Raw genomic sequence first — 115,080 nt, 5'->3', positions numbered from 1 at the left:
TGTTTAGGAAATTATGTGATTATTTCAATATTGTTGCATCATTGATTGTAAAAATAAAAACTACCTGCCATTATTACAGAGAAAGGAAAATTTGTAATCAAAAATCATTCATGATAGGAGAATTAGAATGACTAATAACTTATTTGTAAACGAGACAAGAGAACAACTGATCTGGATGAATCGTCCCGAAACCTGGAAATTCACAGATTTAGATGAACTGACATTAATAGCACCTCCCAAATCAGACTTTTTCCAAGACCCGGCAGGTAAACATTTCGCAAGCTCAGCGCCATTTTTATCTACCCCTGTGGGTACTTCCTTTGAAATGACGACCAGAATTAGTGTCAATATGCGGCATAAATATGATTCAGGATGCCTCATGTTTATGATGGACCATTATAACTGGGCCAAGATTTGCTTTGAGTTTGACGGACAGTATCCCATAATCGTGTCTGTGGTAACCAGAGAAGGAATGTCAGATGATTGTAACTCCGTACAAGTTGGTGTAGATAATCCATATTTGCGTATCACCAAGCAAAATCATTGTGTTACTTTCTCCTATTCAGAGGACGGAGCGAACTGGTCACTGATCCGATATTTTGGAATGAATGAAGGTGCTGAATGCGTAGCTGGTGTTGTCGCACAATCTCCCCAAGGTGAAGGCTGTTCAGTGAAATTCGACTATTTGAGTTTGTCGGAATCGAAGGCTGAAAGCCGCTTCTAAATGATTTTGGCAATTTTCGTCGAAGGATGAGTTGCTCGATTTGCGATAGTACAGTGAACATATTTGTATGTGGCCGCGTAATCGCGGCTTTTTGCATGATAAAAACCATGATTGAATAAATAAGGAGACAGCTATCCGTATTAATTAAAGTACAGAGTCAATTTAATAAAACAAATCGAGAAGCCGATAAATAATAGGATGCTTTCAATAAAAAACAGGGAGAATTATTATAAGATGTTAAAAGAGAGAAAAAAAGGTTATTTCGTATTTGGTCTTCTGATTACGGCATTTATTATGGTTTATGGAAGCTTTGCTCCACAAGTAGCGGTAGCTCAGACAAGCATTCCAACTACAGCAGCAAGTTATGATGTTGTTGTCATTGGCAGTGAGATTCAAGGTGTTTTATTGGCCAGAGAGGCCAAGAACTTGGGCTTAAAAGTGATGATCTTAGATCCTCGAAGTAAGCCAGGCGGTGAATTGATTCAAGGGCAGATGTTTTTCCTGGATGATGTGAACGACAATAAGAAGCGGAGTCTCGTGCAAGGGGAAATGAAAGATCTGTTCACAGCTTATAAGGCTGGATCTATACGTAAAAAGGAAGAGTTCGAGAAGTATTTCAACAAAGTAATTAAAGGGATTCCTTTAAAAAGTGGAATTGTCATTGATGCCGTTGCTACTGTTCCATCAAATAAAGATAAGGCACTAAAGACTCTTACATATCATACTAAGGATGGCACTCAAACTACTATACAGTCTAAATACTGGGTTGAAAATACAGATTTTAATGCGCTAAGCAGTCACTTGCAGGTTAAACGAATTCCAGGTATGGAAAGTATTTATAAGGGGAAACAAGCGGATTATATGGCGGCCACTTATATGTTGAATTTCAAAAATGTAGACTGGAACCGACTGCATCAAGCCATTCTGGAAGATTATCCATTAACGAATGTTCGTAACAAATATGGCCCTAACACCTACGTCGATTGGAATTTCGCCACAGGGTTCAGCAATATTACCAATAAGTTCAAAGCGGATAACAGTGATCTTAAGCTTCGTGGACTGAATGCAACGAACCAGAAGAATGGACAGGTTATTATAAACGGCCTTCTTATTTATAACGTGAATCCTGCTGATCCGAAGTCTGTTCAATCTGCGATTACAAAGGCTAGAGCCGCAGCCCCTAGTATATTAGCTTTTTTACGCAGTAATATACCTGGATTCTCCAAAGCAGAGCTTAATGGATTTCCTGAGTATCTTTATATTAGGGATTACAACCGTCATGAGACTAATTATGTGCTTGAGTATTCTGATCTAATGAATGGGACGATGTTCTGGGATAATGTCAGCATTGGCGGTTATTCCATCGATCTTCAAGGAACTAAAACGATTCCTACCGGAATTGGCTTTGGTAAACCGGACCGTTATGGTTTACCTTTACGCTCTTTTGAATTGAAATCTTATGACAATGTGCTAGTAGTGGGGAAAAATGTAGGAGCTAATATTAAGGCTTACGGCAGCGCCCGCATCATGCCAACGACCGCTCTGGCGGCACAGACCATCGGGATTATCCTTGGCAAGGAGAGTAAGCGTTTAGCGGATCTAACTCCTGCTGATTTTGAGCGAATTCATAAATATTTGGAAAAGGATTATAAGATTACACTGAAGAAATAGAACTGTAGATTAGAGATTGAAAGTTAATACGGTTTATACAAAAACAAGCCGGAGCGAATGCACGCTCCGGCTTGTTCCTATGGTTGTTAAAGTTTATTTTGTGGTTACTGGCGCGGATACAGACTTGAACCATTCGTTAACTTCTTTGGTGATTTGGTCACCGCCATTGGATTTCCAATTGGCAACGAATTGGTCAAAGGAGTCTACTGGCAGTTTGCCATAAATAATTTTGTTGAAAGTTTCCATTTCAGACTGACGAAGCAGGTTCCATTTGGAAACCATCGTTGGTGTAGCAGCACCAGTAAAGTAGTTTTGTTTACGAACGTCTAGTTGTGACATAACCACTTTTCCTGCCGCCCAGTTTTCTGGTTTACGGAACTCTGCCATTTGTTTCTCATAAGGTGTTACAGGTGTCTCGCCGTCAGCAAGTTTAACCAAAGTCTTCATAAACAGATCAGGAATACGGGCCGGACCTGTTAAGAATGGGAACTCATTGGAGAAGTCTTTAATCTTGTCTTTATCACTTGTTGGTTGTCCATCAATCATATCCCAGTCATAACCTTTAGCAAAGCCATATTCATATTGACTGCCTGCAGCAGGGTTAGCTAAATTATCAAGCAAGTAGTTATAGTACAAGAAAATTGCTTCTGGATGCTTAGCATCTTTGTTAATCATGATACTAGCATTTACACCGGAATTCTGCCATTTGGTTCCAATCAAACCATCGGGTCCTGCTGGAACCGGATAACCTTTAATCTTCGCTCCAGGTACATTCTTCATAAGATCGGGAGCAGGCCAGTCTGGAACCCAGTTGGCGCCTGGCAGAATACCAGCTGCACCTTTCGTGAAGCTCTCAGCGGATTTACCTTCATCCCAAAGGGCGGAGTCCGTGTGAATATATCCTTTATCCATCCATTCGCTAAGCTTTGCGAGTGCTTGCTTAGCACCTGGGTTAATGGAACCATATTCAAGATTGCCATCTTTATCTTTGTTCCATTGTTCCTCAATTGTACCGTATGCCCCGAATAACCAGTCTAGTTGGCCCATCCAGGTATTTGTGTTGTTTTTCAAAGAAATTGCAAGCGGGTACACATCTTTAGGCGCTAAGCCATCAGGGTTTTCGTTCTTAAATTTGTCCATGATGTTCTCAAGATCGGCGATGGTCTTAGGCGCTTCCAGCTTCAGCTTTTCCATCCAATCTTCACGTAACCACAAGAGCGTATCATCATTGTCGGTATATTCAAGGATCGGCAGATTATATTTCTTACCGTCTTTAGTGAATGGGTACCAAAGTTCTGGATGTGCTGCAACGTGATCTTTCAGAATTTTGTTTGCATACTTATCAAACAACTCATCGATAGCGATGAACTGACCGGAATCAATAAGCTGATTGGTCAATACTGCGTTAGTTGGTGCAAAAACGAAATCAGGAAGCTTTTCGCCGGAAGCAATGGCAAGTTGAAGCTTTTGTCTGTATTGATCGTCATTTGCAGGATACCAAGTATCTTTATGCTTCATACCCAATGTTTCAAGCATCCAGCGATCGTGAACGTTGTTTTCTTTGGTATCACCTTGAACATACTTCTTAGGCATCAATACGGCACTGAACTCGATCGGTGGATCGTATTTGCCTTTTGCGAAAGCAGCATCTGCTTCGGATTGGGTATTATTGGTAGCGTTACCATTTTTGGCGTTCTCATTAGATGTGCCGCTACTGCCACATGCTGTGAGAGTGATAAGTGCTGTGACCGTGAGAAGCGACCACATTTTCTTGAACTTGATCATTCTTCAATTCCCCCTACTGTGTATGATCTTTACAAGTGTAACTTTAACAACTTGTCGGGGATGTCATCTATATGAGATTTTTAGTTTCGATAGGACTCTATCATGTTATTTGTTAGTATCTCTATATTCCTGCGGCGTTACCCCAAACTGCCGTTTGAATACTTTGATAAAATAAGCAGGGTCCATATATCCAATCTCCATGCTGATTTCATAGACTTTTTTATTGGTGGTCTTCAGTTTATGACAGGCACGATCCATCCGCAAGCGCGAGATATAATCGCTAATGCCTTCACCTGTTTCGATCTTATAAATTTTTGATAAATGGGTCGGATGGAGATTTACATGGTCAGCCAGAACACGTAATGATACATCATCATGCAAGTTCTTATCCGTATAATCTTGAATTTTCTTCACATACTCGGAACGGATATCTTTGATTTCGTTGGATGTGCCTTCTTTTAGATTAGCTAGAATACTTAGCGACCATTTTCTCAGTTTACTAATACTGGTAAAAGCATCCCCGCTCTGCAACGCTTCTATGTCGGTCCCCATTAAGTTTGCCAGTGTATGACCATTGCGATGTGCAAGATTCGTGAAAGAAGCTGTAATTAAAAAACCAGCCTCCATGCAATGCTCCCAGGATTCAGACCATTTCTCATCCAGCTCGGCACAGACGGCAAGTAATTTCTCTTCGGCCGCATCCCAATGTCCACTCTCCAAAAGATGAATCAAAGAGGGAGGGGTATAAAGAGCGTCTAAAGGCCCGTGTGCTGAGGGAAGCTCTAAGTCACTGACCCGCATAATGAATTCTCGCTCATCTCCGACAATTTGGCGGAAAGAAGAGGAGGCCTGATGGAATCGATTCGATAGCTGCTCAGGAAACTTGAACCACTCCGTGATTACAATGGATAGTGAGCCTTTCAGAAATTGCTTAACCTTATATTGAAGTTGTAGAGAAAGCTTCTCTAATATGGATTCTTTTCCAAGGTCAGTTCCTTGTTCTTTAAGCTGGAGCAGAAACACGAGATATCCATGTTCCTCTTTAACGCCCCAGACTTCCATAAATTCTCCCATAATCTCTTCAGCCATATTAATAATCGCATATTCAATTAAGGTTTGATCGGTATTATCAAATTCTCTGAATTCTTCTTCCATTCGTACCAGCATCAATGCGGATTCTCCGGATTGGAAGGGCAGATCGTAACTCACGAGCTTCCGTTCCCATTCACCGGCTTGAAAACGATGACCTTGTAAGGCATCCAGTAGCAATCGCCCCCGTAAAACAGGAAGGTTCTCCCGGAGGGTAAACTGGGTTCGTTTAAGAGAACTTATAAGCTCCCATTCAGCATTCAATTGATTGATCGCATTTTTGACGGCTCCGAGCAATTCATCATCAGTGGGCGGTTTAAGCAAGTAATCCACGGTCTTGTTCTGAAGTGCTTTTTTGGCATAATCGAATTCTGAATGGCCGGATAATATAATACATTTAATTTTTTTGTTATGTTTTCTTATCCGCTCTATCAATTCAATTCCCGTCATTTCTGGCATTTGAATATCTGAGATTACTATATCAATGGGATGCGTATCGATAATTTGTAGCGCCTCACGTGCGGAATAAGCTTTATGCACATGTTCAATTCCCAGCGTATGCCAGGGTTTAGTCATGGAAAGATTATCTACCCAGTGTGCTTCGTCGTCTACTATGATCATCTGCATGTTGTTAGTCTCCTTGATGTTCCTTTAATTTATAACTATCATCCTCAGTTGGGATTTCCCAGATAATTTCTGTTCGGAATCCACCGAGAGGGGATGGCTTGAAGGTAAGACTTGAATGATTGCCGAACAGGTGAATGATCCGCTGATTTGTATTCCAAAGACCACAACCCATTTCCTCCTGCAAAGGCTCCTGCATTTTACGGTTTAATGCTTCTAGCTGATCCGGATTCAAGCCGGGACCATCGTCATCGATATAAATTCTACAGAAGCCGTTGGACTTCTCACCACTAATCTTAATTTCGCCTGAGGAATAGGACTTCGCTACGCCATGAATCACAGAATTCTCCACCATAGGTTGAAGCATTAGGCGAGGTACAGATTGGCTAAGCATATCCTCAGGAATATCAATATGATAATCAATTCTGCCATTACGCAGTTTCTGTATATCTAAATAGTTGACTAAGAGCTTGATTTCTTCCTCCAAAGAAGCTGTCTCCCGTTCCATCCGGGTGGTATAACGATAGTATGCACTTAGATTATAAGCCATGGAGACGACAGCGTCCTCATCTTTCATCTGGGCCATATTGATAATATAACCAAGACAGTTATAGAGAAAATGTGGATTAATTTGCGCTTGAAGCTGCTTCAGGGTAGCTTCTCGAGCACGGATCTTTTCATTAAATACATTTTCTATCAGGTCTTGAATTTGATGGGACATATCGTTAAAACGACGGAACAGAAACGAAAACTCATTTTGCTCATTGCTATGAAGCCGTACGGAGTAATCTCCTTGTTGTACGCGTTGTAAACCACTGACTAGTTTTTTAATCGGATATTGAACGTTTCTATATAGCAGAATGGAGGAGGATACTCCCACAACAAACAGCAGGATCATTGTGATATAGAATAAATCCCGACTAAGAGAAATTGGTTTGAGAATTTGATAAAGGGGGACAACATCTACTAAATGCCAATCCAAAGAGGCTGATTTCACAGAACTGACCAAATAGTTCTTCCCATTTAGCTTCACTACATCCTGAGTTGTATTCTCCGGAGAGTGATTATCCAGGTAATTAACTAGTTCGTCGGATAGCTGCTTGTCCGCGCTGCGGTTGAGGATCGGTTTTTCCCCTTTGTGATAAAAGAACGGATCGCCCTGCCCACCTGCTTTGTACGAATCAAGCATGTTCTGAATGTTCGTATAACTGAAGCTGGCTTCAATCACTAGGCTACTTCCTGTTAACGTCCCCGGTTGTGCTAAAGAATCCGTTAAGAACCAGTAAAAGGATTTTAGATCGCCTTGAGATTCCACACCATGATCACCATACGTCCATCTTCCGCTCATATTTGCTTTTAAATAATCCTCATCATACCCGATGGTTCTGTCGTAATTGGCGATGACATCTTTATTCTGCTGTGAATGAACGGCGTATCTGGTCGGCCAAATATCTGTAACCCCAGCTTGAAGCACCATCTTTTCCTGAAGAATATATCTGGTCTGCATCTGATCATATCGATCTTCCCATACATTTAGTCCATTGAATGCCCTGACGTTGGGATCTCTTGAAAGAATAAGGGTGAAGTCCATCATCTGATTAATTCGCGAATCGATCTGATTGGATAAAAAAGTGAGTTGTTTCGTATTGGACGTCTGCAATTCTTTGCCTACTACCTCGAAGGTGACATTATTTGAAAAGGTATACATGATAATGATGGGAATGAAAAGAAGTATGATCAAGCTGTTTATTTTGGCAAACAGACTAAATCGAGATTGTAAGTTTCCTCTAAGTATTGTAAAGCGCTTCCATAAATTCATAAATGCCCCTCCAGATGTTGTCCTAATAAAACCCTATCAAGCCTAACAATGTTATATAGTCAAACCTGAGAAACGCCTGATACTATTTATAGCAGAGATCCCCATCACACACAAAATATTTTTTTTGGGAACAGGAGAGAGCTATGGAGGCTAATATGGAGGTTAACTCGATACCACAGGCGAGCCTAGAAAGTCAGCCGAGTAAAAAAAGAAAAAAACGCTTTAATCAACCATGGATTCTCCATTTTATGGTGTTGCCAGCGGCAATCATGGTTTTTATTTTTTCTTATATTCCGATGTCCGGAATTCTTATGGCATTTCAAGACTATAAACCTGCACTAGGTTTTTTTGATTCCGAGTGGGTCGGACTTAAGCATTTCAGGTACATGTGGGAGAATGATTATTTCCTGTCCATTACGTGGAATACGTTATTTTTTGCTTGCTCCAAAATTGTTTTGAACTTGATTATTCCGTTTATCTTCGCCTTATTGCTTAATGAGGTAAGAAGAATGGGCCTTAAAAGAACGATTCAAACACTCGTTTATCTTCCGCACTTTCTGTCTTGGGTTACACTTTCAGGGATTCTTATTGATATCCTTGCTCAGACAGGTATTGTCAATCAATTCCTCACATCTGTATTCGGCATCAAGCCGATTTTCTTCCTAGGAGACGGCAACTGGTTCAGGTTCACTATCATTGCTAGTGATGTTTGGAAAGAGTTTGGTTTCAATACGATTATCTTTTTAGCGGCACTTTCGGGTATCAATCCATCACTTTATGAAGCTGCTGAAGTGGATGGGGCGGGGCGTTGGAAACAAACGATGTATATCACAATTCCTGCGTTAATCCCAATCGCTATCGTAATCGCCACCTTGGCACTGGGTAATGTGCTCAACGCAAACTTTGACCAGATATTTAACTTGTACAGTCCATTGATCTATCAGCAGGGAGATATCATTGATACTTTCGTGTATAGAGAAGGTCTGCTAAGCGGACAGTTCAGTTTCGCAACCGCAGTTAATCTATTCAAATCGTTAATTAGCTTAGTCTTAATCGTAGTCTCTTACCGACTTGCTTATAGATTTGCAGGGTACAGAATTTTCTAGAAAGGATGACAACTGATGTACCATAAAACAATTCCATATCGAATATTCAGTATTATCAATAATGTATGCTTGACTATCCTTTCCGTGCTCTGCCTGCTACCTTTGTACCACTTACTCATGGTATCTCTTAGTGCATCCGCACCTGCTAATGCTGGATTAGTCACATTCTGGCCGATTGGCTTTACCTTTGAAGCCTATGCAAAGACGTTTAATAATGTCAATTTCCTTAACTCCTTGTGGGTGTCTGTGGAACGGACAGTACTCGGAACAGGACTTGCGCTGGTGGTAAATACGGTTGCAGCTTATGCGCTGTCTAAGGAAACAAGAGTCTTTCGGGCAAGAAACGTTTATCTTTGGTATTTTGTTGTCACCATGCTGTTCAGCGGTGGTCTGATACCGGGTTACATTCTAATTCTGAAGCTTGGTCTTATGAATTCATTGATGGCACTTATTCTTCCTGGATTAGTTGCTGTATTTAACATCATTTTGCTTCTGAATTTCTTCCGTACCGTACCTAAAGATCTTGAGGAAGCAGCTTTTATTGATGGGGCAGGACACTTTCAGACCTTTGTAAAAATATATTTACCGGTCTCCTTACCTGTTATTGCAACCGTCTCTCTATTCCTTATGGTAGGACACTGGAACGCATACTTTGACGGTATTATTTATATCAGAGATGCAGACAAGCTTCCGTTAGCAACGTTTATGCAGACGATTATCGTTCAGGCAGATATGTCTAAGCTTGATCCGGCAGCCGTTGCTAATTTATCACAACGAACCATCCGGGCCTCGCAGATTTTCATAAGTGCTTTGCCAATTCTATTGGTTTATCCTTTCCTGCAACGTTTCTTTGTAACTGGGATTGTGGTTGGTGCTGTAAAAGAATAATCGCTTTGTAGAAAAAGAATTTGAAGAAGGAGCTACATGTTCTAGTCCATGACTAGAACATGTAGCTCTTTTTTTATTGCGATGAATTTCATGACTGAATTGGATAATTATTGAAAATACTAAAAACATTCAGAAAATTTTCATATGACGATCATGCTAACATAGGCTATAATGAGGTCTAAAAAAGAAAAAAAAGAAAACGGGGCATAAGAATGAATCAATTTAAAGGTGAAAAAAATCTTCTCTCAGAGAAGAAGGAGCGTTTCTCTTCCGCCGGCTTTATTTTCGCAGCCATCGGGAGCTCAGTAGGACTGGGGAACATGTGGAAATTTCCGTATATTACTGGTGAAAATGGGGGAGCGGCTTTCTTCCTACTCTTCATTGTATGTTTGGTGTTGATCGGTTTACCCGTATTGCTGGCAGAGTTGGCCATCGGTCGTAGCGGACGTGGAAGCGCGGCTACTGCATTTGTACGAGCCGGAGGCGGGAAGAACTGGATGGCAGTCGGCTTTCTGCAAGTCCTTGCACCATTTTTAATTCTTTCCTTTTATATCATTGTTGCAGGATGGACGTTGAACTACGCAATGATTGCCTTCAATGGACAATTGTTCAGTTCCAGTAATTATGCAGGTGAATTCAACTCCTTTATATCTGGACCTATGCCAATGGTTTGGCAGGGGATAGCAATCCTTATAACGGCGGGTGTTGTTATTCTTGGAGTATCAGGCGGGATTGAGAAATTTAATAAGGTATTGATTCCTGGTCTGGTCGTTCTCTTAATTGTATTAATGATTCGCGCAGTAACCTTACCAGGTGCAAACGAAGGAGTAGCCTTTTTCTTAAAACCAGACTTTTCGGTACTGAATGCAGAATCTGCGCTAGTCGCATTGGGACATGCCTTCTTTTCACTTTCGCTTGGGATGGGGATTCTCTTGACTTACGGCTCTTATGTGGATAAAAAACAGTCGCTAGGAACTGCTGCACTCGCAGTCGGAGCGGGAGATTTGTTATATGCGTTTATCGCAGGGTTAATTATTTTTCCGACGACATTCTCATTCGGCATTGCTCCTGATCAAGGTCCTTCGCTAATTTTCATTGCTTTGCCAGCAGCTTTCTCAGCAATGCCTTTTGGTGCATTCTTTGGTGGTTTGTTCTTTATCTTGCTGGCGATTGCCGCTTTAACATCTGCCGTATCTCTGCTTGAGGTGCCTGTATCTTTCGCGATGGAGCGCTGGAATTGGAGCCGGAAACGTTCAGTTTGGATTTTGTCATTAGTATGTTTCCTCCTCAGTATTCCTTCGGCGATGTCACTGGGAATGGTTCCTGAGTTATCGTTTGGCGGCAAAGCTTTGTTTGATTGGGTGGATTTTGTCACTTCTAACATTATGTTGCCACTAGGCGGTCTGCTTGTTACCATCTTTGCCGGTTATTTCTGGAAAGGGGCAGCAGAAGCGGCTGGACTTAAAGCAGGTTGGTTCCGCGTTTGGTTGTTTATGCTCCGGTATGTTGCGCCGATTCTGGTGTTCTTGGTGTTGCTTCATACTTCGGGGATTCTTTCTTTCTAAATTAACACTGTCAGTCTAGCTAGTGAACGGTAAAAAAGCTCTACGGTCCTTTCGGTCGTAGGGCTTTTTTTGATTCTCGGTAATGATCGTAATAAGTCTTGGCATTTGAAAAATGCAATGATTGCGATAGAGGTAAATAAGGTATCGGTAGAGCCTATGATGTTACTTGCGGGTTTAGATCGTCGGGAGGGTAGCGACGGGGTGATAAATACCGATGCGCTTAAGCTTGCCAGCTTCAAATCTGCTAACCTGTTCAACCAGTCTTTTATCTCTGCCCCGGGATTTTTGGTTAAAGCTAAATCATTGCTTTCCCGCAAAGCCAATTATTATTATGTTTATCACTACATAAAGAACAAGTCAGAGGTGCTTTCCAAGGCGCTTCTCAATGGGGAACTGCCAGCAGTTTTTTTGAATTGACAATTCCTAAATGTCGTAATAACTATCCGCTATGCTTACTTTGATAACTCTACAAAACCTTCTCCAAACACATCTCTAACATCATGAATGGTGAGGAAGGCGTCCTTATCCGCATTTTCAACGATTTTCTTAAGGGTGGACACTTCCTGTTTGCTAATGACAATGTAGAGCACTTCTTTGGGCTTTTGGCTGTAGTAACCTTTTCCTTGCAGAACGGTCACACCTCTGTCCATGATCAAGTTGACCTGTTCGGCGATTTTGTCCTGCTGCATGGAGATAATAGTGACTGCTTTTTTAGGGTTCAGTCCTTCAATAATAAAGTCCATCACTTTAGTACCGACATAGAGCATAATGATGGTTAACATAAGCTTCTCAGTCCCGATAATGAAGAACGAAGAGAATACAACAATCAAATCAAAAAATAGGAGCGCGTAGCTGATATTCCAATGGAGATATTTATTGGCTATCTTGGCGAGAATGGTTGTACCTGCGGTACTGCCGCCAACCCGGATGATCAGCCCAATGCCTGTTCCGACAAGTATGCCTCCGAATATCGCATTTACAATCATTTCATCAGATTGAATATTCCAATTGTGGGTAAGGTGTAAAAATACGGAATTAAGCAATACGGCAATAATTGTATAAATAATCATCTTCTTATCCAGGAATCGATATCCAAAAATCAGCAATAAAGCATTCACTATTAAGTTGACTAGACTGGGAGACCATTGAAATAAATAATAAAAAATAATGGAAACCCCTGTAACTCCACCCTCACCAAGTTCATTAGGAATTACAAATACGTTGACTGCTAAGGCAAACAGGAATGCTCCAAGCACTAAGTAAAATAAATCATGAGTTAGTTTCTTTACCATCGTTACCATCCTTACATTATGCAATAATCAAAACACTATATCTCATATGGGTGAGCTTAGGCAATCTCTTTTTTTCGAAGACTATGAACGCATAGAAGTTTAAAGAACTCTGGTAGATTATGAATATGCAAGATTTTGTATAATGGATAAGCCGCTTATGTTTGACAATGATAATCATTATCTATTAAAATTTTCACTATACTATAATGCTTTTTCATATAGAAGCCAAAAGCCAGGGAGATGCAAAATGGACCAATTTTCAGACAACATTGGCAGGCTGGAAGAAGATAATCCGCTAGGACGTGTATGGTTCCGTATCCGGGACTGCTTCCGGGATACAGAAGGCAGCAGCTACAATCGTCTGTTGTATACGACGGCTCCTGCCCATGCGCTCATTGCCACTGCCGGTCCGTCAGGTCATATTGTCATTGACGGCCATCTGTATCCATTTGATTCTCAGACGGTCTATTTCATTCTTCCCGGTCAGCGTGTTGAGGTGTCGTTCGATTCGTTTGGCGACCGGCTGTTATACAATATTCAATTTGACCTCATCGGCACTGATGCAGATTGTACGCTGACCGAGCGATGGATAGCCAATCGAAGAAGCTTGAAAGCTGTAGCTGACACTGTTGTGGAGACGCTGTGTGAGAAGATTGTTATTCACTGGAATACAGGTGATCCAGCAGATCGGTTAGCCAGCCAGTCTGGTTTCCAAGAGCTTTTGCACCTACTGCTTAAAAGGCGCAGTTCTAATGAAGGCGCACTAGAGAGAACAAGATTACATATGGATCAACATTACCGCGATACAGTTACTATCGAAAGCTTGGCCGAGATGGTCGGGATGAGCCGATACTATTTTATGAGGATGTTTAAGGAAAGGTTTGGTCAAAGCGCGATAGACTACTTGACAGAGCTTCGTACAAACGAGGCTAAAAGATTGCTGGAAGCGGGTTGCCCGTTAGCCACTGTGGCTGAGGCGGTCGGCTATAAGGACCCGATGTATTTCAGCAGCCAGTTCAAGAAACAGGTCGGCATTCCTCCGCGAATCTATATTAAGAACCGCAAAACTAAGATCGCTGCTTACAGTTGGCCCAATATTGGGCATTTACTAACGCTGCGGATGATACCATACGCCGCTCCAATAGATCAGAATTGGACAGATGATTACAGGCGGAAATACCGCTACGATATAAAAGTACCACTGAGCCATGACTACGACTTCAATCGGCTGGCGCTTCAGCAGGCTCGCCCGGATAAGATTATCGCGTTGGATGAAATGATTCCGGAAGAAGAGAAGGAGAGGTTGCGGAAGATTGCCCCTTCGTTGTTCTTAGGGTGGCACCGAGAAGATTGGCGAAGTCATTTGCAAAGCGTTGCTGGTTTCCTTGACCGGGAGAAGGAGGGGGAAAGCTGGCTTTCCCGTTATGATGAGCAGGTGGAAGCCGTTCGCAGAAATGTCTCCGGCTGTTTCCGGAAAGGCAAGATGTTAATCTTCAATATTTCGCACCGCGGAATTCAGCTCTGGGGGAGACGAGCCGGTACGGTGCTGTATGATGATCTGCAATTTCAATACGCGCAAGGCGTTGAGCATATTGAATTCACAGAATATGTGGAGGCTGAGCGTCTGATGACATTTGATGCAGATATCATCTTGATTAGCGTTACGAAAGACCACCAGTCCCAAACAGAATGGGAGCGGCTGCAACGAACGGAGCCGTGGATTAAACTGAAGGCTGTTCAGAACGGTAATGTGTATCTTACCTCTGGGCACAAATGGCTTCAAGAGCCGATTTTGGAATACACAGCCAATCGACATGAACAATTACTTCAGGAATTAAATTTGTTATTTCGTGTCCTCTAAGGCACAAAAGATGGCATCATCTCCTATTCTCTAATTGAGGGATTATTATTATAATAATCTATGATAATGATTCTCAATATCGGTAACTCAAGGAGGAAGTCATGTTTCAACTACAAAAAGCCGAATTTATTGGCTGGAATTTAAAAAGGGGTTCAAGAAGCTTTAAAAAAATTACAGGGGGAATGGCCCTGCTGCTGCTTTTGCTGATCGTTAGTGCTTGTGGAAATAGCAACGGTTCAAATGGAGGGGCGAATGCAGCACCAACTGCTGCGCCTTCGACTAGTCCAGGATCTGCAGTTAATTCGTCGGCGGCTGTGCCAGCAGAAGAAAACGAGACGCAAACGGTCATAGATGCCTATGGGGAGACAAAGGTACCCTTGCATCCGAAGCGCATTGTTGTAATCGGGCTGGAAGATGTTCTGCTGTCGCTTGAAGCACCACTTGTTTACGCTTATGGATTCGATGGATATTACCTCGAAGACCAATTAAAAAAGAAGAACATTATGTTATCCGGCAGTGCGGATACCAATCCAAATCTGGAAGCAATTCTAGCAGCTCAGCCGGATTTGATTATACTCCAAAAATACTTCACGGATGAGAACGGATATGCGGAGTTGAATAAAATCGCTCCGACGATTGCTTATACCCCAGATAATTGGGTCTCGACGATCACCGAGCTGGGTAAAGTATTGGGCCTACAGGATAAAGCGCAAAAGGTTGTTGATGATTACAACGGCAAACTGAAAACAACCAAGGAAGCGATTGTCTCAGCGGTAGGTCCCGATAAAACGGTTGTATTTATGCGTCCGTCTGAAAAGGATTTACAGGTGTTTTTCCCAAGCTTTGCACCATTGATTTACGATAAGCTGGGCTTGAAACCGGATGACAGCATTGCTGAATTCCAGAAGGAATCGCCGGACGATTGGGGCATAAATACCTCACTGGAGAAATTACCATCGATCAAAGCGGATTACGTCTTTGCCATCTATGGAGGGTCAATCGATACGGAGAAAGCTTTATCCAAAGAAAAAGAAGCATCCACAGGTCTGGAGAACCTTCAGGTATGGCAATCGATGCCGGCGGCTAAGTACAATCAGGTGTTTAATGTATCGGCCAGAACGTGGATGTCTTCTGGACCGATTGCTGAGGGAGAAGTCATGGACGAAGTGTTAGCTTCAATTACTGGGAAGCGGTAAGATTGAAAAAGCGTTTTTTTAGATCAGGGCGCTTGTCATGCGGCCTGATTTTTTTGAGCTTGTAGTGTTAATTTAATAGTATAATAAAGCGACAATAGCTAGGAACAGATTAGACTAAGGAGCAGAAACATGAAATGTCCTCACTGCAACAACGAATTGAATGAACTCCCACTATGTTATGGAATTGAAGCACCACAATATTTTTACACGGTGCCAGAAGAGAAAAGAACAGAACTAACAGATGATTTTTGTGTCATTGATGAACAACATTTCTTTATTAGAGGACATATCGAAATACCGATCATTGATAGTCGTGAGAAGTTTATTTGGAGTGTTTGGGCATCCCTGAGCGCAGAGAACTTCTTGAAATCTAATGAATTATTACTTGTTGAAGGAAGAGAAGAGGAAGAGCCTTATTTTGGTTGGTTATCGACCGAGCTTTCAATATATCCATTAACAACCTTGTCTTTAAAGACAAGGGTACATACACAGGAAGTTGGTGCTGTTCCATTAATCGAATTAGAACAAACGGATCATCCACTTGCAGTTGAACAACGAGAAGGAATTTCTATTGAGAGAGTGAAGGAAATTGCCCATCTAATCAATCATGGTTAATTTTAGTGGGAAATGGCATTGGGAAAAGTAAAATTGAAGCAAAGAAGGCGAATTCTCATTCATTGTTGAATGGAAATTCGCCTTTTCCTCAGCAGCCTCCCCACAGTAATTGTGGGATTTTTTGTGTTGGAAAAAAGAAGTAATGCTGATTTTAATTCCTACTTGACTAGGTGGAATAATTGGAATATAGTATAAAAAAGCTTGAATCTTATGGAAGAGATTGTATTTATGAACTAGGTCAAAACTAATAATTGTATACAATTATACAAATATATTGTTGAGGTTTTTGCCCGACAGATTATCGATGAGGAGCTACATAGATATGGCGATACGATCACGGAGGTTGTCAAAGGATAATACCTATGATGCATTAAAGCAAAAAATTATTGATAGTGAATTAGAGCCGAATCAACCTGTGCATGAAGAAAATTTGGCGGCGTTGCTAGGCGTTAGTCGTACTCCACTAAGAGAGGCCATACAGAGATTGGAGAACGAGGATTTTCTCATTCGACAGCCAAATGGAAGACTGCGGGTAGCTTCTGTAACACTCAAAGAGGTTGAAGAAATATTCCAAATTCGCAGCATGCTTGAAGGCTATATCGCAAGAAATGCAGCTAAGCATGCAACAGAGAAGGATATTGTTAATTTAACGACGATGATTACAAAAATGAAGCACTCCTTCCAACTTGGCGACAATCAGAATTTTGTAACCTATGGATTTGAGTTCCATGATTATTTATCAGAAATCAGTGAACTAAAAACATTCGAGAAAGTTCTGAATCAATTAAGAGATCATTCCCTTCGCTATTGTCGATTCGTTTCCATGCATGGAGATTGGAATACACAGGCGGATGAAGAACATGATCTTATCTTGCAAATGATCGCTGACCACAATGAAGAAGGCGCTGAAAAAGCAATGCGAGATCATATTTTAAGCAGTCTAGCTACTGCACTTGACCGGATTAAAGGCATTGAAGACAAGCTGGAAGCGTAAAGAAAGGGGAGCACTTTACTGATGAATATACTGAATGAGGTTGACCAAGCCTTAGAGAATCAATTAATTGATGTTCGAAGAAACCTGCATAGAGAGCCTGAATTAGCTTATGAAGAGTTTAAGACCACAGAGAAATTACGAGAATGGCTGACACATGCCAATATTCATATTCTAGACCTCCCTTTACAAACGGGACTTATTGCGGAGATCGGGCAAGGTAACGGACCTGTTGTAGCCATTCGCTGTGATATTGATGCACTTCCGATAGAGGAACAGACTGGATTACCTTTTGCTTCTGAGATTTCTGGAAAAATGCACGCTTGTGGGCACGATTTTCACACGGCTACGATTCTAGGAGCTGCCCTATTGTTAAAGGCACGTGAAAGTGAATTGCCTGGCAAGGTTAGAGTATTGTTCCAACCAGCAGAAGAAACAGGGCATGGGGCAGAGAGCGTCTTAGCATCAGGCGGACTCAAGGGTGTAGACGCTATATTTGGTCTACATAATTCACCAGACCTGCCTACAGGAGCTTTTGGAACAAGAACAGGAGCTTTAACAGCAGGTGTTGATCGGTTTGAAATTACGATAAAAGGTGTCGGTGCTCATGCGGCTACTCCGGAAAAAGGTGTGGATAGCATTGTAACTGCGGCTCAAATCATTACTTCGCTGCAAACTATCGTAAGCCGCCAAAACAGTACCACAGAACCGGTGGTGTTAAGTGTCACCAGAATTAATGGGGGCTTTACATGGAATGTTTTACCAGAAAAAGTGGAATTAGAAGGTACTGTGCGAACTTACAATGAAGAGATTCGTCACCAGATTCCAATCCAAATGAACCGCATCATCGAAGGAATTGCTGCAGCTGCTGGGGCAGAGGCTAAGCTGCATTGGTATCCAGGACCACCAGCAACGATAAATCATGGCGAATGGGCTGACTTTACCAAAGAGGTCGCTTCAGATGCCGGATATATAGTACATGATATCCCTCCGCAAATGGGCGGAGAAGATTTCTCTTTTTATTTACAACAGATCCCGGGTGCTTTTGTAAATATAGGGTCAGGCCCAGCCTATGCTTTGCATCACCCTCGGTTCGATGTGGATGAGGCTGCGATGTTACCCGCTGCGAAGTACTTCGCTTTATTGGCAGAACAAGCGCTGGTGAAGCTACAAGTCAAAGCTTAATTAATCTCCTAGACCTAAATCCTAAAGATGATTGAGAGGAATATATATGATTGAACTAAAGCAGGTTTCCAAAACGTTCACTCGGAAAGGGATCACGATTGATGCTCTTAAAGGGATCGATTTAAAGGTCGATAAAGGCGATATCTTTGGAGTTATCGGCTATAGTGGTGCGGGGAAAAGTACATTAATTCGTTTAGTCAATTATTTGGAAAGACCTACAGAAGGTCAGGTTTTCGTTGCTGGGCGTGATTTAGGAACCTATAACGATAAAGAGTTAAGAGCGGCTAAGAAGAATATCGGCATGATTTTTCAACATTTTAATTTATTAGAATCTAAAAAAGTATTTGATAATGTAGCAATTCCTCTAGTTCTCTTAAAAAAGAATAAGAATGAAATCCGCCAGCGTGTACAAGAGTTGCTAGAGTTTGTTGGATTAAGTGACAAAGCGGGGAGCTATCCTAGTGAATTGTCAGGTGGACAGAAGCAGCGTGTCGGAATTGCCAGAGCGCTTGCCTCGAATCCCTCCATCCTATTATGTGATGAAGCGACTTCTGCCTTAGATCCACAGACAACACATTCTATTTTACAGCTATTAAAAAAAATCAATGCGGAGTACAACATTACAGTGATGATCATTACACATGAAATGTCTGTCATTCAAGAGGTTTGCAACAAAGTGGCGGTTATGGAAGAAGGACGGATTATTGAGCAAGGAAGCGTCCTAGATGTATTCGGTAGTCCCAAGCATATGACGACACAAAATTTTGTGAAGACGGTTATTCAAAATAGCATTACACCAAGCGTGCAAAAATCCATCAAAACAGAGCCTGGAAGTGTAATCTATAAACTGAATTTTGTTGGAGAAAGCGCCTCTGAGCCAATCCTGTTCGAGATGATTCGCTCCTTCGATATGAGGGTCAATATTTTATTTGCGAATACGACGGAGATTCAGGAAACGACATTGGGAACAGTGATTATTCAATGTAATGGAGATCCAGCGGAAATTCACAATGCGTTATCTTTCTTAAAACGTCATGGAGTCGGTGTAGAGGAGGTAGAATCAAATGTTTTCGACCACATTAACAAGTGATCAATTTCTGCAGGCGATTATGGAAACCATTCAGATGGTTGGCGTCTCCTTGTTTGTGGGTTCTTTGATAGGGATACCCTTTGGGATATTGCTTGTAATCACTCGTCCAGGCGGGGTTTTGGAGAACAAAGCGCTGTACGCCATACTGAATCCGATCATCAACATTATACGCTCTCTGCCTTTTATTATTTTACTTGTGGCAATTGTACCCTTCACTCGTTTGATTGTTCATACTTCGATTGGGACAAGCGCAGCGATCGTACCCTTAATTATCTACATCGCACCTTATATCGGACGTTTAGTAGAGAACTCCTTGCTTGAAGTAAACCCGGGAATACTTGAAGCCGCTGAGGCAATGGGAGCTACACCGTTTCAAGTGATATGGTACTTTTTGTTGCCAGAAGCGGTTGGATCATTAATTTTGTCTTTGACCACAGCGACGATCGGGTTGATCGGTGCAACTGCAATGGCTGGAACGGTAGGGGGCGGCGGGGTCGGAGACTTGGCGATTGTATATGGATACCAACGTTTTGATACGGTTGTCGTCGTAGCCACAGTGGTTATTCTCATTATTTTAGTACAAGGCATTCAATCTTTAGGCAACACCCTAGCAAGAAAAATTCGCCGTTATTAGTCATTACATATTCCAGGAGGGAGTTTGGCAGATGAGTGAATGGAGCAAGCAAGAACGATTTAAAGCGATATTATCTGGAGAAAAGGCAGATCGCCCAATTGTAAGTGGTTGGCGGCATTTTATCGACAAAGAACAAATGGCAGATGATTTAGCGCAAACTACGATTTCTTTTACAAAACAATATGATTGGGACTGGGTCAAGATCAATCCTAGAGCAACTTATTTGGCGGAAGCTTGGGGGAATCAATATGATTTCTCGGACTATCAGACTGTATTTCCAAGGCAGCAAACAACAGCAATTCCAACAGCGGCTAATCTATGGGACCTCGAAGTCAAAAAGGCAATTCACACAGCTTCCTTGGTAGAACATTTAGATGCGGTTAGAAAAATACGTTTAGGTTTGCCTGATACCCCACTAATCCAAACGGTATTCTCTCCATTGACAGTATTGCTATTTATTGTTGGCCGTTCTGCTTATGTTACAAAAACAGTGTTTGGCATTGAGCACCCGGTAACTTTGGAATCCTTATTTAAGGAACACCGAGCGGCAGCGCACCATGCATTACATACGATTTCATTAACCTTAGCCGATTATGTACAAGAGCTGCAGCAAGCAGGTTCTGACGGTTTGTTCTACGCTGTGACGGGCACCGCTCACCCAGGATTATTTGATGAAGCCATGTTTGACGAGTTCTCCAGACCTTATGACTCTATTGTCTTAGAAGCTGCAAGCTACGGCAAAAACATTCTTCATACTTGTGGGGCCTATGCCCAGCCAGAGAAATTCAATGATTATCGAATTGATGGGATCAGCTGGGATACTGTAGCCGAGGGGAACCCTGGTTTAGAGGCGAATCTCAAAGCTACTAAAGTAGGTGGCGTCGATCATGGGTTGTTCGCTGTAAACGACATTGCACAAATCAAGCAGCAGGCTAAAGAAGCACTTACATTCATGAAAGACCAGCCATTTATCCTCTCGCCAAATTGCGCCATTCCACTAAATGTGACGGATGAAGCATTAGATCAATTAAAACAATCTGTATTTGAATAGGAGATGAAGTTATGAAAAAGTTAATGTTAGTGTTGATGATCGGGGTTCTAGCGGTGTTGACAGCATGCGGGAATAGTCAATCCGATAATTCAGGTGATAAGAAGAAGCTTGTCATTGGATTTGGTGTAGGAACCTATGAGGAGCAGTTCCGCCAATCGATTCTGCCGATCCTAGAGAAACAAGGCTATAGCGTTGAAATTAAGTCCTTTTCACAAAACATGCAGGTCAATCCTGCCATGAAGGAAGGCTCCATTGACGCAAGTATCTTCCAAAGCACAGCCTATATGGAGGCAATCAACAAAGAAATCAAAGCTGACATGGTAGGAATTTCCTATGCGCCTGGTGCACCACAAGGTCTTTACTCCGTAAATCATACTACACTTGACGATGTTAAAGATGGAACAACCGTAGCTGTTCCGAATGATCCGGTGAACCAAGAGCGTGCACTGCGTATTCTGGAGGAATTGGGTTGGATCAAAATTAAAGACGGCGCGGGTGTAGCTGATTTTAACATCAACAGCATGGAGCCGGACAAATATAATATTGATATTAAAATATTGGACCCTGCTCAAATCTTAGTTTCACTGCAAGATGTGGATTATGGCGTTGTAAACGGCAATTATATTGCTAATTCGGACAGGAAAATTACAGATGCTTTGAAGATCGAGAATACACCTATGGAACACAGAATTATCGTATCCGTTAATAAAAAGGATGAAAATGCGCAGTGGGCCAAGGACTTGAAAGCCGCTTATGAATCTAAAGAGTTTGAAGAATATATTCATGGAATAGAGAAATATAATGGTTTCATTCTGCCTGAAGCATGGGACAACAATTAATTAAGGAAGTGAATGTAAGTGACACAAGAAAAGATTCATTTTATTGGTGGAGGACAGATGGCAGAAGCGATCATTCGCGCATCTATTTCCAACAACACCCTGTCTATAGATCAAATTAGTGTATCTGACATTAACGAAGCCCGTCTTCAGTTTTTGAGTACCAAATACGGAATAGATACGAAGAGCTCACAGGAGCAAGGCCTATCTTCTGCAGATCTGATTGTGGTTGCGGTGCGACCACAAGATGATTTGACTACACTTGGACAAATCGTACAACAATTCGCTTCACCTACCGCAGTCATCGTATCGATTGTGGCAGGTGTGACGAATGTCCAATTAGCGGGTTATTTTGGAGCTGAGCGGTCCATTATCCGTGTCATTCCAAATACTTTGACGGATACAGGATACGGATACAGCGGTGTAGCGTTAAATGCTTACGCTAGCCGTGATCAAGTGGAGCCTTTCTTACTCGGATTTGGTAAGGTACAATATCTGGATGAGGCATTCATGGATATTTTCACTGGATTTGGTGTGGCTGGCCCCAACTATATTTATTTTTTCATTGAATCTTTTGTAGATGCAGGTGTGCTTGCCGGATTGCCGCGTGAGCAAGCCTGGAGTGTTGCACTTGAGAATATGATGGGATCTGTAGCTATGCTGCAGCAGACAGGGCTGCATCCAAGACAGCTGCTTGATATTAATAATTCACCTGGCGGAGTTGGGATGCATGGCTTGTACGAATTAAATAACAGTGATTTCGCAGCAGGTCTGCAAAGAAGTGTTCTGGCAGCTGTGAAGCGCACTACTGAGCTGGGAGTGAAGTAATCATGGCAACGGTGAAATGGGATCATTTGGTACATTACGTCAATGATCTGGCTAAACCGGTTGAAATCTTTGCAGAACATGGTTTGATTGCTTTTAAAGGAGGTTCTCATAAAGATTGGGGAACCTATAACACATTAAGTTATTTCGGGCTAACCTATCTCGAATTTCTAGGCATTGAGAATCTTGAGCTAGCAGAGGCAACTGAACATAATCTAGTGGTGAAAGACGCGGTAAAACTTCTCCCGGAGCATGAGGTCTTAAGCAGAGTAGTCATCCGGACGGATGATATTGAAGAAGTAGCGGCTTCCCTTAAGGCAGCGGGTTTATCACTATCTCCAATTATTGATGGGAAACGTCTGGATAACGAGGGAAGATTAATCGAGTGGCGCATGATGACTATCGGTGGTGACTTTCAAGGACTAGTCTATCCGTTCATCATTCAATGGAGCGGAACAGATGCAGAGAGGTTAGAGAGATTATTTTCGTCTGGAGTCATACAGCCTCATCCTGCTGGACCTGTCGAAATCGTGCGTGCTGTATTCCATGTCTCCGATCCTGCAGCTACCGCTAAACATTGGGGAACGTTGTTCGGACTACCTGTAACAGAGTCAGAGGACGATAGTTTCAGCCTTAAGATTGACGATAAGTCGTTAGCTTTCGTGCAAGGGAATGATAACCAGTTCAAACAGGTGGTTTTTGAGACGGATTCGTTAGTTCTAAAGGGGAAGACGATTCAGATTGGTGCCGGGGAGTATGTTTTTGTTTAAGGGTAATCATAAATACACTTATGATTTCTTGAATAAATCAAAAACCAGATCATTAAGCAATGTACGGAATTGCTTAATGATCTGGTTTTTTTTGCATGAATGGATATAATGACACCTTCTAAGAGCCCTTGACAATTAATGTAAAAGTGGTATGTTGTAAGTAGTAAGTGATAAGTAGTAAGTAGTAAGTAAATCAAAACGCTCACCATACGGAATAAATATCATCCAGTAAATACGAATTTATGGATAGGGGTGGATGGTTATGATGGATTTAAAATTAGCACCAAGTTTTGCATTGCTCGCGCTTAATGGACAGAGAAGTCTTCATATGACTACTGTTAAGAAAGTATCTTTACGCTGCATGGCCGCGGCGGTTGTATTGGAGCTTTACTTAGAGGGATGTTTATCACAATATGAGAACAAGATCACTTTGCCTAAAGCAAAACTTGATCCATCTCATTCAACACTTTATAGAGAAACGGTTCTACAACCCTTACTTCACAATAGCGCTGTTACGGAGGGTGACTTAAATTGGTGGTTAAAAAAGGCTTCGACAAAGTCTAACCATCAGTTAAAAAAATTCGAAACGGCGATTACAGATTATCTTAAGTCAATGAATTTACTTGAAGAAATCCCAAGCCTGTTAGGGAGCGACATGTATTTTGATTCTGCTGAAGTTGAAATTAAAGCATATCGCAGTAAAATGGAGGCGTACACAAGCATTACAGAGAATATACGGGCAGAGATTTTGGAAGAGGGATCAGTAACAGATGAAGTTATTTGTATGCTGTGGCTACTTCGTGAATGTGGATGTATGCATGATTACTTCTCGAAGAACGAACTTGAAAAGGTAAATATCAGATTTCATGATCTATATCAAAGTAACTTATGGGCAAAAACATTATTTCCAATCCAAATTCATCATGGAATTGAGTTAGGGATCAAACGGTTTCTAGAATTGAAGACAAAGTTTGTGAAGACGGATGTCGGTGGTAGTATTAATTTTATTTTCCCAGCCCTTGAGCGATCACAAGCTGTCTTTATAGAAACAGATTCTTGGTTTGATAATTCTAGTCAAAGACTAGACGCAGTGATTACAAGATTAATGTCGTGTGGACATGAAATTAAGGTGATAGAGAGAGGATCAATTGCGACCCTTAAAATTGATAATTTGTTATACGATGCGATCCCGCATTTTGTTATGATGAAAGTGCCAATTCAAGGTGTGCGTCTTGTTCCGAAGCGCCCGCTGTAAAGGAGTTGGTTATCCATGTCTAGACAACGTTCTATGGAGAATATTTTGGCTTCAGAGTATGTCTCTATAGGTGAATTGGTCAAAATCACAAATGCTCGTTATAGTACACTTAAACATTATACAGAAGAAGGCATGCTTCCCTTTGAACAGGCCGAGGAGAATTTAACACGCAGATATAAAAGAGAGGAAACCGTCGCACGTATTCTTTGGATCAAAGAGTTGAAAGCAGACGGTTTATCGATCCCACAAATGAAAGAAGCTTTAGGAATGAATTAAACATCGGGATTCCCGGTGTTTTTTGCTTTTTTAGTCAAAGAATTTAACATCCTCTGATAACTTCGCACCAATCATCCGAACGAAATGCTCAGCCGCAACAGACAGCTTTCGATCCCGTCGTACTGCAAAGCCTATACTGCGAGGTAACAACGGATCGTCTAGCTTCAGTTCATAAAGTATTCCACTATGAAGATCCTCTTGCACGAAAGAACGGCTAATAAAAGCTGCCCCATACCCTAATCTAGCGAACTCTGCTAGCAGTTCTATACTCCCCAATTCGATATCTGGGATTACCGATAATCCCTTAGTCGCAAACCATTGCTCAACAAATACTCTAGTGCTGCTCCCTTGAGAAAATAGGATTAAAGGAAGCTCTGACACTTCTCTCATGGTTAGTGAACGACTCGCTAATTCTTGATAGGCTTCTCCTACTACAAAACAATCCTCCAGCACAGCCAGCGTCTGTATATTTAGCAGTGGATCGTGAAGAGGCATATGGACAAAGGCGCAGTCGATCTCGCCATCTTTTAAACGCTTAGTGATGTCTGGCGTCTTCCCGTGAGAGAGACGGATTCGTATACCTGGGTATGTGCTATGGAAGGTGTTCAACTGCGGCAACAAAAGATGCTTGATCAGATAATCACTGGCTCCGATTCGTATTTCTCCCTCATTTAACTGCTTCAAGCTCTCCAGATGCTTCTGTGCTGAATCCAGCATGGAAAAGGATTGCTCCACATATTCGAATAGCGCTCGCCCTTCTTCTGTAAGCTCTACACCTTTGGACAGCCTGTGAAAAAGCTTCAGTCCTAAGGCTTCTTCCAATTGTTTAATGGCGTAACTCACAGAAGGCTGTGTAATATGCAGTTCCGTTGCAGCTTTTGTTAAATTACGATGACGTGCCGTTTGCCAGAAAATACGATACCATTCCAAGTTGAACATGTGGTATAGATCACCTCTATATCATTATGGTAAAAATCCAATTTCATTTATTGCATCTCATTCATTATAATCAGGCTAGAGGAATAATTCAAAGGGGGGGATGAAATGGAATCCAATCAACCGGACTTAGAAGCACGTTCTCCATGGTCAACGAATAGCGATAAACACATAGTGAAGATTAGCCCAGCGAAAGCGGAAATCTATGGGACGATAACCATATCAGGAAGCAAAAGTCTGACAAATCGGGCCTTGGTAATCGCTGCTTTGGCTGAAGGACGTTCAGAAATAAAGGGTATATTAAAAAGTGATGATTCTTACTGGTGTATTGATTCGTTAATGAAACTGGGGATTCCCGTTATGATAGAAGGAGAGACAGCTGTTGTGGAGGGATGTGGCGGCAACTGGCCGAATCCGACTGGTGAGCTATATGTAGGAGCGGCAGGTACGGTTGCAAGATTCTTACCCGCTGCACTCGCGGCAGGGACGGGTACTTGGACAATGAATGGAAGTAAACGACTCTGTGAGCGTCCACTCGCTCCATTACTCGACGCATTAACGACCCTTGGTGCACAATTTGAGTATAAACAAGTAGAGCGCTGTTTACCTTTTACATTGGAGGCAAAAGGTCTGCAAGGAGGAAGGGCTACGCTGCCCGGCTACACTTCAAGTCAATTTATTAGTGGATTGCTGCTCGCGGCGCCGTATGCCAAGGACCAGGTGACCGTGTATATAGATGGAGAAGTTGTGCAAAGAGATTATGTCGAGATGACCCTTGCCATGATGGCCTCCTTTGGTGTAACACCAGAAGCATCTCAGGATGGTCAATCGATAACGGTTCCTACAGGAAAGTATCACGGTCATACGATCACTTTAGAGCCTGATGTATCCACATGCTGTTACTTTTGGGCTGTTGCGGCGCTTACGGCAGGCCGTGTTCGAATTGAAGGAATCAATGCAAGCCATACAAGTCAACCTGATATCGAATTTTTAGACGTTCTGGAGTTAATGGGCTGTACCGTTCTTCGTGGGGAGAATTTTGTTGACGTACAAGGTGTCCCACGGCTTAAGGGTGGCTTCACAGTGAGTATGAAGAAGTGGTCGGATCAAACACTAACCATGGCTGCTATGGCTATTTTTGCAGATGGTCCAATCACTCTAAAGGATGCCGCACATATCAGACATCATGAATGTGATCGGATATCCGCGATATGCGAGGAAATAAGTAAGCTTGGAATACGTGTGGAAGAGTTTGAGGATGGTCTAACGGTATATCCGGGTCAGCCAATCCCAGCTTTACTAAATTCTCATGACGATCATCGGATGGCTATGGCGCTTTCTTTAATTGGCTTGAAGATTGAGAATATTCAGATTATCGACCCTGGTTGTGTCTCCAAAACCTGTCCAGATTATTTTGACCGTTTGTCAGCGTTAGGCGTACAGGTCCAATACTAACTAAGGAGTGCATATATAATGGCAGGAAATACATTCGGTGAAGTGTTCAAAATTACAACCTTCGGTGAGTCACATGGTGTGTCGGTAGGTGTCATAGTGGATGGTGTAACACCTGGTGTCGAGATTAACGAAGCGTATATACAGAAACAGATGGATCGGAGAAAACCGGGCCAATCTTCAGTAACTACTCCTCGTAAAGAATATGATGTTGTCCACATACAATCAGGAGTATTTGAGGGAAAAACAACAGGTACGCCGCTTTTTGTAGTTCTTCAAAACCACGATATGAGACCAGAAGCGTACAGCGAGATTCAGGACGCTTTTCGTCCGGGCCATGCCGACTTTACTTATTTAGAGAAATACGGGATTCGGGATCATCGTGGAAGCGGACGTGCTTCTGGTAGAGAAACTGCGGCAAGAGTGGCTGGAGGTGCAATAGCTCGTAAGTTGTTAGAGAGAAGAGGTGTACAGGTAGTAGCATACACGCAAGAAATCGGAGGCATAAAGTGTGAATCCTTCGATGAGGGAATGATTGAACAAAATGCTGTCCGCGCTTGTGATCCTATTGCAGCTGAGAAGATGATTAAAAAGATTGAGGGGTTAGCCGAGATTGGAGATAGCTGTGGAGGTATTGTGGAATGCCGTATTCGTGGCGTGATTCCGGGTCTTGGAGAGCCGGTCTTTGATAAATTGGATGCAGAACTGGCGAAAGCTATGCTGTCCATTGGTGCTGTTAAAGGGATAGAATTTGGAGCTGGCTTTGAAGCGGCAACGATGCTGGGTAGTGAGCATAATGACGCGAGGAATAGCGATGGCTTTCTTACTAATCATTCCGGAGGAATCATCGGGGGGATTAGCACCGGACAAGAAATCGTATTTCGGATCAGTGTAAAACCGACGTCGTCCATCTCTGTGCCACAGCAAACGACTAACATTAAAGGGGAAGAGCAAGAGATACGCACCGAAGGCAGACATGATCCTTGTATTTGTCCGAGAATCGTACCTGTGGTAGAGGCTATGGCTTGTTTAGTACTGGAGGATCAATACAAACGACAAGCTGCTATGCTTGGATGATATAAAAGCGGCATGGCCCATTAGCACATATTGCGCTAATGGGCTTTTTACTGTTCACAGTTCGATTTTACCCCATATAGAAACTTGATCTAGTATATTATGGAATTAGAAAAGCGGAAAAGAACTTATGCAATACTAAATAAAGGAGGGGCGTTAATGGACAACGACAGAGCACCAGTAATATTTCAAAAAGAAACAAAGAACGGGTTGAAAAAGGTGGTTTTATGAGAATATTCACGTTAGGAATTGTAGTATTGATGTTATTTGTTTTAAACCCTACCGTAATAAAAGACAATCCAAATACAGCTATATCGAAGATAGAAGCATCTGTTGAACCGTCAGAGAAATTAGTGGCAGAAAGCTTAAGTGAATTGGCTAATCGTAAATTTTCTATAAAAGAAGATCAGAACAATGAAGAAGATTATGATTCTATTGTGACCTTTGGAAAAGCCTTCGTTAATCTTTATACCGGAGCTGTTGCAAAACAAGAAACTGTATCCTTTGAGAATTACATCTCGAGTGCAAATCTTCTTAAATTCACAGATAAAATGTTGGAATTAACACAAAAGCAGGCATTGAACGGTGCCAGTAGTGTGAATTTCGGTCTCGATAATGAGTTTAATGAAGAAGTGATTAATAAAATTGATAAGAATCTTTACTATCTGAGCTTACCTTTTTCAAACGAAGGGTCTGGATTGACTTGCACACTGTTAGTTCAATCTTCAAATAAGTCATTGGAAATTGTTGATTTGTACTTTGGCTACAAAGATGGTGTAGATACTTTCACAACGGGTCACCCTGCGGAAAGAAACTTTGACAATCCACAAATATGGGATGACCAAGAATGGGTGGATGGTGTTTTTGAAAAGCTTGAACAATATGAAGCCGAACTCTCCGTCAAGTAGACAGTAGAAGAATAGAGATCCGAGCAGCAACTTGCTTTCAATATTCAGCGGTAACAATAAAAGCAGCGGTATGTTAAGGCTTTAGTTTCCCGCCCTAGCACCGCTGCTTCATTATTAAGGTATTCTAATCCAATTCTACTAGTATCTCAAGGTTTTACCCAGGAGCCCTTCAGATCCATTTCCCGGATACAATCGGCCGAGTCATTCCTGTTGTCGTTAATCATTGGGGTAACTGGGTACACCTGCATTTCATCTGCTGAATAAGGCCGCAGAATCGGATTCAGTGCTTCCAGATCATTTGTCTCCTCATCAAGCCATCGAGTGATATCCTGTGGGGACAAAATCGCCGGCATCCGGCTCTCAAATTCGCTAATCAGTGGATTGGCATCAGTCATGACCAGAGAACAGGTACGAAGAGGCTCCCCGCGCGTATCCCGCCAAATTTCGTATAGACCAGCCACTCCGAACATACTGCGATTATTCATGACTACCCGAACTGGATAAGTCTTCTTGCCTTCCTTTTTCCAATAATAAAACCCATTGCACGGGATAATACAACGATGCTTGTCCACCATCTTGCGGTAGGTTGGATTCTGATGCACGTTACGGAGATCCGCATTGATCGCATCTTTTCCCCAATAAGGAACGAATCCCCAGCGGAACTCATCTAGAATTCGCTCACCATCCTGTTGTAAAACTACCGGCATATCCTGCGTGGGACTAATATTATAGCGGTCTTTATAGTAGTACATCACTCGGTTGATTTCAAAATGATCCCTAATTTCCTGCAGTTCGGCCGCTAGCGAAAAACGTTGACACATGAAACATCAGCCTCCTTTTGTTTCGTAGTGTTTGTAAAAGGAGGTAAATTATTCATGGCTTCCGAGGTCGCCTATTAATTGACCTGAATCCTGTGGTTGACAGTAATAAAGGAGCCGTAAGGTACGGCCCCTCGCAGTTTATCTTTTTTGTTATTTAACAGTTTTAATAAATTATTGCAGACTCACACTATCTAGATAAATAGCGGATTGGCCACTACTGTTCGAGGAGGCGCGGAATTCCACCCCAATTTCTTTGACTGCGGACAAATTCGAAATGCCGCTGAGGGATAGTGTCAAAGTGGTACCGACGTTCGATTGAATCAGATTCTCTCCAGAATCATACCATGTCCACCCGGACCCGGTCTTCAAGTATAGTTTCGCATAGATTCCGTTGCCAATATTTCCCCAGTTCGCATGCTTAACCGTTACTTTCAGACTGCTTTTTCCGGACAGGTTTTGATTTGAGGTTATATATAGGCTATGCGTGGAATTGGATTGTAAGGAGACATCGGCTTTGAGAGTTTGCGCTCCCGTAGCTTTCCATTCATTGGTGACCCATGGTCCTCCCGAAATATTGTTTCCCGACCAACCTTGAGTTCCCGACTCAAAATCATATAAGATCGCCCCGTTATTTCCCGGACTCGGGCTTGGTGTAGGAGTAGGTGTAGGTGTAGGTGTAGGTGTAAGAGTAGGTGTAGGAGTAGGTGTAGGAGTAGGAGTAGGAGTAGGAGTAGGAGTAGGAGTAGGAGTAGGTGTAGGTGTAGGTGTAGAAGTAGGGCTTGAGGTTGGAGTTACACCTCCGAAAATGCCGGACAACACAGAAGTTGCTTTTATGCCGTTACTGCCATTCACAACGGTATTGCCGAACGAGGTGAGGGAGTTGCCTGTCCAATCATTCGTCATATCAAGATAAGCCAAGTCACTGCTATTGCCCTTCCAGGACCAAGCCAACCAGCCGACTCCTTTCTCTTGGGAATAGCTCATAATGGTGGCTTCATCCACATCACCGTTTGTATGCTGTCCGCCAAATTCGCCGATAATCAGCGCAAGATTCTTGTTCAGCACACCGTCAATATTGGATTTGACGGTATTTGCATTGCCCCCAGCATATTCATACATATGGACAGAGAACAATGTATTTTTTAACGGGTCCGCATTCAGTACTTCCGTCCCATAATTTTTGACCGAATCTGGATATTGTCCCCAGCCAGCAGAATCAACAATCAGCGTATGATTTAGACCGGCGTTTCGTAATTTAGGAATAGCTTGCTTATAACCATTAGCCCAGGCTACTCCATCCCATGTTCCGTACCACTCGTTAGCTATATTTATGAGTACACGGTCTTCTTTGCCAATCAGTGCGTCTTTAATACTGATCCAGTAATTAACGGCGTTGTCCAAATCGGATAGACTATCGCTTCCTGTTGCGTCATGTACTTCCAAAACGGCAATTAGTTTATTTTGTTCACAGAGGCTGATGATATTTTTGATGGCATTCACATCATCAATCGTCCATTTGTATCCATTCGCTAATACAATGCGTACCGTGTTGGCACCAGTTTTAGCAATGGCTGGTATTGCGGTAGACAATTGATCCTTATACCATGTGTGCGCATGATTGACTCCTCGCATAACAAATGGTTGTCCTGTAGCATCCATTAATTTGGTACCGCTTACATAAAATCCGCTCGCAGCATGTGCTTTGTTCGAAAGTTGTCCGGTCCATGTGAAAATCAGTAAGAATGCTACAAATGTAATTGACCACTTGCGTAAAATCACCAAAAACCACCTCATGAATTTTATTTATGTAAACCCTCATTAAGTTTATACTGGTAACGTCCGTTCACCTCCTATTGTTAGAATAATGAGGGAGTCATATTTAACTGTGCGTTCATGAATTCACTAATTTCTTTGGATTTATCGTTATTATATTAGCATTATGTTATTTTGAAAGCGTATGATTATTTTATGCAATTGACTAAATTTCGCTTTAAAAATTGTTTTTTATTAAGAACTCAATTCCTCGGAAGCTTCCCTCCATACTGTGCTCTTAGCTGCTGTAATTTGTCTAATTTGCTTAGACTACTATCTCTATTTGCTAAACCCACCCCAAGAATCAGATTCTCGATAATATATGTGGGACCGACCATGGAGTGAAACTCCCAAACCTCACCTCTCCCGGCATAGAGTACAATACCTGCATCTTGGGATCGAGGATACACAAGTCTGTCAGTGATCAGGATGACCTGGTAATTAGCTTCACGTGCTTGGTCCAGAATCACTTCGATTTCAGGTAACAGTTGAACGAATCCAAAGACAAGCAATACATCTTTTTGATCAGCATGCATTAAGGACTCTAGCAGTTCGTGTCCGCTGGGGGCCATTTTTTTCATCTGTAGTCCAAAACGCGCCATTCGATAAATCATCAGCTCGGCTAGTCCAGCACAAGGGCCTGGGCTATATACATATACAATGCGAGCTGCAGATAGTGCTACTACTGCACGCTGCAGCGCCTCGTCGCTCAAATAGCGGCGTGTCTCTTGCAGATGATGTAAGCAATTGTCCAGCAGCACTTGAGGAAGTGAACGATCATCCGATCTTTGCATGGCATCACGCATTTTTATGGAAGGGGTGGATTCAAAGCGGAAACGGAGCCGGTTTTTGAAATCTTTGGCATGTTTGAATCCAGCCGCTTTCCAGAACCGCGAGACGGAGGCAATGCTTAATTGAAGTTCATCTGCCATTTCCTGTTCCGTCATATAGACTACACGTTGCTCATTTTTCTGAATAAAGTCAGCAATTATTCGTTGATTTGGTGAGAAGGCGCGGCGATTCCAATCTTTATACAATCTCTCATTCCTCCTAATATGAAGTGTTAAATAGAATATAACGTATGAAGATGTTGTAAATATTTTTACAACGTTAAAAATACTGAAAAAAATATTACTCCCATTTAACAATTGGTAAAAGTTGTGCTGACATGACCTTCTTATAATGAAGATAAATTCTTGTAGGGAGGTCAAATATTCATGAGTACGATAAAAACGCGCTACACGTTGACTCAGTCACAAAAAATGATGATTTTTGTACTGTCGATGTCGCTTTACGGTTTGTCCAATATGTTTACGGAGCTTGTGCCTGGGATCAAACTAGGCCCCATTGAATTATCGATTGAATATTTCGCATTCATTCCTTTGACCTTATGTATGCTGTTTCATCCACTGTATGCGGCCATTGGGGCAGCTGTGGGTGAAGTGATCTTTGGGGAACTGATGTTAGGTCAATTTGGCGGGCTGGGCGAATTGGAGAAATTCATCACCTTCTCACTAGCGATGTATACCGCTGGCCGTATGGTATCTGATCCGAAGAATCGTAGACAGGTTGGAGTAGCAGCGATTACTGGCGTAGCGATTCACCAGTTCTTCAGCTCTGTTGTGGATATAGTGAAAGTATGGGTGGGTGTAGAAGAACTTGAAGCTGTTAAAGGTCTGGCAGAGAGTATCGTTGTAATCGAGGGAGTTGGCTTTTTGAACGACGTACTCTTCTCCGGTATCTTGTTCGCTCTAATTCCTACTATGTATCTGGTCCCACGTTTATATGGGAAAATCGAACCTTTGCTTGGTATGAAGCCGCGTGAACGGAACATGAAATATGCTACAGGGGCTTGGCTATCTCCTAAGCTAGTTATTTTTGGAACGATTCTGGTCATGGTTGCGCTTGGATCAGAATTGCTCTCGGAATCCGGATGGAACTTTGGTGACTTTGAGTTTGCTTGGGCAGAGTCGAATGAAGAGAGCTTAATCTGGCTAAGTATGCTGGTAGCGGCAATTGTTGCAGCAACAGCAATTATATCCCTGATTCGGCGGTCAGTACGTAAAAGACAGGAAGCGGGTCAAGTAGATGCGTAAATCAATACTCGAACTGAATGGAGTCACCTTTACTTATCCGGGAGCCGAACAACCTGTACTGCAAGATGTATCTTTGCGGCTAGAAGAAGGAGATTTCATTGCCATTATAGGTAGTAATGGTTCGGGAAAATCCACGCTGTGTAAATGCTTTAATGGCTTGATTCCTCATTATTACACAGGGGACTTCACTGGAGAGGCGACGATCTGTGGACAACCGGCGGATGGGAAAAGTGTAGCTGAGCTTTCCAGGCATATCGGGTATGTTTATCAGGATTTTGAGAATCAATTAGTGCGTCCGACGGTCCTAGATGATGTGTCGTTTACGCCACTCAATTATGGATTTGCCGATTATAGGGAGCGGGGAGAGCGGGCACTGGCACTAACCGGACTTAGCGATTTAAGAAATGAATTCATCTGGCAATTGAGTGGCGGGCAAAAACATTTGCTCGCTTTAGCCGGAGCACTAGCGATGGATCCGGAAATTCTAGTCATTGATGAACCGGTAGCTCAGCTGGATCCGCAGCATGCCCGCCATATCTATGATATTCTGCGCCGTTTGAATGAGGAGCATGGGAAGACCATTGTAGTGATCGAACATCATGCGGAATTTATTGCTGACTATTGTAAGAATGTCGTCCTGATGGATAAGGGGAGAATGTGCTGGCAGAAGCCGGTGCGCGAAGCTTTATCATCTGTAAAAGAACTGCTGGAGCTGGGCATTTATCCCCCGGATGTGACTCGGGCAGCTTGGCTCTTGCAATCTGATGCGCCGCTAACCCAATTCCTTCCCTTGAGCGCTGAAGAAGGGAATGCCCACATGATATTGCGGCAGGATAGGATCCAGAGAAATGATCCATCTGACTATATGAAGGAGCAGTCCCTTACTGTAAATCGGGAAGTGAAGAGTGTCGTTCAGATGGAGAATGTATACCTCTCATACCGTACCATTCATAAGACGATGCATCCTGTCTTGAATGGTGTTCAGCTGGAACTGCGGCAGGGTGAGTCTATTGCTCTTATTGGCAACAACGGGGCGGGAAAATCTTCTTTAATGAAGCTGATTGCTGGAATTGTCAGACCTACAGCTGGAACCGTAAATGTGAAAGGGATGACCGTGAACGGTCTGCCACCCGAGCGTCTCTCCGGTACCGTAGCATACGTATTTCAGAACCCAGAGGAAATGTTCATTGAGGATTCTGTACGCAAAGAAATTGCTTATTATTTGAAGGCGCGGAAGCTACCAGACGCAGAAGAGAGAGTAGAAGAAATGCTAAAAGCATTCCGGCTCCATGAATTAGCAGAACGTGACGCTCGACTTCTGAGTGGGGGTCAGCAGCGCCGGGTATCGCTAGCCATTGGTGCAGCTGTTCGTCCTGCCGTCATGCTGCTCGATGAACCAACGGCCAATTTGGATATTTCGACCAAACAGGAAATGGTTCATGTGCTGGAAACGCTTCGCAGTCATGTTGAGACAGTGGTGATCGCGACTCACGATATGCAGCTTGTGTCTGAGTGGGCGACCAGGATTATCGTTATGCATCAAGGCAGGATTATTGCTGACGGAACGAAAGATGAAATCTTCGCTGACGGACTTCTATTACGGAGGGCGGGTCTGGCTCAGACGCAATTGATGGAGCTGAGCCGTATGCTCGGTCTGCCCAAAATTTGCAGCAGCTTAGAGGAATTCGTAAGTCTAGTGGAAGTGAAAAAGGAGGTAGCTGCAATCCATGGAAGCTGTTAAACGGGCACTTGACCGTATATCTGTAGAACAAATTAAACTGGAGCTCTTAGGGACTGCTTATAACAGTAGCAGTACATTTCTGGGGAGGCTCGACCCGCGAACGCTGCTACTTTGGTATTTGTTCTTTGCCATCGTGCCTTGGTTCGTACATAACCGTACAGTTTTGTTAGGGATGTTCGTGCTTATGGTCTTAACGACTGTCCTCTCCCGGGTCAGCCCGTATATTATTTTTATATTGTGTCTGGGATTAATCAGCCAAATTGGGTGGATGTTCATCCTGTCTCTCTTTTTCGGCGGAGGAATTGAATCGTTGCTGCCTATGTTGACGCTGACACTTAAGCTCTCAGTAATATCACTAGCTAGTATTACGGTGTTCTCCAGTCTCGATCCGGAAAGACTTAGTGACGGCCTGCTATCCTTAGGGATTCCAGATACATTTGCTTTCAGCTTATCTTATGGTTATCGTATTTTACCTACGTTACTGGAGGAATTCCATCAGATTTTGTTATCCTTCAGACTGAGAGGGCAAAGACCGCTGCAACATGGTTTGTTGTATTGGAGAACAGCAACATATTATTTGCGCATTGTGATCCTGGCATTTTATCCACTCATGCTAAATACCGCTAAACGTTCCCGGACCACGATCGAGTCGCTTGAGACTCGGGGATTTAGCTACGGTCTTAACAATAAGAAAGTGAAGAAGATTAAGCTATCTTATTTGAAAATGAAGCGGTCCGACTGGTACTTTTTATCCGGATCCACCGTTTATGTTATTTTGCTTTTTTGGATCGGTTACCTCTACCCTAAACTGGTGTATTAACATCACTCATAAGCTCAAAGGAGACGAATTAGACATGAATATTGATCTGCATACCCACGGTAAATTATCTAAGAAATCAACCTTTTCCCCTGAATATTTTGCTGAAATGATGTTTGAGGCGAAAGCGAACGGATTACAGGCAGTAGCTTTGACCGAGCACTTTAACACTTCTAATTTCTTTGCGATGTATGAGACGCTGGACCAGACTTATCCTTATAACGGACATTATTATAATGTAAACGGACTTAAACTGTTTCCGGGTATGGAGGTGGATATCGCGGAGACGGGTCATATTCTGCTGATTGGACTTAAGGAGAATATTCTAGCCGTTCGCGCTTTACTGGATGAGCATACGAAGGAGGGGGATTTTATTCCTTTCAAGGATCTGCTGGACATGGCTGATGAACATAAGCTTTGGAAAATCGGAGCTCATCCCTTCCGAATCTCTACGCCATTACATCAACTGGATCCAGAGCTGCTTCGGAGATTAGATGCTTTTGATTTCAATGCAAAGGATATTTACATGCAGGGGGCAGAGACTTACAAGAACCTGATCACACCTTTTGCTGAAAAGCTTGGTGTACCGGTGATTGCCGGTAGTGATAGTCATCAATGTCTGCAATATGGTAGTGTTCTGAATCGGTTGAATATTACCTGCTCAACGGTTGAGGAATTGAAAGAAACCATTAAGCAAGGCAACTACGAAATTGAGCTTTCGCCGTGTCTTCACACCAAAGTGAAAGCTTCAGTCATGATGAAGAAACTTTTGAAGCAGCTCATTGGTGAAGCACCTTCCAGAGATGAAGCAGAGGTTGGCAACATGGTCTAGCCGATGGCAAACATTCCTGTTATACTTTTTTCGTGAATGTAATCGGAGGTGGTACTGTGCTAATGCTGGTTTGCCCATTAGCTAGAAGTTCCTCACGCAAAGCCTAAATTAGGGCGATACTTTGCGTGAGGTGCGATAGGATGGATGATCGCCCAAACTAAATATTATCGTTTCTAATAATGGGCTTTGCACCTTATGAAATTTTCATAACAAATAAGGGGCTGAAGAGCAATGAATACACCATTTATTAGAAACCATCAATATAATTTTATTAAAAAACAAACAGACTTCCTTCTAAAAACACTGCGAACTGTAGCGGATCGAAGAGTCTTGGAGACGGTAAGATATCGTTCATCGTTGAATGTTGTAGAAGCTTTTTCAACACTAAGTGATAGTCAGCAGCAGTTGCTGCAACAAATATCAGCCTTTGAGACTGCATACGATTTTCAGAAGTATCTTAGTGGATTAGAGCCTTATTTAGAACCTTTTCCGCAGATTACACCGAAACAGATTCAGAAGTTGTTCCCTAAGAATAAAAAGCTGAAGGTACCTGATTTATCAGCCATCGACTTTCGATATATGACATATTTGAGCTGGATAGATATTGCTACCAATAAATTATTTATTGTATATCCGTTCGAAGGGCAGTTTATCGGTATTGAAGGTAGAATGACACCAATGAACAAGAAGGGGTATTGCCTGTTCTGTAATCGGCAGCAACAGCTCGCCTTTTTTACGGTCAAGACCAAGCTTGCGAAATCTTCGCCGGATGATTACTCTTCCATTGGCCAATATATTTGCATTGAGAGCCAAGCATGTAATCATAGGATTACGGATACAGCAGCACTAGAGAGATTCATTCTCTCCACTCGTGCATAATGTTAGGATTAGCAAAGGCTGCTTTTGTAAGTAGCTTCAGAATATAGAGCAATAGGGTTTTGAAACGAATGATTTCGTTTCGAAACCCTATTTGCTGTTCGCTCAATTCCTGAATTAATGATTTTAAATATTGTTGAAATAGAAACAAAAAATAATGTGATATAATATTGTTAATGCAAGAGCGGGTGGGAGGACAGGTCATGAACAAAGAAGATCAGATCCTAACGGGTGTCAGGGACCTATATAATAAGATGGTCTGGCTTAACAAAGATAAGATGGAAGCCAGTCTTAAGGGTTATACATCTTCTGAAGTACATTGTATTGAATACATTGAAAAAAATGTAGATTCCAACGTAACAAAACTTGCGGAGTCCTTTTTTATGACGCGCGGTGCCATAAGTAAATTAACTAAGAAACTCATAGAAAAAGGCCTGATCGAAAGCTACCAGAAGTCGGATAACAAAAAAGAAATCTATTTTAGGCTTACTGAGCAAGGAAAAGTAATTTATAAAATCCATGAGAACCTTCACAAAGAGTTTCAAGAGCGGGATAAGGCCGTCTTTGAGCAGATAACCGAGGAACAATTTGATAGTATGCTTAGTTTCGTGGAAAAATATAGTAGTCATTTGGATGCGGAAATAAAAAAACAGGGTAAAGATATGAAATCGGAATAAAATTTGAATAATGAAATTGAACCAGATGCAGTCGGGCTCTATGGAGAACGGCTGTATTTTTATTGTGATTATTTTGTTGACAAGGAAACAAAATGGCGATACGATAAACATGTTTCCTAGGAATCAAAATGCAAATTTAAGGAGTGAACATAAATGTCCATATTTAAATCACACAATGAACAGAACACAGGACAATCCGTAGATAAGCACGCATTAATATTCGGTCTTATCTCTGTGTTTCTTTGCGGAATTGGCTTTAGTATCGTAATGCCTGTCGTCCCTTTCTTAGTGCAGCCATATACAAGCAGTCCGGGAGAACAAGCAATAGTTGTTACGATGCTGACCTCGGTTTATGCAGTCTGTGTATTTTTTGCAGCCCCCGTACTTGGAGCTTTGAGCGACAAATATGGCAGGCGTCCATTACTCTTAGTATGCCTGTTGGGTTCCGCCATCGGGTACTTGGTTTTTGGTATAGGAGGGGCTCTATGGGTACTATTTGCTGGGCGCATAATCGAAGGTATAACAGGCGGGAGCATAAGCACGATCTTCGCATATTTTGCAGACATCATTCCTGCAGAACAGAGAACCAAATACTTCGGATGGGTGAGTGCAGTTGTAGGTGTAGGCACCGTCATTGGCCCAACGATAGGCGGATTACTTGCTAAGTTTGGTTATTCTGTTCCTTTGTATTTTGGAGCAATCATAACTTTATTGAATGTTGTTTATGGATTCTTTTTTATGCCAGAGAGCCTTGCCGAGAAGAATAGACTGAAGGAGATTACATTTGTAAGACTGAATCCATTTTCACAGCTTGCCAACTTACTTTCTACGAAAAACTTAAATAGGCTGCTAGTCTCAGCTTTTTTACTCTGGATTCCTAACGGATCTTTACAGGCAGTATTTTCTCAATTTACGATAGATACTTTCAGCTGGAAGCCTGCACTAATCGGAGTTATGTTTTCGATTATGGGTCTCCAAGACATCATTTCACAAGGTTTGATCATGCCAAAGCTTTTGAAGAAACTTAGTGATAAACATATAGCAATTCTTGGAATGGCTTCGGAAATTATCGGTTACAGTTTTATTGCTTTATCTGCTTTGCTCTCATTCTATCCTCTTTTAATCGCTGGAATGTTTATATTTGGCTTTGGGGATTCGATCTTTGGGCCTTCATTTAACGGGATGCTTTCCAAGTCTGTCGATTCTAGTGAACAAGGTAGGATTCAAGGAGGTAGCCAGTCTATTCAGGCTTTAGCAAGAATGATTGGGCCTATCATTGGAGGTCAGATTTATGTATCACTAGGCCATGCCGCACCCGCATTTATGGGCATGATCCTTATAGCAGCAGCCATACTCGTCTTGTATAAGCGTCCGGATGTAAATATGTAAACTACCTACGTTTAAGAACATATAAAAAAAGGGTTTCAGAACTCAGGGACAAGTTCTGAAACCCTTTTTGTCAAATTCATTGTTTGTCTTTAGAATTTTTATTGATGACCCGTGCTGGACGAGTTACCCAGGTCGAACGATTCATCGGTTTAACTGTATCAATTCTGTCATTTGACGGTTCATTTAAAGCTTCAGTGGTTTCTGTTTCGGTAGACGCCGTTACTTCTTGATCTGCGGTTTTTTTCCTCGATAGTCCTGTTCCATCATGCTTGCCTCTGTTCCATACTCTTCCCTTACTCATACATACACTCCATTTCTATACGCTTATTCATAAACCATATCATATTAGGACAAGTTAAGGAAGAAAGACATAAGCACAAATCGAAGGATTTTTCAAGTTATATTGGTTACTGGAGATTTCATTTGCCGATAGCTATAATAGTACTGATATTGAAAGGAGAGTACTTATATTATGGCAATCAAGATCATAACAGACAGCGGTTCTGACCTACCCCTTGACTACATGGAGAAGTATAATGTTTCCGTGGTCCATCTACCGGTTCATTTTGGGCATGAGTTAATGCCTGCGGATACGGATACGAAAATCTTTTATGCTAAAATGAGTGAATCCAAGGAGCTACCTACTACAGCAAGTCCCAGTCCAAACCAATTCCTTGAGACATTCAGGCAAGTAGAGGAAGGTACTGACATTATGGTCATTTGTATGTCCTCTAATATTAGTAGCACTTATCAGACGGCTATGATCGCTATGGAAATGTACCAAGAAGAAGGACACACCAATGCGATAGAGGTTATAGATTCCAAGACCTTTTCTGGCGGGTTGTCGCTGATCGTGGGTCTTGCGGCGAAGTGGTCACAGACTTGTTCAAGTCTGCAGGAACTGAAGGTCAAGGTGCTTCAGCAAATGGATGAAGTTCAAGCATATTTTACACTGGACACACTTGAGAATGTGATGAAGGGCGGACGTTTAAGCCGGATATCTGGAGCGGTTGCTTCCGTGTTAAATATCAAACTACTGCTCAAAATCAGCGAAGAGGGTACTGTTGAGGTAGTGGAGAAGACCCGGGGTCTTCCAAAGGCATTAAACCGACTGCTTGCACATTTGGATGAGAAGCAGCATGACTACGAAAAGGCTGTTATCGCTATAGTACACAGTAACTGTGAGAAGCTTGCGCTTGAGATTAAAGAACGCATCTTACAAAAGCACCCGTTCAAAGAAGTTTTACTCTCAAGTATGGGACCTGTAATGGGAACCTATGCGGGTGAAGGTGGAATTGGTGTTGCTTTTTAATAGGACTCTGAGGGCGTTTATATTTGCCAGCAGGCGTTCGGATTTCTGGAATTATACGATCGTACATGGGACGGGTTCCTGTGTGCGATTTTTATTTAAATATAAGAATTTGATGGATGTAATAATTTAGCTATTCTTTAGATTGCGTTTAGGTGGGTTTAATAATCGAAGATTATAGTTAGATGGGGTGATTACTATGTATACAATTCTAATCGCAGATGATGAAGCAGAAATTGTGGAATTGTTGAGATTATATTTAGAGAAAGAGTACAACATTGTGGAAGCGAACAGTGGGACTGAAGCGTTAAAGCAAGTACAGAACCATAAAATTGATTTAGCGATTCTTGATATTATGATGCCTGGTCTAGATGGACTGCAATTATTGAAGAAGATTCGTGAGTCTCATCATTTCCCGGTGTTGTTTTTATCTGCAAAAAGCGAACATTACGACAAAATACTGGGACTTGAACTCGGTGCCGACGATTATATTTCCAAACCGTTTAATCCATTGGAAATTGTAGCTCGTGCGGGAGCTTTACTGCGGCGGGTACATCATTTTGACGCACAGATAATTGAAGAAAAGGCAGCTGAACAGATTGTGTTGGGAGAATTGAGGCTGGATCAAAGCCAGTGTCTGATCTATCGTTCAGGAGAACCCGTCGTTCTTACCTCTACTGAGTACAAAATTCTGGAATTAATGATGAAACAACCGGGCCGGGTCTTTACACGAAAAAAAATATATGAGGCGGTATGGGAAGATTTCTATGTGTACGAAGATAATAGTATCATGGTACATATCAGTAATATCCGGGAAAAGATCGAGGAAGATTCCAAAAAGCCGGTTTATTTAAAGACTATTAGAGGGCTGGGATACAAAATTGAAGCGCCTATGGAGCAATAGAGATCAACGACCTTTACAATCATCGCTGACGCTGGATTTTTTGTTATTCATCTGCATTTTGTTTTTTCTTGTGATTGTTTATTATTTGTTCATTAATCTTGATGTGACCCATATGTTCGAAAAAAATAAAATCGCTGATCCTGATTTGAAGGTTGAAGCGAGTGCCTATCGAGATAATCTGGAGCATGGTATAGAAACCAAACGGCTTCTGCGTAGCGGTGGGTGGATTGAGATCTTGGGTCAAGACAAGAAGGTCATCGACGTTGTTGGTGAGAAGAAAGACGATGTAACACAATATACCGACAACCAGCTCTTAAATAATCTGGAAAACGGAGAAGATCAGGCATACTTCTACTCGTTGACTACACGTAATAATGAGAATGAATCAGAGTGGCTGCTTTTGAAGATCCCTAGAGAAGTTATCGACATTTCAATTAACAGTGATCCATTAGTTGAATACTTCAACCACTCGCTCTCATATTATGTTTTTTTAGGAGTTGGAATGGTTCTCTTGCTTATTATCGTGTACAGCTATTGGGTGGCACGAAGAATCAGGAAGCCGCTGCGTATTATTACGCTTGGTTTGAAGCAGATGATTGAAGGAAATTATGATACTCGTATCTCGCTATATGCAGAGAAAGAATTTTCGCAAATAGGGGAGACTTTTAATTATATGGCGGACGTCATTGAGAAGACAACGAAAGAAAAACGTCAAGCGGAAGAAAGTAAGAAACGCATGATGGTTGATCTTTCTCATGATCTGAAGACACCCATTACGAGTATACAGGGGTTTGCACAGGCGTTGGTTGAAGGTCGTGGGGAGGATGAAGAACGCCAGAAAAGGTATTTAACCTATATCTATAATAAATCCTCGCAAGTGACCAAGCTGATTCAAAATATGGTGGAGCTGCTAAAAATAGATTCCCCAGATTTTTTACTACGAATGGAGCGTCATGAATTGGGTGAGTTTATTCGTGAAATCGTTGCAGACTCCTATGGTGAGATTGAACAAAAGAACTTCATCCTGCAGCTGAATGTTCCTGAACAGGAAGTATTCGCAAACTTCGATGCGGAGCTGCTCTCGAGTGTAGTTCATAATTTGATCTCCAATGCTTTGACCTATAATCCGCCAGGTACTCATCTACGTGTGGAGGTTATCCCTTCGGAGAGTGAGGTTGCAATTGAAATTGCAGATACCGGAGTAGGTATTCCTGAAGAGCTTTGGTCAACGCTTTTTGATCCGTTTGTTCGTGGAGATAAAGCGCGGTCAACTACAGGTGGAACGGGTCTTGGTTTATCCATTGCTATGAAAAATACAGAGAAAATGGGTGGCACGCTTCATCTCAGTCGCGAAAAGAAGGAACCAACGGTATTCACCATCCGTATTCCCAAATAGCGAGATGAAAGCCTCCCGAAAATAGAAGATAGGAGAGAACTATGGCTAAACTGAACACATTCATTCGAGTTTGTATAGCGATCCTTTTGGTGTTAGGCATCGTATTTTTAGGCTCACAAGTTAATTTTATTTTCAGTCCAATCTTGTCTTTGTTCAATGTTATTATCGTGCCCTTAATGTTGGCAGGATTTTTCTATTATTTACTCCGGCCTCTAATCAATACTTTGGAGCGATATAAACTAAATCGCTCTGTTGCGATCATCATTGTATATGTGGTCATTGCATTGCTCTTGTTCGGTTTTAGTATTGGAGTATGGCCTTCACTTCGAACACAGCTAGTTAATTTTGTCGATAATATGCCAAATCTGATCGCAGCCGTGAATCAGCAGTTATTGAGGCTCGAGGACAGTGGATTTTTGGCTTCTATTATCCCAGCAGATATGGATCTTGCTTCCCAATTGACTGAATATTTGAATAAAGGATTTAATCTGATTTCGAATTACGTAACGGGTCTATTCTCCTTTGTTTCAAATTTCGCGATTATTTTATTTACCTTTCCTATTATGTTGTTTTACATGCTTAAGGAAGGTGGGAAATTTGGTCGTAAGATTGTAAGTTTCTTTCCAAAGAAGTATCGTGGAGAAGGAACTACAATGATGAGTGAAATTGACAGTGCGTTAAGTGGATTCATTGTTGGTCGGGTATTAGTCAATCTGGCGCTTGGTGTTTTGATGTATATTGGTTTCCTTATTATTGGACTACAGTATGCATTGTTGCTGACAGTAATTGCTGTTGTAATGAATTTTGTACCTTTCATTGGTGCAATTCTCTCCAGCATCCCAATTTTTATTATCGGATTCATCCAATCGCCGTCCATAGCCGTATGGTCCATCATCATCGTTCTTGTAGCTCAGCAAATTCAGGATAATCTGATTGCTCCCTACATTTTTGGGAAAAAGCTTGATATTCATCCGCTGACAACGATCATTTTAGTGTTGGTTGGTGGAGATATAGGCGGGATTATTGCGATATTGCTGATTATTCCATTGTATATGATTGTGAAAATCCTCTTGACCAAAGTGTATAATTTGTTTGTTAAGAACCACAGGGCAGAGTCAGAGGTAGAAGTAAAGGTAGAGGTAGAGGAGAGTCTTTAATATCTCTTAAATTAACAAATATGGAGGTTGTTTATATGAATGAAGGAACGGAGCAAGGATTAATTCATATCTCAGATGATGTAGTCACATCGATCGTTGGACAGGTGGTTCTGGAAACACCAGGTATTGCTGGGATGTCAGGAAGTAATATTTCGGACAACTGGGCCAAACGTTTGGGCGGTAAAAATGTGAAAAAAGGGTTATCTGTAGAAGTGAAGGAAGTAGACGTTGCCATCGACCTGCGGGTTATTGTTAATTACGGATGTGTGATTCAAGAGGTCTGCTATATGCTGCAAAAAAATGTACGTAATGCTGTGGAGAATATGATGGGCTTGTCCCTTGTTTCGGTAAATGTGAAAGTTGAGAAGGTAGCCCTTCCAGTATAAGGATATCTCTCAAATAGGCACCGTGATATAGGCTTCTGCATAGAATGGAGCAAATCCATTTACGGAGGTCAGAGCATCCATGTCGACATATAACACTGGACAGCAAAATAATGTGATTTATCAGGCCGATCCTGCGGTGATCCGGCACCTGCACGGTGTTCGTGATTCCTTGCATCAATCCTGCAGGCCCTATCTTAACCATCAGGTGAGTATACAGACTTTAGATGGCTTAGTGCATGAAGGCACCCTAGCTGGAGTAGATAATAAACATTTATATTTGAACGTTGCGGTGAATGGCCAAATGCCACGCGGTTATTATAATCCATACCAGCCTTATCATCCGCATCCGGGTCCTGGTCCTTACCCAGGTCCACACCCAGGCCCAGGTCCTTACCCAGGTCCTCCTAATAATAATGTGATTTTGCCGCTTGTGTTGTTCGAACTGCTTGCCATTTCTTTACTCTAGATTATCTTGAAAAAGAACATGTGCTGAAATCTAGCCATGTTCTTTTTTGTATACATAAAGTTTACTCTTGATATAATTGCTGTATAACCTGGAGGTGTCATATGATTAGATATCCGATTATGAAGAAAAATGCGACAGTAGGGGTAACAGCACCTTCATCTGGAGTTGGTCCTCAAAACGCAGAGTTAATTAAGTTGGTCTCAAGCCGTTTGGAGTCTAAAGGATTAAATATGATTTGTGGGGATACCGTATGGACGCAAGAGAAAGCTAAATCCGCACCAGCCAAAGTTCGTGCTCAGGAGTTTAACGAGATGATGGGCAGTGAGCATATTGATATCCTTATTCCGCCTTGGGGCGGAGAACTGTTAATTGAGGTTCTTGAATATATTGATTTTGATACTATGAAGGACAAGTGGATCTTAGGCTATTCAGATATTAGCGTACTATTGCTTGCAGTAACGTTAAGGACAGGGATTGCCACAGCCCACGGGACTAACCTCGTTGATTTAAGAGGAGAGTATTCAGATGATACCACAGCCATGTGGGAAGCGGTTCTAGACACAAAAGCAGGGGATTCTATCGTCCAGCATTCTTCACTTAAATACCAGGGGGAATGGCAACATGATGCTCCTACGCCTTATGTATTTCACTTGACAGAAGATACCCGTTGGAAGACAGTATCCTCTGGTCCTGTAACTATGAAAGGGCGTTTGCTTGGGGGCTGCATAGATGTAATTAGGCATCTGATTGGCACACCATTTGGGAATCTGCGGCATTTTCAAGAACAAATGATTAACAATGAACCGATCCTATGGTATTTGGAAAACTGCGAACTGAATACGGTTGATGTACGTAGGTCATTAGTTCAGATGAAGCTGGCAGGTTGGTTTGAGAATTGTTCTGGCATTATGTTTGGCAGAAGTCCTGCTAATCGCCCCGTAGAGAACTACACGGCCGAAGACATCTACGCAGAGCTTTATGAGGAACTCCAGGTACCTATTGTGTATGATATCGATTGTGGTCATATCCCACCGCAAATTACGCTGATTAACGGTGCGTACGCAGAAGTTGATGTGACGGACGGAGTAGGAACGGTAAAGCAATTTTTCTATGAATAGATGCATACAAAAAAAAGGACAACCATTTGGGTTGTCCCTTTTACTATTAGTTCCCTGTAGTTACAATAGCGGTGATTTCCTCGTCCAAGTCTAGCCTTACATCTTCGCGGTATGCACGAATGCCATATTCGCTAAGCATGTAACGTAGGATCGCCTCGATCATGTTGGACTCAACTAAATATTGACTACGTCCCTGTACCCAAACCTCAGCAGAGTATCCGGTGTCTTCTTCCCAGCTCAGTTCTACTTGAACATCTTCAGGGCGAACCGCTTTACGTTCAGCCATATGTAGACATAGGGCATTGATGATCTCATCCATGCTTAGAACCATTGTTGACATTAGTAACGCCCACCTTGATCTTCTAAGCGACGACGTTCTTTTCTGCGACGGAAGAAGGACATCACGAGCATTACGAGCACATAGATAGCAAGCATATTAATGACGAATCCTAGAATGTTACCGAAGGCACCCATACCGGCGAACATTCCGCCGAACAGTAACCCTGCCAAACCACCGATCATCATACCTTTCATTAAGCCGCCACCGCTGAAGAATCCCCGTTTCGTATTTGCAGTAGATCCTGCTGTGGAGCTTTTAGTGCTATCGCTTTTCCTTACGTTATCGGTTGTTGATTTTTTTGGAGTTGTTGAATAACTACGAGTGCCGGATTTAAATCCGCCACCACCTCGCTTCGCATCCACAAAGTTCGGGGTAGCTACGGCGAAAAAAAGTGTGAAGGCCATTACAATCATCATTACGCGTTTCATTGGTTTCATTTAGTACGAAAACCCTCCTGTGAGTATAAAATTTGTGTGCATGTTCAGTATTACGCAGCTAGTCCTACTAGGTTTCAATTTTTATTTAAAATATAAGAAAGTTTATGCTTGTCATAATCTATACTTTTTTATTCACAAAAAAAGCGTGGATCCAGGATCCACGCAATTAGCAGTTAGTAGGTTGTTACTTAAATTATTTATACCCATCAACGACAAGTTCAAGCGCTCCGGTAGCCGGATCGATGATCATGCCATGCACAGGTACATTTGGGGGGAGTAATGGATGCTTATTGATCAGACTCACAGTTTGAGCTACCCCTTCTTGGATATTGTCAAACCCGCGTAGCCATTTGGTTAGCTTGATCCCGGAATTCTCCAGCGTGTTCAGCACCTCTTCGGATACTCCACGTTCTTTAATGGAATTGATCATATGGTCGGCGTTGAGGGAAGCCATACCGCATTCATAGTGCCCAACAACGATAACTTCCTCCGCGTCAAGTTCATATAAAGCAACCATGACACTACGCATAACACTACCAAAGGGCTGCGAAATAACCGCTCCGGCATTTTTGATGATTTTGACATCACCGTTCTTAAAGTTCATCGCTTTTGGTAATAGTTCAACCAGACGGGTATCCATACAGGTGATAATCAACATTTTTTTATCTGGATAGCGACTAGTTAAATACGCTTCATACTCTTTATTCTCTACAAAACTCTTATTAAAGCTAATAATATCGGATACATGGCTCATGGCTGTTTTTCCTCCCTATAATCACTAAAATGTACTTACATTACGCATATCTCTGACCAGGATATTTTTTCCGTAAATCTGTGAATCACTGTCTAGCTTAAAGGAAGAGAATCTTTCCTCGGCATCCAGACGCATCTTGTCCTCATAAAAGATTTCCTGCTGGCGGCTTACGATAAAGGGAAGGGAATCACTTTCCATCCTGGAATCGCCGTCCTCCATTTCTGAAACAATTAGTAATACATTAATTCCGTCACACCCGCAGCCTTCCGTATCATAAAAGAGCTTGAAAAATCCTGGCCGATCTTCAAGCCTTTCCTTCAACTTCCTTTCTGCGAGAGGTGTAACCTGAATCATCATAGCCGCTTCACGCTCCTTCAAATTTTGTGCGAAGCAAGTCTTGCTTCTTATGTAACCCATTGAATATTTTAAATTAGAGATGTAATCTCTGAAGTTGATTATACTCATTCAAAAAAGTATCATCAAGAGGAGTCGGCAAAACAGAGAAAGCAGGTGTAATAAAATGGAACAGCAAGTGAAGGAACAGTGGGAAAAATTTAGCGAGTTATTATCAAAAATAAGTGGATATTCAGAGGCCATAGAATTACTTCACTGGGATTTGCGCACCGGTGCGCCGCGTAAGGGCGTAGAGGTTCGTTCGGGTACGATAGGGATGCTAAGTGGAGAACTGTTTAGACTTGGTATTTCGGAGGAAATGGGAGAATTTACAGCATTTTTTACCCGTCCTGAAGTGATTAGCCAGCTAACTCATGATCAGCAGAAAATCGTTACCGATTGCCGTAAAGAATATGAGCGCAGCAAGAGCATTCCTTCCAAAAGATTTGAGGAGTACGCTGTCCTATCCGCGCATTCTCAAACCATTTGGGAAGAAGCCAAGGAGAACGATGATTTTGTCACTTTTGAGCCTTACTTAAGCAAGATCGTTGCTCTAAAGCAAGAGTTTATCGACTACTGGGGTGTAAAGGGAACGCGCTACGATACGCTTTTGGATATGTACGAGCCTGATCTAACAGTAGAGAAAGTAGATGAAGTATTCAGCCGTCTGCGCAGCCGCTTGGTTCCATTGGTAGAAGCTATCGCTGCTTCGCCGAATAAACCGGACACAAGTTTTTTGCAGCAGATCTTCCCTAAAGAACAGCAGGAAAAGTTCGGCAACTTTATTTTAGAGCAAATGGGCTACGATTTTGACGCGGGTCGTTTAGATGAGAGTGTGCATCCTTTTGCTACAGGATTGAATCCAGGCGACGTTCGTATTACGACCGCCTACCTGCTTGATAATGTGACTAGTGCCATATTCAGTTCACTGCATGAAGGCGGACATGCGCTTTATGAGCAAAATATCAGCAAAGATTTTGTTGGAACACCACTGGCACAAGGTGCATCGATGGGGATTCATGAATCTCAGTCGAGACTATGGGAGAACATGATCGGACGCAGCCGGGCTTTCTGGCAACGTTATTATGGGGATCTTCAACAACAATTCCCGGAGCAGCTTGCAAATGTGGAGTTGGAAGATTTCTACCGGGCGATCAACAGCGTGGAAAATTCCTTTATCCGGATCGAAGCAGATGAGCTTACATACAATCTGCACATTATCGTGCGTTATGAGATCGAGAAGCTTATTTTTAATGAGGGTCTTTCTGTAAAAGATTTGCCTCAGGTATGGAATGCTAAGTATCAAGAGTATTTGGGTATTACTCCGCCTTCTAACGCTCTTGGTGTGCTGCAAGATGTCCATTGGTCTGGCGGGGATTTCGGATACTTTGCTTCCTACTCCTTAGGTAATATGTACGCTGCACAAATTCTGAATACACTTCGCAAAGAGTTACCGGAGTTTGATGAGTTAATTGCTGCAGGGAACCTACTACCTATTAAAGAGTGGCTAACCGATAAGATCTATCGTTTCGGCAATAGCTTAACGCCTTCACAAATTATTGAGCAAGTAACGGGAGAACCACTGAGTCCAGATTATTTAGCTGATTATTTAGAAGCGAAGTATACGGAGATTTACAAACTGTAATCAAGTAGGATACGCGTGGTATAATAGAAAGAAAGCTTAGACGGAAGGATATGGATATGGCAAATACTCACACCTACAGCCGGAGAGAAGAAGTCGCGAATGCGATTACGCACGGGATTGGAACGGTATTAAGCGTGGCTGCACTTGTTCTGCTTGTTGTTTTTGCAAGTCTGAAAGGAACGACATGGCATGTGGTCAGCTTCTCCATCTATGGAACGACAATGCTGCTTCTGTATCTGAATTCAACACTAGTGCATAGTCTCAAAGAGGGTAAGGCGAAGGATTTGTTCGAATTTTTCGATCATTCCGCTATTTATCTGTTTATTGCTGGCACGTATACCCCCTTTTTGTTAGTCGCCATTCGGGGAACGCTTGGATGGAGTTTGTTCGGCGTTATTTGGGGAATCGCAGTGTTCGGCGTTTTCTTCAAGGCATTTTTTGTTAAAAAGTTTCTGTTCATGTCAACCATATTCTACATTGCAATGGGCTGGCTGATTGTAATCGCTTGGAACCCTCTTTCGGCTGTTGTAGCTGACGGAGGAATGATCCTGCTGATGGCTGGAGGTATACTCTATACATTAGGTACTGTTTTTTATGTATGGAGAGGGTTTCCATACCATCATGCGATTTGGCATGTATTTGTCCTTGCGGGTAGTGTCACACACTTCTTCGCCGTATTGATTTATGTACTGCCGATCCAATAATTTCAAGCGAATTTATTGCGTGAAAAAGGGATTTTTAATAAAGAAAGAGATGACAAGCAAAAATGCTTGACATCTCTCTTTCTTTTAGGTATCATAAGGGACGTTGTGAAGGTGTAAAGTGTTTTTCCTTGACGAAGGGAGTGCCCTTAATGAGTCAGGAGAATAGGCTCGAGAAAACGAATCGTATCAATCTGCTTTTTGCCTTTTATGAACGACTGCTTACAGATAAGCAGCAAACGTTTCTTAAATATTATTTTCACGACGATTTTTCCTTGGGAGAGATTGCCGCTGAATTTGAAATCAGCCGTCAAGCCGTTTATGAACATATTAAACGGGCGGAGCAAGTCCTAGAAAATTATGAAGAAAAACTTGGTTTATTAGTGAAGCATGAGAGTCGTACCAAATATTTAGAAGAACTGCGCAGACTGCCGGAGAATGGGATGCTGCCTGAGCAATATAAACTTCGGTTCGCGGAGATCGTGGATCGCTTGCAGAGGTTAGAGTAGCATGAAGGGAGAAACTGCATATGGCGTTTGAAGGTTTAACCGGAAGATTGCAGAATGTGTTCAGCAAGCTGCGCGGTAAAGGTAAAGTATCCGAAGATGATGTGAACGAAGCTATGCGCGAAGTACGGTTGGCCCTTCTGGAAGCCGACGTTAACTTCAAGGTAGTTAAAGAATTCGTGGCTAAGGTGAAAGAAAAGTCTATTGGCACAGAAGTGATGGACAGCTTTACACCTGGGATGGTCATTATCGACATCGTTAACAAGGAACTAACCGAGCTGATGGGCGGAAGCCAAGCGAAGCTGGCCAAGTCGAACAAGCCACCAACTGTCATTATGATGGCGGGTTTACAAGGGGCGGGTAAGACAACCACTTCGGGTAAGCTGGCCAAGCTGTTACAGAAGGGCAATCATCGTCCATTGCTTGTTGCGGCAGATATTTATCGCCCTGCTGCGATCAAACAGCTTCAAGTACTTGGAGAACAAATTAAAGTTCCAGTATTCTCGCTGGGTGATCAGACTAGTCCGGTAGAGATTGCCAGACAAGCTGTACAACATGCGAAGGATAACGGACTTGATTATGTAATTATTGATACTGCAGGCCGCCTGCACATTGATGAAGAATTGATGGAAGAACTGAAGCAGATTCGGGGCATTGTAAATCCTGATGAAGTTCTGCTAGTAGTAGATGCAATGACCGGTCAAGACGCCGTGAACGTAGCTGAGAGCTTTAATAAGCAGCTTGAGCTTACAGGGGTTGTATTGACGAAGCTTGACGGCGATAGCCGCGGTGGTGCTGCACTATCCGTCAAAGCCGTAACTGGTTGCCCGATCAAATTCGCTGCGTTAGGTGAGAAGATTGACGCATTGGAGCCGTTCCATCCGGAACGTATGGCTTCGCGGATTTTGGGTATGGGCGACATGTTGTCGCTGATTGAGAAAGCTCAAGCGAACATTGACACGGATAAAGCTAAGGAAATGGAACGTAAGATGCGCAATGCAGAATTTACGTTTGATGATTTCCTTGAGCAAATGGATCAGGTGAAGAAGCTTGGCCCGATCGATCAAATTCTTGACATGCTGCCTGGCATGAACAAAGCCAAGGGCATTAAGGATTTGAAGGTTGACGACAAGCAAATGGGCCGCGTTGAAGCCATAGTTCATTCTATGACTAAGACGGAAAAACGTCAGCCCGAGATCATCAACCATAACCGCCGCAAGCGTATTGCTGCTGGTAGCGGAACTTCGGTTGCCGAGGTCAACCGCCTCATTAAGCAATTTGATGAGATGCGTAAGATGATGAAGCAATTCTCAGGCATGATGGGCGGAGGCGGCAAAGCCTCTAAGAAGAATGCGATGAAGCAGCTTAAAGGTCTAGGTGGAAAAGGTATGAAGTTCCCTTTTAAATGATCTTGCTGTTCTAATATCTCGAAACTATTATAAGGAGGTGATTTTTCGTGGCAGTACGTATTCGTCTGAAAAGAATGGGAGCGCATAAAGCGCCTTTCTATCGTGTAGTGGTTTCCGATTCCCGGTCCCCTCGTGACGGTCGTTTTATCGAGGAAATCGGTTATTATAATCCGATTGAACAACCGGCAGTAGTTAAGATCGATGAGGAAAAAGCTCTTAAATGGCTTCAAACAGGTGCGCAAGCATCTGATACAGTACGCAACTTGCTTTCCAAAGCAGGCGTAATGAAGAAGTTTCATGAGCTTAAGCAACAGAAATAATGACTGATTGCGAGGGTCCTCTATGGAAGAATTAGTTGGAGTAATTGCTAAGGCTTTAGTGGATCATCCAGAAGATGTGACGGTACGAGCGGTGGAGAAGGATCACCTAATTGTCTATGAACTGTCCGTACATCCTGATGATGTTGGAAAGGTCATTGGCAAACAAGGAAGGATCGCTAAGGCGCTCCGTACAGTAGTCACATCTGCAGCAGTCAAGAGCGATAAACGCGTAACTGTAGATATTTTATCTTAAATGATGCGTACAATGAGGGGCTAGGGATAGTATATCCCGGCTCCTTTTTGTTCAAATATAGATTAGATGAAGCTTGTAAAGGAGAGGGTTGTATGACAGAAGAGTTAACCGTAGGCAGACTTGTGAACACACATGGTATTCGCGGTGAGATTAAAGTTCTATCCCATACCGATTTCCCTGATGTTCGTTTTGCTGCAGGTAAGAAGCTGCAGGTGATCCCAGCAGATGGCAGTTCTAAATTCGAAGTAACAGTAGAATCCGCTCGTGAGCACAAGGGTATGTTCATCGTTAAGCTTAAAGGGTATACGAACATCAATGAAGTGGAAAAATATAAAGGAAGCCTCCTGAAGGTTCCGAGTAATGATCTGGTGGATCTCCCTGAGAACGAATACTACTTCCACCAAATCGTCGGTTGTGAGGTATACACGGATGAAGATGAAAACAAACCACTCGGTACGATTACAGAAATCTTACAGCCTGGTGCGAATGATGTATGGGTTGTTAAGCCTGCAAAAGGACAAGACATCCTAATTCCTGTAATTAACGATGTAGTCCTGAATGTAGATATAGAAGCCAAGCGAATTATTGTTCATTTGATGGAAGGGTTATTGCCATGATGAGAATTGATGTGCTTACGCTCTTTCCAGAAATGTGCGAAGGCGTATTCAGCACAAGTATTCTTGGTAAAGCACGTGAAAAAGGAATCGTTTCCTTAAATGCAGTGAACTTCCGTGATTTCTCGGGAAATAAGCATAATAGTGTGGATGATACACCGTATGGCGGTGGCGGGGGCATGGTGCTCAAGCCGGATCCGATTTTTAATGCAGTCGAGCATGTGCTTGGTACACCGAACGAGGAAGAACGCAATGGAACTGATGAAGAGGTTTCTGTGAAGCCACGTATCATTCTTATGTGCCCACAAGGAAAAACTTACAATCAGAAGATTGCAGAGGAACTGGCGCAAGAGCAGCATCTAATCTTCATATGTGGGCATTATGAGGGATATGATGAGCGGATTCGTGAGCATCTGGTAACAGATGAACTTTCAATGGGTGATTATGTGCTTACAGGTGGAGAGTTGCCTGCATTGACGGTTATAGATTCCATAGTCCGGCTTCAGCCGGGGGCACTTGGAAATGAAACCTCTGCGATATCTGACTCGTTCAGCACGGGACTGCTAGAATATCCACACTACACACGTCCTGCCGAGTTTCGTGGCTGGAAGGTGCCGGATATTTTGCTGAGTGGTCATCATGCTAACATCGACATATGGCGGAGAGAGCAGGCACTGTTGCGCACATTGGGACGCAGACCGGACCTGCTTGAGACTGCAGAGCTTACATTGAAAGACAAAAAGACACTGGAACGTCTAAGAAATGTGGACAAGCCGGAGTGATAATTTAATGAAACAGGTATATTTGACGTCTTTTTAACGTATCTTACGTTGAGGAGGCGTTTTTGTTATGTGTACCTGAGAACAAATCAAATAATAGTTTTCAAAATAATATGAGTATTGGTGCGTTAAAAGCTTCTTTTTAGGGTAATGAATAGAGGTGCCGCACTAATACATGCAGCTGATCACGCAGCAAGCTTAACTATTGAAGGGAATGAACTGAAGTGACTACGAAGACGCATGAAGAATTCAAGCCTAACGTGGACACAATCCACAAGGAGGCGGAGCCGCTCCGCACCGTGAATGATATTATCGATTTTTATACAAATCGCAATTCCCATTCGCCATTTAAAGAGTGAACATATAAGATTGAATGTTAGGGATTGACCGCCGCGTAAATAAAACCATTAGAAACAGTGAATGTGTTCGCTGTCGCTAATGGTTTTATTATTATTGTTAAATAACCACTTTCCAATGAGATCTAGCATCTCAGCGAAAAGTGGTTATTTTTTGAAATTATAAGAAAGTATATGATTCACGATATACTTTATCCTTATAATTCTCGCACAAACGCTTACCGTCCTTAAAAGGACGCCTAAGGCGTTTTAGCTTGCTATAAGAGTTCGTGGAGGCACATGTTATTCTTTGCGTAAGATTTTGTGTACTCCTGTAAGGAGTGAGTAAAGCGCAACACATACGAGAACAGTAACAGCCCATGCATAGTTGCGGACGGTGTAAGTAAGTGAAGCTAAAATGACGAAAATGGTGATACGCAGTACGCCTTCTTTAATAAACTGTTTTCTTTCTACATTCATGAGATTGGCCTCCTCGAATGGATGTGATATTGCGGACTGCAAGCTGAAGATAGGTCTTACATTATCTATAGCCTTAAGGAATACGAAAGATACAAGGATCGAAAAAAGTAAATATTAACCCAATGTCCGACCTATGTAAGTTCGCCGTTACCGACCTGTACTCCTACACATAGATTATATCATTACGAACAAGGAGGAGTACACTAGTGGAAGCTTATTATAACTGTTTGCGTTGTAAAGATAGAAGGGTACGGATTCTGACTAGAGATGGTAGACAGCACGAAGGCGTTATTACAGATGTAGATAGATACAATGTTTACTTAAGAACTGGAAATGGTTCTGTGCATACTTCTGCGTTTTATGGAAATCCTTATGCCGGAAATCAGATCTTAACTTTGAGTCTGTTCACTCTGCTGGCCATCGCATTAATCTAATCATTTGGAACCAAAAACAGACCGCTCGGGTTTCCCGGACGGTCTGTTTATTACTGATTACTGTACTGTAATTGCACCAATATTTGAGCTTAGGGACAGCAAGGGTCCGCCTCCATTGATATCGGTCTTTCCACCTTCTACACCCTTGATTTGCCCGAGATCACTATTGGCTTCCAGGCTGCATTTCATACCATCGGCCAGGACAGCACTGAGGCTGCCGACCTCTGTTTTGGCTTTTAGGCTGCTATCATCCTTCATCCCTGCTATATCCATTCTTATACTGCCAGTATCGGATTCTACAGTGGATTTTCCAGTGATTTTAGCCCCTTCAATATTGATGGCTCCGACGTTGCTGACGATATGATAATTACCCTCTAAATTACGAAGGCGAATTTGACCTACGTTATTTGTAATTTTATATTTATTCATGCTGGCGGGGAGCTCTATATTATAGCTTATGCTAAAATCTGAATATCCATATTTGTCTTGCGCCCATGTCCATAAGTCCTTCTTAGGACTTGTTTTGGAATGCGTAGACACCTTCAAAGTATCACCACTGACCTCTACTAAAATTTCAGCATCATCCATAATCTTTTGGCGGTCAGACGTATGGAGAGAGCTGTTGTGGGATGAGATCGTTGCATTTACATGGATCAGATCTCCTGTAACAGCTGTTACTTCTATTTCTCCTACTGCATTGTCCATGCTGAGCACGGATGCTGAACCGATCGCTTGCGATACGGAGAGTTCTTTGTTAATGCTGTCTGCTTTAACTTCATCAACTACCTTAGTAGCTGTTTCCTCAACAGCTTGCTGCACAGTTGCAGCTGCTTTTCCTAGCTCTTGCTTGACAACTTCACCAAAGTTCTGGTGCGCATCCTCAGAAATACTTTTTTCAACCTCATTTTTGGCAGATTGTCTGCCTGGTAATTCAGTGCAACCCGCCAAAAGTACGATAGATAATACGGCTACTGCTGCTAACACACTATTATTATTCCTTTTCCTCATTGAACAAACTCCTCCTCGTATATGGGTGTATGTGATCTGACATATGTGATTTCGTTATGTACTTCTGTAAGTATAGCTTATGGAATTTATCTGTAAAAACGGCTGGAGGCGGGTTATTATACTGGACCAAAGACTAGGTCTCAAAAGTGTTCACTACACTTCGATTTTTAATTGTGCTAAAATAAATGAAAGATCACTCGCTGAATAAATACGGTTACGATACATATTTAAAAGGGCGCGGAAATCCTCATATTGTATACAGATATAGACCGTTACCTCACTTGCAGAACAGGGCGGTCTTTTTACTTTCTTTCTTTAATAAATCTTGAAGGGTGGAGGGAGCCAAATGAAATATGTAGCCATTTTGCTTGCCTTAGTAGTTTTGACAGGCGTATATTTTTTAGTCTGGAAACGGAAAATAAATACCACAAAAAATTATCCGCGTACTACACGGAGTAATGTAATCTCAATGGATAGTCATCGTAAAGCCAAACAGAGCCCAGGGGAGCAGCCCTGCTCTTCTTGTAAGAAGAAGAATGGAAAGCTTGTCTTCTATGCACAAGATAACGGAACTGTTGTTGGTCTATGTAAAGATTGCCAATCGAAGGCGAAAAAAAGAGATATGCTACCGCTTTAAATAGAAAAAATAAGTTGTATTAGCCCGTCCTTTATGGTATTATTATCTCTGTTGTGTGGAATACGGTGGTCCGCTGCGGATAATGAGGGAGAGCAAAGTTCTCTCCGGAAGAGGCAAGAACACCTGTACGGAAGGAGGAAGTCCTTAATGAATATCCTACAAGCTATTACGCAAGAGCAACTTCGTAAAGATATCCCGAGTTTTCGCCCGGGTGACACTTTGAAGGTGCATGTAAAAGTAATCGAGGGAACTCGTGAGCGTATCCAGTTGTTCGAAGGCGTTGTAATCAAACGTCGTGGCGGTGGAATCAGTGAGACTTTTACGGTTCGTAAAATTTCTTACGGTGTTGGTGTGGAAAGAACATTCCCAATCAACTCGCCTAAAATCGAGAAAATCGAAGTGGCTCGTCGTGGTAAAGTGCGTCGTGCTAAACTTTATTATCTTCGTGAACTACGTGGTAAAGCAGCGAGAATTAAAGAAATTCGTCGCTAGAATAGTGACAAAGGAAAGGGGCTTGAGTTCAAGCTCCTTTCGTTTTATTATTTTTTGAAAATATAAGAAAGCATAAGTTCCACGTTATACATTATTCTTATATTTCTCGCATAAACACTTACCGTCCTTAAAGGACGCTGAGGGCGTTTTAGCTTGGTATATAATGCGTGCGACATATACGCTTGGGGATCAGCTTCTCCGAAAAGGCCTCCTGAAGGAGTATCTGTGGAGGGGTTTTTGGCAGGAGTTTTTTTGTGTTGTATAGTAATAGTAAGAGTAGTATTAAGAGAGGACGGTGAACTATGCAGCAGGAACAAAGTGAAACTTTGGATTCAAGCGCGCAGAACCCACGTAAACCCAAAAACGAAGTCTTGGAATGGATCAAGGCCATTGCGATTGCTTTAGTGTTGGTTTTTCTGATTCGCTGGCTTTTGTTCAAGCCTTTTATTGTAGATGGACCTTCCATGCAGCCTAATTTCCATACTGGAGAACGTGTTATCGTAAATGAGATTTTGTACGATATTAGATCTCCACAGCGGGGCGAGGTTATAGTATTCCACGTGCCTTCTGAGGGCAGAGATTTTATTAAACGTGTAATTGGTGTGGCTGGAGATACCGTGAAAGTAGAAGGGGATGTAGTTACAGTTAACGGAGAAGTTGTTAACGAGACATATATCCAAGGCGCTATTGATGCTGCGCATAGTAACAACGCTCTGTATAATAATAAAGACTTCCCGAATGAAAAGTTCACGGATGGTACTGTACCTGAAGGACATGTTTTCGTTATGGGAGATAATCGCTCGGATAGTACGGATAGCCGAATGATCGGTTATGTACCTCTAGGTGATATTGTGGGCCGGGCCGATTTAATCTTCTGGCCGATAAAGGATATTACACTGATTAACCATTAAGTTGACAGAAGTCAAAGGAGGTGACGGCAATGGCCATTCAATGGTTTCCTGGTCATATGACGAAGGCTAGGCGGCAAATCGAGGATAAGCTGAAGCTGATTGATGTTGTAATAGAATTGCTCGATTCCCGTCTGCCGCTTTCCAGCCGCAATCCGATGATTGACGATATTTTGCGGGACAAGCCAAGATTGATTATTTTGAACAAGGCGGATCTGGCAGATCCTGAAATTACACGGAAGTGGCTGGCGTACTTCAAGGGACAAGGGCATGTTGCTTATCCTGTTGATGCATCTACTGGAACGGGTGTTAAGGATATTCCAGAGCAGGTCAAACTGTTGTTAAAAGAAAAGATTGACCGGCAGATCACAAGGGGAATGAATCCGCGAGCTATGCGTGCATTGATCGTTGGTATTCCTAACGTTGGTAAATCAACACTCATTAACCGGATGGCTGGTAAGAGTATTGCTGCTACTGGGGACCGCCCAGGGGTAACCAAGGGTCAACAGTGGATTAAGACAGGCGGCAACTTGGAGCTTCTGGATACCCCAGGTATACTATGGCCGAGGTTTGAGGACCAAGAAGTAGGTTATCGCCTAGCGGTAACGGGTGCAATAAAGGAAGAAATCCTAAATATTGAGGACATTGCCTTTTATGCAGTGAAATATTTGGTGAAGGACTACGGTTCTAGATTTCAAGAACGCTTTGGCATTGAGAAGCTTCCTGAGGATCTGGAGAATCCAGATGAGATCGTAGCTGTTATGGAAGCTGTGGGTCGTAAACGCGGTTGTCTAATTAGCGGTGGACGTGTAGATCTGGAAAAAGCTTCGCGGGCCTTGTTACATGAGCTACGGGCAGGTAAGCTTGGACGCTTTACGCTGGAAACGCCTTAAGTGGTGTGAAAGCTGCGTTTAATGGACTAGGTATGGAAGAGCCATCCGAAATTTCGGAGGCTCTTTTTTTATGGGAATGGATCAAATTGGAACGCCTATTTTAAGATGACCATGTAAGCTTTACTATGATAAGCTGACTTATATAGATCATAGAATAATTCATAATTGGCGGTGACAAATTAGTGAGTTCGTTAGATATGTTGGCCTATGAAAAAGAAGGCTGGGAACAGTCTTATCGCCGAATAGCAGGCGTAGATGAAGTAGGAAGAGGATGCTTGTTTGGGGACGTTGTCGCAGCAGCGGTGATTTTGCCGGAGGGGCTTATTATTGATGGTGTAAATGATTCCAAAAAACTTACAGCGAAGAAGAGAGAGGCTTTATACGAGATTATAATGGAGCAAGCGCTGGCAGTGGGTGTGGGTTATGTGGATTCTAATGTTATTGATGAAATTAATATCAAGCAAGCTTCACGTCTTGCCATGAAAAAAGCGGTAGAGAGTCTGGAACACACTCCTGACTATATGCTGATCGATGCTGAAAAGGTAGATCTCCCTTTGCCGCAACAGGCAATTATTAAAGGAGATGCTAATAGTCAGTCCATTGCTGCGGCTTCGATTATTGCTAAAGTAACACGAGACAGGCTGTGTGAAGGTCTTTGGGAGGAATTATACCCTGATTATGGGATTGCGATACATAAAGGTTACGCGACCAAGCTTCACCGGGAACAAATTACAGCTCTAGGTCCAACACCTATGCATCGACGCAGTTTTATTGGGCGGATTCTCGCGGAGCAGCAAATGTTATTCTAGAAGCAATGCTTAAAAAAGTAGGATGAATACCGATATAGTAAGAAGAGAGAAAATGGAGGGAGGAGAAACGGTATGAATATCGGAACATTGATCCGTGGATTGCTTGGAGATCAAAAACCGGGTGCGGCGAAGTCTTTAGAATTAAAAGAAGGGCAAGTTGTCCGTGGTGTTGTTCTCTCTGTATCGGATTCAGGCAAAGAAGCGGTTGTGCAAATCCAAGGTACACCTGTTCGTGCGGAATTAGAGACACCATTACTGCCTGGAGAAACCATGAACTTACAGGTTGGATCACCCGGAGAAGGCGGATTGCCCGTATTGAAGCCGGTCTCCCTCGGTGAAACGGCGTTAGTCACTCCCCAAAGCATGGGTGAGGCTTTGGAGTCGCTAGGATTAGCTGATTCCAAAGCAGGTCGAGAAATCGTACTAGCGATGCAAGCAGGAGGCGTTCCGCTTACAAAAGAGACAGCAGCTTTGCTGGATGCGGTAATGAGTGCAAAACCAGCTGGTGTGCCTGCTTCAGAGTGGCTTGACGCAGCTGTCATTTCTGTAAAACGGGGACTACCCGTTACAGCTGAGAGTGTGAAAGGATTGCAGCAGGCAGTATTTGGCCCGCAGCTGCATCAGCTTTTATCAGCACTGGAAGATCAGATTACAATATGGACAGGTCAAATTGCTAATGATGAAACAATTACAGCTGAATCAAAGGCTGGAATGGGTACAAATACTGGTAAACTTGAAATCTCGGTAACTGCAGGTGCTGGAAGTGGGAATAACATGGGAGTTGTAGAGGGGGACGCTACAGAAGCAGACTCTTTACAATCGGCAGCTAAAGGAAATGGACAAGCTACAACTAAAATTGCTGATGGGACTATCGCAAGCGGAAGTACCGCTCTTTCGGAAGGAGCAACTGAAGGTGCTCTGAAACCGGTTGAACAAGGTGCGCCAGTCAAGGTGACTCTTAATATAGCTTCTGAGAATGAAACGGAGATAGGAACTGGCAAGCCAGTTGTAGTTGATGAGACAGGTGAAGGGGCTCAGATCCCGAAGGGTGGTATTGTTACAGAGTCTATGGCTGGTAAATCAACACCTGCCATATCCGGCGCTCTAAATAGTGCTTTAAGCGCTCAATCTGATAGTGCAGCGAATAATCCTATCCGTTCCAGTGAAGTTGAGATTCAAGGGAATGCCTTGAATTTGAATAAGGATGGAGCATTGGATAATGTTATACATGCGGATAAGAGTCTGGCTGCCTCGATGGATAAGAGAGGGGCTATGCCGGGTGGCGCGAGTGTGAGCGCCGAAGGTCCTGCTGCTGGTGCGGCGCCCCACGCAGCAAGTGGGGCAGCCCTGCTCGCGAAGCTGCAGGGCGTGCTCACCGAGCTGCGCGGCAGCTTGCCGCAGCTCGCTCTGGTCCCGCCCGCTGACGCGGCGGGAGCAAGCCCTGCCCCCGCTGCTGCGCCGCGCGGGGAGACCCCGGCTGCGACGGCTTCGCCGGTGCAGCCGGACACCGCCCCACCCGCGGACGCGGAGTCGTGGGTGGGGCGGGTGCTGAAGCTGCTCGGTGCGGAGCACGAGCAGCAGGCGGTGCGCGGCGGCGCAATAGCCGCCTCTGAGACGGCCCGCGCGGCGGCAGGTACGGCCGCGCTTGGCAGTGCGGGTGTCGGTGGCGAACAAGCCACCGACACCTTAAAGGGCGTGCTGCTGCAGATCATGAGCAGCAGCGAGGTGCCGCCCGCGGTAAAAGAAGCCGCGAGCGGACTAGTGCAGCAGCTGACAGGACAACAGCTGCTGCTCAATACAGATCGAACGGCTCCTTTCGCGCAAGTAACTTTGTTCTTGCCGCTGCAAGGTCCAGATGGGCAGGAGACAGCTTCCGTTCATATTCAGTCGCGTCGGGGACGCAAGGGTGAATTAGATGCTGCCAATTGCAGGCTCTGGTTTGATTTGGATATGAAGCAGCTCGGCCAGACACTGGTTGATGTGCAGGTTGTTGATCGAATCGTTAGTCTTAAGCTGCATAATGATCATCCTTGGGTGCTTGAGCTGTTGGAACAGCGGCGTGATGACATTAAAACGGCAGTAGAATCTATTGGTTATCAGTTGTCGGGATTAAGAACTGAACCTTTGCCAGAATTAAAGCTATCTACAGAACTTGCCAATCCCCATAGTAAGCTTGTTGATTATGTTCCTGATGTTTATAAAGGAGTGGATTACCGTATATGAACGAGAATGAGCCTGTACCTCTAATTTCACAAGGGCTCAAAAAAGCGGTCGCTCTCAAATATAGCCCAGGACAAAGCGAGGCACCTGTCGTTGTTGCCAAAGGACAAGGGGCGATAGCGGATCTGATTCTGCAAAAAGCTAAAGAGAGTGGGGTTGCTGTCCAAGAGGACGCAGCTCTCGTAGAAGTTCTTTCAAAGCTCGATCTAGATCAACAGATTCCATCTGAACTTTATCAGCTAGTGGCTGAAATCCTCAGCTTTGTGTATCAGAGCGACCGTTCCGCCGGTGAACGGAGACCGGAATGAAAGAGCCATACACAAGAGAACGCTACAACCGCAAACAGAAGGGAGCCGCTGCTGAAGAAGGGGCTGTGCAGTACTTATCTACTTGTGGGTACAAGATCTTAGAACGAAATTGGCGTTGTCGAACCGGAGAACTTGATATTATTGCGGAGAACGAAGGCTGTATTATTATTGTTGAAGTTCGCAGTCGTAGTGGAGAGCTATATCAAGGGACTCCGGAGGAATCTGTGAATACAAGAAAAATACATCAAGTGCGAAATACGGCACAGGTTTATTTGCATATGAAAGGTTATGATGATCGAAGAGTAACTTTTGACGTCATTAGCATTTTACTGAATGAAGATTTAAGCATCGCTTCTTTGGGGCATATACGTGAGGCTTTTTAAGCTGCACCCCATATTCTCACGCCATTCATTATGGGCACTAGCATTCTTATGAAAAAAGTCTTTACATAGCCTCCGCACAGTGGGTCATTTCTCAAAAGAAATGGGTAAACATTAGAGTAACTTTTTAATGTCATCATGAGGAGGGCTGTTTAAGTGAAGAATAAACCTTTTGAAATGCAGGTTAGTTTTGCTTGCCAATATTGCCAGCAGAAGATTGAAGTGAAATTTACCGCAGAGCCAGTATCCGTTGTCTGTTGTGCAAATTGCAATAAGAACTTCACGGTTATGCGGCCCACTATAGCTGAGGAAATATTAATCGATTGGAAAAATGAGGCGCTATTTCAAAAAATCCGTGCTGATAAATCACAAAACAGCACTAGCAGTCTCTTAGCGCTTGTTATAAAAGTCATAGAGCTTCTTACATGGCGAGATAAAGGAAATGGACAGGTGGAAGCGATTAAAGAAATGCGTGGCTGGCTCATTGAGAATGAAGAGACTCCCCCTCTAGCTGAACTGATCCAGAGCGATAATAAAAAACGATCACATAAGCGGCGTGACTGGTGATAATCATACAAACTATGATCAAAAAAGAAAGAAGGGTGAATATGGCTAACGTTTTTTTTACATCCGACCATCATTTTGGCCATAAGTTGATTATTGATTTTGAATCCAGACCCTTTATAGATGTGGGGCAAATGAATGAAGCTATGATTGAGAGTTGGAATTCGGTAGTGAATCCGGATGATAAAGTGTTTCATTTGGGAGACTTTTCGTTTCTTAATAAGGAAGCGACACGTGCTATTGTGGAGAGGTTACATGGCTATAAGATTTTAATTCTCGGCAATCATGATCGGGGACGCGGTCGGGATTGGTGGCTTGAAGCAGGCTTTGACGAGGTTAGTGAATATCCGCTGATTTATAAGGATTTCTTCTTTCTCTCTCACGAGCCTATGTATATGAATAAACATATGCCTTACGTAAATGTGCATGGTCATATTCACGGACAAAAATATGAAGGAAAGAATTATTTTAACATTTGTGTAGAGCATTGGAGCTATAAACCATTGACTTTTGAACAGATTAGGGACTCTGTCATAGTTAGTGAAGAAGGTTAATGTGGGTCTAAATGATTATTTATGCGTGTTAATGCAATTTGATGTTTATTAATAATTCTTGATTACGCTAAGATTTCATATATATAATGAGATATGTAGCTAATTTATTACCGGAAAATAAGGAAGCACCTTTTTTCTTGAAGATGTGACACCCAAACAGGGGTGTATTTCAGGAGACGAGGTGTTTTTATGTATGGAAAAATGCATAGTGCATGTCTGTATGGAATTGAGGGGGTAATGATAGGTGTAGAAATTGATCTTGCGAATGGATTGCCACAGACAAATATCATTGGTCTGCCTGATTCTGCGATTCGTGAGGCAGTAGAACGAGTAAGAGCCGCTATTAAGAACTGTGGTTATCGTTATCCCCAGCAGCGCATTACGATAAATCTAGCACCAGCCGACTTACGAAAAGAAGGATCTGCCTTTGACCTAGCGATTGCTCTGGGGATACTGATAACTAGTGGTCAACTGATAATGCCCTCAGCCCATGAGATGCTTTTTATTGGAGAGCTTGCGCTTGACGGTAGTCTGCGTCCAGTATCAGGTGTTCTACCAATGGTGGAAGCTGCGCGTAAGAATGGATTTAAGGCTGTACTGCTTCCTGAAGGAAATGCTGCTGAGGCAGCTTTGATCAGTGGCATAAATATATACGCAATCAACCATTTGCGTGCATTACCGAACCCGGAAGAATCACCATCCAATTCAGCTAAGGGTATAAAAGGGGAAGACGAACAGAATCAACGGTATGGAAGAGTTTCCGAAGAGATGGCTTCTTTATCATCTCTTCCTTTTCCTGTAACTGTGACCAAGGGGATCGAAGCTAATGAACGATCTCCGGTTCTACTTCTTTCTTTGGAACATCTTAAATATACCCCGATTTACGGTGCATCTGAGGACGCCTCATATGTAATGAACGAGATGATGGATGATTACAGTGATGTGCTAGGGCAACAACATGTAAAAAGAGCCCTAACCATTGCGGCAGCTGGCATGCATAATATACTACTTATCGGTCCACCGGGTACAGGGAAGACGATGCTGATTAAACGCCTTCCAAGTATCCTTCCGAAATTGTCTGAGAGTGAGGCGCTTGAGGTAACTAAAATTTTTAGCGCAGCAGGAACTTTGAAAGATGCCCACAATGGTTTGCTGCGCAGACGTCCTTTTCGCTCCCCACATCATACGATATCGGCCGCAGGCCTTATTGGGGGTGGAGGCATTCCGAAGCCGGGAGAAGTTAGTCTTGCGCATCGAGGGATTCTCTTTTTAGATGAGTTGCCCGAATTCTCTCGGAATGTACTTGAGGTGTTACGCCAGCCGCTCGAAGACGGGGTTGTTACCATAAGTCGTGCTCGAGCTTCTTTTACCTATCCTGCAAAATTCATGCTGGCCGCATCGATGAATCCCTGTAGCTGTGGTTATTTTGGGAGTAATCTTTCTCAACAACATTGTACATGCAGCCCCGCCAGAATTGCTCAATATCGCGCAAAGATATCAGGACCCTTATTGGATCGTATTGATTTACAGGTGGATGTTCCTCGTCCAAAGGAATGGGATCGTCAGGGGCATGTTCTATCTTCGGCTGAGATGTATGCAGAGGTGATGGCAGCACAAGCGATACAGACTAAACGGTTTAAGCGCTTGCCTATTTCTTGGAATAGTGAACTTTCCGGCGCTTCCCTTCGGAGATATGCAAGCCTTAGCCGTGAAGGTGCCCAATTGCTGTATGACATTCTGGAAAATTTAGGTTTAAGCATGCGAGCGCATGATCGAATTATTAAGCTATCCCGTACAATAGCTGATTTGGAAGGCGCACCGGATATTACTTCCGCGCATCTTGCGGAAGCTGTGCAATACCGTAATTTAGACCGGCAGGCGATGACAGAAGAATAAACTAAATAGAGCAGCGATTCCCGTTATTGGCGAATCGCTGCTCTGTTTTGGGTTATTAATGTCACTCCGCTAAAATTGTTAACCTCTCTGGATAAGATCATCTGTGTCCGTAAGGGCTTCGTTTGAGATAATAATTCTCTATAGTTCCCTTACAGCACATTCAATTCTACAGCGATATTGCCGCGGGTTGCGCGGGAGTATGGACAAGCGCCATGAGCAGCCTCTACTAAAGAGGCTGCAGTTTCTCTATCAACGCCTTTAACTAGCACATCAAGCTTAACCGCTATGCCAAAACCTCCATCTTCAACTTTACCAAAGCTGACTGTAGCCGTTACTTCGCTACCTTCTATTTTTACTTTTCCGAGTCGGGCAACCATGTTCAGTGCACTATCGAAACAAGCGGAATATCCAGCTGCAAATAGTTGCTCAGGATTTGTACCTTCCCCACCGGCACCTCCCATTTCACGTGGTGTACTAATTGTAAGATTAAGCTTAGGGCTTTCTGATTCGATAAAACCGTTTCTTCCTCCTACGGCTTTAACAGTGGTTTCATACATTTTTTGCTGGATGGTCATCATTGTGTATCTCTCCAATTCCTAATTAGTTTGTGTACAATCTAATTTATCACAATTAATTATAATGTCAAATTAATTTTTTGCTATTAACATGATGTTATGAGTGAATTATGATAAAATAAGGGTATAAGGCAGGTGAATAAGATATGAAAATGAATGAAGAAGATATGCAAAAGATGACGACTACACCTGAGCTGCTGATTGAGAATCAACTCTGTTTTACGATTTATGCCTGCTCTCGTGAGATCACAAAGCTGTATCAACCTTATTTGGATAAGATCGGTTTAACATACTCGCAATATCTAGTAATGCTTGTGTTATGGGAACGGCAGCAATGTACGGTTAAAGAAATTGGTGAGGCGCTATTTTTGGATTCGGGTACGCTGACACCTCTTTTAAAACGCCTACAAGCTGCTGGCTTGATCGTACGTGAACGTTCAACACAAGATGAGCGGAAAGTTCTGATTTCCTTAACGGAACAGGGCTGGGCACTTCAAAGCAATGCGGCTTGTATTCCTGGGAAAATGATGGAAGAAACGACTATGTCCGGCGATGAGACTGTAGAGCTGCTTGAGCAGTTCAAAAGCTTGTTAAATCGTGTTCATGAGGCGAACACTCAAGATAGTAAAAAGTAAGTATAAACAGTAGTCAATGCGATCGTTCGCATTCCGGCATGAAACCAAGCGAAAAAATGTGTACGAATCATGAATATATTTAAGGAAAGCGTTTTAAAAACATGTTACACTATTCTGGGTTCCTTTATATGGCATATAGGTAAGTATAAGCTTAGTCTTATAGATTTACTCAATGTCTCTCACAGAAATAAGGCCATTCTTTTACGAGTGGTAGAGCAGTTTCTGTTGGTTCCGGAATAGTGCTGCATGTTTAGCATCAGCCTATCCCTAACCCCGCGGCAATCAAAACGGAAGGCGAGATGACAACAGGCTGCCTGTTAAGTCACCACGCTACTTTAGGAGGCTACCGCTATGAATATCCACGAGTATCAGGGAAAAGAAGTGCTTAAGAAGTACGGTGTGGCCGTACCGAATGGAAAAGTAGCTTATACAGTGGAGGAAGCGGTAGAAGCCGCAGAGTCACTGAGTACACCGGTTGTTGTAGTTAAAGCTCAGATTCATGCAGGTGGACGCGGTAAAGCTGGAGGTGTAAAGGTTGCTAAGAATATCGATGAAGTGCGTACTTACGCAACCGAAATTCTCGGCAAGACTTTAGTTACTCACCAGACTGGTCCGGAGGGTAAGGTTGTAAAGCGGCTGCTTATTGAAGAGGGCTGTCAAATTGTTAAAGAGTATTATATCGGTATTGTTGTTGATAGAGGAACTGGTCGGGTGGTTATGATGGCATCTGAAGAAGGTGGCACAGAGATTGAAGAGGTTGCAGCTACACATCCGGAGAAGATTTTTAAAGAAATCATTGATCCGGCAGTAGGTTTGCAGACATTCCAAGCTCGTAAACTAGCTTACAGCATCTCTATTCCGAATGAACTGGTAGGCAAGACTGTGAAATTCATGCAAGCGCTATATCTAGCTTTTGTGGATAAAGATTGCTCTATTGCCGAAATTAACCCATTGGTAGTTACTGCGGATGGTAATGTGATGGCTCTAGATGCTAAATTGAATTTTGACCCCAATGCTTTGTTCCGCCACAAAGATATTCAAGAGCTTCGGGATCTAGATGAAGAAGATTTGAAAGAAATCGAAGCCTCTAAGTATGACCTGAGCTATATTGCGCTTGATGGCAATATTGGTTGTATGGTGAACGGTGCAGGTCTAGCGATGGCAACGATGGATATAATTAAATATTACGGAGGCGAACCCGCCAACTTCCTTGATGTAGGGGGCGGTGCAACTACCGAGAAAGTTACAGAAGCCTTTAAAATTATTCTGTCAGATGAAAAGGTAAATGGAATTTTCGTTAATATTTTCGGCGGTATTATGCGCTGTGACGTTATTGCTAACGGTGTTGTGGAAGCGGCAAGTCAATTGGGATTGACTAAACCGCTTGTTGTACGTCTTGAAGGAACAAATGTTGGTTTAGGTAAGCAAATCTTGGCTGGATCGGGACTAAACATTGTAGCTGCTGATTCTATGGCGGACGGTGCCCGTAAGATTGTATCTCTTGTGCAATAATGGCTCGGAAGTTGAAGCCAGTTATCGTATTTGACAATATAAGTAGGGATGTGACTTAAGGCATGAGCATTCTTGTAGATAAAAATACGAAAGTTATCACGCAAGGTATTACGGGAGCAACGGGCTTGTTCCATACTAAGGGTGCGCTTGATTATGGAACTCAGATGGTTGGAGGAGTAACGCCGGGTAAAGGTGGAACAACAGTTAATATCACCCTTGAAAATGGCAGTGAAGTTAGTCTTCCGGTATTTGATACAGTCGCAGCTGCTAAAGCAGCTACTGGTGCAACTGCTAGTGTGATTTATGTACCGCCAGCATTTGCAGCAGATTCCATCATGGAGGCTGTAGATGCAGAGCTGGATTTGGTTATCTGTATTACTGAAGGTATTCCTGTGCTTGATATGGTAAAAGTCTCACGTTATATGGAAGGTCGTTCTACAGTGTTGATCGGTCCAAACTGTCCGGGTGTTATCACTCCTGGAGAGTGTAAGATTGGAATCATGCCTGGCTATATTCATATGCCTGGTTATGTAGGAGTGGTCTCGCGCAGCGGAACGCTAACCTATGAGGCGGTTCATCAGCTGACCACGCGTGGAATTGGGCAGTCTTCGGCTGTAGGTATTGGCGGGGACCCTGTTAAAGGCTCCGAGTTTATTGATATTTTGAGGCTGTTTAATGAAGATCCGGGTACGAAGGCAGTTATCATGATCGGAGAGATCGGTGGTACGGCTGAGGAAGAAGCAGCGGAGTGGATTCGTGAACACATGACCAAGCCAGTAGTAGGCTTCATTGGAGGGGCAACTGCACCTCCAGGCAAGCGTATGGGGCATGCTGGTGCTATCATTTCTGGAGGGAAAGGTACAGCTAGCGAAAAAATTGCCGTACTGGAAGCTTGCGGAATTAAGGTAGCCCCTACGCCTGCTGAAATGGGTTCGACACTCGTAAGTGTGCTTGAAGAGCGCGGTATTCTCAATGCTTTTACATCGCACTAATTAGTGTAATTAAGACAGAGAAATCGCTCCGCGTAGTGAGGTTATTTCGTGTATAATTAATTAAAGAGGTAAGCAACCTTTTGTTCCTATTTAGGGATGAAAGGTTGCTTTTTTTATTTTAAATAGAAATTTATTGAATTTAAAGAAATACTTGCGTTTTCAAGATGTGTAACACAAAATAGGGAAGGCTAGGCCTTCCGTGTTAAGGGGCGAAAAAGACTATGGAAGAACGGGAACTACTATTCGGTTTTAATGAAGTGGAAGGCATTGGCTGGAAAACGATCGACAAGATTCGCAGAGCTGGGCTCTTGTCAGAAAAAGCATTTTCTTGTAGCTCGGAAGACTGGGAAAAGGTTGGATTGAGTGAGAAAATGTCGATTCAGCTTGCTTCTATATATACGTTGGAGTGGATAGCAAGCCGCCGCTTACTAATGGAAGAAAGTTTTGTGAACATGATGACGATTTTTGATGCAGACTATCCAAATTTATTGAAGGAGACGGCTCAGCCACCATGGATTCTTTATTATCGTGGGCGTTTGGATCTGTTATCGACACCCAGTGTAGCGATGGTCGGTACTCGTGTGCCAACAGCTTATGGACGGAAGGTAGGGGAGATCCTCACGAAAGAGCTTAGTGAAGCAGGTCTGACAGTGGTTAGCGGATTAGCTAGGGGGATTGATAGCGTTTGTCATGAAGCTGCGCTAAGAAGCGGTGGAAGCACAATAGCGGTAGTAGCTACAGGTCTGGATCGGGTCTACCCGCCTGAGAATAAGGAGCTTGAACGATTGATTTCCCGTGATGGGCTAGTGCTAACAGAGTATCCCCTTGGAACCAAAAGCCATCCAGGGTTGTTTCCGCAGCGCAATCGAATTATTGCGGGTCTCACATACGGGACAGTGGTTGTAGAGGCGGATAGTAGAAGTGGATCACTCATTACTGCAGATGCTGCCTTGGAGGCAGGACGGGATGTTTTTGCTGTCCCTGGACCTATTACGTCTCCCAAAAGTAGAGGGGCTCTTGATCTGATTAAACAGGGGGCAAAGCTGGTAACCGGTGCACTAGATATTTTAGAAGAATACACTTCTTTTCTCCCGAAAAACCTCTCAAAAACGGGTGAAAGCGGTCCCCCTAAACAGGTGGTTGACGATTTGGTAATTGAAAAGAAATTGACAAATGAGGAGTTACACCTATACCATATACTGCATCAAGGCCCCTTTATTTTGGACGATCTGCTTGTGAGGACAGGATGGGATTTTGGACATTTGCATTCAGTTCTGTTATCTTTAATCATAAAAAAAGCGGTAGCACAATTACCAGGAGCTATTTATAAGGTAATTTAATATAGAGGTACGAGTGTTAACGAGGAGGAAGAGTCTATGGCAGATGCATTGGTTATTGTCGAATCGCCCGCGAAAGCGAAGACAATTGGCAAATATCTAGGTAGTAAATATATTGTAAAGGCATCTATGGGACATATTAGGGACTTGCCGAAGAGTCAAACCGGCGTCGAAGTTGAAAATAATTTCAACCCTAAATATATTACTATCCGTGGTAAAGGTTCCATATTGAAGGAATTGAAAGACGCTAGTAAAAAAGTGAAAAAAGTTTATCTCGCAGCTGACCCTGACCGCGAAGGAGAAGCGATCGCATGGCACTTGGCGCATGCATTAAATTTAGATCAAACACAGGAATGCCGAGTTGTATTTAATGAGATCACCAAACAAGCGGTGAAGGATGCTTTTAAGACGCCACGTAAGATTAACATGGATCTTGTGAATGCACAGCAGGCAAGACGTATACTGGATCGGCTGGTAGGTTACAAGATTAGCCCCCTATTATGGAAGAAAGTCAAAAAAGGGTTATCTGCTGGTCGTGTTCAATCTGTAGCTGTAAAGATCATAATGGATCGTGAGAATGAAATCTCCGCTTTTGTACCTACTGAATATTGGAGTATTACCGCTAAACTTGGGATTCGAGATTCCGTCTTTGAAGCTAAGTTCCATAAGCTGAATGGTGTGAAGAAAGAACTTAATCAAGAAAGCGATGTTCAAGAGATCCTTGAGGCAATCAAGAACGCAGCTTTTAAGGTAAGTAAAGTGAAGGAGAAGGAAAGACAACGACATCCTTCGGCTCCTTTTACAACAAGTTCACTTCAACAGGAAGCAGCTCGTAAGCTTGGATTCCGTGCAGCTAAGACCATGTCTGTTGCCCAGCAATTATACGAAGGTGTGGAACTAGGCAAAGAGGGAACCGTAGGTTTGATCACCTATATGCGTACGGACTCGACACGCTTATCTGTCACTGCACAGGATGAAGCTAAAGAGCTGATTACTGCTAAGTATGGTGAAAAGTTCTTACCTGAAACCCCCCGCCAGTATTCGAAGAAAGCGGCTGGAGCACAAGAAGCGCATGAAGCGATTCGACCAACTTCGGCACTTCGGGAACCGGAAATGGTCAAAGAGTTCTTAAGCCGGGATCAATTCCGTCTTTATAAGCTGGTGTGGGAGCGGTTCGTATCCAGTCAAATGGCTTCGGCTCTTCTGGATACACTCTCGGTTGATATAGAAGCAGGTACAGCCACTTTCAGAGCGGTGGGTTCGAAGGTTTCATTCCCAGGGTTCATGAAGGTTTACGTGGAAGGTAATGATGATGGAACTACAGATGAAGATAAGTATTTACCGCCTCTTGAAGCGGGAGATGCTTTAAATAAGCAAGAGATCGAGCCGAAGCAGCATTTTACACAGCCACCACCGCGATATACAGAAGCAAGGCTTGTAAAGACACTTGAGGAATTAGGGATAGGACGCCCAAGTACGTATGCACCAACGCTTGAAACGATTCAGAAGCGTGGTTATGTAGCGATTGAAGAGAAAAAATTCATGCCTACAGAGCTTGGAGAACTAGTCATCGAGCAGATGGAACAATTTTTCCCGGAAATATTGAACGTAGAGTTTACGGCTAATATGGAAGGAGATCTTGACCATGTGGAAGAAGGGTCAGAAGATTGGGTGAAGGTTCTTGCCGAATTTTACGAGTCTTTCGAGAAGCGCTTATTGTTTGCTGAAGAAGAAATGAAAGAAATCGAGATTGAAGATGAAGTCTCTGATGAGATCTGCGAGAAATGTGGTAAACCACTTGTATATAAATTAGGACGCTTTGGGAAGTTTCTAGCATGTTCTGGTTTTCCAGATTGCCGAAATACGAAGCCGATTATCAAAGATATAGGTGTAACTTGCCCTAAATGTAATGAAGGTAAAGTTGTAGAGCGTCGTAGCAAAAAAGGGCGTGTCTTCTATGGCTGCGATCAATATCCTGGCTGTGATTTCGTCTCTTGGGATAGACCATCCACTAAGCCATGTCCATCTTGCGGGGCTTGGATGATTGAGAAACGCAATAAGCAAGGCACCAAACTGCAATGTACGTCTTGTGACCATACAGAGGCAGTTTTAGACAACGAAGAAGAGTTAGCAGAATAATAGTCTCTACAGGAGGAAATAAGACAGTGACAGATACAGCAAAGGTAACAGTAATTGGAGCAGGTCTCGCAGGAAGTGAAGCGGCCTGGCAAATAGCCTCTCAAGGCGTACCGGTAAGATTGTATGAAATGAGACCCGTGGTGAAAACGCCAGCTCACCACACGAATCAATTCGCAGAACTAGTATGCAGTAACTCCTTGCGTGCAAATGGTTTAGTCAATGCAGTGGGTGTATTAAAGGAAGAAATGCGGCGCTTAAACTCTCTTGTATTAGGTGCTGCGGATCGCCACGCTGTACCTGCTGGTGGTGCACTTGCCGTGGATCGGGATGGTTTCTCGGGAGAAATTACGAGTACATTGCATAATCATCCGCTCGTGGAAGTCATAAATGAAGAACTTACGCATATACCGGAGGAAGGGATTGTTGTTATTGCAACGGGTCCACTAACTTCCCCTGCATTATCTGCTGAAATTAAGGGTCTATTAGGTGAAGAGTATTTCTATTTTTATGATGCTGCTGCACCGATTGTTGAGAAGGACAGTATTGATATGAATAAAGTGTATCTGGCTTCCCGTTATGACAAAGGGGAAGCAGCATATCTGAACTGTCCTATGACTGAAGAGGAGTTTGACGTGTTTTATGATGCGTTGATTTCTGCAGAGACGGCGGCGCTCAAGGATTTTGAGAAAGAGATATACTTTGAGGGCTGTATGCCTATCGAAATCATGATGAAGCGCGGTAAGCAAACAGCATTGTTTGGTCCGATGAAGCCAGTAGGTCTTATCAATCCGCACACAGGTAAGCTACCTTACGCGGTGGTACAGCTTCGTCAGGATAACGCTGCTGGAACGCTTTACAATCTGGTGGGTTTTCAAACGCACTTGAAATGGGGCGAACAAAAGCGGGTATTTTCGCTGATTCCAGGTCTTGAGAACGCTGAATACGTTCGATATGGTGTAATGCACAGAAATACCTTTATTAATTCTCCTAAACTCTTGCATCCTACTTATCAAATGAAGGGTAAAGAAAGGCTGTACTTTGCTGGACAGATGACTGGCGTGGAAGGTTATGTGGAATCAGCAGCTTCAGGTCTGATTGCCGGCATTAACGCTGCTAGAGCCGCACTCGGTCAAGAAGGACTGATCTTCCCGCAAGACACGGTGCTCGGTAGTATGCCTGCTTATATCACTTCCGCTGATCCGGAGCATTTTCAGCCTATGAATGCCAATTTTGGTCTTCTACCGAAGGTGGAGAAGAAAATCCGTAATAAGAAAGAAAAAAATGAGATGTTAGCGCATCGTGCACTAGACAGTCTTGCCGAGTACGCCAATCGTACGGGCCTCGCTTATATAGAGCCGGAGGTTATCGATACCCAAGAATAAGCGCCTTCGGCGTCCTAATAAGGATGATAAGCGTTAGCGTTTAAGCGAAAAATATAAGGATAATGAAGAACAACGTGAAACGTATACTTCTTATATTTTAACAAAGCCCATCTTAAGGAGGTAACTGCAATCATGGTACCCAGCTTTCATGCGACTACAATTTGTGCTGTAAGACATAACGGACAGGCAGCTATAGCAGGTGATGGTCAGGTTACATTCGGAGAGAGTGTAATTATGAAGACGACGGCCAGAAAGGTTCGTCGCTTATACAGGGGACAAGTAATAGCAGGGTTTGCAGGATCTGTTGCCGATGCTATCACTTTGTTCGAAAAATTCGAAGGTAAGTTGGAGGAGCATCATGGAAACCTGCAACGGGCAGCCGTAGAATTAGCGAAAGACTGGCGTCAAGATCGTATTCTTCGTAAACTTGAGGCATTAATGATTGTTATGGACAAGGAAGGAATGCTCTTAATCTCCGGAAATGGTGAAATTATCGAGCCAGATGATGATGTGCTCGCTATTGGTTCCGGTGGTAATTTTGCACTTGCTTCCGGTCGCGCGCTCAAACGTCATGCTCCAAATCTTGCTGCTGCGGATATTGCTCGTGAGGCTCTTCAGATTGCATCAGAAATATGTGTGTATACTAACTCCAATATTATTGTTGAGCAATTATAGGCTCAGTGCCATAGAGACAAGGAGGAATTCACGATGGTGAATCAATCGCTAACACCCCGTCAAATCGTAGCTGAATTGGATAAATATATTGTAGGTCAGAAACAAGCTAAGAAATCGGTAGCTGTTGCCCTTCGTAATCGTTATCGGCGCAGTCTGCTGGCTGAGGAACTGCGTGATGAAGTTGTTCCTAAGAACATCTTGATGATCGGACCTACTGGTGTGGGGAAAACCGAGATTGCCCGGCGTTTAGCTAAGCTTGTTAATGCTCCGTTCATCAAAGTGGAGGCTACCAAATTCACTGAGGTGGGTTATGTAGGTCGAGATGTGGAGTCTATGGTGCGTGATTTAGTGGAGACCTCTATTCGTATGGTGAAGCTAGAGCGCACGGAAAAGGTGAAGGACCGTGCAGAAGAGCTGGCTAATGAGCGGATTGTCTCTATTTTAGTGCCTTCGTCTTCAAAGAATAAATCTCAGAAGAATCCTTTTGAGATGATTTTTGGCGGGAATTCTGCACAAGAGGATTCTAAAGAAGATTCCGAACCAGATGGAAGCTTAAGCGAGCGCCGTCGCGGGATTAGATTTAAGCTGCTTGCTGGTCAATTGGAAGAAGATATCATTGAAATAGATGTTGAGGATACAGCGCCATCTATGCTGGATATGTTTGCAGGGCAAGGGAACGACCAGATGGGGATGAATATGCAAGAAATGTTTGGTAGCTTGCTTCCGAAGCGGACGAAGAAGCGTAAGCTTCCTATCCGTGAGGCTCGTAAAGTGCTAATTCAGGATGAAGCAACTAAACTGATTGATATGGATGATGTCATTCAGGAATCTGTGACACGCGCTGAACAATCGGGTATTATTTTTATCGATGAGATTGATAAGGTTGCAAGTCAAGGTAAGGGTTCGGGCCCTGATGTATCACGTGAAGGTGTGCAAAGAGATATCCTTCCAATTGTAGAAGGTTCTACAATCATGACAAAATACGGTCCTGTGAAGACGGACTACGTGCTCTTCATGGCTGCCGGGGCTTTTCATGTAGCTAAACCCTCTGATCTGATTCCAGAGCTTCAGGGGCGTTTTCCGATTCGCGTAGAGCTAAGCAGTCTGACACTGGAGGATTTTGTATCCATCTTAACTGAGCCAGAGAATGCATTGACGAAACAATATGTTAATTTGTTAAAAACTGAGGACATTGAAGTTGAGTTCCAGAAAGATGCTATTTATGAAATTGCCAAAATAGCTGCTTCAGTGAATCAAAATATGGAAAACATAGGTGCTCGGCGTCTTCATACGATTTTGGAGAAGCTATTGGAGGATCTTTCTTTTGAAGCACCTGAGCTAACTCTGGATACTATGGTTATTACACCAGAGTATGTGCGTGAGAAATTGGCAAGTATTGCACAGGATCGTGATTTAAGTCAGTATATTCTTTAATGCGACAAATTATATTCTTTTGAATTTGGGCATATTGAATTAGAAAATTACAATTTAGTGTCATTAATAGGTAAAAAAATGTAAAAAGATGCAATTAAAAAGATAATTTTGAGTTAAAAAAGGAATAAAATAGCAATAAAGTGCTTAAAGCCCTGTCTTTTTTAAAAAGATAGGGCTTATTTCTTATTGTAATAATATACAAATTAAATGAAAATCAATGTATGTGAAAATACTAATAAGTTATACTTTGCGACAAGGTTCGACGTAGAAATCGATAAATTGAGGACTTTTATACTTTATTTGTCGAAAACAAGCAGGTTTTTTAAGGAAAGTTGTGGAATTCATTTCATTATGATAGCTTTGAAAGGAGGAATTATCTTGGGATTGCTGAATAGTGTCAGTTTTCAACGATTGCAGGGAGGCATTGATGCTGCCTACAAACGACAAAATGTTCTAGCAAATAATGTGGCTAACGAAGATACGCCAAATTTCAAACGTTCTGATGTTTCATTCGAAAGTTTCCTTCAGCAACAAGAAAGTGGAATAAAACCTACACTTAACGCGAAGGTAACGGACTCCCGACATTTTCAATTTGGTACCAACAGAATTGTACCAGCAGCTGTCGTTAGTACGGATGAAACTACCTCGATGAATAATAACGACAACAATGTGGATGTAGAACGAGAAATGGCGTTAAGTGCTGAGAACCAACTCAGGTATAGTTCTTATGTCGAGCAGATCAACAGTCAAATTTCGATGATGCGAGCTGTAATTCAAGGAGGATAAGATTGCATGAACTTTGGGAGTAGTTTTGGGATAAGTGCATCAGCATTAACAGCTCAACGATTGCGGATGGACGTGATTTCCTCCAACGTGGCCAATGCGGAAACTACAAGAGCATCGGTGGTTGATGGCAAAGCCGTTCCATACCGTCGAAAGCTTGTTGTTATGGAAGCTACCGAAAGCAATAAGTTCTCGAATATACTAAATTCGAAATTAAATGGTAGTAGTAATGAAGGTGTAAAGGTGCAGTCCATTATAGAAGATACTTCACCGTTAAAGCCAGTGTACAACCCAAGCCATCCTGATGCGGATGCCGAAGGTTATGTCTATATGCCAAACGTAGATATTACCAAAGAAATGGTAGATATGTTATCTGCATCACGTTCTTATGAAGCCAATGTCACGATGCTGAATGCATCTAAAGCTATGGTAAGTAAAGCACTCGAAATTGGGCGCTAAACGTAATTAACAGATAGAACGCTTCCGAAGTGAGTTTTGTACGAAGTGAATCTAGGAAGCATATGCTTACAAAACTTTTAGGAGGGAAACAGTTGATACAGAATATCACTAATGGGGTTCAAGCTGTACAGCAGCTTGCCATGAAACCAACATCTACCGAAGTTTCATCCACTCCTGCTAATGCCATGGAGAGCTTTGGTTCTTATCTTGAGAATGCACTCACTAAAGTAGCAGATCAGGAACAACAAGCAAAGGATATGAGTAATAAATTTGTATTGGGAGAAGTGAATATAGACGAAGTGATGATTTCTTCCCAACAGGCTTTACTGAGTTTGCAGTTGACTACACAAGTCCGGAACAAAGTGATAGAAGCCTATCAAGAAATTATGAGAACTCAAATTTAATTAATTCCTAGCTTAGTTCCGGATGGGGTGACACTGTGAATGAAAGATTTGCCCAATATCGGGAGAAGGTGACCCTTTATTGGAACAGATTTAGTGGTAAACAGAAGATTTTATTTTTTTCAACATTGTTTATCATTCTAATAATAATCGTAGTATTAACCATGCAGCTTTCAAAGACAGAATATGAAGTAGCGTTTCAAGATTTGGACAGCACAGATTCAGCTGGAGTAATGAACTACTTGGATACAGCAGGTGTTTCATACCGATTAAGCCAAGATGGAAAGAGCATCTCAGTGCCAAGCACAGAAGCGGCTCGAATAAAGGTGGATATCGGTTCTCAGGGGATTGTTCAGGGGGGCTCTATCGGTTATAAGGTCTTTAATGAAAATTCGTCAATGATAGGGACGACAGATAGTGAGTTTAATGTGAAGTATAATAATGCATTAAACGGTGAAGTAGAACAGTTAATGAGACGTATGCAAGGAATTAAGGATGCTAAAGTGCTGATTAATCTGCCTAAAGAAACAGTTTTTGCTTCCCAGGCTGACCAAGAGCAAGCATCTGCATCCGTTGTGCTTTCATTTAATCCGGGATTTAGACCCAGTCAAGATAATATCGATGGTTACTTCAACCTTGTAAAGACGGCTGTTCCAAATCTACCAATCGATAACATTACGATTGCTAATAATGAAGTCGAGTTAATGCCTACGGCCAAAGGTGGACAAGCAGGAGTTTCCAGCCAAGTCGAAGAGAACTTCGCTCTTCAGAAAAAATTCGAAGAAGAAGTAAAGAAAGATGTGAAACAATTCCTTAGCACTCTTACGGGTCCGGATAAAGTTGATGTTCTTGTATTTTCGAAGCTGAACTTTGACAAGGAAAACCGGAAGGAGAATCTCGTAACCCCGGTGGATACAGAGAACATGAAGGGGATTGAGATCAGTTCACAAATCATTAGTAATTCGTATTCGGGTCAAGGGAATACAACTGGCGGAGTGGCAGGCACTGGTTCACAAGATGTAGCGGGCTATCCCTCACAAGCCGGTACGGATACTTCAACTTCGGAAGAATCTTCTGAAACGAGGAACTATGAAGTAAACCGAATTACAAAGGATGTTATCGCAAGTCCCTTTACTGTTAAAGATTTAACCATAAATGTTGCAGTTGAACCACCTACAGGACAAAATACTTTGGACGCTGCTACATCAGCAGCAATTCAAAACATTTTGGTAAATATTGTTCGTGCTTCGCTCGCAGATTCAGGTACTACATATACAGACGCTGATTTAACCAAAAAGGTTTCGGTATATTCTCAACAATTTGGCGGAACCGCTGCTAACACAACACCAGGTGGTCTTGCCACATGGATGTTATGGGCTATCGGAGCAGCTGCATTGCTGGTTGGAGCAGGTGGAGGATATCTAATCTATCGGAGTCGTAAGAAGACTGTGGAAGAGGAAGATGAAGACATTCCATTACAGGTTCCTACCGAATTTCCATCTATTAATTTGGAAAGTGTGACGAATGACAGTCAAGTTCGTAAGCAATTGGAAAGTTTGGCTAAGAAAAAGCCAGACGAATTCGTTAATTTGCTGCGTACATGGCTTGCAGACGAACAGAGGTGAACTAATGGCAAAGGCTAGTCAGCAGGGGCTTAGTGGCCGTCAAAAGGCCGCGATCCTGCTTATCACACTAGGGCCCGAGGTATCGGCGCAAATATTCAAACATTTAAGAGACGAGGAGATTGAACAATTAACTCTTGAAATTGCCAATGTCCGTAAAGTGGACAGCAGTGAAAAAGAGTCGATCATGTCTGAGTTCCATCAGATATGCCTCGCCCAGGAATATATATCACAAGGCGGTATTAACTACGCCAAAGAGATTCTGGAGAAAGCACTTGGTTCCGCAAAAGCAATGGAGGTCATTAACCGTCTGACTGCGACTTTGCAGGTAAGACCTTTCGATTTTGCACGCAAGGCTGATCCAAACCAGATTTTGAACTTTATTCAGAATGAGAATGTCCAGACTATCGCACTTGTATTGTCTTATCTACAATTTGAACAAGCCGCAGCTATTCTCTCTTCGTTACCTCAAGAGAAGCAGGCGGAGGTGGCTAGAAGAATTGCTGTAATGGACAGCACCTCTCCGGAGGTCATTACACAAATTGAACGAGTGCTGGAGCAGAAGCTTTCTGCTACAGTAACTCAGGATTATACAAATGCTGGCGGTATCGAATCAATTGTACAAATCCTGAATGGGGTTGACCGTGGGACAGAGCGCACAATTCTGGATTCTCTTGAAATTCAAGATCCAGAGCTCGCCGAGGAAATCAAGAAGCGGATGTTCGTATTCGAGGATATTGTCAATGTGGATAATCGTTCGATTCAGCGTATTATTCGTGATATTGATAATGCGGATCTGCAGCTTGCCCTTAAGGTTGCAAGCGAAGAAGTACGAGATGTTATTTTCCGGAATATGTCCAAACGTATGGCAGAGACCTTCCGAGAAGAAATGGAGTACATGGGTCCTGTGCGGTTGCGTGATGTAGAAGAAGCGCAAACGCGTATTGTAGGTACGATCCGCAGACTCGAAGAGTCTGGAGAAATTATCATCGCTCGTGGCGGAGGAGATGACATCATTGTCTAAGCTGATTAAGCATTCTCAGTATGTTCCAGTTGATGTACTGAAAAGATTGGAGCAGGCCCGGCACTATGCGGGCCTAACTGAGGAGCCCGTTCTAGAGGAGACTGTAAGCGAGACTCACTATCATGATCCCGCTCGTGAAGAGGCTGAAGTCGCACGCAAGCAAATGCTTAAAGATGCCCAAGAATTTGCTGAAGAGCAAGTTCGGAATGCCTCTCTTGAAGCGGAACAGATTGTTGAATCCTCAAAAGCGGAGGCTGAAGAGTGGTGGAAAGAGCGGCGTGAGCAGGATGAACATCTGGTAGAGGCCGTCAAAGCGGAGGCTTATCAGCTAGGGTATCAAGAAGGTGTTTCTCAAGCTGAGCAAGAGATGAAGCTCAAAATTGCTGCGATGATGGACGAAGCGCGTGCTGTTTTAACTGAAGCCTATAAGGCAAGGGATGTCATTATTCAGGAAGCTGAACCTTTCTTGGTTGAGCTAAGCTGTGATATTGCGGAGAAAATTGTGGATAGGCAGTTAACGGTTGAGCCGCAGTTTGCAATGGATTTGATTCGAAAGAATCTAGCTCGTAAACGTGAGCAGGGGCTGATCTCACTGTGTGTATCACCTGCGCAGTTCGCTTTCGTAAACGCAGCAAGGGAAGAATTGTCATTAGCGGTTGACTCGCAGGCTGAACTACAGATCTTGCCTGACTCGACTGTGAAAGATCAAGGTTGTGTAATCCGCTCCTCCTTTGGCAGCATAGATGCCCGAATTGATACTCAGCTTGCAGAAATCAAGAAAGAGCTGGTTAGAATCGCGCTGGACACCGATGAGCAGAGAAATGGGGAAGAAGATGCTTGATAGTAACCGTTATAAGGAGCAACTTCGTAATCTCGATCCGGTGAGGATCAATGGGAAGGTGACGCAGGTTATCGGTCTTATGGTTGAATCGGAAGGACCTGATGCTAGCATTGGTGATGTGTGCTATATCTATCCTTCTAAAGGAAATAAGCCGCTGCAAGCTGAAGTCGTTGGTTTCCGTGACAACAAGGTGCTATTAATGCCACTTGGAGAACTGCAGGCAATTGGACCTGGTTGTGATGTAGTGGGAACAGGCAAGCCGCTTAGTGTTCAGGTGGGTTCAGAATTGCTGGGTAAGGTACTGGATGGTTTAGGTCAACCGCTTGATGGTTCCCTGATCCCAGCTCGAATGCCACATAGTTCGACCTTTAACATTCCGTCCAACCCACTCAACAGACCACGAGTGCAAGAACCTATTAGCATCGGTGTAAGAGCGATAGATGGTTTGCTAACCATTGGTAAAGGTCAGCGGGTGGGGATTTTCGCTGGTTCAGGGGTCGGCAAAAGTACGCTCATGGGAATGATTGCACGTAATACATCAGCAGATGTTAATGTTATCGCTCTGATTGGGGAACGTGGCAGGGAAGTACTGGATTTCATCGAACGCGATTTAGGACCTGAGGGTTTGCAGAGGTCAGTCGTTATTGTCGCTACATCTGATCAGCCTGCATTAATTCGAATTAAGGGAGCACTTATAGCTACTACGATTGCTGAGTATTTCCGGGATCGTGGGCTTAATGTGATGCTGATGATGGATTCGGTGACTCGTTATGCTATGGCTCAACGTGAAGTTGGACTTGCAGTCGGAGAACCACCAGCTATGAGAGGTTACACACCATCGGTATTTGCAAGCTTACCTAAACTACTAGAACGTGCCGGAACTGGTCCTACAGGCTCTATCACAGCTTTTTACACTGTATTGGTTGATGGTGATGATATGAATGAGCCGATCGCTGATGCAGTGAGAGGGATACTCGATGGACATATCGTCCTTAACCGAAGTATTGCGAACAAAGGACATTTTCCAGCAATAGATGTGCTCTCCAGTATTAGTCGTGTAATGAAGGATATTGCGCCAGAAGAACAGATCGCCGCAGCAGAGAATGTTAAGCGACTAATGGCCGTGTACAAGGATTCAGAAGATTTAATTAATATCGGAGCGTATCAGAGAGGCTCCAATGCTCAAATCGATGAGTCGATGGAGTATATAGACAGTATATGGGAATTCACCAAACAAAGAGTGAATGAAAAAGTTACGCTGGCTGAAGTTCAACAGTCTTTAATTTCACACTTCTCGAGGAGTTGATTCAGTATCATGAGATTTCATTATACTTTTCAAAAAGTCGTTGACTTGAAGGGCAATGAGAAGACACAGGCAGAATGGATGCTCTCAAGCGCGCTTGGAGAATTGCAGGCACAAGAAAGAAGCCTGGATGAACTCACCTTTCAGCGGAGCGCTATTATGTTATCTTTACAAAATGCCGCAGAACAAAAGGCACCTATGGCGAAGATTCGTGAAATGCAAGAATATGTAGAATACCTGGATATATGCATTGCTCGTAAACATACGGACATTAAAAGTGCACATCAGGAAGTCTTGAAGAAGCAAGATCAGTTAAGCACAAAGGTATTAGACGAAAAAGTATGGTTAAAAGCAAAAGATAAGGCTGAGACACAGTTTCAGCAAAGTATGAGTTTACGGGAACAAAACGAACTGGATGAGATGGCAACCGTCCGCTTCGCGATGAAATCCCTCTAACCCGGGAGGTTTCCGCTAGTGGCTAATATTGATAATGACATGGAACTTGAAAATGAAGGGTCAGCGGGGAAATTTGAGCGGTTCTTATTTCTAATGATACCGATTATCTTCACGCTAGTACTGCTTGGAGTACTGTTGACGCTTTTTAATATGGACATTCGTAATAACGTGCTTGAAGTTGCGAATAAAATTCCGATTCTGGAAAAATGGGTTCCTGATCCGCCAACAGATCCTTCTAAACCGAAGGAAGAAAGCAAGAAACAGGAAGTGAGCTCAAACTCAACGATTAAGGAGCTCAAAGCTCAGCTTGCCCAGCAGGCAGATGAGTTGAAGAAGGTCTCCGATGAAAAAACAGCCCAGGATACCAAGGTTCAGGCGCTAGAGTCGCAAATTGAGGGAATGAAGACGGAAGCCGCTGCAGCTGCTGAAGTAAACACGGAGGCAACAGAAGACCCTTATCAGAAGCAGGTTACTGATCTGGCGAAGCTGTACGCGGGCATGAAGGCTTCCAAAGCTGCACCGATTATGGAGAATTTGACTACAGAAGAGATGGTGCAGATATTCAGCGTAATGAATAAAGCGAGTAAAACTGCGATTCTGGAAAAAATGGATCCTAAAAAAGCGGCAGATGTCACGATTAAGTTGAAAGAAACAACCTCTTCGAGTGATATGGCTATTGCTGCTCTTCAATCTAGATTGAAAAAAGAAGCTGGCGCTACTCAAACGACTAAAACTAGTGCAAATCTGGATAAGGAAAAGTTGAATCAAACCTTTAGTTCAATGACGCCTGCCAATGCAGCTTCTCTACTAGGGGAAATGTACAAGATTAGCCCTGATAAAGTAGTAACGATTATGAATACCGTAAGTGATAGTGTTCGTTCATCAATTTTGGGCGAAATGACTAAAAATGATAGTGCGCAAACCGCGAAGATTGTTAACCGTTTGATGGGTGCTAAATAAATAATGAAAGGAGGTGAAAAATAATATGAGTTTAGTGGTTCAATCGCTTGTGAACGCAAATACAGCTGCTGCAAGTGGTAGCTCATCAACTTCTACTGGCACAACAGCATCTGCTGTACCTTTCTCTCAGACATTAGTGCAAACTATGGGAGGAAACACAGCTAACACCACATCGGTACCTACTGATCCGCTTCTGGGAAATCTAACCTCTTTACTGCAAGGTCTTTTAAAGGAAGTGCAGACGACTGGAGAAGATCAAGGAGGACAAGATACGCAGAATTCTGATCTTATCGAGAAGCTAACTGCTGATGTTGAAAACCTGGATGAAAGCATTAATAGCGATCCTGCTGTGCTGGCAGCTTTGCAAGCTTGGCTTCTTCAGGTATCAGCTCTTCTATCAGGAAGTCAAGTGACCGAGAGTGATGCTACATCTGATATGGAGTCGGCAGGAAGCTTGTCGCCGTTAGCCCAGCATGCAGATACGCTGCGATTTGCTGTTCAAGATGATTTGCAAAGTTTAGTTACTATGATTCAGGAAGCTGCTGTCAGTGGGAACGAAGAGGCTGCTAGTAAAGGGATAAGCCTGTTAAATAATTTCACAGCGATTCTAGAACAATCCTCCGCTAACACTATTAAGGGGAAGGGAAAGAACTCCAGCTCAAATGAAAATTCTGGTGTATCTGTACAACAACCTATAGTGACTGAAAGCAAAGGTAGTACGCCGGACAAGACCATTCAAAACCTTAGTAACCGTACTGGAGAAGCGGCTGCAATTAAGAATGAAGCAGTCCTAACTTCGCCTGTGACCTCAGGAGCTGTTCAAGATGCTGAAGCAGAGCTTACCACTCCATTGATTAAAAGCAGTGCAACTGGAGAAACAAAGCAGGCAGAATCCACTCAAGATTCCACATCAGGAACTACTATCATAGAAGGAGAACATGAGGTTGTAACGGCTGGTCAACTAGCTCTTCGGGGAGGAATTACGGCTCCGTTGAAGGCTGAAGTCCCAGTAGCTCCTGTACCCGTTCATCAGTTTGCACAGGAAATGACAGGTTTTATTACAGGTAAATTGGAGATTGTGCAAAAAGGCGGAGTAGCTGAGGCTACGATATCACTCTTTCCAGAAAACCTCGGACAAGTAGATGTTAAGATTACTATGCAAAATGGTCATCTCGTAGCACAGTTTATGACTGAACATTCCGGAGCTAAGGATATGTTGGAACAGCAAATGAACCAGCTTCGAGCGGCATTGCAGTCTCAAGGCCTCCAAGTAGAAAAATTAGAAGTCACACAAAATAATACCCCCCTCAATTCACAATGGGGTCAAGAAGGACGCCAACCTGGTTCTGGAAGTGGCCAGCAGGGAAGACGCTCCAAAGAAAGTCGTGAGGAAGCTAATGATGCCATTCTTGCCGCAGAGCTAAATGGTGAATGGAAAGATTGGGTTTCAAACGCAGGGCAAGAAGAAGATAATCAAGGGAACTCCTTCTCTGCCAAAGCTTAAACTTATCATAAGTGAAAGAGAGGTGAACGGTTATGACGACAACAACTCCTCCTGTTTCTACCAAAGACCAGTGGAATTATACAACTCCTGAATCTACTAAAACAACAGGAAATTCTGCTTTGGGTAAGGATCAGTTTTTGAAGATATTGATCACCCAGCTGCAGAATCAAGATCCGATGCAACCGATGCAAGATAAAGAATTTATTGCTCAAATGGCACAGTTTACATCTGTTGAGCAGCTGATGAATATCTCTACACAGCTTACATCAATGAATCAGTCTCTTGGCTCAGTATCCGGCTTGATTGGTAAAGATATCACATGGACAGATACCGCCACAAATCTGCCTAAGACAGGGAATGTTGAATCAATCGTTGTCAGCAAGGGGATTCAATATGCGGTTGTGGGGAAAGACAGAGTTGCTTTAACCGATATTACACAAATTCAGAATCCTGCAACAACAGAGAATGGTTCTGGTACAGATAGTAATACTCCGGAGAATAACGGAGGAAGCGAGGCGACAATATGAGTGACAGGCTGACCATAGGCCAACTGTATCCTGCGTCGTCCCTACATTCCTCAACGTTACAGCGATCTTCGATACCGAAGCAGACTGTGACTGGAGAAGCCACCTTTGAGAGCGTACTGCAACAGAAACTACTAAAATTCAGTAATCATGCTGCCAAGCGTCTTGAACAAAGAGGAATTGAACTTGGAAGCAGACAACTGGATCAGATTTCTTCAGCTGTGGATAAAGCTGCTGCCAAAGGTAGTAAAGAATCCTTGATATTAATGAAGGATTTGGCATTTATCGTAAGTGTCCCGAATCGTACGGTTGTAACCGCAATGGATGGAAGTTCGATTAAAGATAACGTGTTTACGCAAATTGATAGTGCAATTGTGATTTCATAACCGGCTGGTCCTAAAGGAAAGCCGAGGCGGCCGCTGACCGACTGACGCGGTCCCATTCACTTAGTAAGTTATTAGGACTCTATAATCTGGGAGGACAACACAAATGTTAAGATCTATGTATTCAGGGGTTTCGGGGATGAGAGGCTTTCAGACTAAGCTTGATGTAATCGGTAATAACATTGCCAATGTCAATACAATTGGTTTTAAATCAGGACGGGTTATGTTTAAGGACATTATGAGTCAAACCGTTTCTGGTGTAACAGCTCCTAGTGACGATGCCCAAGGTGGTGTGAATGCTAAACAAATCGGACTGGGCGTAAGTATCGCTTCAATTGATACACTCCATTTGGCTGGTAGTGCTCAAACTACTAACAATCCTACAGATTTGCGTATTGACGGAGATGGCTTTTTCTTAGTGAAGCTTACTGCGGATCAGGAAACTGCTTTTTTGACTCGTGCAGGAGATTTTCATGTAGATGCTGCACGTAATCTTGTTACTTCTGACGGACTTCATGTGCTAGATGCCGATGGTACTGCCATTCAACTGGGTGATGATGTAACAGCATTCTCCATTTCCAATGATGGAACGATTGTTCAGACCATGGCGGATGGAACGACTGAAGCAGGTGTGAAGATCGGAGTGGCTAAGGTTACTAATCCATCTGGACTTGAGAAGATCGGTGGTAATCTGTACCGGATGTCACTTAATGCGAATGCAGAAGGCGAACTTGTTCCTACGACAGCGAATGATACTGAAACTGGAACAGGCGCTATCATTTCGGGTCAGCTTGAAATGTCCAATGTGGATCTTACGAATGAATTTACAGAAATGATCGTATCGCAACGTGGATTCCAGGCGAACTCCCGTATCATTACGACTTCTGATGAAGTGCTGCAGGAAGTAGTTAATCTGAAGCGTTAATTTTATCAATAATTTAATTTCTTTTTTAAAGATTAACGCGGAGTCGTGGGGGAGATACCCCTCCCCCTATTTTTGTTAGGAGGCCTGTTATGATATCGGTAACGAGATTAAATGGAACACCGATGTGGATCAATGCCCTACTGGTAGAAATGGTAGAAGAAAGCCCGGATACATATATTACACTAGTAACCGGAAAAAGACTGATCGTGCTTGAAAAAGCGGATGAAGTTATTACGAAGATCCGGGATTATAACAGGGACATAGGCACATATGCTGCCACCATTAAAGTCCAGTCAATGGAGGAGCTAACATGAAGAAGATGCTGCCATGGTTACTTACGATTTTACTTGCGATTACACTTATCGTGATAGCCGCATTTCTATTAATGGACAAGATCTTTCCGAATGATACGAATGATGTAAATGCTGCGGTTCAAAGTGTGGAAACCAAACATTTAACTGCTGATGAAATCGTCGAATTAACGGCAGAGATCAAAGATATCAAAACAAATCTTGCTGATCCCGATTATATCGTTCAGATAGATTTCGCTTTCCAACTGAATTCTGCGAAATCAAAGGAAGCATTCGAAAAAATAAAAGAGATCAAAATCAAACCGATTATTATCAAAACGCTTGCAGATACCAAACCTGAGGAGCTTAATGGAGCAAATGGCAAAGACCAGCTTAGCAGCAAGCTTGTTAATCTGATCAATAAGACATTGACCGAAGGCAAAATCACTCAGATCGAAGTCACCAAATACCTTTTGGCTTCTATGTAGCTTCAGGCATGATAATTCTTTGATAGGGGGGTGATTGAATTGGTTGATGTACTATCACAAAACGAAATAGATGCTCTACTTGCTGCACTTTCTTCAGGTGAGATGGATGCCGATGAGCTTAAAAAGGAAGAAACTCAGAAGAAGATCCGATCGTATGACTTTAAACGGGCCGTTCGATTTTCTAAAGATCATATCCGTAGTCTTACAAGGATTCATGACAATTTCGCACGCTATCTTACAACGTACTTTTCAGCCCAATTACGCACCTTTGTGCAGATTAATGTCGTTCAAGTAGAGCAGCTCCCTTATGATGAATTCATTCGTTCCATTCCGAAAATGACAATACTGAACATTTTTGAAGCCGAACCTTTAGAAGGTCGAATGGTAATGGAAGTTCATCCAAACATCGCTTTCGCTATGCTGGACAGATTGCTGGGCGGTTTTGGGACTGCACCATCTAAGATTAATGCTTTAACTGAAATCGAAACAACGATTATGGAGCGTATCTTCAGCAGATGTTTTGAGAGCTTGCAGGAAGCTTGGAAGACTGTGCTGGATATCCATCCGCGCATGGAAGCGCTCGAAACGAACCCACAGTTCATGCAAATTGTATCGCCCAATGAGACCATTGCATTAATCTCGTTAAGCACCAAAATTGGAGATACAACAGGTATGATTAATCTTTGCATACCGCACGTCGTTCTGGAACCAATAATGTCTAGACTATCTGTTCACCAATGGTTTGTAACAGAGAAGAAGACGCGGGATGCAGATGAACTTGAAGCCATTAAGGCTAGAGTTCATAAGGCGAAACTGCCGATTGTCGCTGAACTGGGAGAATCGAGCTTATCTATATCTGAGTTTCTTGGGCTTAGCGTCGGTGACGTGATCTCACTAAACAGGAATGTAGATTCTGGACTCTCGATTAAGGTAGGGGAGAAGCTTAAGTTCATCGGAAGTCCTGGAATGGTGAAGGACCGGGTAGCCGTGCAAATAGACGAGATTGTCAGTGAAGGAGTTGAAGAATTTGACGAGTAAAGATTATTTATCCCAAGAAGAAATCGACGCCCTTCTGAGACAATCTGCGGAAGGCTCATTGGCTCCTTCAGAGAAAACGGTAAATGACTATTTAACACCGTTTGAACAGGATGCTTTGGGTGAAATCGGTAATATAACGTTTGGCAGTGCAGCTACAGCTCTTTCCACATTACTGGGGAAAAAGGTTGATATTACAACCCCTCAAGTTTCCATCATTACACGAGGGGAGTTTGAAGTGGCCTTTCCTAAGCCGCATGTAGCTGTACACGTGGAATATGTTGATGGATTTCAGGGTATTAACTCACTTGTTATTAAAATTAGGGATGCACAGGTTATCGCAGATTTAATGCTTGGTGGAGAAGGCGAACCTAAAGATGAAGAATTGAATGAAATCCACATTAGTGCTGTGCAGGAAGCTATGAACCAAATGATGGGTTCTTCTGCCACATCAATGTCTACTATCTTCAATCGATTTGTTAATATTTCGCCTCCGGGTATCGACATTCTGAACATGTCCAGCGGTGAAGGTGTTGGCAGCTTACCCAATGACGAAACCTTAATTCGGATTTCGTTCCGACTTAAGATAGGAGATTTAATAGATTCTACTATTATGCAGCTCTTGCCTGTCCAGTTTGCTAAGGATATGGTGACGATGCTTCTGGGTGATGTAAGCCCTGCAGCGCAGGAGGCTGCAGTTACGTCGACAGAGACTCCTGCTAAGCCAGCTCAAGAGACGCCTCCTGTAGCTCCTCCAGTGCAACAGGCGCCTTCACAGCCCACAGGAGAAACCCCTCCGCCATACCCGCCGCAGGGGATGCCTGGTTATCCAGGAATGCCAGAAGGCGGATATTATTATCCTCCAGCAGGAATGCCGGCGTATGGCATGCCAGGGATGCCACCCTACGGAATGCCGCCTCAAGGCATGCCTTATGGGCAGACACCACCGCTTAGTCCTGAAGCGAATCGCAATGTAAATGTACAGCCTGTACAATTTGCTAACCTTAACGGTGGAGCTTTTGGTCATATTGATGAAAACAATTTAAATTTATTGATGGACATACCGCTTAGAGTAACCGTAGAATTAGGAAGGACCCAGAAGCAGATTAAAGATATTTTAGAAATGTCTCAAGGCTCGATCATTGAGCTGGACAAGCTCGCCGGTGAGCCTGTAGATATTTTGGTTAACAACAAGCTTATTGCCAAAGGTGAAGTCGTAGTTATCGACGAAAACTTCGGCGTACGCGTTACGGATATCGTCAGCCAGTGGGACCGAATTCAGAAATTACAATAAGCATACTTAGGGAGGATTTTGTAAAAATGGCTAACCGAATTCTAATCGTGGACGATGCAGCATTTATGAGAATGATGATCCGTGACATTTTGTCGAAAAACGGATTTGAAGTAGTGGGCGAAGCTCAGGACGGTTCTCAAGCGATAGAAAAATTCAAGGAACTGCGTCCGGACCTCATCACGATGGATATTACTATGCCTGAGATGGACGGAATCGCCGCCCTGAAAGAAATCAAGAAAGTAGATCCGGCTGCTAAGGTCATCATGTGTTCAGCCATGGGCCAGCAGGCTATGGTAATCGATGCTATTCAAGCGGGAGCGAAGGACTTTATTGTGAAGCCTTTCCAGGCAGACCGCGTTATCGAAGCTATCAACAAGACGTTGGGTGTGTAGGAAAAAGACATGCCCGTCAATTCAGAACCGCTCGGTAGCAATAACACCCTGCTGAATTTGCTTAACGTTATTATTGTCCTTGCGGTAATCATTGTACTTATTGTGCTGCTGATCCGTTTTCTTGGACGTCGTAATCAGACCTTTATGAGCGGGCGCTCCATTCGGACGCTTGGTGCTGTAGGGCTGGGACCTAACAAGTCGATGCAGGTTATTGAACTGGGAAGCAGCCTTTACTTAATCGGGATTGGTGAGAACATATCCATCTTGGATAAAGTCACTGATCCAGATGAGGTGGCTTTGATCATTGCAGCATTTGAGGATCAGTCCTCCAACCAGAATAATTTTCTCGCACCGCTTATTGCCAAGGTTAAGGTTAAGCTGCGTGGGGAGGTTCCATCAGAAGAAATCGAGCTTAGTGAAACATCATCTTTTTACGAGACACTGCAATCCAAGCTTCGTTCTGCACCAGAGCGTAAAGAGAAAATGGAAGAGCTGTTCCGGGATGATGCTACTAAGGATGAGTCGAGGAATTTATGAAAAAGAAGCTAATTCTTGCTATTCTGCTGTTCGGGTTCATTAGTATAGTCATGATGCGGCCGATACATGCTGATCCTATACCTAATGTTAATATTCAGGTCGGTAATGAAGATGGTTCAAGCGGTGGTACCAGTTCCATATCCATTCTTCTTCTCGTTACGGTTCTGAGTATTGCTCCGGCGTTTCTAGTTCTTATGACCAGTTTTACTAGAATTGTAATCGTGCTCGGTTTTGTTAGAACCTCACTTGGTACTCAGGCCATGCCTCCCAATCAGGTGCTGGTAGGGCTTGCTCTATTTCTGACCCTATTTATTATGTCGCCAACTTTGGCGCAAGTAAATGAAACGGCATTACAGCCGTATATGAAGGGGACGATTACCCAGACTGAGGCTTTTGATAAAGCTGCTGATCCGATGAAAGAGTTTATGTTTAAACAGACCAATTCCAAAGACCTTTTGTTATTTATGAAATATACCGGTTATACGGGATCGGCTAAACCGGCTACATACAGTGATATTCCACTGACGGTGATGGTGCCAGCTTTCGCAATTGGAGAATTGAAAAAAGCTTTTACAATGGGCTTCTTAATTTTCATTCCATTTCTGATTATTGATATTGTTGTGGCGAGTACGCTGATGGCCATGGGAATGATGATGCTTCCCCCGGTCATGATTTCATTACCTTTTAAAATTATGCTCTTTGTACTGGTAGACGGCTGGTACTTAGTCATTAAATCACTACTTCTTAGTTTTAACACCTGACCTTAAGAGGAGGCATGAGGATTGAGTACGGAGTTTATTATCGGTCTAGCAAGCCAAGCCGTATATTTAGTGCTGGAAGTCAGCGCTCCCATGCTGATTCTTGGTCTGGTGGTAGGGCTAATAATCAGTATCTTTCAAGCTACGACACAGATTCAGGAACAGACGCTAGCGTTTGTTCCAAAAATCGTCGCAGTACTGCTGGCTTTATTGCTATTTGGGCCGTGGATCATCACGAAGCTAATTGACTTTACTAGCCAAATTCTAGGAAATCTCTACATGTATATTGGTTAACCAATGAACATGGATACCTTATTGCAAAGTTTACCCGTCTTTTTGCTTATTTTTTGTCGAATTACAGCCTTTTTTGTTGTCGTTCCTGTATTTTCTTCTCAAGGGGTACCGACAACTTTTAAGATAGGCATATCTTTTTTTGTAGCATTGGTAGTCTTTAGTGCTAATGGAACAGGGATTACGATTCCGCAGGATTTTAGTTATATTTTGCTGATTATGAGAGAAGTATTAATAGGTTTATTGCTAGGTTTCATTGGATATTTGATGTTTATGGCGATACAGACAGCAGGTTCTTTCATTGATATTCAGATTGGTTTCGGTATTGCCAACGTCATAGATCCTATGACAGGAACGTCAGCACCTATTCTCGGTAATTTCAAATATATGATAGCCCTGCTAATGTTTTTGAGCATGAATGGACATCACCATTTACTAGATGCCATTGTGTACAGCTATAAATGGATTCCTATGAATAATGATTTATTTCTACGCATGGTTGATGGTAGTTTGTCAGAGTTTCTGGTCCGAACATTTGCGCAGTCGTTTGTATTAGCTTTTCAGATGTCGGCTCCATTAGTGACTGCACTGTTTCTGACCGATGTTGGTCTTGCTTTTTTGGCGAGAACGGCTCCGCAATATAATGTATTCGTTATAGGGGTTCCGCTAAAAATCATCATAGGCATTGCACTTCTTTTAGTGCTGATGCCAGGTCTGGCTGTGTTGTTTCAGAATCTCTTCGAAATCATGTTCGAATCCATGGAGAATTTACTGGGTCTCATGGGGAAGAAGCCGTAGGTGACCGTAAGGGGAGAGTATTATGCCTAAGACGAAGCGTTATAGACTAGATCTTCAACTCTTCGCCGGTGAAAAGACGGAAAAAGCAACCCCGAAGAAACGGCAGGATGCTCGTAAAAAAGGCCAAGTAGCCAAAAGTGCTGAGCTGTCTGGTGCGGTTGTATTGCTAGCTGCGGTAGTTAGCTTGATGATGTTTGGTGGTTTTATGAAAGAGCGTTTTATGAAGCTATACACGGACGTTTTTCAGAATCGAATGATGCTGGATGTTACACCTGAGAATATAACGTTGCTATTTAATCAGTATGGCTTGCAAATCTTGATTTTGCTAGCCCCATTACTTGGAATTACGTTTGTTATGGCACTTGTTTCCAACTTGGCGCAGGTGGGCTTTATGGCTACAGGAGAGGGGATTACTCCTAAATTCAGTAAGATTAATCCGATAAAAGGATTCAAAAATATTTTCTCTATGCGTTCGTTTGTAGAATTCCTGAAATCAATATTTAAGCTTCTAATTATTTCTTATCTGGTATATAGCACTTTATGGGGAGAAAAGAAGAACTTTGCATCCCTGTCGCATATCAGTGCGGAGGGGATTTTTAAGTTTGCGGCCAAGCTGACGATGAGTCTTGGACTGAAAATCGGGGTTGCCCTGCTAATTATGGCTATTCTAGATTTTATGTATCAGAAGTACGAGCACGAAAAAAGCCTGAAAATGTCTAAGCAGGATATTAAGGATGAATACAAGAAAATGGAGGGTGACCCTCTAATTAAAGGTAAGATCAGGGAACGCCAACGCAGAATGGCCATGCAGCGTATGATGCAGGAAGTTCCTAACGCGGATGTAATTATTACGAATCCAACTCACTTTGCTGTTGCGCTAAAATATGATGGCTCCAAAATGGAGGCGCCACAGATTATTGCAAAAGGGCAGGATTATGTAGCACTTCGTATTCGGGAGCTGGCTAAAGAGCATGGCGTCGTGACTATGGAAAACAAACCGCTGGCACGGGCATTATTCCAAAGAGCAGAAATTGGAGATGTCGTTCCAAATGATCTGTTTCAGGCTGTAGCTGAAGTGCTGGCATATGTATATAAACTTAAAGGTAAGAGGAAATAAGGCGGGGGGTTAGGACATTGAAAGCTAAAGATTTAACAGTTTTGCTAGGCATCATCGGTATCGTGCTTATGATGATTCTGCCTATCCCGTCCTGGCTTTTGGACGTTTTGCTAGTTATTAATATCTCTATAGCATTAATTATCATACTAGTGGCTATGAACACGAAGAATGCACTCGAATTTTCAATTTTCCCTTCATTATTGCTTGTTACGACATTGTTTCGTCTTTCACTAAATATTTCGACAACGAAATTGATCCTGACTTATGCAGATGCCGGTTCCGTGGTATCTACTTTCGGTAGCTGGATCGCCGGCGGACAAATTGCCGTTGGATTTATCGTGTTTCTGATTTTGGTAGTCGTTCAGTTTATTGTTATTACTAAAGGTTCAGAGCGTGTAGCTGAGGTAGGGGCGAGATTTACCCTGGATGCAATGCCCGGCAAGCAGATGAGTATTGATGCCGATCTTAACGCAGGCATGATTAACGAAACACAGGCACGTGAGCGTCGCCGCAATGTTGAGCGGGAAGCGGATTTTTTCGGAGCCATGGATGGTGCGAGTAAATTCGTTAAAGGAGACGCGATTGCGAGTATCATTATTCTGTTGATCAATCTTATTGGTGGATTTATTATCGGTATGGTTGTGCACGGAATGGACTTCTCTACTGCGTTATCTACTTATTCCGTATTGACGATCGGGGACGGTCTAGTCAGCCAGATTCCTGCTTTGCTCATTTCGACTGCAGCAGGTCTTATCGTTACCAGAGCTTCATCGGAAGGTAATCTGGCAGAAGAATTAACAGGTCAGTTACTGTCCTATCCAAAGTTGTTATATATTGTTGCAGTTACTGTTGCTTTTCTAGGTCTATTTACACCTATACATATGATTACTACGCTCCCGCTAGCTGCTTTGCTGGCTTTTGCAGCCTATAGTATGGGACAAAATTTAAATCGAAAACAGATAGCCGAAGAGCAGCTTGTTGAAGAAAAACAGATTGAAGAGGTACGAAGTCCGGAAAGTGTAATTAATTTACTCTCTGTAGATCCTATTGAATTCGAGTTCGGCTACGGTCTTATACCTTTGGCAGATACAGGTCAGGGTGGAGATTTACTAGATCGTATCATCATGATTCGACGGCAATGTGCCCTTGAAATGGGTCTTGTAGTGCCTGTTATTCGCATTCGCGACAATATTCAACTAAAACCGAATGAATATGTCATAAAAATTAAAGGAAATACTGTCGGCGGCGGTGAATTATTACTTAATCACTACTTAGCCATGAGTCCAGGCTATGATGATGAATCTATAAACGGTATTGAGACCATTGAACCATCCTTTGGACTTCCTGCGTTATGGATTGACGAATCGGTTAAAGAGCGGGCTGAATTGTCCGGCTATACCGTAGTAGATCCACCATCCGTTGTTGCAACACATTTGACGGAGCTGATTAAGCGGTATGGACATGAGTTGTTAGGACGACAAGAAACTAAGATGTTGGTGGATAACCTAAGAGACAATTATCCTGTGCTTGTTGATGATCTTATTCCTTCGGTATTAGCGGTTGGGGATGTTCAAAAGGTACTTGCCAAGTTGCTGCGCGAGAAAATATCCATCAGGGATTTGGTTACTATCTTTGAGACGTTGGCGGATTACGGGACGTACACCAAGGATCCTGATATTCTTACCGAATATGTCCGTCAATCCTTGTCCAGACAGATTACTCAGCAATTCTCGCAAGTTGGAGAGACTCTGAAAGTTATTACGGTGGGACCTAACCTAGAGAAGAAAATTTCTGAGAGTGTGCAGCAATCTGAACAGGGCAGTTATCTGGCATTGGATCCAGCATCGACTCAAACGATCTATCAGCGGCTAAGTGAACAGATCAACCGACTGCTGCAGTCAGGACAACAGCCCATTGTACTCACATCACCAACGATTCGTATGTATTTGCGGCAGGTGATTGAACGGACCATGCAGGATATTCCTGTACTGTCTTATAGCGAACTAGAGCCTAACATTGAAATACAAAGCGTCGGAGTGGTGAATTTATGAGAGTGAAGCGTTATGTGGTGGATACGATGCCTGACGCCATGCATTCCATTCGCAGTGAGCTTGGAAGCGAGGCTGTAATTTTAAGTACTAAAGAAATCAAGATTGGCGGATTTTTAGGATTGTTTAAAAAGAAAAAAATAGAGGTTGTAGCGGCTGTAGAAAAAGCTCAAAAGGAGAGTGCTCCTGAAAAGCCTGTGAAGCCTGCGATGAACATCCCGCGCAGCGCTGTCCCGCAAGCCTATCAAAAAGCTGCATCTTCATCATCTGCTTCTACTGTCATATTGGAAAAGCCGGAAGAGCCTCGGTCCTTTGCAGAAATCGCCGCTGCCTTGTCGGAAGCTATTGATGTAAAAGAATCGATAGCCAAACATCCAGAGCCTGATCAGAAATCGCTTGAATCCAATTCAGATGAAGCTACCTCAGTATCAGCCTTATATGAATCTTTAGGGTTAGATCAAACGCCAGAGGTTGCCTCGGCGCTCGAGAATGATGTTCTTCGTGAAATTAGAGATATGAAGCTTTGGATGGAACGAATCGCGAGGCAGTCTTCAGGGGCAAGAGAATTACCCGATAGTCTCCAGCAGCTTAGAGATCTTTTGATTGAGCAGGAGATGGACACTGTACTTGTTGAAGAGTGGATCAGTAATATCTCCGAACGTTGGGCGGAAGAAGGGCGGACTTGGGGCCCTGAGAAATTTCAGGAGTCCTTAAAAGAACAGCTCGATGGATTCCTGTCAGGGCGAATCGCTGATGGAATTGCACATGATACCCAAATCGTATATATTGCAGGGCCCACAGGAGTAGGGAAAACTACTACCATAGCCAAGCTTGCGGCTGAACAGCTATTCAAAAACGGACGCAAGGTTGGTTTTATCACCTCTGATACGTATCGGATTTCAGCTGTGGAGCAGTTGCGTACATACGCAGCTATCCTGAATGTTCCGCTAGAGGTTGTACAATCTCCCGGAGATTTACAAAGAGCACTCTTTCGATTGGAGAGTTGTGATCTTGTAATTATGGATACAGCTGGACGGAATTATCGTAATGATATGCTTGTAGCAGAACTTCAAAGCTTGTTAGCGAAGGAATTAAGAAGTGAGACCTATCTTGTGCTCAGCTTAACTTCGAAAAGCCGTGATATGAAATTGATTGCAGAGCACTTCGGCAGGTACAAGCTGGATAAAGTTATTTTTACCAAGCTAGATGAGACGGGAAGTTATGGACCACTCTTTAACGTCCTGAATGATTTCCCTCTCACATTATCTTATATGACCAATGGTCAAAATGTACCTGACGATTTATTGATGGCTTCCAAAGAACAACTTAGTGAGATGCTTCTTGGAACAGGTGAATCATGATGGATCAGGCACAATCCTTGAGACAGCTTGTATCCAGTCAGGAGCCTAAACTAGCTGAAAAAGGGGAAACATCCGCCCGTATCATTACTGTCTGTAGTGGTAAAGGTGGCGTAGGTAAATCGAATTTTACACTTAATTTCGCTTTAACTTTAAAAGCAATGGGAAAGAGGGTATTGCTGTTTGATGCAGATATTGGCATGGCTAACATAGACGTGTTAATGGGCGTATCGGCGAAGTATAACCTATATCATCTGTTAAAAAGAGAAGCGGATATTGAGCAGATTATTCAGTTAGGACCGAACGGGCTTCCTTTTATAGCAGGTGGATCGGGCATGGATGAGTTGTTTTCTCTTTCGGAATCGGACCTTAATTATTTCACAGCTCAGATAGCCCTTATTGGGGACAGCATGGATTATATTTTGTTTGATACAGGTGCTGGATTATCTAAGGAAACGATGAAGTTTATAACTTCTGCGGACGATTGCCTAGTAGTTACAACACCAGAGCCAACTGCTATTACAGATGCTTACGCATTAATGAAGGTTGTGAATCGGACGTATCCGGAGATTTCTTTTAAACTGATCGTGAATCAAGCGGGTGATGAGAGAGAAGCATCAGTGACAAGTGATAAGATCCGTATGGCAGCCAGTCGTTTTTTACAATTAGATGTTTCCTATCTTGGTCATATAAGCTCAGATGCCCATGTAGTGCAGGCTGTCAAAAGGCAGACGCCATTTTCATTGGCTTTTCCAAACAGTGTTGCTGCAAAAGATATACATCGGCTAGCCCTAAGTTATTTGACCATAGATGGTAAAAAAGATACAAAAGTTCAAGGCATTAAAGGCTTTATCCATAAATGGTTGAAGCGAAGTAAATAATTGTTCTGAATCTGGAACAGAGGTGGAAATGATATGAAGCCATATAAAGTTTTGGTTGTTGATGATTCTGCATTTATGCGCAAGATCATTTCCGATTTAATTGAAAATGACGCTGACTTTCAGGTGACGGCAACAGCCACAAATGGTCGCGAGGCTATCGAGAAAATAAACAAACTTCGGCCGGATCTAGTTACTATGGATGTGGAAATGCCGGAGATGAACGGCCTGGAAGCGCTGAAAATAATAATGGCGTCAGATCCGCTGCCAGTGATTATGCTATCAGGCATCAATGAAGAGGGCATGAAGGAAACCATTCTTGCACTGGAATGGGGCGCTTTTGATTTCATTCGTAAACCTTCGATATCAAATTCCCAGGATATAACGGTCGTAGGGGAATCTCTAAGAGAGCAAATGAAAGAAGCTATGCTGGCTCGAGAGCAACGTGAAGCGCGAGCATCTGCTTTTAGGATGCCTGACATCACGCCTTTAGAGCCATTACTGCCGACTGCACCGAGATTGTTACCGGAAAAATCCAAGGCAGCACTCAAATCTTCTCTCAAAGATGAAGGAATGAGAAAACCTCGGGGGAAACAGCCAGTAGATAGTATTATCCCTAAAAAAGCAACCAAACCAATCATCTCTGCTAAAACACCGTTAATCGAAAAGTCTAAACCAAAGACTAAAGTAGAGAATAAATCCATTCCGCCCAAACCGGTGATAGAGTCTTTAGTGGAGGTATCTTCTGATCCTCCGGGACTTTCTCCGGATCGAATGGTTGGTAGCAAGAATTTGCACAAATTAGTTGCTGTCGGTTGTTCTACAGGCGGACCTCGTGCACTGAAGGTACTCCTGGAGAAAATTCCAGCGGATTTTCCGGCTCCTATTGTCATTGTGCAGCATATGCCGCCTAACTTTACGAAATCACTAGCTCAGCGTCTGAATACATTCAGTCCGCTAGAAGTGTTAGAAGCAGAGCAGGGGATGATATTACGAAAAGGAGCAGCCTACATTGCGCCTGGAGGCTATCATTTACAAGTTACCCCAACATCTAAAGGGCAATATGCAGTTGTACTCACGAAGGAGGAGGCGCGAAATGGCCACCGACCTTCAGTGGATGTTTTATTCGAATCATTGCTTCCACTCACATCTCTGGATCGGCACGTGTTGTTGATGACAGGGATGGGTAGTGATGGTGCTAGGATGATGAAATCTCTCTATGACTCAGGGGTTACCTCAACATTTGCTGAAAGTGAAGAGACCTGCGTCGTTTACGGGATGCCGCGATCTGCGGTGGAATTGCAGTGCGTCAAATATGTACTGCCTTTGCAAGAAATTGCTCCAAGGCTAGTGCAAGCCGTTAAATAACGGAAAAGCGAACTCGAAGGGGAGGAGCTCTACTATGGACATGAACCAATATTTATCCATGTTTATTGATGAGTCGAATGATCATCTGCAGTCATTGAACGAGAGCATGATGGGGCTGGAAGCGAATCCTGAGGATCTTAGTATCGTACAGGTAATATTCCGCTCTGCGCACACCTTAAAAGGTATGGCAGCGACTATGGGCTTTGAAGATTTAGCTTCACTTACACACCAAATGGAGAATGTGTTAGATCTTGTACGTAATAACAAGCTGCGCATGCAGGATTTTATTTTTGATACGTTATTCAAAAGTTTGGATGCCTTAGAGTCTATGGTTGAGGATATTACTAGAGGCGGCGAAGGTAAAGCAGATGTATCAGCCATTGTCTCATCCTTACAGGCTATCGTCCGGGGTGAGATTCCGGTTGAAAGCGGAGCAGCTTCTGCTGCTAATACGCCTGCTGCACAAGCAGCTGAAACTCCGATTCATTTAGATGAGTTCCAATTTTCTGTTCTGGAACAATCGATTCAGGAAGGGCATCATGCATTGTATGTGGACGTAACGATCCGAAAGGATTGTCAACTTAAGGCTGTACGTGCATACATGGTGTTTGATCTGCTCGAACGTTCGGGTGAAGTTGTTAAATCCTTCCCATCCGTTCAAGATATAGAACAAGAGAAATTTGACCAAAGCTTCTCACTCTATTACATAACCCAAAAAACCGCTGATCAGATTCAGGCAATGATTATGAATTTGTCTGAAATTGATAAAGTAACAGCAGTAGCACTAGATCAAGAATCCTTGAAAATGCTTGGTCAAGAATCGGCAGCTGCCGTGTCAGAGGTTGCCGCAACAGCCACTGTAGAGGAAACAGCTCCTGCTGCTCCAGTAGCATCTAAACCATTGCCTACCAAAGATGAGGGTAATAAGCCGGGAGCAGCCAAAACAGGAGGGGCGCCTTCACGTACGATTCGCGTAGATATCGAACGGTTAGACGTGCTAATGAATCTATTTAGTGAACTTCTGATTGACAGAGTTCGTTTAGAGCAGCTGGCTTCAGAGGTTCAGAATGGCGATCTTACGGAAACCGTCGAGCATATGGGCAGAGTAAGCGGAGATCTCCAGAATATTGTGATGAAGCTTCGGATGGTTCCAGTAGATACCGTATTTAACCGGTTCCCACGTATGGTTCGTGATCTAGCAAAGTCGCTGGATAAGAAAGTAGATCTAATTGTAACGGGTGCCGAAACAGAGCTCGACCGGACGGTAATCGATGAAATTGGTGATCCACTTGTGCATTTATTGCGTAATGCGGTTGATCACGGTATTGAATCCATTGCTGATCGTATTGCTGCTGGTAAACCAGAGACTGGGACAGTTCATTTACGTGCTTTCCACAGCGGAAATCATGTCTTCATTGAAATTGAGGAAGATGGAACAGGTATTTACCCAGAGAAGGTATTGAAGTCTGCTGTGAAAAAAGGCGTGATTACGCAAGAACAGGCAGCAAATATGACGGATGATGAAGCTTATCAACTACTATTTGCACCAGGTTTCAGCACGGCAGAAGTTATTTCTGATGTCTCAGGCCGTGGCGTAGGACTGGATGTTGTTAAAGCTAAGATTTCATCCCTCGGTGGGAATGTAACAATCTATTCTTCACCAGGTAAAGGAACGAATTTCTCAGTACAGCTGCCACTTACGCTATCCATTATTGCGGCCATGCTTATTCGGTTGGGCTCTGAGAAGTACGCCATTCCATTATCCTCTATTGTGGAAACTGGAATCGTGAAGAGCACTCAAATCCGTACGATTCATGGCAACAAAATGTTAGAGTTCCGGAATTCTCATATTCCACTAGTATCTCTTAGTCGACTATTTTCGGTGCCTGATTATGATGAGAGTACTGAAGAAGAGACAGAGATCGTAGTTGTACGTAAGGGAGAACGTCTTGTGGCCTTGGCGGTACAGGATTTTATTGGTCAGAACGAGATCGTTATCAAGAACCTAGGTAAATATTTACCTGAAATTCAAGGGATATCTGGCGCAACGATACTTGGAGATGGTCAAGTAGCACTTATTATTGATCCGAACGCTTTTATTAAATAACTAGGATAGAACAGGGAGGTTCATTCCATGGCTGAAGATATTAAAGTGATAGTGTTCAAATTAGGCTCAGAGGAATACGGTATCGAAGTTGAGAAGGTACAAACCATTGAGCGCATGATGCCAATAACTCGTGTACCTAAAACGTATTCTTTTATCAAGGGTGTAATTAATTTACGTGGTGTTGTTATCCCTGTGATTGACCTTCGTGGTCGCTTTGGGATCGAAGAGGCGGAGCAGACAGATCAGTCGCGTGTAATTATCGTATCTGTTAATGAAATGGAAGTAGGTTTCATTGTAGATTCAGCAAATGATGTAATAGATTTGAACAGAGATTCTATCGATACACCTCCAGATGTTGTTGGCGGCATCAAAGCGAAGTATTTAGATGGGGTGGCCAAGATAGGTGAAGAGCGCTTGCTGATCATGCTTAATCTGTCAGAAGTGCTTAACAAAGGCGAAATCGTTCAATTAGAAAGCCTAGAGGGCTAACCTGTGGAATTATTTAAGCACTATAAGGATTTTAAAATGGATGTGCTTAAGGAAGTCGGGAATATTGGAGCTGGGAATGCAGCCACCGCATTATCACAGCTCTTGAATAAGCCGATTGATATGGCTGTTCCCAAGGTACAGCTTCTCAACTTTGAAGAGATTACGGACAAAGTTGGTGGAGCTGAAGAACTAGTATATGCAGTTTTCTTACGTGTGGAGGGAGAAGCTCCGGGCAACCTGTTTTTTATTCTTTCTCCGGAAGCCGCTTTGAACTTACTCAGTCGCATTGCAGGCATCGAGATTTTGAGTGATCAAGAACTTGGAGAAATGGAGCTTTCCGCGCTGAGTGAAATTGGAAATATATTAGCAGGATCGTATCTATCTTCTCTTGCAGACTTTACTTCACTTTCTATGTATCCAACAGTTCCTGCACTTGCCATGGATATGGCTGGAGCCATCCTAAGCTACGGTTTGCTGCAATTTGGGCAAATGGGTGATGATGCATTGTTGATCGATACTACCTTTTTTGAGGGGAAAAATGAAATTGAAGGACAATTTTTCCTTATACCCGATCCGGAATCATTCCCGAAAATCTTCAAATCGCTAGGAGTTCCGTTTGAAAATGATTGAAGAACAAAGCATCATTAAAGTAGGGATGGCAGATCTTAACGTTGGAAGCCAGGATAGTTTGATTCGTACAACCGGTCTTGGCTCCTGCGTGGGATTGACATTGTTTGACCCTGGAAAAAAACTCGCGGGAATGGCGCATGTGATGCTCCCTACTTCTGAGATTGCTAGGGAAGGGCAATTAAACATCGCTAAGTTTGCAGATACTGCAGTGCCGGAGCTCTTATCCCGTTTGCTGGAGCTTGGTGCGGTCCGGAGTCGGATCGTAGCCAAGATGGCAGGAGGATCACAAATGTTTGCCTTTGCCGGGGGGAGCGACACCATGAGGATCGGGCCTCGTAATGTTGAATCTTGTAAACTTGCTCTTGAGCATTTGAAAATTCCGTTAATTGCGGAAGACACGGGCGGTAATTATGGCCGTACGATAGAAATTGCCTGCAACACTGGTGTATTGTTCATCCGCAGTGTGCAAAAAGGCGCTAAGGAAATATAAATATGAAGATGATAGGAAATATTTTTATAAACTTGCTGTTTGGTTTGATAGGTTTTGTATTCACATTTTTTGTAACCTACAGTAATAATGTCCTCGGTACTAGTTTATTACGAAGCCTATTAGGATTTATCACTTGGTTTCTGCTTGCTTTCCTCCTAAGATGGGTATTGGGTTTTATCGTGTATCAATCATCGCCTCCGGATGAACAGGATGTTGAGGGAGAAGAACTTGGTGCAAAGCTAGACATCAGTACCCCTAATGAGGATGAAGAGTTAATTAATCTACTGAAACCGAAGCCAGGACAAGGGAGTGGGAACAGTGAGGGGTTCAAGCCTCTTACACCCCCAAAACTAGTCTCTATGAAAGATCCTGAAGAATTGGCCAAGGCCGTTCGTCACCTGAAAGAAGAATAAGCGAGCGCTGTGGCGGAATCGGTTATCTTAAAATATAAGAAAGTATAAGTTTCACTTTATACATTATCCTTATATTTCTCGCATAAACGCTAACTTCCTCATAAGGATGCCGGGGGCGTTTATGCTTGTGACTAGGCAGGTTTCGCCGCGACAAGCTCTCTGACTAAACTTTGGGAAGGGTGAAAGCTATTGAACGAGCGTAAAGCTTCTCAATTGGAAACTGATGAGCTATGGGAACAGTGGAAAGAACACAGTGACCCTGAAGCCAAAAAGAAGCTGATAGAGAGTTATCTCCATATTGTTGATTACGTATCCAGCCGGTTGGCTGTGGGGTTGCCCAAAAATGTATCTAAAGATGATCTAGCCAGTAATGGAGTAATGGGATTAATTGATGCGATTGAAAAATTCGACTACAAACGGGGATTGCAGTTTCAGACCTATGCTTCCTGGCGCGTACGTGGTGCAATTTTAGATTCCTTACGCCAAAGTGATTGGGTCCCTAGATCTGTGCGAGAAAAAGCTAAAAAAATCGAGGATGCTTATCAGCAGTTGGAACAGAAGTATTTGAGATCCGTTAGTGATGAGGAAATGAGTCTATACCTGAATATTAGTGTAACAGAATTTCAAAATATGTTGCAGGATGTGGCTGTAATGTCACTATGTTCACTGGAAGACCCGATTCGTGAAGAGGAATCAGAGACCCGAATGTCCATACTGGTGGACGATAAAGCTAAGAATCCGGATAGCAAGGTAAATGAATTCTACTTACGCGAAGCCCTCACCAAAGGTATTGAGAAATTAACGGTGAAAGAACGGACCGTTGTGTCCCTTTTATATTATGAAGATTTATCATTGAGCGAAATCGCAGAGGTCATGTCACTATCGCCTTCACGGATTTCGCAGCTTCATTCCAAGGCTATTTTACGGCTGAGGGGAACGCTTGAGAAGAATCGCGATCTACTTATGCAGAACGATTAACCGTTAGCGGTGACAAGGGGGAGCAAAATTGATCGGTCAAAATGCTTTGGATCAGTACTTAAGTATTACTTTTTCGGATGACAAAGGGATCGCGTATTTGCAGTTCTCCAAAAAGGATGAGAATTTTTCCTGCTCACCTACAGAATTGGAAAGCTTCCTGCACAGTCACAATATTCGCTACGGGGTCCAGCGTGATATTGTTGAACGTATCTGTAGTCATCCGGAGGAGTTTTTTTGGAGTAAAGTCGCTATTGCTACAGGTGAACCTGCAGTAAATGGAGTCGACGGACATATTATGCTTACTGTTGATCTGGAAGAGGATCGCAAACCGCTTGAAAAAGCGGATGGTAAGGTGGATTATAAGGATTTAGTTCGGCTTCGTAACGTCCTCAAGGGAAAGCTGATAGCTAGAATTATTCCTGCTCAGCCTGGTAAGCATGGTAAGACTGTAACTGGTGATGAGCTTGCTTTCAGAGCCGGAAAGGAAGCTCATTTTAAAGTAGGTAAGAACGTACTCGTTGATAACAATGAAACTTCGATGTATGCCGCAATTGACGGTCTTGTTACTTTAACCGATAGCGGTAAAATCAATGTATTTCCTGTGTATGAAGTGAATGGTGATGTGGACTACAGTACTGGGAACATTGATTTTGTAGGTACCGTCGTTATTCGAGGAAACGTACTTTCAGGATTTTCTGTAAAGTCCGCCGGAGATATTCGTGTAGTTGGTGGAGTTGAAGGAGCGGAATTAATCTCTGGGGGATCCATCGAAATTACGGGTGGAATTATTGGTTATAACAAAGGACATGTAACTGCTGGGAAAAATGTTAAGGTCTCTTTCATTCAAGATGGTAATGTAACAGCTGGTGAAGATGTCATTGTATCCCAGAGCATTATGCACTCCAATATACGTGCGGGCAGAGACGTTCTTTGTAACGGAGCTAAGGGTCTGATTGTTGGCGGAACAGTACAGTCTGGGGAAAGAGTCGTAGCACGTACAATAGGCAATACCATGTCCACAGCGACTTCTATTGAGGTCGGTGTAGTACCTGAGCTAAGAAATGAGATTAACGAGCTGCGGCAATCACTGCGTCAACTACTGGAAAATGAGGACAAAACCTCTAAAGCGTTGTATCTATTAAATCAATTGGCAACTAATGGTCAACTCCCTGCAGATAAAGTGGCACTTCGCGTAAAATTGAATGCTACTAAACAGTCTCATCAACGTGAGGAAAAAAGAATTAAAGAACGTGTGCTAGAGATTGAAAGAATGCTAGAAGATACAGGCAGAGCTAGAGTTGAAGTGATTAAAACGATCTATGGCGGATCCAAAATTATGATCGGTAGATATACTCGATTTGTAAAGGACCCCACAGAACGAGTTGTGTTTATTTATAGTGAAGGTGATATATCCTTAACGCCATACAATTAATCGGGCGGGCAGCAATAGCGGCCGGCCATTCTTGAAATATAAGAAAGTATAAGTTTCACGTTATACATTATCCTTATATTTTTACGAGAAACGGTTATCGTCTTCAAAAGACGACAACATCGTTTCTTCTTATGAGAAGAGGGTTATGATGAGCCTAAAACCAGTGGAACTGCAAATTGCACTACCTCGGACTACGGAAGCGGGTAAGATTCAGAATGAATCTCAGCAGCGCCCCGCTATTGATCAGCATCAACTGGCAGGACAAAATGTGAAACAAAGCCAGGAAATGACCATGCGAAGCGCTGAAGTGGATGAATCTTCTGAATCTGCTTTACGCGATGGCGGAGATAAAGGCAATCATCATTCCGGAGGGAATCCTTCTTCGGAGAAACGTTCGAAGTCAGGTACTCGTGATGCGGAACATCCTTACAAAGGACAGCGCATTGATCTGAGTCTTTAATAAGTAGTTATATTTGATATGTTAAAGGAGATAAGGCACTTGCAACCATGGGTGTATATTGTGCTAGTAGGTGTCGCCGCTATTCTTTATGCCCTTTTACTTCCAGCGCGTATGAAGGAAGGAAAAGCAGAGCAGCAAAGCCTCAAAGAAACAGAGGCTGCGCTTGAGCTATATATGGCTGACATAGAGCGCGAGAATGAAGAGCTAGTACAGTTAGTCAGCAGCATTAAACAGCAATCACAAACTAATCATGCAGCAATGCAAGGGCAGATTAGTGATTTGCAGCATCAATTAACAGAATTACAGCAAAGCTCTTTATTACTAGAGGGCCGAGTAACTAATGAAGAAAAACGGTTAAGAGAGTTGGAAGTTTCGGTTGAGAAGGGTTCATATGCTAAGGTTTCGGCGATCGGAGACCCATCTGCCGGTGCTGAAATACGTTCAATACAACCAGAAGTGAAAGCGAAACCTATTAGTTCTATTAAATTGCGATATCCACGATTATTTGAACTACATGAGCAGGGGAAATCGATAGACTCCATTGCCAAGACGGCTGGACTTCAGCGGGGAGAAGTGCAACTGATTCTGCAACTCGCCAAACAGGAGGAATCGGTATGATGAAGAACCGTTCTTTTTTGTTCGGACTTGGCACAGGGCTAATTGCAGGCGCCCTATTACTTCAATTAATGATATCCGGTGGAGCGGCTCCACTCACCAAGGAACAGGTAATACAAGGTGCTGAGAAATTGAACTTGAAGGTTATTGACGAAGCTACTGAACCTCCTTCGGATGAGTCTGCTTTGGAGGACGCTGTTCAAGGTCAGAAGTCAGCTGGCGTTAATGAGGGAATTACGGAGAACGTGGCACCTTCTGAGCCTTCAGTAGCGGCTTCTCCCGCTCCTGTAGTATCTCCTACAGTATCTGATAACCCCAGTAAGGTTATCCCTCCTAAAGAGCCCTCAACGCCTAAAGAAGGCACTATTGAGGAGCCAGAGGTCACTACTGCACCAACTGCTGTTGCACCTGATAAGCCTAAAGCCACTGCGAATGCAGGGGTAGTTGTTCGTATACCTTCAGGTAGCACACTGACAAAAACAGCAGATATTTTGGAGAAGGCTGAAGTCATTAAGGATAAGGCTAGTTTTCTTAAAGCCGCCAATCAACGTCAGATCAATACGAAGATTCAATCGGGTTCTTACACCTTTAATAAAGACGAGAGTCTAGATTCTATAGTAGAAAAATTAATAAGTTTTCAATGATCGTTGCATACACTAATAAAATATGATATAGTAATTGACGGTGTTAAAACACACGCCGGTTGATTTCGACAAGGGGTGCTTTCTTCTGAAGAAAGTCTTGCTGAAAGATGACGCACGGCGGAGGAGACACACAATAAACCAAACTTAGGAGGTGTGTGAAGATGGCAGTAATCTCCATGAAACAGCTTCTAGAAGCTGGGGTACACTTCGGTCACCAGACTCGTCGTTGGAATCCAAAGATGGATCGTTATATCTTCACTGAAAGAAACGGAATTTACATTATTGACTTGCAAAAAACAGTCAAGAAGGTAGAAGAAGCTTACAACTTTGTAAAAAGCGTCGCTGGTGACAACGGCACAATCCTATTCGTAGGAACAAAGAAACAAGCACAAGATTCCGTAAAAGAAGAAGCAGAACGTTCCGGTATGTTCTTTATTAACCAACGCTGGTTGGGCGGAACTCTTACTAACTTCCAAACTATCCAAAAACGTATTGATCGTTTGAAGAAATTGGAAGCTTGGGAAGAAGACGGCACTTTTGAAGTTCTACCTAAGAAAGAAGTTATCCTTCTTCGCAAAGAGAAAGATCGTCTTGAGAAATTCTTGGGCGGTATCAAGAACATGAAAGGTCTACCAAGCGCGTTGTTCATCATTGACCCGCGTAAAGAGCGTATTGCAGTTGCAGAAGCTCGCAAATTGGGTATTCCAATCGTAGCTATCGTTGATACTAACTGTGATCCAGACGAAATCGACTACGTAATTCCAGGTAACGACGACGCTATCCGCGCCGTGAAATTGTTGACTGGTAAAATGGCAGACGCTGTTGTTGAAGCTCACCAAGGCGAAGACACAACTACTGCTTAAGTAGCGACTAACACATACAAGAACTTAAATGAAAAGGGTGGTTGGCAGGTGGATAACCTCTCACTGCCCTTTTTTTAGGATAAAAGCCTTGAATAATGTAAGAAAACGACAATTACCTGGAGGGAATAAACAATGGCAGTTGATGCAAAAGCAGTAAAAGAACTTCGTGAAAGAACAGGCGCTGGTATGCTTGATTGTAAAAAAGCGCTTGAAGAAGCTAATAACGATATCACTAAAGCAGCTGAATTGCTTCGTGAAAAAGGTCTGTCCGCAGCAGCAAACAAAGCAGGTCGTATTGCTACTGAGGGTGTTGTAGAATCTTACATCCACGCTGGCGGCCGTATTGGTGTACTTGTAGAAATCAACTGCGAAACTGACTTTGTAGGTAAAACAGATTCCTTCAAGGATTTTGCTCGCGATATCGCTATGCAAATCGCTGCAGCAAACCCGCGTTATGTTCGTCGTGAAGAAGTTCCACAAGAAGATGTAGAAAAAGAAAAAGAAATCCTGAAAGCTCAAGCTTTGAACGAAGGTAAGCCTGAGAAAATCATTGAAAAAATGGTTGAAGGACGTATTGGTAAATATTACGAAGAATATTGCTTGCTTGAGCAAACCTTCGTTAAAGACCCGGACAAAACGATCTCTCAATTGCTGAACGAAAAAATCAGCACAATCGGAGAAAACATCTCGATCCGTCGTTTTGCTCGTTTTGAACTAGGCGAAGGCTTGGAAAAGAAAGTGGATAACTTTGTTGAAGAAGTTATGGCACAAGTAAATAATTAATTTCAGCTTTATCATAAATGCGAAGAATTGAATAAGGGCAAGCATCAGAAGAGCGGAACACGTACACGTAGTGTTCCGTCTTTTGCAGAAAGTGAGGGTATACATTTGGAACAGCCGGTATTTAAGAGAGTAGTCCTTAAGGTAAGTGGGGAGTCTTTGGCAGGACAAAACGGATATGGTATTGATGCCGACATGATTATTTCCATCGCTGAACAGATCAAGGAAGTTGTAGAACTTGGAGTTCAGGTTGCAATTGTTTGTGGTGGAGGTAACATTTGGCGCGGGATCGCTGGTAGTGCAAGTGGCATTGATCGCGCTACTGCAGATTATATGGGCATGCTGGCAACAGTAATGAATTCACTTGCTCTGCAGGATGCATTAGAACAAATCGATGTGCCAACAAGAGTGCAGACTTCGATCTCGATGCAGCAAATTGCTGAACCGTACATTCGTCGTCGTGCGATTCGCCACCTGGAGAAGGGCCGTGTTGTTATTTTTGCAGCAGGCACAGGTAATCCTTTCTTCTCTACTGATACTACTGCAGCACTTAGAGCAGCAGAAATCGAAGCAGAAGTGATTCTGATGGCGAAGAACAAGGTTGATGGTGTATATTCAGCTGATCCGTTTAAAGACAGCACAGCCGAGAAGTTTGAACAGCTCACTTACATGGATGTTCTGAACAAAAACCTTGGTGTTATGGATTCCACAGCTTCATCTCTATGCATGGATAATAATATACCGCTCATTGTATTTGCCATTACTGAACAAGGCAATATCAAACGTGTCGTTCTCGGTGAGAAGATCGGAACGATTGTTAAAGGGAGTGTAGATTAATGCCACAATCGGTCAAAAAAAATGCCGAAGAGCGTATGGAAAAAGCGATTTCATCGCTGAAACGTGACTTGGCAACATTGCGTGCAGGACGTGCAACAACATCACTGCTAGATCGCATTCAAGTTGAATATTACGGTTCCCCTACTCCAATCAATCAGCTGGCGAACATCAGTACTCCGGATTCCCGGACACTGTTAATCCAGCCGTGGGACAAAACATCGATGTCTGACATTGAACGGGCGATCATGAAATCGGATATCGGTTTAACGCCTGCTAATGACGGAACAATCATTCGTCTTTCTATCCCTCCGCTTACTGAAGAACGTCGGACGGATTTGGTGAAATTGACGAAGAAATTTGGTGAAGAAGCGAAAGTAGCGATCCGCAACATTCGCCGTGATGCCAACGATGATATTAAGAAGATGGAGAAAAACGGTATCTCGGAAGATGAGTCCCGTGGCCATCAGGAAGACATTCAAAAGACAACGGATAAGTTCATAGCCGAGGTCGACAAAGTGCTTGTATCCAAAGAAAAAGAGATTATGGAAGTATAAAGATATTCTAGAGACTTGAGGCCCCTCCGTTAATGGTGGGGTTTGTCTCTTTCTGATAAGAGCTTGGAGGAAACGGAAATGATCAAACGGGTTCAAGCGTGGCTGAGCCGTAAAGACAGGCAACAGCCAGTCGAGATTTCACCGGATAACATTCCCCGGCATGTGGCTGTTATTATGGACGGCAATGGGCGTTGGGCTAAACGCCGCGGGTTGCCGCGCGTTGTGGGTCATCAGAATGGCATGAAGGCTGTTAAACGTGCTACAATCGCTGCAGACGAACTGGGTGTTGAGTTTTTGACGATGTATGCGTTCTCGACAGAAAATTGGAAACGACCAAAGGAAGAAGTCGATTATCTGATGCGCTTGCCAGTGGAGTTTCTAGCCATTGAGCTTGATGAGCTGATTGAGAAGAATGTCCAAGTACGTATGATGGGTGATACTGATGCATTGCCTTCATTTACACGCAAAGCTATGGAAGAAGCTATTTCCCGGACACAGGGCAATACTGGACTTATATTGAATTTTGCTCTTAATTATGGGGGGCGCAAAGAAATTGAGGACTGCATGCGCAGCATTGGTAAGGACATCCAATCAGGGGCTTTGACACCGGAAGATATTACGACTGATCTAATCGATAGCCGAATGTTATCTGGTGGGTTACCAGATCCGGATTTGCTTATACGTACAAGTGGAGAAATGCGACTTAGCAATTTCATGCTATGGCAGCTTGCTTATAGTGAGCTGTGGTTTACTGATGTGTATTGGCCTGAATTTGATAAGGAGCATTTGCATCAGGCAGTTGCTGAATATCAACGCCGTACACGCCGTTATGGTGGACTGAAGTAGCTTGATAGGAGATGGAAACCTTTGAAGCAGCGATTGATTACCGGAATTGTTGCCGGAGCACTATTTTTAGGCTTATGCGTGTTGGGAAACTGGCCATACCAGTTGTTACTTACTGCCATGGCTTTTATCGGGTTTTATGAATTTGTGAAAATGATAGGGATACCTGCGCTTTCCGGTTCTACCGTTCTTGGTTATGCAGCCATTCTAAGTTTCATGATCCCTTGGAATTTGCTTGGGATCTCTGCACCCTTATCGTGGGAACAAGGAATTTGGATTCTGCTGCTCTTGTTCCTTTTAGTTACAGTTTTTACTAAAAATAAATTAGATATTCGAGTAACAGCCTTGCTGTTTACTGGTATAGTATACATTGGAATGGGTTTTTCTTATATGGCCATGGCTCGTGCATCGGATGACGGACATGGTTTGTTCTGGACTTTTTTACTCCTTTTCTGCATTTGGGGTAGTGATGCCGGGGCATACTTTGTTGGAAGAAGCATGGGGAAGAACAAACTTTGGCCTGCCATCAGTCCGAACAAAACGGTGGAAGGTGCCGTAGGTGGAGTACTGATCTCGATGCTGATCGCTATCGTTTTTGCAATATTTGCTCCTGAACAACTTGCGATTGGACGAGCACTCCTTATAGGGCTTTCTTGTGCGGTGCTGGGTCAGCTTGGTGATCTTGTACAATCTGCCTATAAACGTGCGTATGGCATCAAAGATTCAGGCACGCTACTGCCAGGTCACGGTGGTATTCTTGATCGATGTGACAGCTGGATTATCGTATTTCCATTCGTACATATCGTAATGCTTATGCCTTACTATTAACGGAAGGAGAGGGTATAACTATGAAAAAAATAAGTGTTCTTGGTTCCACAGGTTCGATCGGCACTCAGACTCTAGATGTCATCGCTATGCACCCAGACTCTTTTCAAGTAGATGGCTTGGCAGCTGGAACGAATACAGCGTTATTGCTGGAACAAGTTCGTCGGTTTAATCCTCGTCGTGTTTCTGTTGCGACAAAGGAGCTGGCAGATGAGATT

124 protein-coding genes (1 of these 124 running past the window's edge) are annotated in these 115,080 nt (G+C 43.0%); 108 read left to right on the top strand and 16 right to left on the bottom strand.

Annotated elements, in window-relative coordinates; genetic code table 11:
• Positions 1 to 127 precede the first annotated feature (127 nt).
• Both MHB64_RS19605 and MHB64_RS19600 read left to right on the top strand, forming a co-directional pair.
• Positions 128 to 724, top strand: a complete 597-nt coding sequence (locus MHB64_RS19605; protein WP_094876296.1) for a DUF1349 domain-containing protein — start codon at positions 128 to 130, stop codon at positions 722 to 724.
• Positions 725 to 958: 234 nt separating this feature from the next.
• The gene (locus tag MHB64_RS19600; RefSeq protein ID WP_341135186.1) at positions 959 to 2,395 is read left to right on the top strand and encodes an FAD-dependent oxidoreductase; all 1,437 of its coding nucleotides are present in this window, start codon (positions 959 to 961) and stop codon (positions 2,393 to 2,395) included.
• Positions 2,396 to 2,488: 93 nt separating this feature from the next.
• Here the strand turns inward: MHB64_RS19600 and MHB64_RS19595 are convergent, their stop codons facing one another.
• The 3 genes from MHB64_RS19595 to MHB64_RS19585 form a co-directional block, all read right to left on the bottom strand.
• Positions 2,489 to 4,180: an ABC transporter substrate-binding protein gene (locus tag MHB64_RS19595; protein WP_094869541.1), complete on the bottom strand. Its 1,692-nt coding sequence runs from the start codon at positions 4,178 to 4,180 to the stop codon at positions 2,489 to 2,491.
• A gap of 105 nt (positions 4,181 to 4,285) precedes the next feature.
• Positions 4,286 to 5,896, bottom strand: a complete 1,611-nt coding sequence (locus MHB64_RS19590; RefSeq protein ID WP_094869542.1) for a response regulator transcription factor — start codon at positions 5,894 to 5,896, stop codon at positions 4,286 to 4,288.
• Between the two features lie 4 nt (positions 5,897 to 5,900).
• Positions 5,901 to 7,712, bottom strand: a complete 1,812-nt coding sequence (locus MHB64_RS19585; protein ID WP_094869543.1) for a sensor histidine kinase — start codon at positions 7,710 to 7,712, stop codon at positions 5,901 to 5,903.
• A 155-nt stretch (positions 7,713 to 7,867) separates the two neighbouring features.
• On the opposite strand from MHB64_RS19585, the gene MHB64_RS19580 reads away from it, so the two are divergent.
• From MHB64_RS19580 to MHB64_RS19565, 4 genes are all read left to right on the top strand, one after another.
• The gene (locus tag MHB64_RS19580) at positions 7,868 to 8,818 is read left to right on the top strand and encodes an ABC transporter permease (RefSeq protein ID WP_094869622.1); all 951 of its coding nucleotides are present in this window, start codon (positions 7,868 to 7,870) and stop codon (positions 8,816 to 8,818) included.
• Between the two features lie 15 nt (positions 8,819 to 8,833).
• Positions 8,834 to 9,706 carry a carbohydrate ABC transporter permease gene (locus MHB64_RS19575; RefSeq protein ID WP_042129067.1) on the top strand — a complete coding sequence of 291 codons (873 nt, stop codon included), beginning with the start codon at positions 8,834 to 8,836 and terminating at the stop codon, positions 9,704 to 9,706.
• A gap of 212 nt (positions 9,707 to 9,918) precedes the next feature.
• Positions 9,919 to 11,271, top strand: a complete 1,353-nt coding sequence (locus MHB64_RS19570) for a sodium-dependent transporter (protein ID WP_280786435.1) — start codon at positions 9,919 to 9,921, stop codon at positions 11,269 to 11,271.
• 117 nt (positions 11,272 to 11,388) lie between these two features.
• Positions 11,389 to 11,688: a hypothetical protein gene (locus tag MHB64_RS19565; protein WP_341135185.1), complete on the top strand. Its 300-nt coding sequence runs from the start codon at positions 11,389 to 11,391 to the stop codon at positions 11,686 to 11,688.
• 35 nt (positions 11,689 to 11,723) lie between these two features.
• Here MHB64_RS19565 and MHB64_RS19560 read toward each other — a convergent pair whose 3' ends face one another.
• Positions 11,724 to 12,563 (bottom strand): YitT family protein, encoded by an 840-nt coding sequence (locus MHB64_RS19560; protein ID WP_094869546.1) that lies wholly within the window; start codon positions 12,561 to 12,563, stop codon positions 11,724 to 11,726.
• Between the two features lie 247 nt (positions 12,564 to 12,810).
• On the opposite strand from MHB64_RS19560, the gene MHB64_RS19555 reads away from it, so the two are divergent.
• From MHB64_RS19555 to MHB64_RS19495, 13 genes are all read left to right on the top strand, one after another.
• A complete protein-coding gene (locus MHB64_RS19555) occupies positions 12,811 to 14,424 on the top strand; it encodes a helix-turn-helix domain-containing protein (RefSeq protein ID WP_341135184.1) in 1,614 nt (537 codons plus the stop codon).
• A 101-nt stretch (positions 14,425 to 14,525) separates the two neighbouring features.
• Positions 14,526 to 15,620 carry an ABC transporter substrate-binding protein gene (locus tag MHB64_RS19550; protein WP_341135183.1) on the top strand — a complete coding sequence of 365 codons (1,095 nt, stop codon included), beginning with the start codon at positions 14,526 to 14,528 and terminating at the stop codon, positions 15,618 to 15,620.
• Positions 15,621 to 15,749: 129 nt separating this feature from the next.
• Positions 15,750 to 16,235 (top strand): DUF2199 domain-containing protein, encoded by a 486-nt coding sequence (locus MHB64_RS19545; protein WP_341135182.1) that lies wholly within the window; start codon positions 15,750 to 15,752, stop codon positions 16,233 to 16,235.
• Positions 16,236 to 16,557: 322 nt separating this feature from the next.
• Complete coding sequence (locus MHB64_RS19540) at positions 16,558 to 17,229, top strand: GntR family transcriptional regulator (protein ID WP_341135181.1); 672 nt, start codon at positions 16,558 to 16,560, stop codon at positions 17,227 to 17,229.
• Positions 17,230 to 17,259: 30 nt separating this feature from the next.
• Positions 17,260 to 18,411, top strand: coding sequence for an amidohydrolase (locus MHB64_RS19535; protein WP_373455876.1), 1,152 nt, complete (start codon positions 17,260 to 17,262; stop codon positions 18,409 to 18,411).
• A 46-nt stretch (positions 18,412 to 18,457) separates the two neighbouring features.
• Positions 18,458 to 19,501, top strand: coding sequence for a methionine ABC transporter ATP-binding protein (locus MHB64_RS19530; protein ID WP_341135180.1), 1,044 nt, complete (start codon positions 18,458 to 18,460; stop codon positions 19,499 to 19,501).
• Positions 19,476 to 20,135 (top strand): methionine ABC transporter permease, encoded by a 660-nt coding sequence (locus MHB64_RS19525; RefSeq protein WP_280786430.1) that lies wholly within the window; start codon positions 19,476 to 19,478, stop codon positions 20,133 to 20,135. Before MHB64_RS19530 ends, MHB64_RS19525 begins: the two co-directional genes overlap by 26 nt.
• A gap of 31 nt (positions 20,136 to 20,166) precedes the next feature.
• Positions 20,167 to 21,186 (top strand): uroporphyrinogen decarboxylase family protein, encoded by a 1,020-nt coding sequence (locus tag MHB64_RS19520; protein ID WP_094869554.1) that lies wholly within the window; start codon positions 20,167 to 20,169, stop codon positions 21,184 to 21,186.
• A gap of 11 nt (positions 21,187 to 21,197) precedes the next feature.
• Positions 21,198 to 22,025, top strand: coding sequence for a MetQ/NlpA family ABC transporter substrate-binding protein (locus MHB64_RS19515; protein ID WP_341135179.1), 828 nt, complete (start codon positions 21,198 to 21,200; stop codon positions 22,023 to 22,025).
• 18 nt (positions 22,026 to 22,043) lie between these two features.
• Positions 22,044 to 22,850, top strand: a complete 807-nt coding sequence (locus tag MHB64_RS19510; protein WP_094869556.1) for a pyrroline-5-carboxylate reductase family protein — start codon at positions 22,044 to 22,046, stop codon at positions 22,848 to 22,850.
• 2 nt (positions 22,851 to 22,852) lie between these two features.
• Positions 22,853 to 23,617, top strand: a complete 765-nt coding sequence (locus MHB64_RS19505) for a VOC family protein (protein WP_094869557.1) — start codon at positions 22,853 to 22,855, stop codon at positions 23,615 to 23,617.
• 262 nt (positions 23,618 to 23,879) lie between these two features.
• Entirely contained in the window at positions 23,880 to 24,872 is a 993-nt protein-coding gene (locus tag MHB64_RS19500) for a hypothetical protein (RefSeq protein WP_341135178.1), read from the top strand.
• A 15-nt stretch (positions 24,873 to 24,887) separates the two neighbouring features.
• Positions 24,888 to 25,148 carry a helix-turn-helix domain-containing protein gene (locus MHB64_RS19495; protein ID WP_341135177.1) on the top strand — a complete coding sequence of 87 codons (261 nt, stop codon included), beginning with the start codon at positions 24,888 to 24,890 and terminating at the stop codon, positions 25,146 to 25,148.
• Between the two features lie 30 nt (positions 25,149 to 25,178).
• Here the strand turns inward: MHB64_RS19495 and MHB64_RS19490 are convergent, their stop codons facing one another.
• Positions 25,179 to 26,087: a LysR family transcriptional regulator gene (locus MHB64_RS19490; RefSeq protein WP_280786426.1), complete on the bottom strand. Its 909-nt coding sequence runs from the start codon at positions 26,085 to 26,087 to the stop codon at positions 25,179 to 25,181.
• Between the two features lie 105 nt (positions 26,088 to 26,192).
• Between MHB64_RS19490 and aroA the strand changes: the two genes are divergently transcribed.
• The 3 genes from aroA (at position 26,193) to MHB64_RS19475 (ending at position 29,518) form a co-directional block, all read left to right on the top strand.
• Positions 26,193 to 27,539: a 3-phosphoshikimate 1-carboxyvinyltransferase gene (gene aroA, locus MHB64_RS19485; RefSeq protein WP_341135176.1), complete on the top strand. Its 1,347-nt coding sequence runs from the start codon at positions 26,193 to 26,195 to the stop codon at positions 27,537 to 27,539.
• A gap of 18 nt (positions 27,540 to 27,557) precedes the next feature.
• The gene (gene aroC, locus MHB64_RS19480) at positions 27,558 to 28,613 is read left to right on the top strand and encodes a chorismate synthase (protein ID WP_094869562.1); all 1,056 of its coding nucleotides are present in this window, start codon (positions 27,558 to 27,560) and stop codon (positions 28,611 to 28,613) included.
• A gap of 224 nt (positions 28,614 to 28,837) precedes the next feature.
• On the top strand, positions 28,838 to 29,518 hold the full coding sequence (locus tag MHB64_RS19475) for a hypothetical protein (protein ID WP_280786424.1): 681 nt from the start codon (positions 28,838 to 28,840) through the stop codon (positions 29,516 to 29,518).
• A gap of 146 nt (positions 29,519 to 29,664) precedes the next feature.
• Here the strand turns inward: MHB64_RS19475 and MHB64_RS19470 are convergent, their stop codons facing one another.
• The 3 genes from MHB64_RS19470 to MHB64_RS19460 form a co-directional block, all read right to left on the bottom strand.
• On the bottom strand, positions 29,665 to 30,339 hold the full coding sequence (locus MHB64_RS19470) for an SOS response-associated peptidase (RefSeq protein ID WP_094869564.1): 675 nt from the start codon (positions 30,337 to 30,339) through the stop codon (positions 29,665 to 29,667).
• A gap of 171 nt (positions 30,340 to 30,510) precedes the next feature.
• Complete coding sequence (locus MHB64_RS19465) at positions 30,511 to 32,118, bottom strand: glycoside hydrolase family 5 protein (protein WP_341135175.1); 1,608 nt, start codon at positions 32,116 to 32,118, stop codon at positions 30,511 to 30,513.
• Between the two features lie 236 nt (positions 32,119 to 32,354).
• Entirely contained in the window at positions 32,355 to 33,188 is an 834-nt protein-coding gene (locus tag MHB64_RS19460) for a MurR/RpiR family transcriptional regulator (protein WP_094876047.1), read from the bottom strand.
• A 180-nt stretch (positions 33,189 to 33,368) separates the two neighbouring features.
• Here MHB64_RS19460 and MHB64_RS19455 point away from each other — a divergent pair, with 180 nt between their 5' ends.
• The 7 genes from MHB64_RS19455 to MHB64_RS19425 all read left to right on the top strand — a co-directional run bounded on the left by MHB64_RS19455 (position 33,369) and on the right by MHB64_RS19425 (position 40,579).
• A complete protein-coding gene (locus MHB64_RS19455; protein WP_094869567.1) occupies positions 33,369 to 34,247 on the top strand; it encodes a cell division protein FtsQ in 879 nt (292 codons plus the stop codon).
• The gene (locus MHB64_RS19450) at positions 34,240 to 35,988 is read left to right on the top strand and encodes an ABC transporter ATP-binding protein (protein ID WP_341135174.1); all 1,749 of its coding nucleotides are present in this window, start codon (positions 34,240 to 34,242) and stop codon (positions 35,986 to 35,988) included. Before MHB64_RS19455 ends, MHB64_RS19450 begins: the two co-directional genes overlap by 8 nt.
• Positions 35,975 to 36,808 (top strand): energy-coupling factor transporter transmembrane component T family protein, encoded by an 834-nt coding sequence (locus MHB64_RS19445; protein WP_341135173.1) that lies wholly within the window; start codon positions 35,975 to 35,977, stop codon positions 36,806 to 36,808. The genes MHB64_RS19450 and MHB64_RS19445 overlap by 14 nt, the downstream gene beginning before the upstream one ends.
• Before the next feature lie 34 nt (positions 36,809 to 36,842).
• Positions 36,843 to 37,637 carry a PHP domain-containing protein gene (locus MHB64_RS19440; RefSeq protein ID WP_341135172.1) on the top strand — a complete coding sequence of 265 codons (795 nt, stop codon included), beginning with the start codon at positions 36,843 to 36,845 and terminating at the stop codon, positions 37,635 to 37,637.
• Between the two features lie 231 nt (positions 37,638 to 37,868).
• Positions 37,869 to 38,516 (top strand): FusB/FusC family EF-G-binding protein, encoded by a 648-nt coding sequence (locus tag MHB64_RS19435; protein WP_094869571.1) that lies wholly within the window; start codon positions 37,869 to 37,871, stop codon positions 38,514 to 38,516.
• A 200-nt stretch (positions 38,517 to 38,716) separates the two neighbouring features.
• Entirely contained in the window at positions 38,717 to 39,190 is a 474-nt protein-coding gene (locus MHB64_RS19430) for a MarR family transcriptional regulator (protein ID WP_094869572.1), read from the top strand.
• 153 nt (positions 39,191 to 39,343) lie between these two features.
• On the top strand, positions 39,344 to 40,579 hold the full coding sequence (locus MHB64_RS19425) for an MFS transporter (protein ID WP_341135171.1): 1,236 nt from the start codon (positions 39,344 to 39,346) through the stop codon (positions 40,577 to 40,579).
• Positions 40,580 to 40,655: 76 nt separating this feature from the next.
• On the opposite strand, the gene MHB64_RS19420 is transcribed toward MHB64_RS19425, so the two are convergent.
• Positions 40,656 to 40,880, bottom strand: coding sequence for a hypothetical protein (locus MHB64_RS19420; protein ID WP_341135170.1), 225 nt, complete (start codon positions 40,878 to 40,880; stop codon positions 40,656 to 40,658).
• A 171-nt stretch (positions 40,881 to 41,051) separates the two neighbouring features.
• Between MHB64_RS19420 and MHB64_RS19415 the strand changes: the two genes are divergently transcribed.
• From MHB64_RS19415 to MHB64_RS19385, 7 genes are all read left to right on the top strand, one after another.
• Positions 41,052 to 41,891 (top strand): DegV family protein, encoded by an 840-nt coding sequence (locus MHB64_RS19415; RefSeq protein ID WP_094869575.1) that lies wholly within the window; start codon positions 41,052 to 41,054, stop codon positions 41,889 to 41,891.
• A gap of 196 nt (positions 41,892 to 42,087) precedes the next feature.
• Positions 42,088 to 42,792: a response regulator transcription factor gene (locus MHB64_RS19410; RefSeq protein WP_341135169.1), complete on the top strand. Its 705-nt coding sequence runs from the start codon at positions 42,088 to 42,090 to the stop codon at positions 42,790 to 42,792.
• 112 nt (positions 42,793 to 42,904) lie between these two features.
• Positions 42,905 to 44,188, top strand: a complete 1,284-nt coding sequence (locus MHB64_RS19405) for a sensor histidine kinase (protein ID WP_341135168.1) — start codon at positions 42,905 to 42,907, stop codon at positions 44,186 to 44,188.
• Between the two features lie 41 nt (positions 44,189 to 44,229).
• Positions 44,230 to 45,345 carry an AI-2E family transporter gene (locus MHB64_RS19400; protein WP_280786417.1) on the top strand — a complete coding sequence of 372 codons (1,116 nt, stop codon included), beginning with the start codon at positions 44,230 to 44,232 and terminating at the stop codon, positions 45,343 to 45,345.
• 35 nt (positions 45,346 to 45,380) lie between these two features.
• Positions 45,381 to 45,731, top strand: coding sequence for an Asp23/Gls24 family envelope stress response protein (locus tag MHB64_RS19395; protein ID WP_042129003.1), 351 nt, complete (start codon positions 45,381 to 45,383; stop codon positions 45,729 to 45,731).
• Between the two features lie 79 nt (positions 45,732 to 45,810).
• Positions 45,811 to 46,197: a hypothetical protein gene (locus MHB64_RS19390; protein WP_094869579.1), complete on the top strand. Its 387-nt coding sequence runs from the start codon at positions 45,811 to 45,813 to the stop codon at positions 46,195 to 46,197.
• A 101-nt stretch (positions 46,198 to 46,298) separates the two neighbouring features.
• On the top strand, positions 46,299 to 47,315 hold the full coding sequence (locus MHB64_RS19385) for a S66 family peptidase (protein ID WP_341135167.1): 1,017 nt from the start codon (positions 46,299 to 46,301) through the stop codon (positions 47,313 to 47,315).
• A 46-nt stretch (positions 47,316 to 47,361) separates the two neighbouring features.
• Here MHB64_RS19385 and MHB64_RS19380 read toward each other — a convergent pair whose 3' ends face one another.
• The 4 genes from MHB64_RS19380 to MHB64_RS19365 form a co-directional block, all read right to left on the bottom strand.
• Positions 47,362 to 47,646 carry a YxcD family protein gene (locus tag MHB64_RS19380; protein ID WP_094869623.1) on the bottom strand — a complete coding sequence of 95 codons (285 nt, stop codon included), beginning with the start codon at positions 47,644 to 47,646 and terminating at the stop codon, positions 47,362 to 47,364.
• Between the two features lie 8 nt (positions 47,647 to 47,654).
• On the bottom strand, positions 47,655 to 48,083 hold the full coding sequence (locus MHB64_RS19375; protein WP_042194151.1) for a membrane protein: 429 nt from the start codon (positions 48,081 to 48,083) through the stop codon (positions 47,655 to 47,657).
• A 202-nt stretch (positions 48,084 to 48,285) separates the two neighbouring features.
• Positions 48,286 to 48,846 carry a beta-class carbonic anhydrase gene (locus MHB64_RS19370; protein WP_094869581.1) on the bottom strand — a complete coding sequence of 187 codons (561 nt, stop codon included), beginning with the start codon at positions 48,844 to 48,846 and terminating at the stop codon, positions 48,286 to 48,288.
• A 24-nt stretch (positions 48,847 to 48,870) separates the two neighbouring features.
• Positions 48,871 to 49,263, bottom strand: coding sequence for an iron-sulfur cluster biosynthesis family protein (locus MHB64_RS19365; RefSeq protein WP_341109087.1), 393 nt, complete (start codon positions 49,261 to 49,263; stop codon positions 48,871 to 48,873).
• Positions 49,264 to 49,366: 103 nt separating this feature from the next.
• Between MHB64_RS19365 and MHB64_RS19360 the strand changes: the two genes are divergently transcribed.
• The 8 genes from MHB64_RS19360 (at position 49,367) to trmD (ending at position 55,469) form a co-directional block, all read left to right on the top strand.
• Entirely contained in the window at positions 49,367 to 50,884 is a 1,518-nt protein-coding gene (locus MHB64_RS19360; protein ID WP_341135166.1) for a carboxypeptidase M32, read from the top strand.
• 56 nt (positions 50,885 to 50,940) lie between these two features.
• Complete coding sequence (gene trhA, locus MHB64_RS19355; protein WP_042189474.1) at positions 50,941 to 51,588, top strand: PAQR family membrane homeostasis protein TrhA; 648 nt, start codon at positions 50,941 to 50,943, stop codon at positions 51,586 to 51,588.
• 149 nt (positions 51,589 to 51,737) lie between these two features.
• Positions 51,738 to 52,094, top strand: coding sequence for a YlxM family DNA-binding protein (gene ylxM / locus MHB64_RS19350; RefSeq protein WP_036688609.1), 357 nt, complete (start codon positions 51,738 to 51,740; stop codon positions 52,092 to 52,094).
• 20 nt (positions 52,095 to 52,114) lie between these two features.
• Positions 52,115 to 53,500 carry a signal recognition particle protein gene (gene ffh / locus MHB64_RS19345; RefSeq protein WP_094869584.1) on the top strand — a complete coding sequence of 462 codons (1,386 nt, stop codon included), beginning with the start codon at positions 52,115 to 52,117 and terminating at the stop codon, positions 53,498 to 53,500.
• Positions 53,501 to 53,547: 47 nt separating this feature from the next.
• Complete coding sequence (rpsP, locus tag MHB64_RS19340; protein ID WP_036688604.1) at positions 53,548 to 53,820, top strand: 30S ribosomal protein S16; 273 nt, start codon at positions 53,548 to 53,550, stop codon at positions 53,818 to 53,820.
• Between the two features lie 22 nt (positions 53,821 to 53,842).
• Positions 53,843 to 54,073 carry a KH domain-containing protein gene (locus MHB64_RS19335; protein WP_042128982.1) on the top strand — a complete coding sequence of 77 codons (231 nt, stop codon included), beginning with the start codon at positions 53,843 to 53,845 and terminating at the stop codon, positions 54,071 to 54,073.
• A gap of 92 nt (positions 54,074 to 54,165) precedes the next feature.
• Positions 54,166 to 54,690 (top strand): ribosome maturation factor RimM, encoded by a 525-nt coding sequence (gene rimM / locus MHB64_RS19330; RefSeq protein WP_042189470.1) that lies wholly within the window; start codon positions 54,166 to 54,168, stop codon positions 54,688 to 54,690.
• Positions 54,690 to 55,469, top strand: a complete 780-nt coding sequence (gene trmD / locus MHB64_RS19325) for a tRNA (guanosine(37)-N1)-methyltransferase TrmD (RefSeq protein WP_341136103.1) — start codon at positions 54,690 to 54,692, stop codon at positions 55,467 to 55,469. Before rimM ends, trmD begins: the two co-directional genes overlap by 1 nt.
• A 635-nt stretch (positions 55,470 to 56,104) precedes the next feature.
• On the opposite strand, the gene MHB64_RS19320 is transcribed toward trmD, so the two are convergent.
• A complete protein-coding gene (locus MHB64_RS19320) occupies positions 56,105 to 56,281 on the bottom strand; it encodes a hypothetical protein (RefSeq protein WP_156113147.1) in 177 nt (58 codons plus the stop codon).
• 206 nt (positions 56,282 to 56,487) lie between these two features.
• Between MHB64_RS19320 and MHB64_RS19315 the strand changes: the two genes are divergently transcribed.
• Complete coding sequence (locus MHB64_RS19315) at positions 56,488 to 56,715, top strand: hypothetical protein (RefSeq protein WP_094869586.1); 228 nt, start codon at positions 56,488 to 56,490, stop codon at positions 56,713 to 56,715.
• Positions 56,716 to 56,772: 57 nt separating this feature from the next.
• On the opposite strand, the gene MHB64_RS19310 is transcribed toward MHB64_RS19315, so the two are convergent.
• Positions 56,773 to 57,723: a hypothetical protein gene (locus MHB64_RS19310; RefSeq protein WP_094876036.1), complete on the bottom strand. Its 951-nt coding sequence runs from the start codon at positions 57,721 to 57,723 to the stop codon at positions 56,773 to 56,775.
• A 346-nt stretch (positions 57,724 to 58,069) separates the two neighbouring features.
• Here MHB64_RS19310 and MHB64_RS19305 point away from each other — a divergent pair, with 346 nt between their 5' ends.
• The 11 genes from MHB64_RS19305 to MHB64_RS19255 all read left to right on the top strand — a co-directional run bounded on the left by MHB64_RS19305 (position 58,070) and on the right by MHB64_RS19255 (position 67,384).
• Complete coding sequence (locus MHB64_RS19305) at positions 58,070 to 58,360, top strand: hypothetical protein (RefSeq protein ID WP_094869588.1); 291 nt, start codon at positions 58,070 to 58,072, stop codon at positions 58,358 to 58,360.
• Between the two features lie 147 nt (positions 58,361 to 58,507).
• The gene (rplS, locus tag MHB64_RS19300) at positions 58,508 to 58,852 is read left to right on the top strand and encodes a 50S ribosomal protein L19 (RefSeq protein ID WP_042128973.1); all 345 of its coding nucleotides are present in this window, start codon (positions 58,508 to 58,510) and stop codon (positions 58,850 to 58,852) included.
• Between the two features lie 302 nt (positions 58,853 to 59,154).
• A complete protein-coding gene (gene lepB / locus MHB64_RS19295; protein WP_094869589.1) occupies positions 59,155 to 59,763 on the top strand; it encodes a signal peptidase I in 609 nt (202 codons plus the stop codon).
• Between the two features lie 29 nt (positions 59,764 to 59,792).
• Positions 59,793 to 60,653: a ribosome biogenesis GTPase YlqF gene (ylqF, locus tag MHB64_RS19290; RefSeq protein WP_094869590.1), complete on the top strand. Its 861-nt coding sequence runs from the start codon at positions 59,793 to 59,795 to the stop codon at positions 60,651 to 60,653.
• Between the two features lie 197 nt (positions 60,654 to 60,850).
• Entirely contained in the window at positions 60,851 to 61,462 is a 612-nt protein-coding gene (locus MHB64_RS19285; protein ID WP_094869591.1) for a ribonuclease HII, read from the top strand.
• 72 nt (positions 61,463 to 61,534) lie between these two features.
• The gene (locus tag MHB64_RS19280; RefSeq protein ID WP_341135165.1) at positions 61,535 to 63,685 is read left to right on the top strand and encodes a DNA ligase; all 2,151 of its coding nucleotides are present in this window, start codon (positions 61,535 to 61,537) and stop codon (positions 63,683 to 63,685) included.
• The gene (locus MHB64_RS19275; protein ID WP_094876033.1) at positions 63,682 to 63,990 is read left to right on the top strand and encodes an EscU/YscU/HrcU family type III secretion system export apparatus switch protein; all 309 of its coding nucleotides are present in this window, start codon (positions 63,682 to 63,684) and stop codon (positions 63,988 to 63,990) included. Before MHB64_RS19280 ends, MHB64_RS19275 begins: the two co-directional genes overlap by 4 nt.
• Positions 63,987 to 64,373: a YraN family protein gene (locus MHB64_RS19270; protein WP_094869594.1), complete on the top strand. Its 387-nt coding sequence runs from the start codon at positions 63,987 to 63,989 to the stop codon at positions 64,371 to 64,373. Before MHB64_RS19275 ends, MHB64_RS19270 begins: the two co-directional genes overlap by 4 nt.
• 153 nt (positions 64,374 to 64,526) lie before the next feature.
• Entirely contained in the window at positions 64,527 to 64,937 is a 411-nt protein-coding gene (locus tag MHB64_RS19265) for a hypothetical protein (RefSeq protein WP_094869595.1), read from the top strand.
• A gap of 41 nt (positions 64,938 to 64,978) precedes the next feature.
• Entirely contained in the window at positions 64,979 to 65,488 is a 510-nt protein-coding gene (locus tag MHB64_RS19260) for a phosphoesterase (protein ID WP_094869596.1), read from the top strand.
• A 189-nt stretch (positions 65,489 to 65,677) separates the two neighbouring features.
• On the top strand, positions 65,678 to 67,384 hold the full coding sequence (locus MHB64_RS19255) for a YifB family Mg chelatase-like AAA ATPase (protein WP_341135164.1): 1,707 nt from the start codon (positions 65,678 to 65,680) through the stop codon (positions 67,382 to 67,384).
• Between the two features lie 149 nt (positions 67,385 to 67,533).
• On the opposite strand, the gene MHB64_RS19250 is transcribed toward MHB64_RS19255, so the two are convergent.
• Positions 67,534 to 67,962, bottom strand: coding sequence for an organic hydroperoxide resistance protein (locus tag MHB64_RS19250; protein WP_094869598.1), 429 nt, complete (start codon positions 67,960 to 67,962; stop codon positions 67,534 to 67,536).
• A 143-nt stretch (positions 67,963 to 68,105) separates the two neighbouring features.
• Here MHB64_RS19250 and MHB64_RS19245 point away from each other — a divergent pair, with 143 nt between their 5' ends.
• The 52 genes from MHB64_RS19245 to MHB64_RS18990 all read left to right on the top strand — a co-directional run.
• Positions 68,106 to 68,594 (top strand): MarR family winged helix-turn-helix transcriptional regulator, encoded by a 489-nt coding sequence (locus MHB64_RS19245; RefSeq protein ID WP_269321761.1) that lies wholly within the window; start codon positions 68,106 to 68,108, stop codon positions 68,592 to 68,594.
• Between the two features lie 351 nt (positions 68,595 to 68,945).
• A complete protein-coding gene (sucC, locus tag MHB64_RS19240; RefSeq protein ID WP_042128955.1) occupies positions 68,946 to 70,106 on the top strand; it encodes an ADP-forming succinate--CoA ligase subunit beta in 1,161 nt (386 codons plus the stop codon).
• 62 nt (positions 70,107 to 70,168) lie between these two features.
• On the top strand, positions 70,169 to 71,098 hold the full coding sequence (gene sucD / locus MHB64_RS19235) for a succinate--CoA ligase subunit alpha (RefSeq protein ID WP_094869599.1): 930 nt from the start codon (positions 70,169 to 70,171) through the stop codon (positions 71,096 to 71,098).
• Between the two features lie 221 nt (positions 71,099 to 71,319).
• Positions 71,320 to 72,438, top strand: coding sequence for a DNA-processing protein DprA (gene dprA, locus MHB64_RS19230; RefSeq protein ID WP_341135163.1), 1,119 nt, complete (start codon positions 71,320 to 71,322; stop codon positions 72,436 to 72,438).
• A 36-nt stretch (positions 72,439 to 72,474) separates the two neighbouring features.
• The gene (topA, locus tag MHB64_RS19225; RefSeq protein ID WP_094869601.1) at positions 72,475 to 74,574 is read left to right on the top strand and encodes a type I DNA topoisomerase; all 2,100 of its coding nucleotides are present in this window, start codon (positions 72,475 to 72,477) and stop codon (positions 74,572 to 74,574) included.
• Complete coding sequence (trmFO, locus tag MHB64_RS19220) at positions 74,574 to 75,956, top strand: FADH(2)-oxidizing methylenetetrahydrofolate--tRNA-(uracil(54)-C(5))-methyltransferase TrmFO (RefSeq protein ID WP_341136102.1); 1,383 nt, start codon at positions 74,574 to 74,576, stop codon at positions 75,954 to 75,956. Before topA ends, trmFO begins: the two co-directional genes overlap by 1 nt.
• Positions 75,957 to 76,088: 132 nt before the next feature.
• On the top strand, positions 76,089 to 76,631 hold the full coding sequence (gene hslV / locus MHB64_RS19215) for an ATP-dependent protease subunit HslV (protein WP_042189455.1): 543 nt from the start codon (positions 76,089 to 76,091) through the stop codon (positions 76,629 to 76,631).
• 33 nt (positions 76,632 to 76,664) lie between these two features.
• Entirely contained in the window at positions 76,665 to 78,065 is a 1,401-nt protein-coding gene (gene hslU, locus MHB64_RS19210; RefSeq protein ID WP_094869603.1) for an ATP-dependent protease ATPase subunit HslU, read from the top strand.
• Positions 78,066 to 78,443: 378 nt separating this feature from the next.
• Positions 78,444 to 78,851, top strand: coding sequence for a flagellar basal body rod protein FlgB (gene flgB / locus MHB64_RS19205; protein ID WP_094869604.1), 408 nt, complete (start codon positions 78,444 to 78,446; stop codon positions 78,849 to 78,851).
• A gap of 6 nt (positions 78,852 to 78,857) precedes the next feature.
• Positions 78,858 to 79,307, top strand: coding sequence for a flagellar basal body rod protein FlgC (gene flgC, locus MHB64_RS19200; protein WP_094869605.1), 450 nt, complete (start codon positions 78,858 to 78,860; stop codon positions 79,305 to 79,307).
• A 92-nt stretch (positions 79,308 to 79,399) separates the two neighbouring features.
• Positions 79,400 to 79,711: a flagellar hook-basal body complex protein FliE gene (fliE, locus tag MHB64_RS19195; protein WP_042189451.1), complete on the top strand. Its 312-nt coding sequence runs from the start codon at positions 79,400 to 79,402 to the stop codon at positions 79,709 to 79,711.
• A gap of 35 nt (positions 79,712 to 79,746) precedes the next feature.
• Positions 79,747 to 81,333, top strand: coding sequence for a flagellar basal-body MS-ring/collar protein FliF (gene fliF, locus MHB64_RS19190; protein ID WP_094869606.1), 1,587 nt, complete (start codon positions 79,747 to 79,749; stop codon positions 81,331 to 81,333).
• Positions 81,334 to 81,337: 4 nt separating this feature from the next.
• Entirely contained in the window at positions 81,338 to 82,354 is a 1,017-nt protein-coding gene (fliG, locus tag MHB64_RS19185) for a flagellar motor switch protein FliG (RefSeq protein WP_042128934.1), read from the top strand.
• The gene (locus MHB64_RS19180) at positions 82,347 to 83,195 is read left to right on the top strand and encodes a FliH/SctL family protein (RefSeq protein WP_094869607.1); all 849 of its coding nucleotides are present in this window, start codon (positions 82,347 to 82,349) and stop codon (positions 83,193 to 83,195) included. Before fliG ends, MHB64_RS19180 begins: the two co-directional genes overlap by 8 nt.
• The gene (gene fliI / locus MHB64_RS19175) at positions 83,164 to 84,501 is read left to right on the top strand and encodes a flagellar protein export ATPase FliI (protein ID WP_279306853.1); all 1,338 of its coding nucleotides are present in this window, start codon (positions 83,164 to 83,166) and stop codon (positions 84,499 to 84,501) included. The genes MHB64_RS19180 and fliI overlap by 32 nt, the downstream gene beginning before the upstream one ends.
• A gap of 9 nt (positions 84,502 to 84,510) precedes the next feature.
• Positions 84,511 to 84,954 carry a flagellar export protein FliJ gene (fliJ, locus tag MHB64_RS19170; protein ID WP_094869608.1) on the top strand — a complete coding sequence of 148 codons (444 nt, stop codon included), beginning with the start codon at positions 84,511 to 84,513 and terminating at the stop codon, positions 84,952 to 84,954.
• An 18-nt stretch (positions 84,955 to 84,972) separates the two neighbouring features.
• Positions 84,973 to 85,914 carry a MotE family protein gene (locus MHB64_RS19165; protein ID WP_341135162.1) on the top strand — a complete coding sequence of 314 codons (942 nt, stop codon included), beginning with the start codon at positions 84,973 to 84,975 and terminating at the stop codon, positions 85,912 to 85,914.
• Positions 85,915 to 85,939: 25 nt separating this feature from the next.
• Positions 85,940 to 87,418 (top strand): flagellar hook-length control protein FliK, encoded by a 1,479-nt coding sequence (locus MHB64_RS19160; protein WP_341135161.1) that lies wholly within the window; start codon positions 85,940 to 85,942, stop codon positions 87,416 to 87,418.
• A gap of 32 nt (positions 87,419 to 87,450) precedes the next feature.
• Positions 87,451 to 87,945 (top strand): flagellar hook capping FlgD N-terminal domain-containing protein, encoded by a 495-nt coding sequence (locus MHB64_RS19155; protein ID WP_094869610.1) that lies wholly within the window; start codon positions 87,451 to 87,453, stop codon positions 87,943 to 87,945.
• A complete protein-coding gene (locus MHB64_RS19150; protein WP_094869611.1) occupies positions 87,942 to 88,328 on the top strand; it encodes a TIGR02530 family flagellar biosynthesis protein in 387 nt (128 codons plus the stop codon). Before MHB64_RS19155 ends, MHB64_RS19150 begins: the two co-directional genes overlap by 4 nt.
• A gap of 103 nt (positions 88,329 to 88,431) precedes the next feature.
• Entirely contained in the window at positions 88,432 to 89,250 is an 819-nt protein-coding gene (gene flgG, locus MHB64_RS19145) for a flagellar basal body rod protein FlgG (protein ID WP_094869612.1), read from the top strand.
• Positions 89,251 to 89,339: 89 nt separating this feature from the next.
• Positions 89,340 to 89,564: a flagellar FlbD family protein gene (locus tag MHB64_RS19140; protein ID WP_042128923.1), complete on the top strand. Its 225-nt coding sequence runs from the start codon at positions 89,340 to 89,342 to the stop codon at positions 89,562 to 89,564.
• Positions 89,561 to 90,028: a flagellar basal body-associated FliL family protein gene (locus MHB64_RS19135; protein ID WP_094869613.1), complete on the top strand. Its 468-nt coding sequence runs from the start codon at positions 89,561 to 89,563 to the stop codon at positions 90,026 to 90,028. Before MHB64_RS19140 ends, MHB64_RS19135 begins: the two co-directional genes overlap by 4 nt.
• A 39-nt stretch (positions 90,029 to 90,067) precedes the next feature.
• The gene (gene fliM / locus MHB64_RS19130) at positions 90,068 to 91,066 is read left to right on the top strand and encodes a flagellar motor switch protein FliM (RefSeq protein WP_042189444.1); all 999 of its coding nucleotides are present in this window, start codon (positions 90,068 to 90,070) and stop codon (positions 91,064 to 91,066) included.
• Positions 91,056 to 92,357 carry a flagellar motor switch phosphatase FliY gene (gene fliY, locus MHB64_RS19125; protein ID WP_094869614.1) on the top strand — a complete coding sequence of 434 codons (1,302 nt, stop codon included), beginning with the start codon at positions 91,056 to 91,058 and terminating at the stop codon, positions 92,355 to 92,357. Before fliM ends, fliY begins: the two co-directional genes overlap by 11 nt.
• 26 nt (positions 92,358 to 92,383) lie before the next feature.
• Positions 92,384 to 92,749 (top strand): response regulator, encoded by a 366-nt coding sequence (locus tag MHB64_RS19120; protein WP_036688523.1) that lies wholly within the window; start codon positions 92,384 to 92,386, stop codon positions 92,747 to 92,749.
• 9 nt (positions 92,750 to 92,758) lie between these two features.
• Positions 92,759 to 93,286: a flagellar biosynthetic protein FliO gene (locus tag MHB64_RS19115; protein WP_042128914.1), complete on the top strand. Its 528-nt coding sequence runs from the start codon at positions 92,759 to 92,761 to the stop codon at positions 93,284 to 93,286.
• Positions 93,283 to 94,047, top strand: a complete 765-nt coding sequence (gene fliP, locus MHB64_RS19110) for a flagellar type III secretion system pore protein FliP (RefSeq protein WP_042189441.1) — start codon at positions 93,283 to 93,285, stop codon at positions 94,045 to 94,047. The genes MHB64_RS19115 and fliP overlap by 4 nt, the downstream gene beginning before the upstream one ends.
• A 21-nt stretch (positions 94,048 to 94,068) precedes the next feature.
• Positions 94,069 to 94,338 (top strand): flagellar biosynthesis protein FliQ, encoded by a 270-nt coding sequence (fliQ, locus tag MHB64_RS19105; protein WP_036688516.1) that lies wholly within the window; start codon positions 94,069 to 94,071, stop codon positions 94,336 to 94,338.
• Between the two features lie 9 nt (positions 94,339 to 94,347).
• Positions 94,348 to 95,133 (top strand): flagellar biosynthetic protein FliR, encoded by a 786-nt coding sequence (fliR, locus tag MHB64_RS19100; protein WP_042194135.1) that lies wholly within the window; start codon positions 94,348 to 94,350, stop codon positions 95,131 to 95,133.
• Positions 95,134 to 95,155: 22 nt separating this feature from the next.
• Complete coding sequence (gene flhB, locus MHB64_RS19095) at positions 95,156 to 96,250, top strand: flagellar biosynthesis protein FlhB (protein ID WP_094875998.1); 1,095 nt, start codon at positions 95,156 to 95,158, stop codon at positions 96,248 to 96,250.
• Between the two features lie 17 nt (positions 96,251 to 96,267).
• A complete protein-coding gene (gene flhA, locus MHB64_RS19090) occupies positions 96,268 to 98,301 on the top strand; it encodes a flagellar biosynthesis protein FlhA (RefSeq protein WP_094869616.1) in 2,034 nt (677 codons plus the stop codon).
• Positions 98,298 to 99,659, top strand: coding sequence for a flagellar biosynthesis protein FlhF (gene flhF / locus MHB64_RS19085; protein WP_280786405.1), 1,362 nt, complete (start codon positions 98,298 to 98,300; stop codon positions 99,657 to 99,659). The genes flhA and flhF overlap by 4 nt, the downstream gene beginning before the upstream one ends.
• Positions 99,656 to 100,537: a MinD/ParA family protein gene (locus MHB64_RS19080; RefSeq protein WP_094869618.1), complete on the top strand. Its 882-nt coding sequence runs from the start codon at positions 99,656 to 99,658 to the stop codon at positions 100,535 to 100,537. The genes flhF and MHB64_RS19080 overlap by 4 nt, the downstream gene beginning before the upstream one ends.
• Before the next feature lie 33 nt (positions 100,538 to 100,570).
• Positions 100,571 to 101,902: a protein-glutamate methylesterase/protein-glutamine glutaminase gene (locus MHB64_RS19075; protein WP_094869619.1), complete on the top strand. Its 1,332-nt coding sequence runs from the start codon at positions 100,571 to 100,573 to the stop codon at positions 101,900 to 101,902.
• Positions 101,903 to 101,936: 34 nt separating this feature from the next.
• Entirely contained in the window at positions 101,937 to 104,009 is a 2,073-nt protein-coding gene (locus tag MHB64_RS19070) for a chemotaxis protein CheA (protein WP_341135160.1), read from the top strand.
• A 27-nt stretch (positions 104,010 to 104,036) separates the two neighbouring features.
• Positions 104,037 to 104,498 (top strand): chemotaxis protein CheW, encoded by a 462-nt coding sequence (locus MHB64_RS19065; protein WP_076285425.1) that lies wholly within the window; start codon positions 104,037 to 104,039, stop codon positions 104,496 to 104,498.
• Positions 104,499 to 104,534: 36 nt separating this feature from the next.
• The gene (locus MHB64_RS19060) at positions 104,535 to 105,128 is read left to right on the top strand and encodes a chemotaxis protein CheC (RefSeq protein ID WP_371915738.1); all 594 of its coding nucleotides are present in this window, start codon (positions 104,535 to 104,537) and stop codon (positions 105,126 to 105,128) included.
• Positions 105,121 to 105,618: a chemotaxis protein CheD gene (locus MHB64_RS19055; RefSeq protein WP_094869621.1), complete on the top strand. Its 498-nt coding sequence runs from the start codon at positions 105,121 to 105,123 to the stop codon at positions 105,616 to 105,618. Before MHB64_RS19060 ends, MHB64_RS19055 begins: the two co-directional genes overlap by 8 nt.
• 2 nt (positions 105,619 to 105,620) lie before the next feature.
• Positions 105,621 to 106,031 carry a hypothetical protein gene (locus tag MHB64_RS19050; protein WP_256989777.1) on the top strand — a complete coding sequence of 137 codons (411 nt, stop codon included), beginning with the start codon at positions 105,621 to 105,623 and terminating at the stop codon, positions 106,029 to 106,031.
• A 189-nt stretch (positions 106,032 to 106,220) separates the two neighbouring features.
• Entirely contained in the window at positions 106,221 to 107,009 is a 789-nt protein-coding gene (locus MHB64_RS19045; RefSeq protein WP_042189430.1) for a FliA/WhiG family RNA polymerase sigma factor, read from the top strand.
• A gap of 28 nt (positions 107,010 to 107,037) precedes the next feature.
• Entirely contained in the window at positions 107,038 to 108,441 is a 1,404-nt protein-coding gene (locus MHB64_RS19040) for a DUF342 domain-containing protein (RefSeq protein ID WP_094874818.1), read from the top strand.
• 148 nt (positions 108,442 to 108,589) lie between these two features.
• Complete coding sequence (locus tag MHB64_RS19035) at positions 108,590 to 108,901, top strand: hypothetical protein (protein WP_094870301.1); 312 nt, start codon at positions 108,590 to 108,592, stop codon at positions 108,899 to 108,901.
• Positions 108,902 to 108,940: 39 nt separating this feature from the next.
• The gene (locus MHB64_RS19030; RefSeq protein ID WP_341135159.1) at positions 108,941 to 109,519 is read left to right on the top strand and encodes a hypothetical protein; all 579 of its coding nucleotides are present in this window, start codon (positions 108,941 to 108,943) and stop codon (positions 109,517 to 109,519) included.
• Positions 109,516 to 110,160 (top strand): endolytic transglycosylase MltG, encoded by a 645-nt coding sequence (locus tag MHB64_RS19025; RefSeq protein WP_341135158.1) that lies wholly within the window; start codon positions 109,516 to 109,518, stop codon positions 110,158 to 110,160. The genes MHB64_RS19030 and MHB64_RS19025 overlap by 4 nt, the downstream gene beginning before the upstream one ends.
• Positions 110,161 to 110,321: 161 nt before the next feature.
• The gene (gene rpsB / locus MHB64_RS19020; protein WP_094870298.1) at positions 110,322 to 111,023 is read left to right on the top strand and encodes a 30S ribosomal protein S2; all 702 of its coding nucleotides are present in this window, start codon (positions 110,322 to 110,324) and stop codon (positions 111,021 to 111,023) included.
• Between the two features lie 132 nt (positions 111,024 to 111,155).
• Positions 111,156 to 111,806: a translation elongation factor Ts gene (gene tsf / locus MHB64_RS19015; RefSeq protein ID WP_042189425.1), complete on the top strand. Its 651-nt coding sequence runs from the start codon at positions 111,156 to 111,158 to the stop codon at positions 111,804 to 111,806.
• Between the two features lie 105 nt (positions 111,807 to 111,911).
• Positions 111,912 to 112,640: a UMP kinase gene (gene pyrH / locus MHB64_RS19010; RefSeq protein ID WP_036688491.1), complete on the top strand. Its 729-nt coding sequence runs from the start codon at positions 111,912 to 111,914 to the stop codon at positions 112,638 to 112,640.
• Positions 112,640 to 113,194: a ribosome recycling factor gene (gene frr / locus MHB64_RS19005; protein ID WP_042189424.1), complete on the top strand. Its 555-nt coding sequence runs from the start codon at positions 112,640 to 112,642 to the stop codon at positions 113,192 to 113,194. The genes pyrH and frr overlap by 1 nt, the downstream gene beginning before the upstream one ends.
• 78 nt (positions 113,195 to 113,272) lie before the next feature.
• On the top strand, positions 113,273 to 114,040 hold the full coding sequence (locus MHB64_RS19000; RefSeq protein WP_094870297.1) for an isoprenyl transferase: 768 nt from the start codon (positions 113,273 to 113,275) through the stop codon (positions 114,038 to 114,040).
• 21 nt (positions 114,041 to 114,061) lie between these two features.
• Positions 114,062 to 114,865 (top strand): phosphatidate cytidylyltransferase, encoded by an 804-nt coding sequence (locus MHB64_RS18995; protein WP_094870296.1) that lies wholly within the window; start codon positions 114,062 to 114,064, stop codon positions 114,863 to 114,865.
• Positions 114,866 to 114,885: 20 nt separating this feature from the next.
• Positions 114,886 to 115,080, top strand: partial view of a 1-deoxy-D-xylulose-5-phosphate reductoisomerase gene (locus MHB64_RS18990; RefSeq protein WP_341135157.1) — the 5' end (the start) only. It continues 945 nt past the right edge of the window; only the first 195 of its 1,140 coding nucleotides appear in the window; its start codon is at positions 114,886 to 114,888; its stop codon lies off the right edge, out of view.

It is taken from the genome of Paenibacillus sp. FSL K6-2859 (assembly GCF_038008265.1).
Classification (GTDB): domain Bacteria; phylum Bacillota; class Bacilli; order Paenibacillales; family Paenibacillaceae; genus Paenibacillus_AQ; species Paenibacillus_AQ nitricinens.
The sequence above is the reverse complement of the archived record's forward strand: the minus strand, read 5'-3'. Positions and strand labels throughout refer to the sequence as shown.

Bases quoted from the DNA above. Each gene is read 5' to 3' on its own strand.
- MHB64_RS19605 (WP_094876296.1), top strand. From the start codon at position 128: ATGACTAATAACTTATTTGTAAACGAGACAAGAGAACAACTGATCTGG.
- MHB64_RS19600 (WP_341135186.1), top strand. From the start codon at position 959: ATGTTAAAAGAGAGAAAAAAAGGTTATTTCGTATTTGGTCTTCTGATT.
- MHB64_RS19595 (WP_094869541.1), bottom strand. From the start codon at position 4,180: ATGATCAAGTTCAAGAAAATGTGGTCGCTTCTCACGGTCACAGCACTT.
- MHB64_RS19590 (WP_094869542.1), bottom strand. From the start codon at position 5,896: ATGCAGATGATCATAGTAGACGACGAAGCACACTGGGTAGATAATCTT.
- MHB64_RS19585 (WP_094869543.1), bottom strand. From the start codon at position 7,712: ATGAATTTATGGAAGCGCTTTACAATACTTAGAGGAAACTTACAATCT.
- MHB64_RS19580 (WP_094869622.1), top strand. From the start codon at position 7,868: ATGGAGGTTAACTCGATACCACAGGCGAGCCTAGAAAGTCAGCCGAGT.
- MHB64_RS19575 (WP_042129067.1), top strand. From the start codon at position 8,834: ATGTACCATAAAACAATTCCATATCGAATATTCAGTATTATCAATAAT.
- MHB64_RS19570 (WP_280786435.1), top strand. From the start codon at position 9,919: ATGAATCAATTTAAAGGTGAAAAAAATCTTCTCTCAGAGAAGAAGGAG.
- MHB64_RS19565 (WP_341135185.1), top strand. From the start codon at position 11,389: ATGATTGCGATAGAGGTAAATAAGGTATCGGTAGAGCCTATGATGTTA.
- MHB64_RS19560 (WP_094869546.1), bottom strand. From the start codon at position 12,563: ATGGTAAAGAAACTAACTCATGATTTATTTTACTTAGTGCTTGGAGCA.
- MHB64_RS19555 (WP_341135184.1), top strand. From the start codon at position 12,811: ATGGACCAATTTTCAGACAACATTGGCAGGCTGGAAGAAGATAATCCG.
- MHB64_RS19550 (WP_341135183.1), top strand. From the start codon at position 14,526: ATGTTTCAACTACAAAAAGCCGAATTTATTGGCTGGAATTTAAAAAGG.
- MHB64_RS19545 (WP_341135182.1), top strand. From the start codon at position 15,750: ATGAAATGTCCTCACTGCAACAACGAATTGAATGAACTCCCACTATGT.
- MHB64_RS19540 (WP_341135181.1), top strand. From the start codon at position 16,558: ATGGCGATACGATCACGGAGGTTGTCAAAGGATAATACCTATGATGCA.
- MHB64_RS19530 (WP_341135180.1), top strand. From the start codon at position 18,458: ATGATTGAACTAAAGCAGGTTTCCAAAACGTTCACTCGGAAAGGGATC.
- MHB64_RS19525 (WP_280786430.1), top strand. From the start codon at position 19,476: ATGTTTTCGACCACATTAACAAGTGATCAATTTCTGCAGGCGATTATG.
- MHB64_RS19520 (WP_094869554.1), top strand. From the start codon at position 20,167: ATGAGTGAATGGAGCAAGCAAGAACGATTTAAAGCGATATTATCTGGA.
- MHB64_RS19515 (WP_341135179.1), top strand. From the start codon at position 21,198: ATGAAAAAGTTAATGTTAGTGTTGATGATCGGGGTTCTAGCGGTGTTG.
- MHB64_RS19505 (WP_094869557.1), top strand. From the start codon at position 22,853: ATGGCAACGGTGAAATGGGATCATTTGGTACATTACGTCAATGATCTG.
- MHB64_RS19500 (WP_341135178.1), top strand. From the start codon at position 23,880: ATGATGGATTTAAAATTAGCACCAAGTTTTGCATTGCTCGCGCTTAAT.
- MHB64_RS19495 (WP_341135177.1), top strand. From the start codon at position 24,888: ATGTCTAGACAACGTTCTATGGAGAATATTTTGGCTTCAGAGTATGTC.
- MHB64_RS19490 (WP_280786426.1), bottom strand. From the start codon at position 26,087: ATGTTCAACTTGGAATGGTATCGTATTTTCTGGCAAACGGCACGTCAT.
- aroA (WP_341135176.1), top strand. From the start codon at position 26,193: ATGGAATCCAATCAACCGGACTTAGAAGCACGTTCTCCATGGTCAACG.
- aroC (WP_094869562.1), top strand. From the start codon at position 27,558: ATGGCAGGAAATACATTCGGTGAAGTGTTCAAAATTACAACCTTCGGT.
- MHB64_RS19475 (WP_280786424.1), top strand. From the start codon at position 28,838: ATGAGAATATTCACGTTAGGAATTGTAGTATTGATGTTATTTGTTTTA.
- MHB64_RS19470 (WP_094869564.1), bottom strand. From the start codon at position 30,339: ATGTGTCAACGTTTTTCGCTAGCGGCCGAACTGCAGGAAATTAGGGAT.
- MHB64_RS19455 (WP_094869567.1), top strand. From the start codon at position 33,369: ATGAGTACGATAAAAACGCGCTACACGTTGACTCAGTCACAAAAAATG.
- MHB64_RS19450 (WP_341135174.1), top strand. From the start codon at position 34,240: ATGCGTAAATCAATACTCGAACTGAATGGAGTCACCTTTACTTATCCG.
- MHB64_RS19445 (WP_341135173.1), top strand. From the start codon at position 35,975: ATGGAAGCTGTTAAACGGGCACTTGACCGTATATCTGTAGAACAAATT.
- MHB64_RS19440 (WP_341135172.1), top strand. From the start codon at position 36,843: ATGAATATTGATCTGCATACCCACGGTAAATTATCTAAGAAATCAACC.
- MHB64_RS19435 (WP_094869571.1), top strand. From the start codon at position 37,869: ATGAATACACCATTTATTAGAAACCATCAATATAATTTTATTAAAAAA.
- MHB64_RS19430 (WP_094869572.1), top strand. From the start codon at position 38,717: ATGAACAAAGAAGATCAGATCCTAACGGGTGTCAGGGACCTATATAAT.
- MHB64_RS19425 (WP_341135171.1), top strand. From the start codon at position 39,344: ATGTCCATATTTAAATCACACAATGAACAGAACACAGGACAATCCGTA.
- MHB64_RS19420 (WP_341135170.1), bottom strand. From the start codon at position 40,880: ATGAGTAAGGGAAGAGTATGGAACAGAGGCAAGCATGATGGAACAGGA.
- MHB64_RS19415 (WP_094869575.1), top strand. From the start codon at position 41,052: ATGGCAATCAAGATCATAACAGACAGCGGTTCTGACCTACCCCTTGAC.
- MHB64_RS19410 (WP_341135169.1), top strand. From the start codon at position 42,088: ATGTATACAATTCTAATCGCAGATGATGAAGCAGAAATTGTGGAATTG.
- MHB64_RS19405 (WP_341135168.1), top strand. From the start codon at position 42,905: ATGTTCGAAAAAAATAAAATCGCTGATCCTGATTTGAAGGTTGAAGCG.
- MHB64_RS19400 (WP_280786417.1), top strand. From the start codon at position 44,230: ATGGCTAAACTGAACACATTCATTCGAGTTTGTATAGCGATCCTTTTG.
- MHB64_RS19395 (WP_042129003.1), top strand. From the start codon at position 45,381: ATGAATGAAGGAACGGAGCAAGGATTAATTCATATCTCAGATGATGTA.
- MHB64_RS19390 (WP_094869579.1), top strand. From the start codon at position 45,811: ATGTCGACATATAACACTGGACAGCAAAATAATGTGATTTATCAGGCC.
- MHB64_RS19385 (WP_341135167.1), top strand. From the start codon at position 46,299: ATGATTAGATATCCGATTATGAAGAAAAATGCGACAGTAGGGGTAACA.
- MHB64_RS19380 (WP_094869623.1), bottom strand. From the start codon at position 47,646: ATGGTTCTAAGCATGGATGAGATCATCAATGCCCTATGTCTACATATG.
- MHB64_RS19375 (WP_042194151.1), bottom strand. From the start codon at position 48,083: ATGAAACGCGTAATGATGATTGTAATGGCCTTCACACTTTTTTTCGCC.
- MHB64_RS19370 (WP_094869581.1), bottom strand. From the start codon at position 48,846: ATGAGCCATGTATCCGATATTATTAGCTTTAATAAGAGTTTTGTAGAG.
- MHB64_RS19365 (WP_341109087.1), bottom strand. From the start codon at position 49,263: ATGGGTTACATAAGAAGCAAGACTTGCTTCGCACAAAATTTGAAGGAG.
- MHB64_RS19360 (WP_341135166.1), top strand. From the start codon at position 49,367: ATGGAACAGCAAGTGAAGGAACAGTGGGAAAAATTTAGCGAGTTATTA.
- trhA (WP_042189474.1), top strand. From the start codon at position 50,941: ATGGCAAATACTCACACCTACAGCCGGAGAGAAGAAGTCGCGAATGCG.
- ylxM (WP_036688609.1), top strand. From the start codon at position 51,738: ATGAGTCAGGAGAATAGGCTCGAGAAAACGAATCGTATCAATCTGCTT.
- ffh (WP_094869584.1), top strand. From the start codon at position 52,115: ATGGCGTTTGAAGGTTTAACCGGAAGATTGCAGAATGTGTTCAGCAAG.
- MHB64_RS19335 (WP_042128982.1), top strand. From the start codon at position 53,843: ATGGAAGAATTAGTTGGAGTAATTGCTAAGGCTTTAGTGGATCATCCA.
- rimM (WP_042189470.1), top strand. From the start codon at position 54,166: ATGACAGAAGAGTTAACCGTAGGCAGACTTGTGAACACACATGGTATT.
- trmD (WP_341136103.1), top strand. From the start codon at position 54,690: ATGAGAATTGATGTGCTTACGCTCTTTCCAGAAATGTGCGAAGGCGTA.
- MHB64_RS19320 (WP_156113147.1), bottom strand. From the start codon at position 56,281: ATGAATGTAGAAAGAAAACAGTTTATTAAAGAAGGCGTACTGCGTATC.
- MHB64_RS19310 (WP_094876036.1), bottom strand. From the start codon at position 57,723: ATGAGGAAAAGGAATAATAATAGTGTGTTAGCAGCAGTAGCCGTATTA.
- MHB64_RS19305 (WP_094869588.1), top strand. From the start codon at position 58,070: ATGAAATATGTAGCCATTTTGCTTGCCTTAGTAGTTTTGACAGGCGTA.
- rplS (WP_042128973.1), top strand. From the start codon at position 58,508: ATGAATATCCTACAAGCTATTACGCAAGAGCAACTTCGTAAAGATATC.
- lepB (WP_094869589.1), top strand. From the start codon at position 59,155: ATGCAGCAGGAACAAAGTGAAACTTTGGATTCAAGCGCGCAGAACCCA.
- ylqF (WP_094869590.1), top strand. From the start codon at position 59,793: ATGGCCATTCAATGGTTTCCTGGTCATATGACGAAGGCTAGGCGGCAA.
- MHB64_RS19285 (WP_094869591.1), top strand. From the start codon at position 60,851: ATGTTGGCCTATGAAAAAGAAGGCTGGGAACAGTCTTATCGCCGAATA.
- MHB64_RS19280 (WP_341135165.1), top strand. From the start codon at position 61,535: ATGAATATCGGAACATTGATCCGTGGATTGCTTGGAGATCAAAAACCG.
- MHB64_RS19275 (WP_094876033.1), top strand. From the start codon at position 63,682: ATGAACGAGAATGAGCCTGTACCTCTAATTTCACAAGGGCTCAAAAAA.
- MHB64_RS19270 (WP_094869594.1), top strand. From the start codon at position 63,987: ATGAAAGAGCCATACACAAGAGAACGCTACAACCGCAAACAGAAGGGA.
- MHB64_RS19260 (WP_094869596.1), top strand. From the start codon at position 64,979: ATGGCTAACGTTTTTTTTACATCCGACCATCATTTTGGCCATAAGTTG.
- MHB64_RS19255 (WP_341135164.1), top strand. From the start codon at position 65,678: ATGTATGGAAAAATGCATAGTGCATGTCTGTATGGAATTGAGGGGGTA.
- MHB64_RS19250 (WP_094869598.1), bottom strand. From the start codon at position 67,962: ATGATGACCATCCAGCAAAAAATGTATGAAACCACTGTTAAAGCCGTA.
- MHB64_RS19245 (WP_269321761.1), top strand. From the start codon at position 68,106: ATGAAAATGAATGAAGAAGATATGCAAAAGATGACGACTACACCTGAG.
- sucC (WP_042128955.1), top strand. From the start codon at position 68,946: ATGAATATCCACGAGTATCAGGGAAAAGAAGTGCTTAAGAAGTACGGT.
- sucD (WP_094869599.1), top strand. From the start codon at position 70,169: ATGAGCATTCTTGTAGATAAAAATACGAAAGTTATCACGCAAGGTATT.
- dprA (WP_341135163.1), top strand. From the start codon at position 71,320: ATGGAAGAACGGGAACTACTATTCGGTTTTAATGAAGTGGAAGGCATT.
- topA (WP_094869601.1), top strand. From the start codon at position 72,475: ATGGCAGATGCATTGGTTATTGTCGAATCGCCCGCGAAAGCGAAGACA.
- hslV (WP_042189455.1), top strand. From the start codon at position 76,089: ATGGTACCCAGCTTTCATGCGACTACAATTTGTGCTGTAAGACATAAC.
- hslU (WP_094869603.1), top strand. From the start codon at position 76,665: ATGGTGAATCAATCGCTAACACCCCGTCAAATCGTAGCTGAATTGGAT.
- flgC (WP_094869605.1), top strand. From the start codon at position 78,858: ATGAACTTTGGGAGTAGTTTTGGGATAAGTGCATCAGCATTAACAGCT.
- fliG (WP_042128934.1), top strand. From the start codon at position 81,338: ATGGCAAAGGCTAGTCAGCAGGGGCTTAGTGGCCGTCAAAAGGCCGCG.
- fliI (WP_279306853.1), top strand. From the start codon at position 83,164: ATGAGCAGAGAAATGGGGAAGAAGATGCTTGATAGTAACCGTTATAAG.
- fliJ (WP_094869608.1), top strand. From the start codon at position 84,511: ATGAGATTTCATTATACTTTTCAAAAAGTCGTTGACTTGAAGGGCAAT.
- MHB64_RS19160 (WP_341135161.1), top strand. From the start codon at position 85,940: ATGAGTTTAGTGGTTCAATCGCTTGTGAACGCAAATACAGCTGCTGCA.
- MHB64_RS19155 (WP_094869610.1), top strand. From the start codon at position 87,451: ATGACGACAACAACTCCTCCTGTTTCTACCAAAGACCAGTGGAATTAT.
- MHB64_RS19150 (WP_094869611.1), top strand. From the start codon at position 87,942: ATGAGTGACAGGCTGACCATAGGCCAACTGTATCCTGCGTCGTCCCTA.
- flgG (WP_094869612.1), top strand. From the start codon at position 88,432: ATGTTAAGATCTATGTATTCAGGGGTTTCGGGGATGAGAGGCTTTCAG.
- MHB64_RS19140 (WP_042128923.1), top strand. From the start codon at position 89,340: ATGATATCGGTAACGAGATTAAATGGAACACCGATGTGGATCAATGCC.
- MHB64_RS19135 (WP_094869613.1), top strand. From the start codon at position 89,561: ATGAAGAAGATGCTGCCATGGTTACTTACGATTTTACTTGCGATTACA.
- MHB64_RS19120 (WP_036688523.1), top strand. From the start codon at position 92,384: ATGGCTAACCGAATTCTAATCGTGGACGATGCAGCATTTATGAGAATG.
- MHB64_RS19115 (WP_042128914.1), top strand. From the start codon at position 92,759: ATGCCCGTCAATTCAGAACCGCTCGGTAGCAATAACACCCTGCTGAAT.
- fliP (WP_042189441.1), top strand. From the start codon at position 93,283: ATGAAAAAGAAGCTAATTCTTGCTATTCTGCTGTTCGGGTTCATTAGT.
- fliR (WP_042194135.1), top strand. From the start codon at position 94,348: ATGGATACCTTATTGCAAAGTTTACCCGTCTTTTTGCTTATTTTTTGT.
- flhB (WP_094875998.1), top strand. From the start codon at position 95,156: ATGCCTAAGACGAAGCGTTATAGACTAGATCTTCAACTCTTCGCCGGT.
- flhF (WP_280786405.1), top strand. From the start codon at position 98,298: ATGAGAGTGAAGCGTTATGTGGTGGATACGATGCCTGACGCCATGCAT.
- MHB64_RS19080 (WP_094869618.1), top strand. From the start codon at position 99,656: ATGATGGATCAGGCACAATCCTTGAGACAGCTTGTATCCAGTCAGGAG.
- MHB64_RS19075 (WP_094869619.1), top strand. From the start codon at position 100,571: ATGAAGCCATATAAAGTTTTGGTTGTTGATGATTCTGCATTTATGCGC.
- MHB64_RS19070 (WP_341135160.1), top strand. From the start codon at position 101,937: ATGGACATGAACCAATATTTATCCATGTTTATTGATGAGTCGAATGAT.
- MHB64_RS19065 (WP_076285425.1), top strand. From the start codon at position 104,037: ATGGCTGAAGATATTAAAGTGATAGTGTTCAAATTAGGCTCAGAGGAA.
- MHB64_RS19060 (WP_371915738.1), top strand. From the start codon at position 104,535: ATGGATGTGCTTAAGGAAGTCGGGAATATTGGAGCTGGGAATGCAGCC.
- MHB64_RS19055 (WP_094869621.1), top strand. From the start codon at position 105,121: ATGATTGAAGAACAAAGCATCATTAAAGTAGGGATGGCAGATCTTAAC.
- MHB64_RS19050 (WP_256989777.1), top strand. From the start codon at position 105,621: ATGAAGATGATAGGAAATATTTTTATAAACTTGCTGTTTGGTTTGATA.
- MHB64_RS19035 (WP_094870301.1), top strand. From the start codon at position 108,590: ATGAGCCTAAAACCAGTGGAACTGCAAATTGCACTACCTCGGACTACG.
- MHB64_RS19025 (WP_341135158.1), top strand. From the start codon at position 109,516: ATGATGAAGAACCGTTCTTTTTTGTTCGGACTTGGCACAGGGCTAATT.
- rpsB (WP_094870298.1), top strand. From the start codon at position 110,322: ATGGCAGTAATCTCCATGAAACAGCTTCTAGAAGCTGGGGTACACTTC.
- tsf (WP_042189425.1), top strand. From the start codon at position 111,156: ATGGCAGTTGATGCAAAAGCAGTAAAAGAACTTCGTGAAAGAACAGGC.
- frr (WP_042189424.1), top strand. From the start codon at position 112,640: ATGCCACAATCGGTCAAAAAAAATGCCGAAGAGCGTATGGAAAAAGCG.
- MHB64_RS19000 (WP_094870297.1), top strand. From the start codon at position 113,273: ATGATCAAACGGGTTCAAGCGTGGCTGAGCCGTAAAGACAGGCAACAG.